A 115,343-nucleotide genomic window follows, 5' to 3' on the forward strand; every position below is an offset into this window, starting at 1 on the left:
ATTTTATTGTCAGGCTAGCGTCTTTAGGCGCAGTTTGGCAACAAGGGGTTATACCCCAAGAGCAAACCACCCGTTTGACGGGTGGTTCTGATTGTTACGTTAGGGTTGGGGCATCTTGGCTGAAAAAAACGAGTAAATGATGCCTTCTTTACATAAACCGTGATCTCCGTTGAGCGGCCGTTAACAATCTCTCTTTACACTCTATAGTTGAATATAGAATTGGAAGAGGGGAACCGAATTTGAAGAATAGAAAAATGAAGGCGGTATCGCTGTTCATGGCGGCGGAAATCACGATTGCCTCGTTATTTTCCACTGGCACCGTTTTCGCAGACGCGGGAGTCGAAGCGCCTCAAACGCGCAACGTTCAAACCCAGCAGGCCGCAGCTCCAATGGCCGCTGATTTTGGCATTACGGAAACAGATTATCCGGAAGCCTATGTGAACGAGCCATATTCGGTCACGGTCGATGTATACGGCGGACAAGCACCTTATACATATACTGCCGCAGGTTTGCCTGCCGGCTTGTCCATGAATGCGGATACCGGGATCATAGAAGGCATCCCTACACTTGGCGGAGAGGGCCCGCATTCCGTGGAAGTGACGGTTGCCGACAGCTCCCCGGTTCCGTTCACGGCACGGCGGGAGTTTACGCTTCAGGTACTGGGCTTGCGCCAGGCACCGGTTTCGGCAGAGGACAAGCTCGACATGAAGATGATTGGCCATTATGCTGTCGGCACTTCCAATAAGGATGGCGGCGTGGCGGAAATCGTCAAGTACAACAAGGAGAACCGCAAGCTTTATTTGGTCAACGGCTCGACGCAGCCGGCCAGCTTGGAGATCATTTCGCTGGAGACTAACGGCAGCCTCGTGAAGGAAAAGGGAATCGACGTCCAGGCGCTTGCCGAGACGGACGGCTTCAAGTTCGGCGATCTGACGAGCGTAGATGTGAATGCCGAAACCAAGCGGGTCGCAATCGCTGTTCAGGAGCTGGATCACACGAAGCCCGGCAAAGCGCTCGTGCTCGATTACGAGGGTGCTCTGCTAGAAACTTATGAGACCGGCGTTCAGCCGGATATGATCATATTCACTTCCGATGGGCGTTATCTCCTGACGGCGGATGAAGGCGAGCCTCGCACCGAGACCGCTCCCGATCCCGAAGGCAGCATTACGATCATAGATACGGTTTCCGATGAAGTTAGTCATCTAAAATTCGATGATCCGTCGGTCATTGACGATGCGGTTCATATCCGCGGCCCGGTTGAGGCGGACGGTCAAATCCGAAGCGCCGGCACCAAGGCGGACGCCATCCGCGATCTCGAGCCGGAGTATATTTCCCTCTCGGAGGACGAAACGACCGCATATGTTTCCCTTCAGGAGAACAATGCGATTGCCGTAGTGGACCTGGCAGCGAAGACGATTCGTTCGGTCAAAGGTCTGGGCTACAAGGATTTCAGCAAGCCGGAACATGCGCTGGATCTGCTGAAGGACGGGCAAATCAGGTTCGAGAACGTTCCGTTCTACGGCATGTACATGCCGGACGGCATCGCGACTTACAGCGTGGGCGGGCAGCAGTTTATCGTGTCCGCTAATGAAGGCGACGCGACGGGCTGGGATGAGCGCACCAATGAAAGCAAAGTAGGGGATATGAAGGCTCAGCTTGATCCTTCCTCTCCGGCAGCCCAATTTCTGGCGGATAAAGGAACGACCTACGATAAAGTTGAAGTTGCGAGCGATATGGGCAGCGATGGATTGTATATGTACGGAGCGCGCTCCTTCTCCATTTGGAACGCGGATGACATGTCCCAGGTGTATGACAGCGGCAGCGACTTTGAAAAAATTACGGCAGACCGCTTTCCGAAATACTTTAACGTAAGCAACGACAAAAACGAAATGGACGGCCGAAGCTCGAAGAAAGGTCCTGAGCCTGAATATGCAGCAGTCGGCAAGGTCGGAGCGAAAACGCTGGCCTTCATCGGCTTGGAACGCATCGGCGGCGTGATGACGTATGACGTGACGAACCCTTCTGTGCCCGAGTTCCTGAACTACTTCAATACGCGGGATTTCGAGGCAGGGATCACCTCGGACTCCGGGCCCGAGGGCTTGGAGTTTATCCCGGCGTCGGATAGCCTGACCGGGCGGCCGCTGCTGCTCGTAGCCAATGAGGTCAGCGGAACCGTGGCGCTGCTCGAGCTTCAGGTTACCAAGATCACGCTTGACCAAGCCTCGCTCAAGCTGACTGCGGGCGGAGCCGCCGTGGGTCTGAAGGCAGCGGTAGAAGCTTCGAATGGCGGCTCCTCCGAGCTGGAGTGGAGCTCGTCGGATGAAGCGGTTGCGACCGTGGACGCGAGCGGAACGGTGACTCCATTAACTCCCGGGGAAGCCGTGATTACCGTCCGGAGTAAGGATGGTTATGGCTCTGCGGAGGCTAAAGTGACCGTAACGGACGGTCCGGCCGATGAGGAAGGCTGGAAGCTGACGGTCATGCATACCAATGATACGCATGCCCATTTGGGCGATGTGGCGAGACGGGCAACACTGGTGAAGCAGGTGCGTGAGGAAGGCGGTAACAGCCTGCTCCTGGATGCAGGTGACGTATTCTCGGGCGACCTGTACTTTACCAAATGGTTCGGTTTGGCCGATCTGGCTTTCATGAATTACATGGGCTATGACGCCATGACGTTCGGCAACCATGAATTTGATCAGGGGACCAAAGCGCTCGCGGAGTTCGTATCCAAGGCACAGTTCCCGCTGGTGAGCGCTAACGTCGATCTCAGCCGGGACGCAGCGATCTCGCATCTTCTCAAGCCGCCGGCCGTCATGGATGCCGCCCAGCCGAAAACGACGGCGAACAGCGGGGTGTACCCTTATGTGACGATGCTGGTGGACGGGCACAAGATCGGCATATTCGGTCTCACGACCGAGGATACGGCCGAGACCTCGAGCCCGGGCAAAGACGTGATCTTCAATGAAGCGGCAGCCTCGGCCAAATCGACGGTCGAAGTGATGGAGAAGGACGGTCTGAACATCATCATTGCCTTGTCGCACCTGGGCTATGCCAAGGACAAGGAGCTGGCTGAAGCCGTTGAAGGCATCGACCTGATCGTCGGCGGACATACCCATACGAAGCTGGATGCCCCCGAAGTTGTGACGGACAGCCAGCATGAGACGCCGACCGTCATCGTGCAGGCGAATGAATGGGGCAAGTATCTTGGCCGCGTGGACCTTGAATTTGATGAGCACGGCAATGTCTTGACGGAGGAAGGCAAGGTTGACGGCAAGCTGCTGGCGGTGGACGCCAGCGTGGAGGAGGACGAGCAGGCGAAGGCGATGCTGGCTCCTTATAAAGCCGAGCTGGACGAATTAATGAAGCAGGTGATCGGCACGGCAACCGTCAAGCTGGACGGCGAGCGGCAGAATGTCCGCTCGAAGGAGACGAATCTGGGCAATCTGATCGCAGACGGCATGCTCGCCAAAGCTAAAGAGCTTAAAAACGCCGACATCGCCCTGATGAACGGCGGCGGGATTCGCGCCTCCATCGACGAAGGCGAGATTACGATGGGCGAGCTGCGGACCGTGATGCCGTTCGGCAACACCTTGTTTGTCCTGGACCTCACCGGACAGCAGCTGAAGGACGGGTTAGAGAACGGAATCAGCGGGGCCAAGCTGGCGGATCTTCCAGGCAAATTCCCTCAAGTTGCCGGTATGAAGTTTAAATGGGATCCTTCCGCTCCGGCTGGAGACCGGGTGTACGATATTATGATCATGAAGGACGGCAGCTACAAGCCGCTCGTTCCGACCGAGAGCTATCGTATGGCGACCAACAGCTTTGTAGCTAACGGCGGAGACGGTTATAAATCCTTTGCCGAAGCGATTGCGGAAGGGAAGTATAACGAGGATTTGGGTTATCCGGATTATGAAATTTTCATGGAGCATGTGAGCAAGCTCGGCGGAACGGTGTCACCGAAAGTGGAGGGGCGGATCACCGAACAGAAAAAACCTGCAAACCCCGGAAACGGAGGCGGGACGACTGACCCGGCCCCTGGATCCGGCTCCGGCGGCTCGGGAGGCAGCAGCACTGCGCCGTCTGTAACGCCGCCGGCAACGGGCGGAGAAGCAGCGCCCTCCGGTGTCCTTGAGGGGAACGATCTTATCATCAAGGCGGACGGTGCCGTTGATCGGATCACGTTGAAAGAAGAGGCTTGGAACAGGACCGTAGCCGCATTGTCCGGGGAACAGCAGGAGCTGGTCGTGCGTGCTCCTGAAACGAACCGTGCTGCGGAGCTGTCTATTCCGGCAGCATGGGTGAACCGCGCGGCAGCGAAATCGAAGCAGGCGAAGCTGGTGCTGGAAACAGCGTCTGGTGCGATCCGCCTTCCGATTGAGGCGCTTAAGGGCGAGGGGAATGTTAGCTTGTCCGTGACGCCTGTTGACAGCGCGGTGGTATCTGCCATGAGCGGCAAGGCCGCTTCCATGGGGGCCAAGGTGGCCGGAAACGGCGGAGCTCGGATCGGCGCAGCAGTGGGGCCGCAAGGCAAGGAGCAGCCGATCAAGGATTTCGGCAAGCTTCCGGTAAGCCGAATCCTGCCGCTCCCGGCCGGCGCGAATCCGGCTTCAGTCACAGTTGCGATCTATGACGAGGCAGCGGGTGTCTTCCGGTTCGTCCCTGCCGTGCAGACGACCTGGCACGGACAGCCTGCCGTCGAAATCAAGCATGCGGGCAACGGCATTTATACATTGCTGGAATACCGCAAAACGTTTGAAGATCTTAACGGGCACTGGGCCCGCAAGGAAATCGAAGCGATGGCTTCCCGCCTGCTGGTAAACGGCGTCAGCGCGACCTCGTTCGCTCCAAGCAAGGAGATGTCGCGGGCCGAGTTTACGGCGCTGCTCGTACGGGCAATGGGATTGAGCCCGATCACGGGCGGCGGAGACTTCCGCGACGTCCGTGAAGGTGACGCTTATGCAGGAGAGATCGGCGCTGCCGTCCAGCATGGCATCATCGAAGGCAGCGGGGGCAGGTTCGCGCCGAACGCCGCCTTGACCCGCGCCGAGATGGCCGTGATGCTGAATCGTGCGATGAATGCGGCCGCCGCCGTCCCTAGTAACGACGGAGGGCAAGAAGATTCGGCTGCATTCCGGGATCAAGCGTCAATTCCGGCTTGGGCCGTGAACGATATAAGCCAGCTGGTGGAGCTGAACATCGTGCAGGGCGATCACCGCGGTCGATTCGCGGCACAAGCGGCGGTTACCCGCGCGCAAGCTGCTCTGGTCCTGATGCGTACACTTCAAACGCTGGGCTTTATGGATAAAGGCGTAGAATAAAACGGCAATAACCGTCCTGATGGAATCCATCGGGACGGTTATTTGAATTATGGAGAATGCGTTAGCCCTTAACCATCTAAATATTCGCTCGCTATTCTCAGCTTGAGGTCTCTGTCATCTGGTCCGAGCCAGGCGACGTTCCGATGCGAAGCCGTGATGATATATGCGCCATCTCCCGCAGTTCTTCAACGAAGGAATCATAGGTGAACAACTGCTCGATATGAAAGACGCCATGCGGCATATCGGAAGTGTAGACCCTTCTAGCCACGATTGCAGCCGCTTTTGCAGTGAGTTCGGCCTCGTGAACGCCTTGCAGGAAGCATTCCACAAGCGCGGGCTGGTCCTGCTTCTTGCCCACCGCATCGACTTTCAATGCGAACATGGGCTTACCGATCCGCATGGATGCAAAGGCTTTAACAGCAGCATCCCGAATCCAGGGTATATTCAGCAGCTTGAGGCTGCCCAGCCGTTTGAGGCAGGATAATAACCCGGTGATGAAGGGGTGGTCAAAGCAAAGCCGTGTCGATACGCTTGGCACTTGAAGCGTACGCGGCAATATATGCTGATCGGCAAAATTAAATCGATATGCTGTGCGGCTGCCCTGTCCGTTGCCGAAATCCGTTTTGCGCCCGTCGGCAAAGCTGGTATGCTGTATCACTTTCCCTTGCTCCATCGTCGTAAAGTTGGAGCGCAAATTATCAACGGTCCATTCAATGGCCGCTTTACCGTGGGAATCTCCGAGACCCAGCATAAGCGATATATAGATAGCCTCTGTAACATCCAATTGCTGCTTGGCATGGAGCGATAGAAGATTCGACATGCCCGGTGCAAGACCGACGCTCAGGATGGCGGTAGCCCCATGAGTAACGGCCAGGGGATGCAGCAGCTCCACTTGAGACAGCAATCGATAATCCGCCGAAAGGTCTATATAATGGATGCCTTGCCCGATACAGGCTTGAACGAATGACGAATTCTGTTGGTCCAAGCACATGATGACCAGCTTAACCTCGGACAACAACGCGGGGTCTACGCCTGCATCCGCATCGATGCGCAGCGGCTCCACGCGGCCCTGCGTGGCGCGGCTGAATGCTTCCGCCCGCCCTTGACTTCTTCCTGCAGCGAAGACTTTGCCGGGATAGAAGAAGGCGAGGTCGTTGCATATCATTTGCCCAACCTGGCCATATCCGCCAATGACGACGATTTTATCTTTCAACATCCTGTTTCCTCCGATTGTTTAGAAATGGACTTGCTTCGGCGCTCCAGGTACGCTCCATAACCCAAAGCAGCGCAGGAGCATAGGCCGATGATCACGTTGATTCTAAAAATCCGTTCAAAATCAGCAAACGATAACTCCGTTCCCGTATGTCCGGTTACCATGCCGAGACCTAATGCTGCACCTAGGGCCATTCCGGCATTTCGTGTCAGTGCAATCATGCCTCCAATCGAGCCGGCATACCGGAAGGGGACGCTGCGCATGATGTAACCGTTGTTTGGCGCAGCCAGGCAGCCCATGCCCAGCCCTATCCAGGCAAGTACGGCTACCAAGCCGGGAACCGTCAGATCAGCTAGAAAACAAGAAAAAACCGCAAGTCCAGTTACGATAAAAGCGAGTCCGGTCAACATGAGCAGCCGGGGATTGATTCGATCGGATAAATGTCCGGACACCGGGCTGGATATGGCAAATAGCAGGGGATAAGCCGTCATGATCAAGCCGATATACACGGGAGGATATGAGGTCATATGGGACAAATAAAAAGGCATGACAACCAATACGGCATTAATCAGCACAAAGGAGATACAGCTTATGACTAACCCCGATGAGACTGAAGGCACGCGCAGAACTTGCAAAGGCAAAAAGGGGACGGGCATGCGCAAATCCCGCCGCAAGAACAAAGTGAGCACGAACCCGCCGCCGCCAAAAACCGAAAGGATGATTGGGGAAAACCAGCCCTGCGCATTCCCGCTGGATAACCCATAAGTCACCGATGCGGCAATGGCAACGAATAACAATGCGCTTACTCGGTCTATGGATGGCAAATCGCCGTTAGGACGCTGCATGGGGATGAATCGCCAAGCGAGTGCAGCCGCTCCGGCTGCAGCGGGCAGATGTACCAGGAACAACCAGTGCCAGCTTAACCGTTCGGCAATGAGTCCACCGGCGAGCGGGCCGGTCATGGCTCCGAGGGCGACGACCGAACTCATGATGCCGAGGGCGCGGCCTCTTTGTTCTTTAGGGTAACAAAGCTGGATCAGCGCAATATTGGTTGCTTGAAACATGGCGGCTCCAATCCCTTGGAGGATTCGAAACGAGACTAGGACAAGGACGTTTGGAGACAAGGCAATCAGAAGAGAGCTTACGGCAAAGATCAAATAGCCCATATTATGAATGAGACCATGCCCGTAACGGTCGCCCAATTTCCCCATGATGGGCAGCAATGCCGTAATGACAAGCAAGTATGCCGTCGTAATCCACTGCAGGATATCCAAATCCTTTTGGAATACCGATGTAAGAGAAGGAAGCGATACATTCACAACGCCGGCAGTAAAATGGGACAGAAATGCGCCAGTACAAATTGAAAACAAGAGCCACCATCGATGTTTCGCTGTAATGATGAGAGCCGGATTGGTATCGAGATTCATGGGAAGCCTCCCTTGGATTTTAGTTTAGTAACTAAACTATTTATCGAAAAAAAATAGTTATTTGCTCAGCATATTATTTAATATCTCAATGCTCTTCTCAAAAATTTTTATTTCTTGTTCGCTGAGCTGCGATCTCAGCTGATTATAGAATTCGAGATGCACGGCCTCGTGAGCCCGGTAAGCCTCCTTTCCGTCTTCGCTGAGCGAAACGATCGAGCTTCTTGAATCATGTGGATGGGGGGAACGGATCACAAGCGATTTAGCCTCCAGCCGATCAACCACCTGCGTAATGGCTCCCTTTGTCACGCCAAGCCGTGCTGCTAGCTCGCTCATGAGGATGGCTCCGTCATAACCGATGGCGTCAATCGTATGGATCTCGCTCGGCGTTAATTTGCCTGCATGGCCGAATGTATGAGGCTGGCGCTCCAGGCGTCTCAGCTGCAGAATCAACCGGCCTAAGTTCTTGCTGCCCCGGTTCGCTTCCTGATTGGTTGGGTTGGATTCATTATTCATGCCATTAGTTTAGGATCTAAACAATAGGCTGTCAAGTATGGTGTGAGCCTGAGCAGCAAGATCGAATCAGATGGCCAGTTGACATTCAATTCGTATTTCACTATACTGTCTGTAATCTTATATAGGATATACGTTGAAAGAGCCCAGTAGCTTGCTTAATCCCTGTTTCAGAAAGCCGAGGAGGATGGAACCTTGGCACATATTAAGCCGGTGAAATACACTCTGGAGTATCTCGGGTAATGCCGAGCGGGAAGAGGCGAACGTTAACTCGCCGACGAGTGGCATCCTTGCTTGCGGCCTAGGCGCCGGCGCTTGGAGGGGTGCAATCTGGGTGGTAACGCGGTGTTCAATCGTCCCTGTGTCTGTGATAGACATGGGGGCGTTTTTTTATGGTTTTAACCTAGCCTTTAAAAGCTGTTTCACATGCAGAAGTATTGAATTCAAGGAGTGGAATGTAGACATGAACATTATCGATGAACTCGAGTGGCGCGATGCCATCAATCAGCAGACGGATGCCGAAGGCCTCCGCGAATTGACGAATGAAAAATCAATCTCCGTATACTGCGGCGTCGACCCGACCGGCGACAGCATGCATATCGGGCATTTGATCCCGTTTATGGTGCTCAAGCGCTTCCAGATGGCAGGACACCGTCCGGTCATTCTGATCGGGGGCGCGACCGGGACGATCGGCGATCCGAGCGGACGCCAAACCGAGCGCTCGCTGCAGACGCTCGAGCAGGTACAGGCCAACGTGGACGCCCTGACCGAGCAGATGAAGAAGCTGTTCATCACCGAGGGCGACAACCAGATCCGGTTGGTGAACAACTACGATTGGACGAAGGACATCGGCGTCATCGAATTTTTGCGCGACTACGGCAAAAACTTCAGCATCAACACGATGCTGGCGAAGGACGTCGTGGCAAGCCGGCTGGAGAGCGGCATTTCCTTCACGGAGTTCTCGTACCAGATTCTGCAGTCGCTGGATTACCTGCATCTGTACAAGAATTTCGACGTGCAGCTCCAGATCGGGGGCTCGGACCAATGGGGCAACATCACAAGCGGCCTTGACCTCATCCGGAAAAAGGAAGGCGCGGACGCCAAGGCGTTCGGCTTGACGATTCCGCTGATGCTGAAAGCCGACGGCACGAAGTTCGGGAAAACGGCCGGCGGCTCGATCTGGCTCGATCCGAAGAAGACGACGCCGTACGAGTTCTACCAGTTCTGGGCCAACACCGACGACCGCGACGTCGTGAAATACTTGAAGTACTTCACGTTCCTCTCGAAAGAGGAGATCGAGGAGCTTGCCCATAAGGTGGAGACCGAGCCGCATAAACGCGAAGCGCAAATAACGCTTGCCGAGGAAATGACGCGGTTCGTGCACGGCGAGGAAATGCTGGAGCAGGCGAAGCGCATTACGGCAGCGCTGTTCAGCGGCGATATCAAGTCCTTGACGGCCGATGAGATCGAGCAGGGCTTTAAGGAAATGCCGACTTACGAGGCAGGTCCGGAGACGAAAAATATCGTGGATTGGCTGGTCGACCTCGGCATCGAGCCTTCCAAGCGGCAGGCGCGCGAGGACATCAATAACGGCGCCATCTCCATGAACGGCGAGCGCATTAGCGATGTCGGCCATGAAGTAACCGCCGACCAAGCGATCGGCGGCCGGTTCATCATCATCCGCAAGGGGAAGAAGAACTACAGCTTGGTCAAAATGTCGTAAGAACATCCTCTGATTTCAGACGATAACCTCGAAGCGCCCCAAGATCATTCGATCTTGGGGCGCTTTTTTGCCTGTTGCTCCCGAGGCGGATTTAAATTCCGTTTAAATAAGCATGTTAACCTTCTTTCATCAACCATCACGATGATTGGAGGAAATCAAGTGAAACAGAACAATCAATACCAATGGGAGCCAAGAAGCGGGGATTGGGCAGTCGAAGCGCACGGGCTCGTCAAAACGTTCGGCGACAACAAGGCGGTGGACGGGGTGGAGCTGAAGGTCCGGACTGGGAGCATATACGGCGTGCTCGGACCCAACGGTGCGGGCAAAACCACCACGATCCGGATGCTGGCAACTCTGCTGCGTCCGGATGCCGGCTCGGCGCGCATCTTCGGCTACGATGTGCTGAAGGAAGCGCAGATCGTCCGGCAATTGATCGGGGTCACCGGCCAGTACGCGTCGGTTGACGAATCGCTCAGCGCGACCGAAAACCTCATCATCTTCTCAAGGCTGCTCGGGCTTGGACGCGCGGAAGCGAAACGCAAGGCAGGACAGCTGCTTGAGGAGTTCGGTTTAACGGAAGCGGCAAAGCGGCCGCTCAAGCAATTTTCCGGCGGCATGCGCCGCAGGCTCGATTTGGCGGCAAGCCTGATTGCCCAGCCGCCGCTTATTTTTCTGGATGAGCCGACAACGGGTCTCGACCCGCGAACCCGATCCCAGATGTGGGATACGATCCGCCGGCTGGTGAGCACGGGGTCGACCGTACTCCTCACGACGCAGTACCTGGAGGAGGCGGACCAGCTGGCCGACCGGATCGCGGTCATCGATCACGGCAGGGTCGTTGCCGAAGGGACCGCCGATGAACTGAAGGCATCGGTTGGCACCTCGTCGCTCCATTTGCGCGTCGGGGATCCGGCGAACATCGAGCAGGCCCGCCAAATGGTTGAACGGGTGCTTCAGGCGCCTTCCATGGTTTCCCCGGAGGCCGGAGCGATCACGGCGCCGATGGCGAATGCAGATCTGGTCACGGACCTGCTGATCGAGCTTCGCGCATCGGGGATCGGCTTAGCTGAGATGAGCGTCCAGAAGCCGACGCTGGATGAGGTATTTCTGACGATTACCGGGCATGCTGCGAAGGCTCAAACATCGCATCCGTCCCGGGGACCACATTCGAAGCAAGTTGAGGAGGCAAGCGTATGAGCAGCGTGATGAAGATGAAACCCGGCACCAATTCCCGGCTGAAAAACCGCACCAGCTTCGGCCAGTCCCTGCGCAATTCGTTTACGATGGCGTATCGGGGGCTGCTGAAGATCCGGCGAACGCCGGAGCAGCTCTTTGACGTGACGATGCAGCCGATTCTCTTTACCTTGATGTTCACGTATATTTTCGGCGGCGCCATCTCCGGCGACGTGCAAAGCTACTTGCCGGTCATCATTCCCGGCATTCTCGTGCAGACCGTTATCACGACGTCGGTCGTTACCGGCGTACAGCTCCGAGAGGATATGGATAAAGGCGTGTTCGACAGGTTCAAATCGCTGCCGATCGCGCGAATCGCGCCGCTTGCCGGCGCCCTGCTGGCGGATACCGTCAGGTATACCATCGCAACGGTCCTGACCTTTGCCATGGGATATGTGATGGGCTATCATCCGGGCGGCGGCTTGGGCTACGTGGCGCTCGCCGCGCTCCTCGTCATCGTCTGCTCTTGGGCGATCAGCTGGATTTTCGCCTTTTTCGGGGTGATCGCCCGTACGGCCTCCAGCGTGCAGGGCATCTCGATGATCGTTTTGTTCCCGCTCACGTTTCTTTCCAATGCGTTTGTGCCGGTCGAGACGATGCCGGGATGGCTGCAATGGTTCGTGAATATCAATCCGATATCGCATCTGGTTACGGCCGTCCGGGACTTGACCAACTCGGGAACCGTAGGCTGGGATCTGTCCATTTCGCTGATCGGCGCCGCCGTCATCGTGGCGCTATTCGCTCCGTTGACGGTTCGGGCTTATATGCGCCGGACCTAAATATACTCAATTTAGCATAGACAGCATAAAACGGCATCGGTAAGATGGAACGTAACGCAAAGGTCCGGGAGGATCCATGGAAGAGCACCCGAGCGAAGGGCCTGACGCGAAATGCGAAGGGAGATGGAGAAATTGCCCCAAACTGCAACGTTTCACAATCCGATTGTCGAGCAAGCGGCTGATCCTTGGGTGTGGAAGCACACCGACGGCTTCTATTATTTCATGCATACGGCCCGGGATCGTATTGAGCTTACGAAATCAGACTCGCTGAGCCGGATCGCCGAAGGCCGGAAGAAAACGATTTGGGCGCCGGAGCCGGGAGGCCGATACAGCCATAACTTATGGGCTCCGGAAATTCATCATGTTCAGGGTAAATGGTATGTTTATTATACGGCGAATGACGGGGGAGGCGACGATACCCGCCGGATTTGCGTCCTGGAGAACGGAGAAGACGACCCCATGGAGGGCGAATGGACATGGAGAGGGGCGCTTGACACGCCCGTCCCAGGTTTGGACGGTACCGTGATGACGCTGCAGGGGCAGCTCTACTTCCTGTATGCCGGATACGGCCGGTTTCCGGATTACGGCTCGGCAATTTATATCATGCGTATGCTTGATCCATGGACGCTGACCGGCGAGCATGTCCTGCTTACCGCTCCAACCATGGAATGGGAGAAGCAGGGGGGCATGGCCATTAACGAAGGCCCTGTCATTCTCCATCGGAACGGCCGCATCTTCCTTGTCTATTCCGCCAGCACGACATGGTCCGAGGATTATGCGCTGGGCATGCTGACGATGGACGCGTCCAGCGATCCGATGAATCCGGATGCGTGGATGAAATCCCCGGAACCGGTATTTCGCAAAAGCGTGGAGAACGGCATTTATGCGACCGGACATAACAGTTTTACGAAGTCCCCGGACGGGACGGAGGACTGGATCGTCTATCATGCCCTCCCTGAACCGGGAGCGGATACCCGCTTGCGCGCCACCCGCATTCAGAAGTTCGGATGGCATCCGGACGGAACGCCGGATTTCGGAATTCCGGCAGGCGATTCCGACGCGCTCTACGTCCCTTCGGGAGAATGATGCAGGAGATCCGTATCCCATTGAAAAAGGGCAGCCGATAGCAACGAAGGATCCGAAGTAAAAAGCCTTTTATTACAGAAATTTCGTAATAAAAGGCTTTTTTTATTTCGGGATTATTGATTGTTTCAATCCAAATAGATCGATAGCAAATTGAATTAATGCACCCGAAAACCTTGTCACTATTGGGGTTTTATCTGTATTCGACCCCTCGAAACGACTTTTTGTTGTACGATATGGGGAATTGCTTGAAGGAATAATAATTACAAAATTAATGTATGAAAGCGTTGACAGATGATGAAATCATGCCTATACTTCGATTAAAGATACGGTTTTATTGTATTAAACAAGGGTGTTTGTGGAGAGACCTTTAGCATTTTGATTTCGAAAAGGGGGAAGTAGGCAAGAGCGGGTTTTTGGAACGGAAGGTCAACCAATTTTGATTATGGGAGGATTACGATGAAAGCGAAATTTAAGCGTGTGATTCATTTATTCCTGATCTCCATACTGATGATTTCGGCCATAACCGCATGCAGCGGCGGCGGCTCCGGGAAGGATGAGCCGGAAGGCAACGAAGAGGCCGTGTCCACCGAGAAGAAGAATGAGGTCGAGTTTACGGACATTAGCGCAAGCATCCGCGGCAATACGGCTCCGACGCAAGAGCAAATCGACGAGGTGAACAACACGCTGAACGATACATACCTCGGCGATGTATACGACGAAGTCATTCCAAGCGATTACTCCGCCTATCCGTTCAAGGAAGAGGTCGTGCTGGATGTTTGGATGCCTGCCAACTCCAATATACCGGATATGAACAACCATGCCGTTCAGAAACAGATCGAGAAATTGACCGGGATCAAGGTGAATTTCATCACGCCGCCGGTAGGACAGGAAGCGGATGCATTCACGCTGATGATCTCCTCCGGCGAGCTCCCGGACATCATCATTGAACCGGGCCGGTATCCCGGGGGCCTGGAAGCCGGGGTTAACGACGGCGCTTATATCGACCTGACCGACCTGATGGAGAAGCATGCTCCGAACTATACGGCCTGGCGCAATTCCCACGAGATGAGAAGAAAGACGACGGTGACGGACGACGGGAGGCTGCTCGGCTTCTACGGAATCGCTCCGTATTCGGAATGGACCTGGTTCGGCATGCTGATCAAGCAGGAAGCCCTCGACAAGACGGGGATGGAAGTGCCGAACACCATCGACGAATGGTACGCGTTCTTGAAGAAATGCCAGGAGGTCGGATACAAGACCCCGCTGAACTACGGATCGAGCTACGGCCAAATTTTTACGGGCATCATTAACGGCGCTTACGGCGTATGGGACTGGACCTTCCAGGACGAGAACGGCAAGGTGCAATGGGGGCCTGCGCAGCCGAAAGCGAAAGAGTACTTGGCGACCATGCAGAAGTGGAACAAGGAGGGTCTCCTTAACCGCGATTGGGCAACGGCCGACTTCAACCAGCGGATGGCGAGCGCCATTTCAGACGATACGGCGGTCATCATGGACTCCCCGGATACGATGTGGAGCTATTGGAAGGAACAGAACGACATCGATTTCGTTGGTGCGCTGAATCCGATCCTGAACGAAGGCGATAAATCGGCGACGACGTACAAAAACTTCATGCGCACCGGCACCGAGGCGGCGATTACGACCCAAGCGGACAATGTGGAAGCAGCCATGGCTTGGCTGGACTTTAACTACAGCAAAAAGGGATGGGAACTGATCAACTTCGGCGAGTATGGCACCGTTCATTTGGTGGATGACAAGGGAATGCCGTATTTCCCTGAGAACAGCTACATTTACAATGATCCGGACGGACAGCCGGTCGCCACGACGCTGTGGAAATACCGCATGCACAGCTGGCCGAACATTCGCGACGAGCATCATGCTAACCCGTTGATCGTGGCGAAGGGAAGCTATTCCGGAGATATCCGGAAATATTGGACAGAGAACATGGACACCAGCATGGCCATGCCGCCGATCACCTTCACCAAAGAGGAGGCATCGCGCGAGGCCGAGCTTGGAAACCAGCTGTCTACGCTTCGGGGAGAGTATTTTGCCAAGATCATCATGGGCGAGCTGCCTGTGAATGCATATGACCAGTTTTTGAAGGAAGCGCAGAGCATGGGCTTGGACGAATTCTTAAGTCTCCATCAGGCGGCGCTGGACCGGTATAACCAACGATAGCTTCCATATCGGGAATAGGTGGTTGAATCATGGAGATCATTCGAAAAAACAGGAAGATGAGCCCGGCTCCCGCGGAAGCCAAACTACGGAAGAGCCTGCTGATCAAGCGGGATATGAAGAAGAACTGGTTCGTATACTTATTGGCGCTGCCCGTGATCGCATGGTACCTGATCTTCTGCTACGGCCCTATGTGGGGCGTCATGATCGCTTTCAAGGATTTCAAGCCGCTGCTTGGATTCGGGGAAAGCGACTGGGTAGGCTTTAAGCATTTCATCGATTTTTTCCAAGGACCTTATTTCTGGAGGGTCGTCAAGAACACGCTGATGCTGAATGTGTGGGCTCTCGCCTTCGGGTTCACGGCGCCGATCATTCTCGCTTTAATGCTGAATGAGGTCCGGTCGTCCAAGTTCAAACGAACCGTGCAGACCGTTACGTACATGCCGCACTTCATTTCATTGGTCGTCGTGTGCGGGATCATCCATATTTTCACGGCGGATGAAGGAATTATTACTCAACTGCTGCAGTTCATTACAGGCAAAGAGTACTCTTCGCTCCTGGGGTACTCCTCATTCTTCCGGCCGATCTATACTTTCTCCGGCATCTGGCAGAGCATCGGGTGGGACAGCATCATTTATCTGGCCGCCATGAGCGGGATCGATCCGGCATTGTACGAGGCGGCTGAAATCGACGGCGTCAGCAGGGTTAAGAAAATGTGGTACATCACCTTGCCGCAGATCAGTCCGGTCATCATTATCTTGTTTATTTTCGCGATCGGCGGCCTGATGTCATCCGGCTACGAGAAAATCATTCTGCTGTACAATCCGCTCACCTACGAGACGGCCGACGTCATCGCTTCCTACGTGTATCGCCGGGGCCTCAGGGAAGCCAGTCTGAGCTATTCCGCCGCGGTGGGGCTGATCAGCTCCATCGTCAACTTCGGGCTGCTCTGGGTGACGAACTACATCGTGAAGCGCAGATCGGAAACCAGCTTATGGTAGGGGAAGGAGATGGCCATGATCGATAACAAGAAGATCAAAGCACGAGGTAAAAGAAAGCATAAATCGGTGGGAGACTTCGTATTCGATTTCGCAAACTATACATTATTGGCCGCGTTGACGCTGGTATGCTTCTACCCGATCCTGCATATCCTGTTCGCTTCGGTCAGCGACCCTACCGCTCTGATTGCGCATAAAGGCGCGCTGTTCAAGCCGCTTGGATTCACGCTTGACGGATATAAGCTGGTATTCAAAGACAACAGCCTGCTCAACGGGTATAAAAACACGATGATCTACGTCGGGCTCGGCACGCTAGTCAACATGGTCATGACGATATTAGGGGCATACGTGCTGTCCAGACGGGACTTGTATTTCAAAAATTTCATCATGATCCTGATCACCATCACCATGTTCTTCGGCGGCGGCCTGATTCCTTGGTTCCTGCTGATGAAGGACATCGGGTTGTACAACAATCTGTGGGCGATGATTCTGCCGACCGCCATCAGCACATGGAACATCATCATCCTGCGGACCGCCTTCCAGGCCATACCGAGGGAGCTGGAGGAGGCGGCCGTGATCGACGGCGCAGGCCAGGCGAAGATTCTGGTCAACGTCATCCTGCCGCTGTCGAGAGCGACGCTCGCCGTCATTTTCTTGTATTACCTGGTCGGGAACTGGAACTCCTGGTTTAATGCGATGGTGCTGCTTAAAGACCGGCAGCTGTTCCCGCTGCAGCTGTTAATGAAGGAAATTTTGGTGGCGAACGACGCCACGGCAACGTCGATCGGAAGCGCCGGCGGCGTCGTCATTAACAGCGCCCAGAGCGCGAACGCTTTCCGGGAGCTGGTGAAATACTGCGCGATCGTCGTTTCGACGGTGCCGATTTTAATGGTATACCCGTTCCTGCAGAAGTATTTTGTTAAAGGCGTTTACGTAGGCTCGATCAAAGGATAGATACAACAATGAATCGATGAGGAGTGGATGACATCTTGACGACAGAAACAAACCATACGCAGCCTCCGCGACCGGAATATCCGAGGCCCCAGTTCATGCGCAAGGCATGGCTGAGCCTTAATGGAGAGTGGGAATTCGGATTTGACGACGGAGACGTCGGCGAGCAGGAACGGTGGTATGAGGCGGACGGCTCCGCTTCATTCCCCCGAAAGATCAACGTGCCCTTCGCGTTCCAAAGCAAGCTGAGCGGCATCGGGGATCCCTCTTTCCATGACGTGGTGTGGTATCGAAGAAGCTTTCACATCCCGGATAATTGGAAGGGAAAAACCATTCTGCTTCATTTCGGCGCCGTCGATTATCTGGCAAAGGTCTGGGTTAACGGGCAGCTTGCGGCTGTTCATGAAGGGGGCCACACACCGTTTCAAGCGGATATTACCCGCTTCCTCGTTGAAGGGAGCAACACGCTGGTGGTCAGGGCCGAGGACTTCAGCCGTGATGTTACGCTGCCGAGGGGAAAGCAATACTGGCTTGAGAAATCGGCCAGCATCTTCTACACGCGGACGACGGGCATTTGGCAGAGCGTCTGGCTGGAGCCTTTATCCGCCGTGCACCTTAGAAAAACGGTGGTTACGCCGGATATCGATCGGAATGAAATCCGGATTCGCACCTTCGTTGAAGGATTGAAGGCGGCAGATGATATAAAGCTTCAGGTTACCGTAGCGTACGGGAACGAAGTCGTGGCCGAGGATCAATATTCGATCCGCAGCGGCGAGCAGCTGCGGACCATCGGCCTCGGGGATTTCACGGATCATGGCCTTGGGCGGCTGTGGAGCCCCGAGCATCCGAATCTGTACGATTTGGAGCTTCGGCTCGTATGCGGCGGAGAGGTCGTCGATGAGGTTGCCAGCTATTTCGGCATGCGGAAGGTGTCGATCGAGGACGGCAAGCTGTGCTTGAATAACCGGCCGTATTATCAAAGACTGGTGCTGGACCAGGGGTATTTTCCGGAAGGCATCCTAACCGCTCCTTCGGACGATGCGCTGAGACGCGACGTGGAGCTGACCAAGGAGATGGGCTTCAACGGCGTGAGGAAGCACCAGAAGACGGAGGATCCAAGATTCCTTTATTGGTGCGACCGGCTCGGGCTGCTTGTGTGGAGCGAGGCGGCGAATGCGTATGACTATTCCGAAGAATATGTGCGCCGCTTCACCAAGGAATGGCAGGAGATCATCGAGCGGGATTATAACCACCCGTGCATCGTCACCTGGGTTCCGCTGAATGAAAGCTGGGGAATCCCGAATGTCCGCATGGACAGCCGGCAGCAGCAGCACGGGTTGGCCATGTATCATTTGACGAAATCGCTGGATGATACGCGGCCGGTGGTGTACAACGACGGCTGGGAGCATATGACCACCGACCTGGTCACGATTCACGACTATGAGAGCCGTCAAGAGGTGCTGGAGAAGCGGTATAAGAGCGTGCAATCCGCCGTGGAAGCGATGCCGGCCAACCGCAGCATTTTCGTCGGAGGCGCTTCCTATCAAGGGCAGCCCATTCTCGTATCGGAGTTTGGAGGCATCGCCTTCAAGAAGAGCGAGTGGGAGGGCTGGGGATACTCGGGGGCGGACAGCGAGGAGGATTTCCTGATCCGGCTCAAGGCCGTCGTCGACCCGATGCTGACCTCGCCGGTCGTTCAAGGCTACTGTTATACGCAGCTGACCGATGTCGAGCAGGAGATCAACGGTCTGCTCACCTACGACAGGCGGCCGAAAGCGCCGCTTGCGAAGATCCGCGGGATTATGACGGGGACGCTAACCGAGCCGCTTAGTCCGGAACCGGATATGCGTACCGAGTCGCAGCAGGCTGATCCCGAAATGGCAAGATAGGCTTTTGTAAATAAGGATTTTGCAAGAATCCACAGAGCGACTTTCAATCAGCAATATATAGAGCGAAACGGTTTAGTTCGTCTATATATTGTACCCTGGAGCGGCTTGAATCGAATTTTGCAAAATGCTGAAATATAAAACAATCCAGACATAAAAGGAGTAGACCATGACTCATTCATCTAATATCCCGCGCCCCGAGTACCCGAGACCCCAATGGGTCCGGTCCGATTGGGCCAATCTGAACGGCCAGTGGCAATTTGAAATCGACCACGGCAAGAGCGGCAAGGACCGCGGCCTGACGGATCCCGGATACCAGCTGTCCGGGACGATCACGGTGCCTTTCTGTCCGGAGAGCAAGCTCTCCGGCGTAGAATATAAAGACTTTATGGCCGCTGTATGGTATAAACGGGCGTTCACCGTGCCGGAAGGCTGGGCCGGGGGCAGGATCCTGCTCCACTTCGGCGCCGTCGATTATGCAGCCGAGGTATGGGTGAACGGGACGGTTGCCGGCTCGCACCGCGGAGGGTACACGCCGTTTAGCTTCGACATTACGTCCCATGTCGTGCCGGGCAGCAACGTCATTACGGTATATGCGGAGGACGACGTTCGTTCGGGGCGCCAGCCGAGAGGCAAGCAGAGCGGGTTATACCACTCGCACGGCTGCGACTACACCCGTACGACAGGGATATGGCAGACGGTATGGCTTGAGCATGTGCCAAAGGCTTATATGGCGTCGATGAAATTGGTGGGGGATCCGGATAATGCCTGCGTGCATCTCGAGATTGCGGTCGAAGGGAGTGCGGCCGGGGAGCGGCTTGCCGCTTCCGCCTATTTCGACGGCCGGCTTGTCGGCGAAGCCGGCGCGATCGTATCCGGACCTTCGGTTAAGCTGACCGTTCCCTTGTCGGAGATCCATCTGTGGGAAGCAGGAAACGGACGGCTGTACGACCTGGCCCTGTCTTTGACCGACCAGGGCAGCCCAAGCGATTCCGTCCAATCGTATTTCGGTCTTCGGACCCTACGTCTTGACGGCATGGCATTCCGGATTAACGGCAAATCCGTGTTTCAGCGCCTTGTGCTGGACCAAGGCTTTTATCCGGACGGCATCTACACGGCGCCGAGCGATGAGGATCTTCGCAGGGATATAGAGCTCTCCATGGAGCTCGGTTTTAACGGGGCCAGGCTTCACGAGAAAATCTTTGAGCCGCGCTTCCTGTACTGGGCGGATCGCCTAGGCTATCTGGTATGGGGCGAGCACGCGAACTGGGGCTTGGATATCACGACGACTGAAGCGGTGTCCCGTTTTCTGCCGGAATGGCTGGAAGGCGTAGAGCGGGATTTCAATCATCCCGCGCTTGTCGGCTGGTGCCCGTTTAACGAAACGTGGGATAAGGATGGCACGAAGCAGCATAACGATGTCCTTCGCATTGTTTACGAGGTGACGAAGCGAATGGATCCAACCCGTCCGGTGATCGACACCAGCGGGAACTTCCATGTCGTCACCGATATCTTCGACATTCATGACTATGATCAGAATCCGGAGACGTTCCGCCAAAAATTTGAGTCGATGAAGGACGGCGGCGAGGTTTACAATACGTTTCCGAACCGGCAAACCTATGGAGGGCAGCCGTATTTCGTCAGCGAGTACGGCGGGATATGGTGGAACCCGGACCAAAGGGACGGGAAGGCCTGGGGGTACGGCGAGAGACCGGCTTCCGAAGAAGAATTCCTTGCGCGTTACGAGGGTTTAACGAGCACGCTGCTGGATCATCCGATGATGTTCGGATTCTGTTACACGCAGCTGTACGACGTGGAACAGGAAGTCAACGGGTTGTATACCTACGAAAGAAAGGCGAAGTTTGACCCCGAGGTCATCCGCCGCATCAATTCGCGTAAAGCGGCCATCGAGGATTGATATCCGGGAGCTTGCCATCCTGTGGCCGAAACGCGCTAAGCAGGAACTAATAATGCTGCCCGCAGCGGTTTCGAAGGCGGGCCGTGCCGAATAGCCGTTTTGGAGCATGATCATACATGTACCGAAAGGAACGTGAACCGGATGATGAATAAGAATTTCAGGAACACCTTGCTGCTGTCGATATGCGCGCTGCTTGTTTTTCCGATCGGCCAGACCTCGCAAGCGGCCTCCGTTCAGAACAACTTCTATAACGTTGTCATGCAGGAGGGGGCAGACCCTTGGGTGTATAAGCATACGGACGGCTATTACTACTTCACGAAAACGACCGGCGGCAACGTGACGATCTGGAAATCCGCCCAGCTCACTACGATTGATGCGGCCCCTACAGCGGTGGTAAACACGGGCTGCTGCAACATTTGGGCACCGGAGCTGCATTACATTGACGGCGCCTGGTATATTTACTACGCCAAGGATGACGGAGACAATGTCAATCACCGCATGTACGTCATGGAGAACAAATCGCCGGATCCGACCCAAGGCACGTGGGAATACAAGGGGCAGATCACCGATCCGACGAACAAATGGGCGATTGACGGGACGGTGCTGCAGCACGGCGGGGAGCTGTATTTCATCTGGTCCGGCTGGGAAGGAGACGTCAACGTCCGTCAGAACCTGTACATCGCCCATATGAGCAATCCATGGACCATCGACTCGGAGCGGGTGGAGATATCCAGGCCGACGTACAGCTGGGAGACGAATCATGTTCCCCATGTCAATGAAGGACCTCAGGTCATCGTCCGGGACGGTCTTATTCTTCTTGTCTATTCCGCAAGCGGAAGCTGGACCAACGACTATTGCTTGGGACTGATCACCGCCAGTGTATCCAGCGATCCTATGGATCCCGCTTCATGGACCAAGCGGGACCAGCCTATTTTCAAGTCCGGCAACGGGCTTTACGGTCCCGGCCACCATTCGTTCACGAAGTCTCCGGATGATACGGAGGACTGGATCATGTATCATGTAGCCAAATACAATAATGCCGGGTGGAACCGGGAGGTTCGGATGCAGAAATTCACGTGGCATGCGGATGGCACGCCGAATCTCGGCGAACCGGTCGATCCGAACACGCCGATTCCTCTGCCTTCCGGCGAACCGGCCCATCTCCGGTATGAAGGGGAGGAGGGAGCTTTCGGCGGGGCGGCCTATGCATCGGAAAGCCCGAACGGCTCAGGCGGCCTGAAGGCAGGTCATATTGATACCCCGGAGAGCTTCGTGGATTTTAACGTTCACGTCCAGGAGGCAGGCGAGTATATTTTGCTTGCGCGCACCGCCAACGGGACGGCCGGGGGCGGCTGGTCCTATCTGCAGCTGAGCGTAAACTCGGGCGAGCCGAGCCGGTTCCACATCACGAATAAAGGCTGGGAGAATTGGGGGCTGTCCACAGCCAGAGTCCAACTGAAAGCCGGAGCCAACAAGATCCGGTTTACGAAAGGTGAAGGCTACGGCGAGATTGACTTCTTTGATATTAAACCGGCGAATTAAGATGCAGGACACGGGTACCGCGTGATTGAAATGAAGGCGAATCCAATCGAGAGGGGCTTCCGGATTTTCCGGAGGTCCTTTTCCTTCCATTATTCATATTCCGCAATCGATCAGCATCATGAAAAGCCAAGCGGCAGCACCGGCAGGCGTCATTGTTTTTCACTACCGTTCGAAGTAAGATGATTGTAACGATTAAGATAAAGGGGAGCGGATTCGTGCTGGAACTTAGTTTTAACGACCCGGAGAAGCTTGTTAAGGTAACCCATGCTTTGTCGACGCGTTCCCGGGTAGATATTCTTCGCCTCTTGAATTCCAAAAACTTAAACATTATGGAAATCGCGGAGACGCTTAATCTTCCCGTATCGACCGTCGCCAGCAACATCAAGGTATTGGAAGCGGCAGAGCTGATCAATACGGAATTGCTTCCGGCATCCCGCGGAGCGATGAAGGTATGCAGCCGGAATTACGATGACATTCATATCGCCCTTAATTTAAGGAATACCATGCCCAAAGGAGTCATGCATGTCTATGAGGTGGACATGCCCATCGGGCATTACAGCGACTGCGAAGTGCACCCTACTTGCGGAATGGCGAATGCCGAAGGCTACATCATCAAGGAGGACGAACCGGCGAGCTTTTATCATCCGAAGCATGTGAACGCTCAAATCATCTGGCTGCGCAAAGGGTATTTGGAATATTTGCTGCCGATGGATATTCCGGCGGGTGCACGCATCGAATCGCTGGAGCTGTCGATGGAGATGTGCTCCGAGGCGCCCAATTACGACAATAACTGGCCTTCTAACATCTCGGTATGGGTGAACGAAGTGGAGATCGGCATGTGGACCAGTCCCGGCGATTTCGGCGACCGGCGCGGAAAGCTCAATCCGAACTGGTGGTATGACTGGGCGACGCAGTATGGGTTTCTCAAAACATGGCGGGTCGATCATGAGAAGACGACGCTGGATATGGAGAAGATTTCCGACGTTACCTTAAGCGATCTTCGCATCTCGGAAAGCCCGAAATTGCGGCTGCGCATCGGCATCAAGCCCGATGCCGTACACCAGGGCGGGCTGAACCTGTTCGGTCGCCAATTCGGAGATCATGAGCAGAATATTTTGATGCAGGTGAAATATACGATGGACCCGGAAGAGGAAGACGTTTAAAGTTGGATATTCGGCATTTGAAACGGCTGCACAGGAGGATTTTCTGTGGGCTGTTTTTTTTCGTTTGAACTAAACATATTTTACGGTTAAGGAAGGAAGATGAAATTCAACTGATTATATATGACGTCATAATTAAAATATTTCGAACAAATAGGTCGTTATTAATTGCATTAATTCCATTTATAGTGTACATTAATGTTATCCAAATTGGATTTAAGAATCATATATGAGGTCGTTCAGCATCTGAGGTTGTAAGTATCATTCTATGCAGGACCCGAAAGTCCATACGAATCAAATGAACGAGAACAAGAGAGGATGAGTGAGACATGTACCATTCCATGAAGCAAATCAATATGGGCGTTATCATTTGCAGGCATTGCAGCTCTCTAGTAGATACGGTGGACACTAATAAGATTGCCGTGTTTTACGGCGTGTGCGATAAGCCGGAATGCCGGCAGCTGCACAAGGCCGGCGAGGGATCGGTACGATCCGCAGACGCACCGTAACGAAAGCGGATGCTGTGGGGATCTAGTCTAGGAACTAATTTTATCAGATGAGAAACTCGAGGATAATCAGAAGAAGGCAGCCGCTGTTCGAGCGCTGCCTTCTTTGATTGGAGAAACTAAGCGGCGGAATGAACCATTCTGAATTCCTGTTAGGCTATTAATAACCTTTCCAGACCAAAACATTGCAGAGGCAGGAGGGGGCGCGCACAATATTTGAAATTTCATCGCTTCCGTAACGCACCGCAATAAGTTTGCAACATGAGGCTGATATGATAAGGGTCAAGAAGGGAGAGGGAAATCCGGTTTGGCTTGTTGTGTTGAGGCAAATGACTTGTCCAGGTGTTCCCGACAGGCGTCTTGGTTAACGGCCGGATTTCCGCTCCGGAGGAGGAATCCATTGATGAAAACTTATCCAGAATACAGCCGCGTCACGGATGGCAAAAAACACGCAAAGCTCATCTTGATTTTAGCTGTGGTCGCTTGCATTCGTCCGCTTATGAGCATGCTTGGCCTGCTGCAGCAAATCGGGCAGCCCGCCGGCAGCATTATTTTTACGGTTGCCATTTCCGTCGTATGGATTGCAGCTGCCGTGCTCGCGCGAGTGAAGCAGCCTGTAATGACGTTGATGTATACCGGCATTGTATACGGCATTCTGGTCATCCTGATCAGTGCCGTTCTCTCGCCAATCCTGACCGGCGAGCTCCAAGGACCGGTGACGAATCCGTTTGCCATCGTCAGCGTTCTGATAACGAACGCCATTTGGGGGATCGTCACGGGCGGGATTGCTTTGGCGTGGATGCGTGCGGTCAAGCGATAAACTGCTTATTGCAGCCCGGGGTCATGCTTGGGGATTAGTTAGTCGCAAGCATGTAATCTTAAGAGCCAGAAATCGTGCAACCCATGATATGCCGGAAATCCCGGCGGGTCATGGGTTTTGTTTACCCGGCCGGATAGGCCCGTATATCTTCACTGCCGTTCACCCCTGTTATTTTGTCACCTCCATATCATCACAGCTATATCCCAGCTGCCCTAACCACTGCTCAGATCGCTGGAGCTCAGGTCCTGATGCTCAGATCGCTGCCTCCTATATCCTGTCTTAAATATTATGCTAGTCTCAGGCATGCAAAGCTAAATCCGGCGTATGCTCTAAGTCCGAAGGCAAGGCACTTAGGAAACAATAGCTTATTTTACATAACGATCTACTAAAGGGGACGTTCGGATAACATTCTCTTACTATAATGGATCTGATACAAAACGCATAAGGAGAGTGTGAAGATGAAGCTGGCGATCCTTGGAGATTTGCATTATCACGAGGCGGACGAACAGATTGGCGCATGGGTGATGGCGAGGGATGCGTTTTATACAAGAATGCTGCACCATTTCATGAGTGCTGAAGCGGATATGCATATTTCGCTCGGTGATCTTACGAATTTCGGTACGGTGAGAGAGATCGATGAAGTCTATGGAATCATGGAGCGTTACGATGCGAACTTTGTTCATGTGCTCGGGAATCACGACACCTATTCCCAGTCCAAGCGGGATTTGCTCATGAGGACGGGCCAGGCCCGTTATCAGGCGCTCGACATGGAACAGGCAGTATTCGTATTTTTGGACACGACGAGAGAGATGGATTTAACGAACTGGGGAGGCTGGCTTGACGAGGAGCAGCTGAGCTGGTTCGAGCATATCGTTGTCAGCTCCGGCACGAAGCCGATGCTTGTGTTCGCGCATCACCCGGTGCATCTGACCACGACAGGATCGGATCGGGATAAAGGCTCGATTGACCCTTCGATCGATATGTGGCGGATTTTAAGCCAAAAACAGGGCCCAGCCGTATACTTCAACGGGCATACCCATGTCGATTCCATTACGAAACAGAACAACTGGACCTTCGTGCAGCTGTCCGCTTGCTTGGACCAGCACGCTTATCGGATCGTCGAAATGGAAGGCGATTATATTCACATCCATGCCGTCGACATTGATGACATGGAGCTATCGAGGCAGCTTCCCGAAATTCACCGCCATATGAAGCACTTTAGTCCGAATGCAAATGCAAGAGGTGGGGAGCTTGAGCGGGCGTGCAGCATTTTGCTCGCGAGAGGAGACGCCGAGCTTGAAAATACTACAGCAGTGAAGGCTGGCAGCAGCCATGGTTAATCAGACACCATCCAAGGCCAACCGTTCCTATTCGGAAAAGCGGGGGAAGGTTGCGGGCTCATCCGCCGCTGGTCTGCGGGAGCTGCTTGAGCTGCGCCGGAACGTGGCATCGATTCGGGATGTCAGGCAGCTTGAAGCTGCCCTAACATTCAGCAATACATTAAGCTGCGTATTCATGCTGACAGGAAACATCGGCGTTATCAAAGGCTATGTGGATTTGTTCAAGCAGCATGACATTCCGGTATTCGTTCACGTCGAGAAGATCGGCGGCTTGTCCTTCGATCAGCCGGGATTGGAATATTTAGCGAATGCAATCAAGCCTGACGGCATCATTACGACGAAGATCCAGGTCGTGAAGAAGGCGCAGAAGCTGGGGCTCACCACCATCCAGCGCTTCTTCCTGATCGATTCCGAGGGGCTCGCCAACATCACGCAATCGCTGGACCAGGTGCAGCCGGACGTTATTGAGATTATGCCTGCCCGGATTCCGGAGGTGCTGGGAAAGATAAGGGAGATGACGAAGCTCCCCATCATATCCGGGGGGCTGCTTACGCAGCGAAAGCACGCGGAGGAGTGCCTTGCGCACGGGGCGACCGCCATTTCCTCTTCAAGCCCTTCGCTGTGGAAGGAAAGTTTTGGCTTAACGGATGTTTAACAATTCAAACATATCCCGTTAACATATGGGCGATAAGATGGAGGCAGGTTGAAGAGACAAACCTGCCTTTTCTAACCACACAAGTAAATAGCCGATGGGGTTGGAGTGATGGAGAAACCTGAACAGACCATGGAGTCCGTATCTTAGACTTTTGCATGGTTTGGTTCAGGTTTCTTTTTGTCATGCCCAGACAGTCCTGATAGACCGGGTCCCAAACGGCATTAAGGGGAGGATTTTGCAAAAATCCAAAGAGTAATTTTGAATCAGCCATGGCCCCAACGAAATGGTTTAGTTCGTCAATATATTTTGCCCGGGAGCGACTGAAATCGAATTTTGCAAATTCTTTAGAAATAAAACTATGGGAGGAAATGAAATGAAAAGAAGAAAAAGACGCAGTTTCTTAACACTCATGCTGGGGATGGCCATGATGCTGTCCGCATGCGGCGGCGAGTCCGGCGGCGGCGCGGCAACGAACGCGAGCGCAGTCTCGGCGAACACGGGCAATGCCTCCGGCGAGAAAATCCAAATCAAGTATTGGTACGCGTTCGGGGAGAAAATCGAGGAAGCCAAGCAGGAGCTGGTCAAACGGTTCAACGAATCCCAGGACAAGATTGAAGTCGTTGCGGAATACCAGGGCAATTACGATGACCTGCACGCCAAAGTACAGGCTGCATTTGCGGCTGGCGATGCTCCGGCCGTAACGGATCTGGAAATCGCCTCGACGGGCACGTTTGCCAGATATGGCATGCTGCAGGAGCTGGCGCCTTTTGCCGAAAAGGATAAGGACCAGCTGAAGATCGATGATTTCAATCCCGGTCTGATGGGAAATGCCTATGTTGATGGAAAGCTGTACGGACTTCCGTTCATGCGCAGCACGCCGATCATGTATATGAACGTTTCGCTGCTGGAAAAAGCAGGCCTTGATCCGGCCGGACCGAAGACATGGGCCGAGTTCGAGGAATACGGGCGCGTGCTTAAGGAAAAAGGGATTACGGCCATGACGATGCCGGTCGACATCTGGTTCTACGAAGGGCTTGTCGCCCAATCCGGCGGCCAAGTGCTTGCCGAAGACGGCAAATCCGGCCTGTTTAACACGCCTGAAGCGGTAGAGCCGGTTGAGTTCTGGAAGAAGCTTGCGTCGGAAGGACTCATTAAAATTCCGGTCGGCGATGAAGCGGGCGCGACGGCGGATAAAGACTGGGCGAACCAAACCTCCGCGTTTAAATTCGGTTCGACGGCAGGAGTAGCCGGGGCGATCGATATCTCGAAGGGAAATAACTTTGAATTTGATACGGCGTTTATGCCGGCAAACAAGTCTTACGGGGTGCCTACAGGCGGATGCCAGCTCGTTATGACATCCAAGCTGAGCGAGGAAGAGCAGGCTGCAGCATGGGAGTTCATCAAGTTTATGACGACAACGGAAAGCACGATTTACCAAAGCAAGCACGTCGGTTACCTGCCGACCCGATTGTCGGCGCTGGAGACCGAAGAGATGCAGTCCCTCTATAAAGAATATCCGCAATACAAAGTGGCAGTAGATCAGCTGGAATATGCGAGACCGCGTCCGATGGAGACGGCCTATCCGGAAGTGGCCAAACTTGTAAAGAGCGCGATCGAGAAAACGCTGCTTGATCCGAAAGTAACGCCTCAGCAAGCGATGGACGAGGCGAACGAAAAGGCGAACGCACTGCTCAGCAAATAATCGGGAGGTATGTGAGATGGGCAGAATCGAGCTAAAAGGAATCAGCAAGTTTTTCAAAGACGAGGAAGTCATCAAAAATTTGGATCTGACGATTCGGGACGGTTCCTTCACCGTCCTCGTCGGACCGTCAGGCTGCGGCAAATCGACAACGCTCCGCATGATAGCCGGCCTCGATGAGCAGACGAAGGGCGAGATCTGGATCGATGACAAGTGCGTAAACGGGGTCCCTCCCGGAGATCGCGACGTAGCCATGGTGTTCCAAAACTATGCCCTGTACCCGACGATGAACGTCTACGACAACATCGAGTTCGGGCTCATTAACCGCAAGGTGCCGAAGAAAGAGCGGGAGAAGCTGATCAAGGACATCGCCGAAATCGTCGGCCTTAGCGATTATATGAAAAAGAAGCCGGAAATGCTGTCCGGCGGGCAAAGACAACGCGTGGCGCTTGCGCGCGCCATGGTCAAAAAGCCGCAGGTTTTTATCCTGGACGAACCGCTTTCGAACCTGGATGCGAAGCTGCGCCACCAAATGCGGACCGAGCTGATTCAGCTGCACGAGCGGCTCGGCACCACCTTTGTCTATGTTACCCATGATCAGGTTGAAGCGATGTCCATGGGGGATGAAATCGTGATTATGAACAAGGGTGTTATCCAGCAGGCGGCTTCGCCGATGACGCTGTACAACGATCCGGCGAATGTATTTGCAGCCCAATTCATCGGTACGCCGGCTATGAACATTTTGCCAAGCCAGGAGCTTCAGCTGCCTTCGGCCCAAGGGAAGCGGCATGATATCGCCAGCTTCGGGTTCCGTCCCGAGCATGCGCTATTCCATGCCCCGGCTGCAATCGAAGGACTTCGGCTGGACGGGATGGTGCTGACCCGCGAAAGCCTTGGCGCGGAAAATATTTATCAAATCCAATCCTCGCTCGGCATGTTCTCGGTCAAGACGTTTCTTGAACCGCTCACATCGGATACGCTGGTTACGGTGACGGTTCCTTATGAGCGTCTGTACTATTTCAATAGCGAAGGCCAAAGGCTTCGGCAGGTTGAGGTTCGGCGTGGGGAAGAGATCGGAACGGCACAGGCTCCTGAATTGGTATCGGTAGGCGGGGGGCTCTAGCATGACATCTCGTTTGTGGGAAAAGCTTAAGCCTTATGGCATGATCTCGCCTTCGCTTGCCGTATTCGGCATATTCTTCATCTACCCGATCTTCTATATGATCTATCTCAGCTTCTTCGATTGGAATTTCGTCAGCCCGACGAAGAATTATGTCGGCTTGCAAAATTTTACGGATTTGCTGTCGGATAAAGAGTTCATGCAGGTGCTCCTGAATACGACCATCTACACCTTTGCCACGGTGTCGCTGACGCTCAGCATTTCGCTGGCCATCGCCCTCTGGCTGAACCGCTCGGGATTGTTTTACGGATTCGTGCAAGGCGCGATCTTCAGTCCGCACATCATTTCCCTCGTGTCCATCTCCCTGCTGTGGAGCTGGCTCATGGATCCCGAATACGGATTGCTGAACTGGGTGATCGGTTTGTTCGGCCTGTCGCCGCTGCAGTGGCTGTCCCACCCGGACACCTCGCTCATGTCGCTGATTCTGGTCGCCGTATGGAAGGGCATCGGGTTCAACACGCTGGTCTTTATCGCCGGCCTGCAGAGCATCCCGCCGAGCATTTACGAGGCGGCCGCGCTTGACCGCTCGAAGCGGTGGCGGACGTTCCGGAAGCTTACGCTGCCGATGCTGTCCCCGACGCTGTTTTTCTTGGCGATTATGAGCATGATCGGCTCATTCCAGGTTTTCGAGACGATTGCAATCATGACCCAAGGCGGACCGGTCAATTCGACCAATACGCTGGTATATTACATTTACGAATACGGCTTCCGCTTCTTCAAGATCGGATATGCATCGGCAGCCGGCGTCATGCTGCTCATTATTGTCGGCGTGCTTACGATCATTTACTTCCGCATGCTGTCCAAGCGCGTCCATTACAGATAAGCCTGGTGCGGCATAGATGAGTTAGCGGAAAGGAGAGGACGAATTCAAGTGAGTGCAATAGAGAAAGCAGTTCAAGCAAGAGAGTCGTCCGAACGGAACTTAAGGCCGGAGACATGGAGCGGAGTCAAGGTGATGAACGGCATTCTGAAAGCCTTGAATATCATCGGCATGCTGGGCCTTGTGCTGATCTTCGCCCTGCCTTTTGCATGGATGATCTCGACGTCGCTTAAAACCCTGCCGGAAACGATGATTTTTCCGCCGGAATGGATTCCGAACGACCCGCAGTGGCAAAACTTTATTCAAGCCTGGAACTCCGGACCGTTCCTTCATTATTTCTTCAATAGCGTTTTGATTGCGGGCGGTATTCTAATCTTGCAAATGCTGACCATGATTCCTGCGGCTTATGCTTTTGCGAGATTTCAATTTCCGGGTTCAGGCATCCTGTTTGGATTCGTCATGGTGACCTTGATGATTCCATCTCAGCTTATTTTTCTCCCGGTCTATCTGCAGCTTAGCTCGTGGCATTTGCTGAACACCCACTTGGGGCTGATTCTGCCTTTCGCCTCCAGCGCCTTCGGCATTTTCCTGCTAAGACAGTCCTTTAAGCAGGTGCCGGAAGAGCTTATTGAAGCAGCGCGGCTCGATAAGGCCAAGGAATGGAAGATCATGTGGAAGCTGATGATTCCAATGGCCCGTCCTGCGCTGATCACGATTGCACTGTTCAGCTTCATCAGCCACTGGAACGATTATTTCTGGCCGCTGGTCATGACGACGAACGAAACGGCAAGAACCCTGCCGCTCGGGATTGCGAAAATCCGGGAAACGGAGGGTGTTGCGACGTGGAATATTTTGATGGCGGCGAACCTGATTCTCGTCGTGCCGATCCTGATCGTGTTCTTCTTTGCACAGCGCTCGATTATTAAGGCGTTCGTGTACAATGGCGTAAAGTAGATTATGAAATTCGTGAAGGTTCATATGACGAAACGAAAGAAGTCCGGCACCTTGGCCGGACTTCTTGTTTGTGTATGGAAGGCTCGAGAACGATACTCGAGGAATTTCAAAGGTCTATCAATCCCGATTCGCCAGCTTGGACAGCAGGCGGATAATTTCGATGTACAGCCATACGAGAGTGACCAGCAAACCGAAGGAGCCGTACCACTCCATGTATTTCGGTGCACCCTGTTGCGCCCCTTCTTCAATGAAATTAAAGTCGAGCACGAAATTCAGTGCGGCGATGATGATGATGACAATCGAGATCCCGATTCCGATCGGCGTGCTGTCATGCAAATACGGAACGGTAACACCGAACAATCCGAGTACAAAGCTGAGCAAATAGACAAGCGCCACGCCTGCCGTAGCTGCGATGATTCCCCGCCGGAAGCCGGGGCTCGCCTTGATGAGGCCGGTCTTGTACGCAAGCAGCATGCCCAAGAACACGCACATCGTCAGCAGGGCCGCCTGCAGCGTAATGCCGTAATAGAGGGATTCATAATTGGCCGATAATGCGCCGAGAAACAATCCTTCCGCAACCGCGTAGATCGGTGCGAGAAACGGCGCCGACTTCGGCGCGAAGCTGATGATCAGCGCCAGCACAAAGCCGCCGATCGCACCGCCGACCATAAGCGGGAACATATCGTACCCGTTAAAGAACATGACCCAAGAAATGACTGCTGCCCCGATAAGCAGCGCAAGCAGCATGAACGATTTGTTCACCGTTCCGCCGATGGTCATCGTCTCTTGGTCATTGTAATGCCTGCTCCTCTCAAACGTATTCTCATTAAGTGTTGGATTTCCGCTACGACCTAACAAATGAATGCCTCCTAGATAACTATTTTTATGTCCATTCTATCATAGGTTGTCATATTTTAGGAGATGGAATCTTTTCGCATCGAAATTCCTCGCCTGTTTCGCGGAGCGGACAATGAATTGCGTTTGTGTATGCAATTTTAGACATTCAAATTTAATGTGTCCAAAATATTAGACGTCGTCCAATCAAGCTCATGTTACAGATTCAGCCGTTTGAGCTTATTGTAGAGCGTTGCCCGTGAAATGCCGAGCTGCTTCGCCAGCGTGTATTTATTCCCTTTAACAGCTGCAAGCGCTTCAAGCAGGAGCTTTCGCTCGTACTCGTCAAGCCTTGCTTGGTAAGCAGCACCGTTGATCGGCGTGGTGCCCGTGTCATTTCCCTCCCCCGGCTGAGGACTCTTATCGCCGGAATACATATGGTCCGGCAAATATTCGCGCCGAATCTCTCCTTCGGTAGAGAAGATAACAAGCCGTTCAATGGTGTTGCGCAATTCGCGGATGTTGCCCGGCCAATCGTACCTTAGCAAATCTTCGAATACCTCCGGCGTAAACGAATGGATATGGCGGCCATAGACAAGCGAGAATTCGTGAAGAAAGGACTGCGTCAGCTCGTAGATATCCTCTTTGCGTTCGCGCAAAGGGGGAACGTCCAACGTCACGACGTTCAGGCGGTAGTACAGGTCCTCACGGAAGCTGCCATCTGCAATCATCCGTTTCAAGTCCCGGTTCGTGGCCGCGATGATCCGGCAGTCGGCGCGATGCAGCTGCGTCCCGCCGACCGGGAAATAACTTCGCTCCTGGAGCACGCGCAGCAGCTTGACCTGCAGGTCGATAGGCATTTCCCCGATCTCGTCAAGGAATAAGGTGCCGCCGCGGGCCAGCTCAATCTTTCCTTTCTTCCCTTTCGGGTCCGCACCGGAGAAAGCGCCCCGTTCGTAGCCGAATAATTCGCTCTCGAACAATGCGGCCGGAATGGCTCCGCAGTTGATTGCAATGAAGGGGGCGTTCGCAGGCTCGCGCGATTCGTGGATCGCTTTGGCGAACAATTCCTTCCCCGTTCCGCTCTCGCCCTGGATCAGCACCGTCGCTTTCGTCGAGCTGATCTTCTTGATCGTTTCGATGCTGTTTTTAATCGCGCGGCTCGTTCCCTTAATATGCTGAAAAGGGTCTCCCGCAGGGCTCAGCATCGCCACTTCCTTCTGAAGATGATGGACCTTGCTTGTCATCTGCAGCAGCTCTTGATGCAGCCGCATTTGGGTGGTCAGATCCGTTTCCGCTGCAACGGCGCCGATAATCCGATCCTCGAGCGTAACCGGATTGGAATTAATCAGGACGAACAGGTCGTGACGCGGCCGATGCTGCATTTTATGGGCAGGCTGGCCGGTTTCTAATGTGCGAAGGGACTGCAGCCGGTCGACGGGAAAGAAATCGGAAGCAGGCTTGCCGATGATATCCTCCCTCGGAATGGAGAAGATATGCTCTGCACCGGAGGTCCAGACGGCAACGCGTCCTTCCTCGTCAATCAGCGTGATGGCAACGTCCGGGTCCAAGGTATTCAGCGTTGTTGTGAAGTAAGCCTCCAGCACCCGGTGAGCCTGCACCAGCGCATCTACCATATCCTGAGCGGATAGATAGCCGACCGCTTTGCCGTTTCGCTGTACGATCGCCCATGAACAGCAGGTAAAGGCAGCAGAGGCTTTCGTTAATGGCTCATCTGCGTTTATGGTCTCGACATGAATCAGGATATCTTGAATATTCCGTACGGGATCCGCAGCCGATGAAGGCAGCAGCCCATATTTGCCGGTCTCGACCCTGACAAAGACAGGGGTACAGCCCGCCGTAACCAGGGCATCCCGGATTGCTGCCGGGTCGGTCAGATCAACAATGATGCAGTCCGTGCGGATGAGCTGCTCCACGCTCGGCAATCGATGCTTCATTCGGTGGCCCCCTAGATATAGAAAATGTAAATGCTTACAAACTCATGTTAGGGCCATTATACCGAGCCTGTTTTTCAGTGTAAATCACTTGAACATATTTTTGACGACCATCCATAGATTCGCCGGCTTTTCCGCCAAGCGTCGGGTGTAATACGGGTACCACATGCTGCCGTACGGCATATAGCAGCGGATCCGGTAGCCCTCCCTTGCCAACTGCGCCTGGTCGCTCATCCGCAGGCCGTACAGCATCTGGAATTCAAAAGCGCTTGCCTTGATGCCGTTCTTATGGGCGTATTCCTTGACCCAATTGATGATGCGGTCATCATGCGAGGCGATGGCGGTGTACACGCCTTGGTCAAGATGCATTTGAATGAGCGTTTTGAAGTTATCGATCACTTCGCTCATTTGCTGATAGGCAACGGATGCCGGCTCCTTATAAGCTCCTTTCACAAGCCTGAGGTTTACGCCCGCTTTGATCAATTGCTTCACATCCTCCCGTGAACGCAGCAAGTAGGCTTGAATCACGGTCCCGACGTTGGTCAATCCTTCCCCGTGAAGGCGAAGGACGATATCAATGGTCGCTTGCGTATAGGGCGAATCCTCCATATCGATCCGTACGAAGTTGTTATGCTGTTTAGCCTCGGCGACGACGTCCCGAATATTGCTGTAGCAGGCTTCCGGGTCCAGGGCCAAGCCCATCTGCGTCGGCTTTAACGATACATTGGAGTTTACCTTCCGTCTGGCGATCCCGTTGATTAAGCGTACATATTCCTCCCTGTAGCCTGCAGCCTCCGATAATTACTTGATTCCCTCCCCCAGATGATCCAATGTGACCATGATCCCGTTTCCGTTCAACCTCTCGATTTCGTCCAGCGCTTCCTCCAAGTTGCTGCCTGCAATGAATTTTGCTGCTAATTTACGGCCGTACCGAAGGGCAAGATGCTCCACCAGTTTATTGCCGGAAACCGATAACAATACCTTTCGATAGAGTTCGATACTGTCCACGTTTGATTTCTCCTTTCAGGCTGTCATTGCTGACGCAATGAATCTTTACTGGATGACCGCAAGCAAAAAACGTTCCAGACGAAAAAACAAGCACCGTTGGCATGATATTTGCTTATTATCCTATAAGTGCGTGTTCAAAAAGGTCGATTTTCAGCACCGAGAAGGTTGGATGAAGCTAGGGACTGAGGAGCGGAGCGTACGTTTTGGGTACGTGAGCACCGGAAGGCCCGGCTGAATTCAAGATTCGATGCCGAGCTGCTTCCTGATTCGCTTCGTGATCAAAAGCGGACTTTTTGAACAACCTCTATAAGACCGGTGGAACAGGATTTGGCGATTCCACAACACATGTGAAAGGGTGGTTAACGTTTATGAGAACCGAATTCAGGAACGAGTCGTTTGTCAACTTCAAGGATGAGCGCAACAATGCGGAATATGACCGCGTGCTCGAGCAGACGGAGGCGGGGCTTGGCAAAGCGTATCCGCTGATCATCGGAGGCGAGCGCATCATGACGGAGACCAAGGCCGCTTCCATTAATCCGGCAAATAAAGCTCAGGTGGTCGGTATCGTATCGCAGGCGGACGTACAATATGCGGAGCAGGCCATCCAAGCCGCTGCGGCTGCTTTTGAGACTTGGAAGCGGACCGATCCGAGTGAGCGTGCGCGTTACTTGTTCCGTGCAGCGGCTATTTTGCGCCGGCGCAGACATGAATTTTCCGCCTTGATGACGATTGAGGCCGGGAAGACCCGGGTGGAAGCGGATGTTGAAACGGCGGAGGCGATCGATTTCCTGGAGTTTTACGGGCGCGAGATGCAGCGGCTCAGCCAGCCGCAGCCATTGACGGTCAGCCAGGAAGAAGAGAACGAGCTGTATTATCTGCCTTTAGGCGTAGGCGTCATCATTCCGCCATGGAACTTTCCGCTGGCGATTATGGCAGGCATGACGATGGCTGCCGTTGTTGCCGGGAATACCGTCGTCTTGAAGCCGGCGAGTCCGACGCCTGTCATCGCCGCGAAATTTATGGCGCTGCTCGAAGAGGTGGGACTGCCGGCGGGCGTTGTCAATTTTGTACCCGGACCGGGCGGCGAGGTCGGCGATTATCTTGTTGACCATCCGCTGACCCGTTTTGTCAGCTTTACGGGTTCCCGCGATGTAGGACTCCGCATTAACGAACGGGCAGCGAAGACCCAGCCTGGACAGAAATGGATCAAACGCGTCGTTGCGGAAATGGGCGGCAAGGATGCGATCATCGTCGACCAGGATGCCGATCTCGATCTGGCGGTGGACGCCATTACGCTGTCCGCCTTCGGTTTCTCCGGCCAGAAGTGCTCGGCTTGTTCCAGAGTCATCGTCCATGAGAAGGTCTACGATACCGTCCTGGAGCGGGTGGCGGAGCGGGCAAGCCGGCTCACGATAGGTGCGCCTTCGGCTGCCGGAACGGATGTAGGTCCCGTGATCGATGAGAAGGCTTATCTGAAAATTCAGGAGTATATCGAAATCGGAAAACAGGAAGGTCGCCTGGTTCTTGGGGGCGGCACCGGAGATCCGAACGGATTCTTTATCGAGCCTACGATTTTTGCGGATGTGGACCCGAATGCCCGGATCTCGCGGGAAGAAATATTCGGTCCGGTGGTTGCGTTCACGAAGGCGCAATCCTTCGATGAGGCGCTGGCGTTCGCCAATAATACGGATTATGGCTTAACCGGAGCCGTTATTTCGCGCAGCGGGGCGAATTTGGAGAAGGCAAGACGCGAGTTTTTCGTCGGCAATCTGTATTTCAACCGCAAATGCACTGGCGCATTGGTCGGAACGCATCCGTTTGGCGGATTCAATATGTCGGGTACGGACTCGAAGGCCGGCGGCCGGGATTATCTGCTGTTGTTTACCCAGGCGAAGCTGGTAGCCGAGCGCTTCTAAGCAGATGAACTCCGGTCATATCGTCTAAAAAATTAGACACCACATCATGATGTTCAATTGGAATGTTTTTGAGTATAGTCAAGAGAGAGCAGTTACATGACTTGGAAGAGAGCCTGCGGAAGGAGGAGAACCTGTTGCTGGGCTATCAATTGGTGCAAGACCAAAGCACGAAGCTGGCAATAACTCCTGAACTGAAGCAATCGATTCATATATTAACCATGTCCGCCGAAGACCTGATCCGGTACTTGCAGGAGCAGGAAGCCGAAAATCCGGTCCTTGAACTGGAATTCGGCCGGGATTTCGACGTGTACGGCCGTAGCAGCAGGGCCGCAATCGTCAACGGGCACGAGCTGGACCCATTACGGAACGCAAGGCAGGCGCAGGACACGCTGGAGTCAAGGCTGAGGAGCCAGCTGCGTCTTCTCTCCCTCCCGAAGGAGGTATACCGAATTGCGGCATTTATGGCGGGCAACTTAAATGATGGCGGCTATCTGGATCTCCCGGTCATCGAAGTTAGACGAAAGCTAGGCATATCGGAGGAGCTCCTTCGGACCGCGCTTGAGGCATTGCAATCATTGGAGCCGGCCGGGGTCGGCTGCAGGGATTTACGGGAATGCCTGCTGCTCCAGATCGTGAGAGATTCAGCGGCTCCCCCGTATGCCTATGAAATCGCAGACCGGTACTTGCCTGAGCTGGCCAATGGGAAGCTGGGGAAGGTTGCCGCGGCCTTGCACATCCCGATGGAGAAGGCAAGGACGGCATCGGATTATATTCGCGGCTTGAATCCGCGTCCCGGGCTGGCGTTTGCCGCAATAGAGACGCAGTACATCATCCCGGATGCGATCGTCGAAAGCCATGGGGATGGCTTCACGGTGTCGATGCATCCGGCGAATCTCCCCAAGCTCTCCATTAACAGCTCCTCCAGGGATTGGGTGATGCTGCGGGGATCCGCCGAAGCCTCTTCATATTTGAACGTCTGCGTCCGATCCGCACGCTGGTTGGTTCGGAGCGTGGAGAAGAGGAACCGGACGCTGATGAGGGTCGTGATGGCCATTATGGAGGAGCAGCGAAGGTTTCTGGCAGAAGGAATCAGGGGCATTGCCCCGATGAAGATGAATACGATCTCGGCCAAGCTGAATGTGCATGAATCGACCGTCAGCCGGGCGGTGCAGGGGAAATTTGTGCTTACGCCGCACGGCGTGCTTCCCTTGAAATATTTTTTCTCAACCGGATTATCAACCATTGGCGGGAGAGGGATATCCTCCCGAAGCGTGAAAGCGCGAATCAAGGAGCTCATCGACAACGAAGATAAGAACTGTCCCTGCTCGGATCAGCATATTGCCGATGTACTGGGCGCGGAGGGAATCCGGCTGTCGCGCAGAACGGTTGCGAAGTATCGGGAGCAAATGCAGATTATGCCCTCCGCCTTTCGCAAACGCAGATAGAAAAGGGTGCCCTCGGAGTGATGTATCCGAGGGCACCCTTATTTTGACTCCGCCTTCCTTAAAGCGAAAAACGGATGCCTCATTACCGCCGTATGCCCGCTGGATCGGCATCGTCCTGCTCTTGTGTCAGCGAGCCCGCAAACGAATCGATTCCTTTCATCATGATATCAAGCGACTCCAGCACATGATAGAAGATTATCGGAGGCACGGTTTCTTCGTCCGGTATTCCGGCCTCCTCCGCTAGGCTGATGATATGGTCATAACCGATAACCAGAACGCAGATCTGATGCAGAAACCCGGCCGATTCATGGAAGCGGCGGCTCTCAGGGCTCGTAGCCGAGCCTTTCAAGGAAGCGGCGTTCCGAATATCGCTGCAGAGCTTGAAGAGATTTACGGCCAACGTTTTCAGAACCGATGACAGGTCTGCATAGACGCTCTTGCTGCCGGATGAAGCGTCCCAGCGGCTCGCCGCAAAAAACTCAATGCGCGTCATATGCCTCAAATAAGAGACGGTCCGCTCCGTTAATTCGCGATTTGCTTGGGGCATGACGGCATCCCGTGCCGAATCGATACGGATCCTCTTGAATCGGGAGGCGGCTTCGGCCAGCCGTGCTGCATCCAGCTGCAGCTGCTTCGCGGATTCCCCGAAAGTCCGGGTCAGCCGCGCCGGTACGTTCATAACGGGATCCGTGGAATTGCCCTGGCGCTGTCCCTCGAGGCGTTCTTTTGCCATCCATAACCGATATTTTAGTCCCTCGGTGGCTGAGACCAGCTTGTGCGTTAGCTGATGGGCGGCGACATTCAGCGATGTTGAAAGGATCCAGTCGGCCGAATGAGGGCCGTTTACGTGAAGGTCCGGATCGATCAGGTCGTAGTTTCCTTTATCCTCAAGCATCAGCTCCAGTGCCCGGTTGGCAAGCACCTCGTTTAAATTCACATTCAAAAGATGGCTTGATGAACCATGGATATAACCTGCAATAAACTGCTCCGAATGCTTTCCTTCCTTGATTTCATCGGCCGCCTTCATGATGAGATTTCCGATTCGTCCGGGCACGATCTCTTGATCGATACCTGCACGGACTGCTGCACTTTTGACGCAGGCCAAAGCTTTAATAAACTGGCCATGGACGGGGGCATTCACCTTCGGATATTGCCCGGCAGCCCGCATCGTCTGGACACCGTAGTAGGCATGGGACGGCACCTCAACCGGCCCGGTCTTGTCCCGTTCAATTCTGATCATCATCTCATCCCTTTCGAAAATGTTGTGTCGTCATTTCTTATGGGGAATACAAGCAATTTTCGTGCCAAGCGATCGATTGACCCTTAGCGGATCATTCAATCATTCGTCCATTCATTAATCCGACAACCGCTCATATATTAATCCGCCAGCAAATTGCTATCCCTGCCCAATGTTTAGTAAACTGATGGAAAAATCACGATAGTAGGTGCATGAGATGAGTATTGAAATTCGAACAGGGCGCAGGGACGAGCTGCAAGAGATTATGGCGCTGATCGCCCGCTGCGTGAAAGTCATGCAGGCAGGCGGAAGCGATCAATGGGACGAGCAGTATCCGAACCGGGACGTGATCGGAGAGGATCTGCAGCGGGGGACGCTGTTCGTAGCAGAAGGGAATGAGCGGATTCTTGGCATCGTTGTCCTGGATGAGCATCAGGATGAGCAGTACGGGAGGATCGATTGGAAGCAGACGGAGGGGCCGCATCTGATGATGCATCGGCTTGCCGTCGATCCACAAGCGCAAGGCCAAGGGGTTGCCCGCAAGCTGATTGAATTTGCCGAAAACTATGCGGTCCGTGAAGGGTACACCAGCATCCGGCTGGATACCTACAACAAAAATACGGCGGCATTGAAGCTGTATCGCGGGCTTGGCTACGAGGAGCGGGGCGAGGTGAATTATCCGGGCAAAACGGCCAGCTTCCCGGTATTCGAGAAGGTATTTTCAGAGCGCGTGGAGTAGATTTTTCTATAATGATAAACAGCTAAGCGGGGTGCACGATGGGGGGCGGCCCCGTTTTTTTTTTTCATGGGCTGCCTCAAACTTCGAAGCATTGAATATTGAATTGAATTTAGAAAAATTTCTAAATAGATCTTGAAATCCGCTCCGAACTGAGAGATAATGTATTTAGAAGAAATTCTAAATAGAAACAGGTGAAGCACATTGGGTTTTCCGGAAACCTTCAAGGCGCTGTCAGATCCCGTTAGGAGGGAAATCTTGATCATGCTCCGCAAAGGGAAGATGTCGGCAGGTGAAATCGGCCAGCACTTTGACATGACGGGCGCAACGATCTCGTATCATCTGTCCCAATTGAAGAAGGCGGGACTTATCTCGGAAACGAAATATAAGAACTATATTTACTACGAAATCAATGTTTCGGTTATTGAGGAAATCATGCTGTGGTTCTCACAGTTCAATGGAGGTAAAGAGGATGGAAAAAAAGAATAAATCCGTGCTTATTTTGACCACGCTGCTGTGCTTGCTGCCAATCATCTTGTCGGTCACCCTGTACGATCGGCTGCCGGATCGGCTGGCCATTCACTGGGATGCGGCCGGCAATCCCGACAATTATGCATCGAAGGCGGTTGCGGCCTTCGTTCTGCCGCTCATGTTGGCCGTGATGAATGTGATCGTAAATGTTGCGCTCAATCACGATCCGAAGCGAATGAATGCAGCACCTGCATTAAGAATGTTCGGATATTGGTCCATTCCCGTTTTGTCGTGCATCCTGACGCCTGTCACGTTATTTAAAGCGATGGGCGCCGATATTCCGATTGATACCTTCGTGCCTGCACTAGTGGGGTTGCTGTTTGTCATCATCGGAAACTACTTGCCGAAGAGCAAGCAGAATTATACCGTGGGCATCAAGCTTCCATGGACCTTGAACAGTCAGGATAACTGGAATCGGACGCATCGTTTTGCAGGGTATGTGTGGATGGTGGGCGGATTGCTCTTGATGGCAGTGGCGTTCCTGGATATCCAGGGAATCTATGTCACATTACCGATTATCGTGCTGATTGTCTTTGTACCGGCAATTTACTCTTTTTCCCTATATAAAAGAGGGGTGTAAAGCGACGGATTTTAAAAGCAAATAGGATAAGACCGGAAATAACCGGGCTTATCCCATTTTTTATCCGCCGCGTGCCGGCCAGCGGCAAACGGCTCGATCGTTAATGGATGGCTCGTTAACCTGCGGTCAACGGTTTTCGTTACCGTAAGGATCGATCGTTTGAATGGTTCCGTCCTCGTTGTACTTCAGCTCGGTGAACTTCACGCTGCGCTTATTGTCCGCACCGCCGGACAGGGAGCTGTCATGATAGAACAGGTACCATATATTTTTAAATTCCACGATCGAATGATGGGTCGTCCAGCCGAGAACCGGCGTAAGGATCGTTCCTTTGTACTCGAACGGGCCAGTCGGGCTTTGGCTCGTCGCGTATACGATCTTGTGGGTGGAGCCTGTCGAGTAGGACAAGTAATAAGTGCCGTTGTATTTATGCATCCACGGGCCTTCGAAATATCTGCGGTCTTCATCGCCTGCCGGAATCGGCTTCCTGTTCTCGTCAACGATTGAAATTTCCTGCGGCGCGGCTTTGAATGTCAGCATATCGTCGCTAAGCTCGGCCACGCGCGGTCCTAACGCCGGCGCATCGGCGGCCGGCCCTTCCGCATCCGGAACGAATGTGCCGGTCTGCCATTTCTCCAGCTGGCCGCCCCATAGACCTCCGAAATACATATAAGCCCGGTTGTCATCGTCAACGAATACGGCGGGATCAATGCTGAAGCTGCCCGGAATATAGTTCGGCTCCGGCGTAAACGGTCCGGAAGGGGAGGAGCTGGTGGCTACGCCGATCCGGAAAATCCCCTCGTGATCCCTGGCCGGAAAGTATAAGTAATACGTGTCGTTTTTGAATGCGGCATCCGGTGCCCACATCTGCTTTTGCGCCCAAGGCACATCCTTGACATGAAGCACCTCGCCGTGATCCACGCAAGGCGCATTCACATCCTCCAGCGAGAACACATGGTAGTCCTCCATATCGTATTGGTCACCGTTATCATTGGACGTATTGTCGTGATCGAGATCATGGGACGGATAAATATAAAGCTTCCCTTCAAACACATGGGCGGAAGGGTCGGCTGTGTAGATATGGGTTACGATCGGCTCGTTCGGCCGTACAGGCTTGGTCATTTGGACATCCTCCTTCATTTCATTGCATGTAAGCGTTTATATCAATTGTAGCAAAGCCGAAGGATCCAGAACACCTAAGAAAATTAGGTATTATACCTAAAAATTTTAGATCTTCTCGGAAGAAGGAGGAATCATCGTCCCGACTCATTGGCGACGAGGCAGAATCCAATGGGAGGTTAATCTTTAAAGATAAGACAGGAACAGCGTGGCGATGCCAAAATAGATGATCAGGGACAAAATATCGTTAATCGTCGTAATCAGCGGGCCCGAAGCGACAGCCGGATCGACGCGAAGCTTGAACAGGATAAGCGGTATGACCGTTCCGGCCATAGTGCCGACGATGAGCGTAGCAATGAGCGAGCTGCCGACAACCAGTCCCAGATATAAATTTCCCTGCCAGATGTACGCGATCACTGCGATGAAAATGCCGCAGATCACCCCGATCATTATGCCTACCTTAAGCTCGCGAGCCAGCAGCCGGACGACAACCGGTCTGGACAGCTCCTTCGTTGCCAGGCCTCGAATGATGACGGCCAGCGACTGGGTTCCCGTGTTCCCGGTCATGCCGGCAATCATCGGCATGAAGAAGGCCAGGGCGACAACCTGTTCAAGGGTTTGCTCGAATACGGAAATGATCGTCCCCGAGATCAGTCCGATGAAGAGCAGCAGAATCAGCCAAGGCAATCGCCGCGCAGCCGCGTTAACGGCCTTCGTATGGAAATCGATGGATTTGCCTCCGGTAGCATTCATCTTCTGAATATCCTCGTCGGCTTCCCTGACGATAACGTCGAGAATATCATCAACGGTAATGATCCCGACCAGCGTACCGTCTGCCTCAACGACCGGAATAGCTACAAGGTCATATTTTTGAATAAGCTGCGCAACCTCCTCCTGATCCGCATCGACAGGCACGGACAGCACGCGGCCGTTCATAATCTCTACGATGGTTTCACCGGGTTCCGCAAGGATGAGGGCGCGGTAGGATACGACCCCAACGAGTTTCCGCTCCTGATCGATCACATACAAGTAGTTAATGGTTTCGGCGATGGAGACAAAGGCCTTCAGCTTCTGTACGACATCGGAGACGGTATAGTGCTGGGGGATCCAAACATATCTGTTGGTCATGATGCGTCCCGCTGTTTCCGGCGGGAATTTCATGATGTTCTGGACGAATTGCGATTCCTCGTCACGCATGCCCCTCATCAGCTCTTCTTTTTGCTCTTGTGACAGTTCATCGAGCAAAATGGCCAAATCGTCATTGTCCATGAGATCCAGGATGAGGGCGGTTTTCTCTTGGTCCAGTCGACCCAAAACATCAATTTGCTGGTCGTGCTCCATCTCCTGAATCATATCGGCAAGCTGCTCCTCGTTCAGAAACTGCAGAAAGCGGGCTTGCTCCATATCGCTGAGTTGGCTATGGATCCTTGCCAGATCATAGGGGAGAAACTCATCGATGATTCTCTGAAAATCGGTTGAGGTACTGGCTTTCAGGCTCTCTTTAATGTCCGGTATCCATTGCTCCAGCGTTCGAGCATTCACAACAAGAATTCCCCTTTCATTCCATCCAGATGATAATGAAAAGATTACGTATTATAGGGTTCACCATCACGACTTGTTCTTAAACAGTCCAGGTGCAGCAACCGGCCGAAAGAAACAGGACCACTGCCGGGAGAGAGTCCGTGCCAGGAGTTGCAAGCGGTTTCAAATTCAAATAGAATATAGGCGCACGAATTAATGAGTAGGGGTGAGGGTATGAAGTACAGACGTCTCGGCAAAACGGAACTGAAGGTATCGGTAGTCGGCGTAGGAACATGGCAATTTGGCGGTGATTGGGGAAAGGACTTCAACCAAAAGGAAGTCGACGCCATCTTAACCTGTGCGAAGGAGCTCGGTATTAATTTGTTGGATACTGCAGAATGTTACGGGCCGCACCATTTGTCCGAAAAATTTATCGGTGATTTCTTGTCGCGTGACCGCCGCGAGGATTGGGTGATCGCCTCCAAGTTTGGTCATAGATGGCACGAGCATTGGGAGGAAGCCTGGGATGCGAAGCAGATCCGGATTCAGCTCGAGGAATCCCTTAAAGCACTGCGTACGGATTACATCGACCTGTATCAATTTCACTCCGGCTCCGATGCAGTGTTCAATAATGACGATATGTGGACAATGCTGGACAAGCAGGTCCAGGCGGGTACGATACGTCATCTGGGAATTTCCATTGGAAGCAATACGAACCTGTATCAAACCGACAAGGCCGAGGAGCTTAATGCCAAGGCCATTCAGGTCGTCTATAATCGTCTCGATCAAGCGCCGGAGGAGGAGGTTCTTCCATCATGCATACGCCAGGACCTCGGCGTATTGGCGAGGGTGCCGCTTGCAAGCGGGTACTTAAGCGGGAAGTACAAGCCGGGGACGGTATTCAGCGATAATGTGCGCAAGAACCGTGATCAGGACGAGATCAATGCCAAGCTGAAGCTTGTGGAAGAGATTCATAGGAATGAAGTGCCGGAGGGCGTCCCAATGGCCGAATGGGCATTGGCCTGGTGCTTGAAGCATCCGGCCGTCAGCTGTGTCATTCCGGGCTGCAAGAGCGTCGAGCAGGTCGAGATGAATGCGAGAGCGGCAGAGCTGGATATGGTCAGCGACAATCATCCCGGAGCGTGGAAATCATAATAACGATAAATCGAATATGAATTACCGGATCCGTCACGGTGCGATAAGTGACTTGTTGATCCGGTAGTAAGCAAGCAAAAACACGCCTGAAAAGGCGTGTTTTTTGCTGGATTCATCCCCCGCAGCTCGTATATAAATCTATTCATTTTGGAGGGACTAGTACGGGATGATAGACGCTAACCGACAGATTTTGCTATAGTTATGTTATCTTATATAGCTCGAGATTTTCGGGGAGGAACCAGATGAAGCCCATTAATCAACTTAGCGTACAAGACGAATTTGTTGGATTTTACTTATTGAAGGAGCTCAATCTCAGGCAAACGAACGGCACGCCGCCGAAGGACTATTTCGACATCATCCTGTCGGATTCGAGCGGCCAGATATCAGCCAAGTATTGGGACGTGTCGATTCAGGATAAGGAAACGTTCTTTCCGATGCAGCTGGTCAAAATCCGGGGGACTGTCCTCAGCTACCGGGATCAGCCTCAGGTAAAAATCAGCCGGATTCGCAAAGCGACCGAGGAGGACGGGGTATCGATCACTGATTTTGTCAGGGCTGCACCCATACGGCCCATTGATTTGCTGCATACGATCAAGCTGGCAATCCAGGATATTTCGAATCCGGAAGTCAAGCTGATCGTGCAGTATTGCGTGGATAAGGTGGAGGAGAAGCTGATGCATTATCCGGCTGCCAAGACCTATCACCACGCCTATTTTGCCGGTTTGGCCTACCATATTGTGCGCATGCTCGAGATTGGCGATTTCATCTGCAGGCAGCGGCCTTTCCTGAAGCCGGATTTCATCAAGGCCGGCATCATTCTGCATGATATCGCGAAACCCGAAGAGATGATTGCACAGATGGGGATCGTGACGGACTACAGCAATCAAGGCAAGCTGATCGGACATATCGTCCTGGCGTCCAACTGGATCGTCGAAGCCGCCGTCGCGCATCATATTCCGCTCGAATCCGAGGTCGTTCTTGGATTGCAGCATTTGGTCCTGTCCCATCATAATCTGGGAGAGTGGGGAAGCCCGGTTCAGCCGCAGACCGCCGAAGCGGTCGCGCTTCATCATATCGACCTGCTGGACGCCAAGCTGCAGATGGTAGAGGATGCGCTCGATACGACGGCCGAGAGCGAGCCGTGGACGCCGATGGTACGAGGGCTGGACAATAAAGCGATCTACCGGCTTAAGGTCTAGCCAACCCTCAACTTGGGCTATAAGTGATCAAATGATCGCTTGGGATGAAGGATATAAAGGGATGATTTCATTTTGCTCAACTATATTTGGTTGGCAGCAATCGCATGGTTTATGGGGTTCTTCCCTATGCTGGAAATTTTCATAGCGGTCCCGGCTGCCAAAGGTTTAGGGCTGGATATCGTTTCTTCCGTGTTCTGGTGCTGGCTCGGGAATTTTTTCGTGATTCCGTTTATTTCTTATTCTTATGACTGGCTCACCAAATTCGATAAAGTTAAAACCTATTTCATGAAACTGGCAAGCTCCAACGCCTGCAAAAAATTGAATAACGGAGGATTTGCGCTCGTTCTGATTGCAACGCCTTTATTAGGTTCATGGGGAATTGGAGTTGCGGGAAAAATGATCGGCATGGATCGAAAGCGGCTTTTTTTAGCATCAGCCATAGGCATCGCGATATATGGAACGATTGTAGGCATCCTTACTCAACTCGGAATCGAGGCTATTTTCAATCCAAACTAACGTTTTTTAGCAGAGCGTTTAAATCCTATTTTCCTATTAAAAAAAGAAAGAAGAAGGACATCTTCCCAAGAATCCGTACGGATTTAGGAGATGTCCTTTTGCTGTACGCCGGAGGGCTGCAGTCCTCCGAGCGGCAGGGAGAACCGGATGACGGCTCCGCCGTTCACCCGGTTGCCGGCCGATATATTCCCGCCATGATGCCCAACCAGCAGCTTGGCGATATACAGGCCAAGCCCCGAGTGGCCCTTTAGCCTGGCGGAGCGGACGGATCCTTGATAGAACGGCTTGAACACCTGCTCCAGGTGTTGCTCGGCGAATCCGGTGCCGTTATCCGCAACCTCCATCGTGATCTGCGTATCTGCAATTTCCACACGCCATATGATGGTCCCGTTTTCAGGCGTATGCCGGATACTGTTCCCGATCAGATTGTCCAGCACTTGGATGATCCGACCGGGATCGAAGACGACGGGAACCTTGGCGGTCCGTTCATCCTTGAATTCCGTTCGGAATGAGATGCTCTTATGATGGCATAAGGACTCGTATTCGGCTTTTTTCTCATCCATGAATTCCCCGATGTCGAGTGCAACCGGATTCAAGCGAAAGGATACCTGTTCCATTTCGGTGATCGCGTTCATGTCCTGCAAAAGATTCGTGGCACGCGATGTATTGCGCTTGATCACCTGAACGTACCGGTTCCGTTTCTCCTCATGCTCCTCCCCGATCATCCGCTCCAAGTTTTCGGCGTGGCCCTGAATAATCGTCAGCGGCGTGCGCAGGTCGTGGGCCAGCGCGGCAAGCATCGTGCTTCGCTCCTGCTCCAATTGCCATTCCCGCTCGATGGAGCGAGCAAGCTCCCTGCGCATGTCCTCGAATGCGTGTGCCAGCTGGTTGACCTCGATCACCGAAGAGTTTCCGTCCATGGCGAATTGCAAATCACGGGCCTTAATCCGTTCCGCTCCCTGAAGCAGCTGCTTAAGCGGCCCGCCGATGCTCCGGCTAAACCGCCGGCCGAACAGGTAAGTGAAGATGGTGATGAATAGGAACGGAGTCAGGAAAAAAACCAACATTCCAAGAGGAATGAACGGGTTAAACGAGGGATCCGCCGCGCTTACCTTTAACGAATAGCCGACCAGCAGCGCTCCGAGCAGCTCGCCACGGTCCGATAGGACCGGAATGTTCTGAATGATTTGGTTGACGCCGCTTTCCGTTTTATTTAATCGGGACACCAAGTCCTGCTGGGTGTGCTCCTTCTCCAGCGTGAGATTTCCGTACAAGGGTTCGCCTGATAAAGCCATGACCTTATAGGATAACCCCTCGGAAGGGATGAGTCGCTTAAGCTCAGCCTGTCCCTGACCGCTCATGATCGATTCGCCGTTTGTACGCGCATACTCAGAGATGGCAGGGATCTGTGCTTCATAGTGATTAGCCGGAAGCAGGACGCCTTGGTTGAACAAATAGTTGAGAAGAATTATAAGCAGCCCCCACGTTGCAAGCGTTGCGAGCAAACTGCAGGTTAGGATGGAGGCGAAATGACGGGCGAAGGTGCTTTTGATTGACCGCGCCTTCATGATTTCACTTCCCATTTATAGCCGATGCCCCATACGGTTTGAATATAGGTTCTTTCTTCGGATACAGCGGCCAGCTTGGAGCGGATTTTTTTGACATGCTCCGTGATGGTGGCGTCATCGCCCTCTGCGTCATATCCCCACAGCTTCTCGTAGATTTGCTCCCGTGTAAAAACCTGTCCCTGATGCATGGCGAGGAGCTCAAGAATCATGAATTCCTTGTTCGTCAAAACGATCTCCTGCCCCCGGCAGGTTACGGTTCGGCCGAGGCAATCGACCGTTAAAGGCGGAAAGCGGAGGATGCCCTGCTCCTTCTGCGTGCGGATCCGCTGCTCCCGGCGGAGATGGGCGTGAACTCTCGCTTTCAGCTCAGCCATGCTGAACGGCTTCAGTAAATAATCGTCCCCTCCGGCTGCCAAGCCCCGAATGCGGTCTACCTCGCTCTGGCTTGCGCTCAAAAAGACGATCGGGCAGGTCATCGTTTCCCGGAGCACGCGGCATACCTCAAAGCCGTTCATATCGGGCATCATTACGTCCAGGATGATCAAGGAAGGCTCAAGCTTACATAGGCTCAGCGCCTCCTGCCCGCTCGCTGCAGTCAGCACTTGGTAGCCGTCGAGCTCAAGCGCGTCGCGTATAAATGAGACGATGTCCTCTTCGTCGTCGACAAGCAGAATCGTCTCGTTTAATCGGTTCATGTCGTTGTTTTCCTCCAATCGCTAAACCTGCGAGAATCAGGATCTTCATAGTCTATATCAATTTTCTAAAGAAAGAATAAAGAATCCCCCGTTCGTTGAACCAAAATCATAGATCCGGCAACGGGATAGCGGACTTTATAGATTCTTTATCATTGTACCTTAACCTTGGAATACATGGGTAAGGAGGGAAATGAATGGACAGGAATTCGCAACAACGCTTGACGAAGATCGACAGTTTGAGGGGATTGGCGTTATTCGGCATATTTTTAGTCAATATTACGTTCTTTACGACCTCGCTCCAGACGATCTCCTTCGGCGTCGAATTATGGAACGGATGGCTGGATCAAGGACTGATGCTGCTGCGCGGCATTTTGATCGACGGGAAATTCATCTTGATTTTTTCTTTTCTGTTCGGCTTCGGCATGGTGTTAATGCAGGAGAGCAGCCGGAGGAAAGGAGGCCGGTTTCATCGCATATACACGCGCAGGCTGTTGGCCTTGCTGGTGTTCGGGCTGCTGCACGGCCTGCTGATCTGGTATGGCGACATCCTGACACATTACGCCATTCTGGGGTTTGTACTGCTGCTGTTTCACCGCTGTAAGCCGCGTACGCTGCTGATCTGGTCGGTGGCGCTGCTCCTGGTTGTTCCGGTCCTGCTGACGGGAGCCAGCCTGCTGTCACCCGGCGCCGGAAGCCAAGCGTTCGAGCCGATAAGCCAAGCGGATGCCTATCGGATGGGGATTTACTTTCAAGAACGCGATGCGGCCATTTACGGCGAGGGCACGTTTTTTCAGATCACGGCTCAGCGCATCAATGATTACATCGCCTCGTTGTTCAACATGCTTGTCTTTTATCCGCAAATTCTCGGGATGTTCCTGCTGGGCGCTTACTTCTGCAAACAGCGGATTCTTCATGATGCGGACGGAAACCGTAAGATTATAGCAAGACTGATTTTGCTCGGGGCGCTCATCGGTTTTCCGCTTCAAGTGATGATGTCGCTGGCAAAAGGGCTTCCGACCTGGGTCGAAGCGGTCTCCCTGTTCGTGGGGGCGCCGCTGGTGACGCTGGCCTATATCGGTGCATTCGCCCGTTTATACCAGAACAGCCGCTGGAATAACGTGCTGAATGCACTATCCCGCCCGGGAAAAATGGCGTTTACCAATTATTTGCTTCAATCCGTCATCTGCGGTTTGATCTTCTACGGCTACGGGCTCGGGTGGTTCGGCAAGGTCGCGCCCGCGGCGCAAATGCTGCTGGCGTTGTTCATCTTCGCCCTGCAAACGGCGTTCAGTATATGGTGGCTAAGACGGTTTCCAATCGGGCCATTGGAATATGTGTGGCGGCTGGTCACCTATTGGGGGAACCCTGTAAAGCGGAGCGGGCAAGACGTATCGCATCCCCGGCAGCAACGCGGCACCTTATAAAATCTTTAACAGGGTTATTTTACGACTCCTCGTCCCTCGCGGCGGGAGTCTCTTTTTTTGACCATACGAAGCTAGAGGGGGTTCCCATGAAGTCTCTTCAATGACTTCGAGGCGGTTTGACTGCCGCTCTTGCTAATCGGAACAAGAGGGAGCCGTATACAGGACAGAAGGCTCGTTTAAGCATGAAAATCGTATTATATAATTTGAAAGTGCATTATCAATATTTAAGATGAGTTGTGCGATCCTGAAAGGATTGCGTTATGATGCTAGGTATAACACGATGGAGGTGGAGGGATATGGCAGGATCGGCAATGATGCGTGACAGACGATTCATGCGCAGAAGAGTGTTTATGACTTTGCTGCTGTCGTACTTATTGATCTTGCTTTTTCCGGGGCTTGTTTTTGCCGCAGTCTATAATCGAATCGAGGGCGTCATGGTAGATAACGCGAATAAGCTGAACCAGGCTTTGATTCAGCAGGCGCAGCAGATTGTTGACAGCAAACTAGAGGAGATGTACCAGCTTTCACGCAACATTACGTCCCATCCAGATATGAAAGCGCTTTTAAGCATGGATGGCATAACGAACGGCAAAGAGAACTATGCCTTCTACAATTTCATGGAGGAAATACAGCGGTACAAAAACAACAACAGCTTTGTCCGCGAACTGTACATCTACTTCCGGAACAGCGACATCGTTCTGACGCCGGGTCTGAAAACGAGTGCCCATTTGTTCTATTCGAGGCTTTACGCATACAATGGCATGACGTATGAGCAGTGGAAGGACCAAATATTGAATGCTCCTCATTATAATTCATTTCTTCCGGTGGAACCCATCGGCCGGCCCAATGATAAAACGGAAATGCTGACCTATGTTCACTCGTTGCCGTCGGGCGAGAGACGCGCTCCCGAAGGCGCCTTGGTGATGTTAATCGATAAACGGCAAATTCATACATGGCTGGAGGAAATCACCCGGTCGAATCAAGGGACGATCTATATTAAGAACGCTGAAGGGCAGGTTTTGCTGCATACGGGAAGCGGCGAGAGCCTTATGACAATGCAGGAGGGGAATCCGAGCACGATCAGCGTGTCGGCTCATTCCGCGCGCAGCGGGTGGGAGTATGTGTCCGCTGTGCCGGATGAGGTATTTTGGGGAAAAGTAGGGACCGTCAAAAACTGGGCGCTCAGCGTGCTGTTCATCTATTTATTCGGGGGGATCGGCGCCTGCGCCTTCTTAACCTATCGGGCGTATCAGCCGGTGCGGGAAATCATCCGATTGATTTCGGAAAAAAAGCAGCCGAGCCCTTCCGCTTACGGCAACGAATACGAATTCATCAAGACTGCCGTGAAGGATGCTTTTGTCCAGAAGGATGCAATAAACGACAGGCTCAAGGAGCAGGTGCCCGTCATCCGCTCCCACTTCCTGCAGCGGCTGCTGAAAGGTCATGTGGATGCCCAAGCGGTATCGGACCATTCGCTGGAATTCATGGAGATCGGGTTCAGGCATGCTTACTTTGGCGTCGCGTTGATCAAGCTGTGCGGAATGGGAGCGGAGGAACAGGAGAAGACGGAGAGGGTCTGGGCGATCATGCGTTTTCTGACAGGGAAGCTCGTGGAAGACCACCCGCTTTACTGTTTTCATTGCGTGGAGCTGGACAAGGATCTGGTTGCCGTCGTACTCAATGTTTCCGAGAAGGATCACCATCAAAAAGCATCGCTGTACGAATGGCTGGGGAATATTCAGGAACTGATCAGCGGGCAGTTCGAGACCGGCGTGATCGTTGCCTTGAGCGATCTCCACCCGGGCATGGAACAGGTCCCCGTATGTATGGACGAAAGCATGAAAGCGCTGGATTATTCCATTTTCACGGAGAACCGGTCCGTGCTCGTCTACGATGATATGAAGCACAGGTCGGGACTGGTCTACGATTTCCCGGTGGACACCGAGGTTCAGATCATTCACGCGGTGAAGAACGGGGAAACGGAAAAGGTCGAGCAGCTAATTGGAAACCTATACCGCAGCAATTTAGAGATGGAGCATAAGGAGCCGGAGCTGGCGAGACTGCTGTTCGCCAATCTGCTCAGCACGCTGCTCAAGCTTTTGAACGCCCTGAATCTAAAATACGAGGATCTGTTCGAACCCGGGCTGAAACCGCTGGAGGTCATCAACAAAGCGGATAGCGTCGAGGACATGTATGCCTTTGTGCTGTCGCTCTTTCAACAAGTTTGCGAGCAGGTGCGAAAGAAACGTGTAAACAATGCATCGGCGGTCGTGGATAAGGCCAAGGCCTATTTGGAGCAGAACGCGGATGACGCCATGCTGAGCCTGGCCGCGGTTGCGGAGCATTTTCACATTACGCCTCAGTATCTGTCCGGGCTGTTCAAGAAGAGCAGCGGCATGAACATGTCGGACTATCTCGCCCAGATCCGCATTCGAAAGGCCAAGGAACTGATGAACGACCCGGATATTACCATTTCTCAAATCGCCCGCCTCGTCGGATACAACAATGATGTCGGATTCATCCGCGTATTCAAAAAGCATGAAGGGATCACGCCGGGGAAATACAAAACATTGGTTGAAAACAAGTAGTTGTCTAGCAACTGCTTGTTTTCTGTTTATGCACTCTAATTTGTTACATGTGAGTTAATAAATATCACATAACGTGAAGGTTATAGAACGATTTCGTAAACATTGTAAACGAAATATTAAAAATTGCGTCTTCATTCTGAAGAAATGTAAACGGTATTAGAAATTTTGGCAATGTACGAAAGCGCGACCATTCCCTAAAATTCAAGGAGAACCCGATAAGGGGAGCGATATTCGCAGGATGAACACGAGGAGGGGGAATAGTTAAAATGAAAAACCGAAATGTCATATTTGTTTCCCTAATAATGTCATTTGTATTGGCATTAACGGGCTGCAGCGGAGGTGGAGGCAAATCTGATTCCGACCAAAACGGCGAAGCCGATCCGGCCAAGACGCAGCAGGAAGGGACGCCGAAGGAGGTCGGCTATCCGGAAAGTCTGACGTACTGGGTAACGTTGAATTCCAACGCTTCCGCAACCCTTCAAAATGCCGGTGAGATCAAGGCATATCAAAAGCTGGAGGAAATGACGGGAACCAAGGTGCAGTTCCAGCACCCTCCGGCAGGATCGGAGCAGGACTCCTTCAACATCATGGTATCGTCCGGCGATCTGCCCGACGTGATCGAGCACAACTGGTCCGCCGTTTCGGGCGGTCCCGACAAGCTGATTGGAGACGGCACCCTGATTCGCCTCAATGAGCTTATTGATCAGCATGCCCCGAATTTAAAGAAGGTGCTCGACGAAAATCCGGAGTATCGCAAAATGATTACTTCGGACGACGGAAATATATACGTGTTTCCGTTTCTGCGGGGCGACGACTACCTGTTGACCTACAACGGGCTGATCATCCGCCAGGATTGGCTGGACAAGCTGGGACTTGGCATGCCGGAAACGATCGAAGAGTGGCATACGGTTCTGACCGCTTTCAAGAACGACGATCCGAACGGGAACGGACAGGCCGATGAAATCCCGCTTCGCCTGGATCCGGGTCAGCTCTCTATGAATAAGGCGTTTCTGGGGGCATGGGGGATCACCGACTCCTTTTACCAAGTGGACGGGGTCGTAAAATACGGTCCGATCCAGCCGGAATTCAAGGAATTTTTGCAAACGATGAGCCGGTGGTATGCCGAAGGCCTGATCGACCCGGATTATCTCTCAGGAGACTCCAATCTGTGGGACGCCAAAATTACGAACAACACGCTGGGCGCCTTCACCGGCTATACGGGCAGCGGCATCGGCCGCTATCTGCAGATGATGGAAGGGAAGGGCGGCGGCTTTGATCTTGCCGGCGCGCCGAACGTGGCCTTGAAGAAGGGGGAGACGCCGCCGCTGGGCCAGAAGGATTCTCCGTTTACGGGGTACGGCGCCGCCATCACATCCAAAAACCAGAACCCGGAGGCCACCGTCAAATGGCTTGATTACAAGTACGGGGAGGAAGGATCACTGCTGTTCAACTTCGGCATCGAGGGAGAAAGCTACGAGATGGTTGACGGGTACCCGACGTATACCGAGCAAATCACGAAAAACGATAGTCTTCCGATTGCGCAGGCCTTGGCGCAGTATGCGATGGCCGGATACTCCGGTCCGTTCGTCCAGGATCGCAGGTATATGGAGCAGTATTCCTCGCTGCCGCAGCAAGCGTCGGCCATCGAAGCCTGGATGAATGCCAAGAACGACCGCTTGATGCCGGTCATTTCCCCGAACGAAGAGGAATCGGCCCGGTACGCATCCATCATGAACGATGTGAAAACCTACTACGACGAAATGCTGAACAAATTTATCATGGGCGTGGAGCCGATCGACCAATTCGAAGCCTTCGTCGAAACGATTAAAGGCATGGGAATCGAAGAGGCCGTCGCCATTCAGCAGGCCGCGCTGGACCGCTATAACAGCCGTTAACAATGACTTGTTTGAATCAAGAAGCCGGGACCGCACCGATATATGGGCTCCGGTCAACCTTAGCAAATAGCATAAAGGAGGGACAACTGTGGAGTTAGGCAGGAAGGATGCAGCATCCGCCCGAATCAGCCAACCCTTCGGCGTAAGAGTCAGGAAGGATTTCAAGCGCAATCGGTTGATTTACCTCATGCTGCTGCCCGTCGTGGCTTTTTATGCCATCTTTCATTACGGGCCGCTGTACGGGCTTCAGATCGCCTTCAAGAACTTTTCTCCGGGCAAAGGCATCTGGCATAGCGAATGGGTAGGCTTTCAGCATTTTCAGGATTTTTTCACCGGCTTTTTCTTTGAGCGGGTATTGCGAAATACGGTGTTACTCGGCTTATATGACCTGATCTTCGTGTTTCCCGCCTCCATCCTATTGGCGCTTATGCTAAATGAAGTGCGAAGCCGCTTCTTTAAGCGGACCGTGCAATCCATCACCTATATCCCCCACTTTATTTCCGTCGTGGTCGTGGTGGGGATGATGGTCGATTTCATGTCGACGGACGGACTGATCAATCAGATCATCCAGTTTTTTGGAGGGAAAGGGGTCCCGTTTCTGCGGCTGCCGGAATGGTTCCGGACGCTCTTTACGACTTCGGCGATTTGGCAGGGCGTCGGTTGGGGCTCGATCATATATCTGGCGGCAATCTCGAACATCGACCCTTCTCTTTACGAGGCTGCTAAAGTGGACGGAGCCGGCCGCTGGAAGCAGATGCTCCGCATTACGCTGCCCGGCATCATGCCGACGGTGATCATTTTGTTCATCTTGCGGATCGGCAGCTTCATGGTCTTACAGGATGAGAAGATTCTGTTGATGTACAATCCGTCCACGTACGAAACGGCGGATGTCATCGGCACATACGTGTACCGCAAGGGGATATTGGAGGCGAGCTACAGCTACGCCGCAGCCGTGGGCATGTTTAATTCGCTCATTAACATGGCGCTGCTGCTGGGAGCGAATTATATCAGCAAACGCTATTCCGATACGAAGCTGTGGTAGTAGAAGGAGGCAGACAGCATGGTGCATAAAAAAAGCTTTGGCGAGCATGCGTTTGATATAACCAATGTCGTTCTGCTGTTCACCTTGTCGGCCGTTACGCTGTACCCGATCGTTTACGTGCTGTTCGCTTCGATCAGCGATCCGAACCAGTTCGTGCAGCACCGGGGGATTTTGTGGTGGCCGGCCGGATTTTCCTTGGATTCCTACAAAATGGTGTTTGAGAATCCGAACATTCTAAACAGTTATCTGAACACGTTGTTCTATGTCGTCGCAGGAACGACGCTTAATATGGTGATGACTGCGCTCGGGGCTTACGGGCTATCCCGCCGGAACGTGATGTGGGGCAGCTTGATCATGATATTGATCGTGTTGACGATGTTCTTTGACGGTGGCCTCATTCCCAAGTATTTGATCGTTCAAGGACTGGGCTTGACGGATACCTATTTGGCATTAATTATCCCGAGTGCCATGACCACCTGGAATTTGATTGTGATGCGGACCGCTTTCCAAAGCGTGCCGGTATCGCTAGAGGAGGCGGCCCGCATCGACGGGGCCAATGACTGGACGATTCTATGCCGGGTGGTCATCCCGCTCTCGATGCCGGTGATGGCCGTCATGATTCTGTTCTATGGCGTGTGGCATTGGAATAAGTGGTTTGATGCGCTCATCTATTTGAGAGATCGGGATTTGTTTCCGCTTCAGCTCATTTTGCGGGAGATTCTGGTCCAGAACGATACGAACAGCATGATGACCTCGGTTGGCGGGGGAGACCGAATGCCCGTGGCGCAGACGATCAAGTATGCAACCGTAATGGTTGCAACGCTGCCGATCCTGTTCTTGTATCCGTTTTTGCAGAAATATTTCGTCAAAGGCGTCATGGTCGGCGCGATTAAGGAATAGGAGGGGAAACGGCATGTGGGAGCAGGCTATGGAGGACGCATGGAAGAAGACGCTTGGCAACCTTCGTCGTGCCCCCGGCTTGTTCCCCCACATTACCTCGGAGAAGAGGTATGAATGGGGGGAGAACCGGGATTGGATCGAGGGATTTTATACCGGGATGACCTGGCTCTGCTACGAATATACCGGGAAAGAGGAGTTCAGGGAATCAGCGCTTATGCAGGTGGAGAGCTTTCGGGAACGGCTGCATGTGACCCGGCGCAACCTGGATCATCATGACATCGGTTTTTTGTATCAGCCCTCCGCCGTGGCGGCATGGATCATCGACCGGGACGAGGCTGCCAGAACGCTTGCGCTGGAGGCGGCGGAGCATTTGATGCTTCGCTGGCGTCCCGAAGGGCGTTACCTGCAGGCATGGGGACCGAAAGGCGACCCGCAGAACGGCGGTCGAATCATCATCGACTGCATGATGAATCTGCCGCTGCTGTACTGGGCGTTCGAACAGACTGGCGACATGCGGTACCGTGAGGCCGCGGAGCACCAGGCGGACAAAAGCCGCCGTTATTTAATGCGGGGCGACGATTCGTCATATCATACGTTTTATTTCCGGGAGGAGAGCGGGATTCCGATCGGAGGCGGAACGCATCAGGGGTATCATGACGGATCCACCTGGTCCAGGGGACAGGCGTGGGCCGTGTACGGGTTCGCGTTATCCTATCGCTATACGCAAAATCGAGAATACCTGGAGACCGCGATAAGAGCCGCCCGGTATTTTATCGGACGCCTTCCGTCAGATGGAATTCCATATTGGGATTTTGACGCGGAGATTGCGGAAGATACGCCCCGTGACAGCTCGGCATCAGCCATTGCCGTCTGCGGCATGCTGGAAATCCGCTCGCTGCTGGAAGAAGACGATCCGATCAGGGCTGAGCTCGGCTCCGCGGCCGATCGTCTGCTGAAAGCGCTGGTCGAACGCTGTGCGACCCTGGACGACGACGGTGCGGAAGGGCTGTTGAAGCACGGATCGTACCATGTGCGGGGCGGGAGAGGTCCTGATGATTATATGATTTGGGGCGATTATTTTTATGTGGAAGCGCTGATGCGCAGCATCAACGGGAAAGCGGGGTACTGGTATGAACGACAGCGCGTTTGAGACCCGGGCGCTGAGTTCGTTGTCGAAAGTGTTTACGGATTCGGAATTGAATGATCCGCCATGTCGACGGACAAGCGCCTTGCGGCGGGAAATCGTGTCCTTTCAAACCGCCTACCGCACAGGGGAAAGGCTGAGGGATGTGCGTGTCGAGGCAAAGGCCCCCGAAGGGTTATCCGTATCGGTGTATGCGGTCGGGCTGGTTCCGTCCGAATTTCCGATTTATCCGGACCATGACGGGCATATCCTGCGGTCGACGCCGGGGCTCTACCCCGATCCGTTGTACCCGCTGGATCCGGAGAATAGGGTTCATTCCCCGGGAAATCAGTGGCGGTCCGTATGGTTGGAGGTTCAGGTGACGGAGCGGGCCGAACCCGGCATTCATGCGATCGAGGTCGTCTTTTATTCCCAGCATGGGGAAGAGCTTGGCGGGGAACGGTTTGAAGTGGATGTGATCCCGGCTTCCCTGCCGAAGCAGCGGCTGATCCGGACGGAATGGTTCCACTGTGACGGTCTGGCACAATTTTACGGGGTGGAGGTGTTTTCGGAGGAGCATTGGCGCTTGATTGAGCGGTACGTCGAGACTGCGGCGGAGCATGGCATCAATATGCTGCTTACTCCGCTGTTCACGCCGCCGCTGGATACCGCCGTAGGAGGAGAGCGGCTGACGGTCCAGCTTGTGGATGTGGAGAAGTCCGGTGACGGATATGCTTTCGGCTTCGATAAGCTGGAGCGCTGGATCAAGATGGGGCAGCGGCTTGGCATCGAATATTTCGAATTTTCGCATTTGTTTACCCAGTGGGGAGCAGCTCATGCGCCGAAGATTATGGTCCGGGAGGACGGGGAGACGAGGCGCCTCTTCGGTTGGGACACGGATGCGCTCGGGGCGGAGTATCGGGAATTCCTAGCCCGGTTTCTAAAGGAGCTTGTACAGCTGATCCGAGGGCTTGGCATTGAGGACAGGATATTCTTCCATGTATCGGACGAGCCCCATTTGGAGCATCTGGAGACTTACCGGAAAGCGGCGGAAATCGTGGATGTAGCGGTGGGAGATTATCCCCGGATCGACGCACTGTCCGATTATGCGTTTTATAAGGAGGGGCTGGTTCCGAATCCGATTCCGGCGACGGACAAGCTTCAGCCGTTTCTCGAATCCGGAGTTGCCCCCCTGTGGACCTATTATTGCTGCAGCCAATATAAACAGGTGGCAAACCGCTTCTTCTCCTTTCCGTCCGAGCGGAACCGCATCCTCGGGCTGCAGCTGTATAAGTACCGGATTAAGGGCTTCCTCCATTGGGGCTTCAATTTCTGGAACTCCCAATACTCTAAGCGGCCGGTGAACCCCTATCTGACCACCGATGCGGATATCGGCTATCCATCCGGCGATGCCTTTCTGGTATATCCGGGCGAGGACGGTCCCGTATGCTCCTTACGGATGAAGGTATTCCGCGAAGCGCTGCAGGATCTCAGGGCGCTTGAGCTGCTGGAGCAAACCATCGGGAGGGACGAAGTTCTTAACATGATTGAGGTGTCGCTCGAAGCGCCGCTGTCCTTTGAGCGCTACCCGCGGGATGCTGGATGGCTGCTGGATTTGCGAAACGCCGTTAACGAGCAAATCAGAGCAAGTATGATGGAACGATAAACCCGAAGTAAATCCTTGTGAGAGGGAGGAATGGATGATGAGCTTCAACTTCAAGCGCCGGCTGTCCATGGTTCTGGTCATCGCGCTTACGGCGGGGGTGTTTCCTGCGGCGGGAAGGCCTGTTTCGGCTCAAGGGGCGGCACCGGCCGGCAATTTGCTAATGAATTCGGATTTTGAAGCCGTAACGGCCAAGTCCACCTGGCTGGACCAGGTCGCGCCGGAGCATGTCAGCGAATGGAGGGCGGCCGGAAACCCGGTGTTCGCGGTGGATCAGGACGTGTATTATAGCGGGAGCCGCTCGGTTTCCATTTCCGGCACCGCTTCCGGCACCGACCGGGGAGCGATTACGCTGCCTGCGGCAGGGATTGAAGCCGGCAAGAGCTACTTGCTCACCGGCATGTATAAGCTCGAGCAGGTGACGGATCAGGTCGTGGTACGCTTTCAGTACAAGCGGAACGGCTCGAGCAGCATCAGCTATGCGGTCCAAGGGCAGAAGGGAACCCGGGATTGGACCCGCTTCAGCCATGTCATCCATGTCGCTTCCGATATGGATGCCAGCCCGCAGGGAAAGGTGGAGGCGTTTCTGGAAAAATCGGCGGGCACGGTATGGTTCGACCAGCTTTCCCTTCGGGAATATGTCCCGCTTGAGGAATTTACGCTCGATCCGCAGATCATCAGCTTGAGAACGGGCGAAGCCGGACGCATTCAGGCATCCTTTGCACCGGAGAATGCGTCCGATACCTTCCTGGAGTGGAGCTCCTCCAACACGGTCACGGCGTCGGTGTACCAGACGGGAGAGGTCGCGGCGCATCATGCGGGTTATTCGGTCATTTCCGCCGCCTCCCATTCGTCGGGCGTAACGAGGCAGGCCGTGGTCACGGTGGACACTCCACCCGGGTTGACTGCCGAGCCCTATGCGGGCACCGTGAATGAAAACGGCGTTTTGGACGGGCAGCTGACCGCTGCGGACAGCTCCGGTACCTCCGGCGGCTCCGTTTCCTTTGAGCTGGCGGCGGCGCCCCGCCACGGCACGGTAAGCGTCTCTTCCGACGGTTCGTTCCGCTATTACCCGAACCGGGATTACGCCGGCCCGGATTCCTTCCTGTTTGTGGCCATCGGCAAGGAGGGAGGGCCCGCCGCCGCGGCGGCCATGATCGAGGTGCTGCCGAAGGACGGGCCGCCCGTGCTTGACCTCCTGTGGTACTCCACCGGGAAGAACACGCCATTAGAAGGGCGGATAGGCCGTCTTCTCTCGGAGGAGGCTGTGGAGTGGACGCTGACCGGCGCTCCGCGCGGCGAAATGTCTCTAGCTTCGGACGGTTCGTTTACTTATACGCCTGCCTCGAATGATGTCGGCTACGATTCATTTGAAGTGACGGCAACGACGGCGTCGGGGAAATCGGCTACGGGCAAGGCCTATATTTTTGTTATACCGGATGAGACAGACTTGATGGGGAAGCTTGCATCCAGCGGCAACGAAGGCGTCCATCCGCGCGTTCTGGCGAATGCGGAGGATTTTGCCCTAACCCGCAGCCTGATCGGCAAGGATGAATACGTCACGGCTTGGTTTGAGCAGCTGAAGCGGGAAACGGATCGGCTGCTGGATGCGGAGCCGTACGGTTATCTTCCGAACGGGGGGAGCAACAGCAATGTGCGGGATTTGCTGATCCGTACGGCGATGATGTACCGGCTAACCGGGGATGAGGCTTACGCACAGCGGGCCGTGCAGGAACTTGAATCCGCCGCGTCGTTCCCGGATTGGGGAGGCCGCTATAACAATATGCTCTCCTTAACGTATATGACGCTTGGATTTACGCTCGCTTACGACTGGCTGTACGACGCCATGACGGAACAAGAGCGGAGCATGGTCCGGGAGGCGGTCATGAAGCATGCGTTCAGTCATGCACTCGCTTGGTACCGTGGGGAATTCACCCATAATGGGGAGTTCAACAACATCAATTTCGTGGATAACGGCAGCTTTGCCGTTGCGGCGCTCGCCATGCTCGGCGATGACGAGAAAGCGACTCAAGCCGGACTGGAAATTCTCCGGGGGTCCTACGGCAAGCTGCAGCATACGCTTCGATTCTTCGCGGAGGACGGCTCATGGCCTGAAGGGCCGCATTATTGGCAGTACGGGACCGAGTTCCTTTTTTATAAGATTGCTGCAATGCATAATACGCTCGGAACCGACTATGGCTTGGCGGAGCTGAAGGGCGTGAAGGCATCGGGGGAATATCCGCTGCATTTATGGGGGCCGGGAGGATTTTTTAACTTTTACGATTCGGCAACGCCGAACGTGCATCCCCAAACGCTCTGGATGGCCGATTTCTACGATCAGCCGCATTACGCCTGGTATGCGGGGGAGCTGACCCGGCGGGAAGGGGCTTTTTCCCCGTACTATCTGCTGTTCTACCGCCCGGGCATGTTTGACGAGCAGCCGGCAGCGCTCGACCGGGTATTTACCGGAATCGAATCGATATCCATGCGCAGCGGCTGGTCAAATCTGAACGATGCGTATGCCTCGATAAAGGGGTTTAACGATACGCTGCTCAGCCATATCGATATGGACGCCGGCACCTTTGTATTTGATGCGCTGGGAGAACGCTGGGCAACCGATTTGGGGATGGAGAATTACAGTCTCCCCGGCTTCTGGGATTATGCCGGCGGTCAACGCTGGACTTATTACCGCAAAGGCGCGCAGGGGCAGAACGTCATGGTCATCAATCCGCAAGAAAACCCTGTGTTTATGCAGGATTACGGCGCCAAGGCACCGCTTGTCCGGAGCGAATCCAAGCCTCGCGGCGCATTTGGCGTGATCGACCTGACCGAGCGGTATCCGAAGGATGCATGGTCCTACAAGCGGGGATTGATGCTGACCGGCGATCGCGAGCAATTGATTGTTCAAGACGAGTTCGAACTCAAGTCGCCGTCCGAGCTGTATTGGTTCATGCACACGGAAGCCGAGATCGACGTGCTCGGCAGCGGACAAGAGGCCGTGTTGACGCAGAACGATAAGAAATTGTACGTGCGGATGCTGGACGCTCCGGAGGGAGCGGCGTTTAGCGCGATGAAGGCTGAGCCGCTGGAAGGGACGCCGAATCCTTCGGGGCAAACCGTCAATCACGGCATTCGGAAGCTGGCCGTCCATATGGAGGGCGTGACCGGAGGACGTCTGTCCCTGTGGATGGTTCCGCTGACAGCCTCGGCACCGCTGCCGGAAGTGTCTCCGGACGTCCGCAGCCTCGATGATTGGACGATCCCGGATGGTCCGCTGCCTGAGAAGGTTCCGCTGCCTGAAGCCGAATCCATCCTCGTGGACGGGACCCCTCTCGCCGGATTTGACCCGCAGCGCACGTATTACGAATGGACAGTGCCGTACGGGGAGCGGTCGAAGGTGCCGAAGGTCGAGGCGGTGTCCGGTCATGAGGTTTCGGTCCAGACGGCTGAAAGTATTCCGGGAAAAACCTATATTGACGTGACCGATCCGTCGAGGCCGGAAGTGAGCAACCGATATACGATTGCCTTTACGGTCGGACCTTTGATCGGCGATCCCCCTCCGGGCTTCCGTCTGCCGGTCCGGGAGGTCACGGCCAGCGCAGTCCCTCAGGCGAACCAAGGCCATACGCCCGATAAAACGATGGACGGAGACATGATTACCCGCTGGACCTCGGAGGGACCGCAGTGGATTCAGTATGACCTCGGCGAGGCCAAGCAGGTTGGAGCGGTATCGATCGCGTTTTTCAGCGGAAATACGAGAAAGTCCTATTTCACCATCGATGTTTCAGTGGACGGTGTTCATTGGGAGCAGGTGTATGCAGAGGGGGTCAGCTCGGGATTGACGGCCGAACCGGAGGTGTTCCTTTTTCCGGAAGTCACCGCGAGGTATATCCGGATTAACGGTTCGGGCAATACCTCGAATCAATGGAATAATTACGCGGAGGTCGGCATATTTAAGCCGATGAGGGGAAACGCGGAAAACAGCATTTTACGTGATGCAGGTTAAGGAAGCATCTATAGCCTGCCAATCGAAAAGGAGCGTAGTCGAAATATGAACAGGATGATCGGCGGGAGAGGACAAACGCTGCGGCTCGGCTTCATCGGTCTGGGCAAGCGCGGCAAAAGTCTGCTCGAGCTGCTTGTAGAAATGCCGGACGTGGAAATTGCGGCCATATCCGATCTTTACGAGGATCGGCTTGAAGAGGCCGCGAGAGTGGTAACCGATATGGGCAGACCTGCCCCAGCCAGCTGCTCGGATTATCGCGAGGTCATCGGTCGCGAGGATGTTGAGGCGGTTATTATCGCCTCATCCTGGACCAGCCACAGCGAGATTGCCATAGCGGCCATGCAGGTCGGCAAGCCCGTGGCGTCGGAAGTGGGGGGAGCCGCTTCTTTGGAGGAATGCTGGCAGCTCGTGCGCACGTATGAAGCGACCGGCACGCCTTGCATGCTGTTGGAAAACTGCTGTTACGGCCGGGAGGAAATGGCGCTGCTGCATATGGTCCGTCAGGGAGTGTTCGGCGAGCTGATCCACTGCCAAGGGGCATACGGGCATGATCTACGGGATGAGGTTGCCAAAGGAATAGAGAACCGCCACTATCGCATCCACAATTACTTGCGCCGCAACGGCGACGTGTACCCGACGCATGGTCTGGGTCCTGCCGCCAAATTGCTGAATATCAATCGCGGAAACCGGATGACCAAGCTGTCCTCCATGGCGACCAAATCGCGCGGCGTAAGGGATTGGGCCCGCCGGCATTTGGGCGAAGACCATCCCGTGGCACGGACGGAGATGGCCCTTGGCGATGTCGTAACAACCATGATTCAATGTGCGAACGGGGAGACCATTCTGCTGACCCACGATACGTCGCTGCCCCGTCCATATTCCCGCGGCGGGCGCGTTCAGGGAACCCGGGGCATCTGGATGGAGGACGGAGGCGTCATTCACCTGGAAGGACGAAGTCCGCTCCATGAGTGGGAACCCTTTGAGCATTACCTTCAGGAATACGAGCATCCGCTGTGGACCGAATACATGCAAGACGGCGTGCGGGGCGGCCATGGCGGGATGGACTATCTGTGCCTCCGCGCATTTGTCGAGAGTGTTCTTCAGGAAAGGGAGATGCCGATCGACGTCTATGATATGGCGTCCTGGATGGCGGTGACCGCCCTGTCCGAACAATCGATCGAGACTGGAAGCGCCGCCGTTGCGATCCCGGATTTCACCAACGGGAAATGGATGAACAGGGAAGCGGCGGAACCCGCCGGCATTTCTTTTTAATACAAAGCCTGGCCTCGAGTCCGTTGCCCTTGTATTTGGCGATTCACCACACCAAAGCACCTAAGCTTTAAAATAAACTCTTGCAATTCCTTTGCCGTGTGTAATACAATGCTTTATAAATTCATAACAAGACATGCTGCAACAAGCAATGATGGAAAGAGTAAGCGACAGAAGCTTCCTGACAGGAAAGGGCTGCCACCGACTGAGAGCGCCCGGGTGAAGATTCTCCGCCGAAGTTCATTCCGGAGCCGGTATTCCGATAGCTCGCATTCCAAAGAATGGGAAGCGGTAGGTTTACCCGAGGCCCTCGCGTTAAGAGGTTCAAGTGAGATAAGCGAAGAAGGAACTGTTTTTTTGCATATCTAATAAGGGTGGTACCACGACTCCTCGTCCCTTGCGGCGGGGGGTCTTTTTTATTTATATCAGATCATACACATAAGGGAGAGATTCGATATGAGTCAAGGACGTTTGGAGCAATTGCGATCAGAGCTGGATTCCGTCAATTTGCAGCTGCTGGAGCTGCTGTCGGAGCGGGCGCGCCTAGCCCAGGAGATCGGGCAGGAGAAGCAGAAGCAGGGAGTGCCGAATTTCGACCCGGTACGCGAGAAAAAAATGCTGGATGCCCTGGTCGAGCACAACCACGGCCCGTTCGATAACGAAACGGTGCGGCATCTGTTCAAGCAGATCTTCCAGGCATCGCTGAAGCTGCAGCAGGTCGACCATAAGAAGCATCTGCTCGTCAGCCGCAAGAAGAAGAAGGAGGACACCTTGATCCAGCTTGGGGATACGGTCATTGGCGGCGGAACGCCGGTTATGATTGCTGGACCATGCTCGGTTGAGAGCTACGAACAGGTTCGCCAGGTCGCAAAGGCCCTGAAAGAAGCGGGCATCACCGTGATGCGCGGCGGGGCGTTCAAGCCGAGAACATCGCCGTATGATTTCCAAGGCCTGGGCGTTGAGGGGCTCAAAATTCTGAAGGAAGTGGCTTCCGAATTCGGATTGAAAACGATCAGCGAAATCGTGGATCCAGCTCATATCGAGCTTGCCTGCGACTATATCGATGTCATTCAGATCGGCGCCCGGAATATGCAAAATTTCGAGCTGCTCAAAGCAGCGGGCGACGTCAAGACCCCGGTTCTGCTGAAGCGCGGGCTTGCGGCTACGATCGATGAATTCGTGCATGCCGCCGAATACATCGTATCCCGCGGCAATACGCAGGTCATGCTGATCGAGCGCGGAATCCGGACCTATGAGAAGGCTACAAGAAATACGCTGGACATCTCGGCGGTGCCGATCCTGAAGCAGGAAACCCACCTTCCAGTGCTCGTGGACGTTACGCATTCTACGGGACGCAAGGATATTTTGGCTCCATGTGCAAGAGCGGCCCTCGCTGCCGGCGCGGACGGCGTCATGGTGGAGGTTCATCCCGATCCGGCGACCGCTCTGTCCGACGCGGCTCAGCAGCTGAATATTCCGGAGTTCCAGGACTTCCTGGACAATGTGAGAAAATCCGGCTTGCTGCCGGCGCACTCATTGGTATAACCAATTGGGAAATAAAGGGTTGACAAATCGCTGTTCATTCCCTAACATAGTTATCAATTCAATCGCATAATCCAAATGTTTCGATTAGAAATAGTAGAAGCGAAATGACTTTTCAGAGAGCCGTTGGCAGGTGCGAAACGGTAATGTCGTTCCCTTTGAACTCGTCTATGAACAGCTGCCTGACAATGTAGGGTAAGCCGGAGTTCCACCGTTACAGGGATAGATGGTGATGGCCATCGAAGAAGATCATTTTACTTGTAAAATGAATTAGAGTGGTACCGCGGGTTCAACCTCGTCTCTATAGCAGAGACGGGGTTTTTTTGTTGGTTAAATTCCGGGTTTAACCAACCCCGCTTGAAATAGATATAGATCAACGATAACTTTCCGGGGAGGAATCAGAAATGACACGAAGCATTATCGTCCTTGACACAACCTTGCGCGACGGAGAACAGGTACCGGGCGCGAAAATGAACGTGCACCAGAAGATTGAATTTGCCCAGCAGCTGAAACGGCTGAACGTGGACATCATTGAAGCGGGCTTTCCTGCTTCGTCGGCCGGGGATTTCGAGTCCGTCCGGGAAATTGCACGAACCGTAGGTGACAGCGTCTCGATTACCGCGCTGGCGCGGGCCGTGAAGAGCGACATCGACGCGGTGTACGAAAGCATCAAGCTGGCGCAAAACCCGCTGATTCATATCGTGCTCGGAACCTCGAATATCCATGTCGAGAAGAAATTCAACCGCTCCAAGGATGCGGTGCTGCAAATGGGCGTCGATGCGGTGAAATATGCGAAAACGCTGCTGCCGCAGGTGCAATATTCCACAGAGGACGCTTCCAGGTCCGACTTCGAATACCTGTGGACAACGATCGAAGCGGTCGTCAAAGCGGGGGCAACGATGATTAACATCCCCGATACGGTCGGTTATGCCGTGCCGGAAGAGTTCGGCGAGCTGATTCACAAAATCAAGGAGCGGCTCAAAAACCTGAACGATCAAGTCATTCTAAGCGTTCATTGTCATAATGACCTGGGACTCGCTACGGCCAATACGCTAGCAGCCGTGAAGAACGGCGCCGAGAAGGTGGAGTGCACCATCAACGGATTGGGAGAGCGCGCCGGCAATACATCGCTGGAGGAAGTGGTGATGGGATTGAAGGTGCGGGAGAATTATTTCAACGCGAGCACGAACATCCGGACGAAGGAGCTGATCAAGACCTCCCGCCTGCTGACGTATTTGACGGGGCTGGATGTGCAGGTGAACAAGGCCATTACGGGCGAGAACGCCTTTGCCCACTCCTCCGGCATCCATCAGGACGGATTGCTGAAGGATAAGCAGGTGTATGAGATCATGTCGCCGGAGGAGGTTGGCGCCGACAGCATGGAGCTGATTCTGACGGCCCGTTCGGGAAGACACGCCTTCCGAAACGCGGTCGAGAAGCTGGGCTTTGACGCAGGCGAGGGCGAGGAATTCGAGGCGCTGTTCGCGAAATTTCTTCAGTTGGCCGACGCTAAGAAGGAAGTGTACGACCATGACGTCTTTTACCTGGTTACGCATCACCGGACTTACGAAGACGCCGGCAGCCATCTGTATGAGCTGGATTCCTTCCAGGTCGTCACGAATGCCCTGCACCCTACGGCTACCGTCAAGCTGAAGAAAGGCGGGGAGACCGTGCAGGACAGCACGGTGGGAGACGGCCCGATCGATGCGCTGTACGGCGCCATCAAGACGATCGTTGGCCTGGACGTTGAGCTGAAGGATTACAAAATCAACAGCCTTTCCCGCGGCAAAGAGGCCATCGGCCGGGTTAACATCCGAATCGAGTACCAAGGGAAGAGCTATTCCGGCCGCGCGATGGACACGGATATCATCAAGGCCAGCGCGCTCGCATTCCTGAACGGAATCAACGCCGTGCTGTTGGACGCTGCGCAAGAAGTGCAGGCGTAGGCAAGCAAGGAGCGGAAGCGCAGGAAACCCCGTCTTACGGAAAGTGAGGCGGGGGTTTTCGCGTTTGGGTTGTTACGTGAGAATGGACCTTTGCTCAAGTCGGGGAATAGGCTGGCGAAGCTTATTGACCGATCGTTACAAAATATATATAATGAGCTGGAAACTTAGGAAAGGAGCCGTTTACAGTGAGAACAGCATAGCGTATTTTCCGGACGTTGAGGCCGGGCAGCATCGTCCTGCAGCCATTGCAGGCTTCGTTTAGACAGGGCGGGCGGCGATAAAGTCGTTTAATTACTTCAATTTTGTACTGTGTAGTAAAAAAGTTGAGACTGCTAAAAAGCAGCTCCCAGAAAACGTTTGACGGTCCGGTGTCAGCCCGCTAAGAGGTTCGGTGAATGGTTCGGTGAGGCCCTATAAAGTCTGGTGAAGAAGGTAATCCCGGTACAGTTCCGAGTGAAAGCCCGAGTGGGCCCATGTCCGCTAATAAGAGCCTGGTGCGGCATAGACGATGACCGACCAATTTTTGTACCAATCACTACAAAAATATTTGTGAAGGAGTGGATTTTGTATGCCGTTATCCATTTATATTATGGGTCTTATGATTTTCTCCATGACGACCTCCGAGTTTATGGTCGCGGGGATCATGCCTGCACTGTCTGCGGAATTCCAAGTATCGGTGGCAGCGATCGGGTACTTGATCACTGCATATGCCGCGGGGATGATCGTGGGAGGGCCGCTGCTGACCGCTGTCCTGCTGAAAGTGCCGCGAAAGCAATCGTTCATGATCGTCTCCGCCATCTTCTTGGCCGGTCAGGTGCTTGGCGCTATGGCTCCAAGCTACGAGGTGATGATGGCGGCCCGGATCATGACCGGCCTATCCTCCGCCGCGGCCTTCGGCATATCGCTGACGATCTGCTTCAGCCTGGTGGGCCCGAGTGCCAGAGGACGTGCAGCCTCGATCGTTCTAGGCGGATTGATGGTGGCTACCGCCATCGGCCTGCCGCTTGCAATCTGGATCGAACAGCAATTTGGCTGGCGAGCGAGCTTCTGGGCGGTTGTGATTCTATTGCTCATATCGGGACTTATCGGCCTGTTCACGATCCCGTCCATGCCGAAGTCCGAGAAGATCAGCTTTCGGGAGGAGATCGGCGCGCTTAAGAATCCTAGGCTGTGGGCGGCATATTCCACCAGCATGCTGATCATCGGGGGGACCTTCGCCGCGTTCAGCTATTTTTCCCCGATACTCACCGATCTGTCAGGCTTCGGTGCTGAGACCGTACCCATGCTGCTCGGCGTTTACGGCATCGCGACGGTCATCGGCAACATCGTTACCGGCAGGCTGGCGGATCATTACATGATGCCGATTCTGACGATTGGCTTGACCGCACTGACCGCTGCGCTCGTGATGTTCGGCCTGTTCGTTCACAGCCCCGCGATCGCTGTGATCTCCGTTGTGATCGTCGGTCTGGTTGGCGTGCCGATGAACCCTGCGATGGCTACCCGGGTAACGCGCGTAGCCGATACGGGATCCATTGTTACGACGATTCACAGCTCGGTGATCAGCTTGGGGGTCATGGTAGGGTCTTCTTTAGGCGGGCTGACGATTGATGCTGGACTGGGCCTGGCTTCACCGCTTTGGGTCGGCGCCTTGCTAGCCGTTCTGGGCCTGTTGTCCCTGCTGCCGGCTGTACGTGGAGAAGGCCGAGCAAAGCGGGTGACATCCAGCCATTAATCTGGATAAGCCGCCCCCAGCCTGGAAAATAAGGCTGTAGGGCGGCTTGCATCTTTGCTGATCTTCAGCTGAACTGCTTCGTTATGCCTGCCATAAACTCCTCATCCGATGTTTTGCTTCGCAGATCCATCAGGTAATGGGCATCAGCCCCAACCAAATAACGGAAGCGATCGGACGGATCGGTTGCCGCTTCGAAGATCGTTTCCGCTATGAGCTTCGGTTCGGAAGCATGAACGTCAAAGCTGTTCATCTGTTTTTGCAGAACCGTTTCCGTATACGAGGCGTAAGCATCGAGCGACGTATCGGTCAACAGATCGAGGGAGCGTCCGGTAAAATCCGTGGCCACGTTGCCGGGTTCTACGAGCTTCACCTTGATTTGATGAGCAGCCATCTCGTAAAAAAGGGATTCCGAAAAGCCTTCGATGGCCCATTTGCTCGCATGATACAGCGACAGCAGCGGAAAAGCCACTCTTCCGCCAACGGAGGATACATTGATGACCGTACCGCCGTCGCTTTGCCTGAAATGGGGAAGAAGTGCTTGCGTCGTGCGAAGGACCCCAAGTACGTTGACATCGAATTGCCGCTTGATTTGGGCTTCCGTCGCGGCTTCGAATGCGCCTATCGCCGCGTAACCTGCATTATTCAGCAGGACATCGATTTTGCCGAACGCTTTCAGAAAATATACGAGCAATCGCTGCGGTGCGTCGTTTATGTGTCGGATCTCTTCCTGGAAGATCTGAGAGATTCCTACCCGACGCTGTTTGACCGTCTGATTGCAGCACAGCAGATCCGATATCGAAACTTGGAGACTTTTTTCGAGGCAGGGATGGAGCAAGGCGTCTTCAACCGTTTGAATGCCGCATTGTTTATGGTTCAAGATGATGCCGTGCTTCGGCGGATCATGGACCCGCTGTTCTCGATTCATTACGACATGACCTTAAAGCAGGCGTTGATGGACTTTTACCAGTTGAAAAAATACCAGTTGTTCCAGCCGGATCATGTTGATTCCGTGCAGGATTCGAGAACGGAACAGGAGATCGTGAACATTCTGAAGATGATCACGTAATGTCCGACCGGAAACGACCGTTGACATATCGATAATTCACGATATAATGATTCGTATGAAACCAATCGAAATCTTCAAAGCACTGTCCAATGAATCGCGGCTTGATATTTTGCGGTGGCTTAAGGAGCCTGAGCAGCATTTTACGCCCCATGAAGGGATTGATATGAGGGAAATCGGGGTATGCGTGAGCCAGGTGACCGAGAAATTGAATATGACGCAATCGACAGCTTCGCAATATCTGTCCATTTTGCAGCGGGCCGGACTGATCAAGACCGAGCGGATCGGCAAATTTACGTATTACAAGCGTGATGAGGAAGTCATCCGTCAAATCGGCGAATATTTGAAGCAGGAAATATAACCTACAAGAACTGAATGCTTCCTTGGCCAAGGAATATTCAGTCTTGTTCCGCACTACATATCTACATATTACGATATGTATATTTATTGGTTTCATATATCGATATTTTGCGATATTTAAATATATAAGGAGTGGAATTATGAAGAATGCTTGGAAAATATACTTGCTGGCTATCGTGAGTTTTTTAGTAGGGACATCGGAATACATCATCTCGGGGATCTTGGACAAAATCGCGGATTCCCTCGGCATCACCATTACGGCCGCGGGCCAGCTGATTACGATTTTCTCGCTGGTGTACGCCGTTCTGACCCCGGTGTTGATGGCGCTGACCGCGAAGCTGGAACGCCAGCGGCTGCTGGTTTATTCGCTCGGACTGTTTGTTGTTGCGAATCTATTGTCGTTCGCGCTTCCCGGCTATGTTCCCTTTGTCATTGCCCGCATCATTATGGCGATGGGGGCAGGGATGGTGGTCGTCACCGCGCTCGGCATCGCCGCCCGCATCGCACCGCAGGGCAAGCAGGCAAGCTCCATTGCCACGGTTGTCATGGGCTTTACCGCTTCGCTCATTATCGGTGTCCCGCTCGGGCGCGTGACAGCCGCCGCTTTCGGCTGGAAGTCGGTGTTCGGCCTGATTGCCGTTCTGGGTATCGTAGCGATGGTTGTCTTATATAAAGCGATTCCGAAAATTCAAGGCGATGCTCCGGTTCCGCTGCTTCAGCAATTTGCACTGCTTCGAAAGCCGAAAGTGGCGCTCGGTTTGGGAATAACCTTCTTCTGGCTTGGGGGATATTCCGTAGCTTATACGTATCTTTCCCCTTATCTTCTAAGCGTCAGCGGCTTGGGCGAACAATGGATCAGCGCAGCGCTGTTCGCTTTCGGCATTGCGAGCCTGGTCGGGTCGAAATTCGGCGGATACAGCACCGACCGGTGGGGTGTATCCTTGACCCTTACCTTCGGGATGATCATCCACATTTTTGCGTTAGCCCTGCTATCGTTCACGAATGCATCCGCTGCAGCTTTTCCAGTGTTCGCCATGCTGATCCTATGGTCTTTGTCCGCCTGGTCGTCCGGTCCGACACAACAATTCAACCTGGTCCAGCTGGAGCCGGAATCATCCGGAGTCATGCTGGGACTGAACCAGTCGGTGATGCAGCTGTCCATGGCTGCGGGGGCCGGACTCGGCGGTATTGCCGTTAATAGCATATCTCTATCATCAATCACATGGCTTGGGGCAGCGGGTGTTGCGATTGCTGTGGGGCTGGCACTGGTGCTGTTCCGTATCGGGAAGCAGGAGAAGGAGGCCGGACGGACGGTCGTATCTTCCTGATCCTAAGGCTTATTCGCCGATTCCGTCTGCTGCGGTTTCGTGGTATACATCCTCCTCTTCGGCGCGATTTGACGCTCTAAATGGGTCCAAGGTATGATAGGATCAATAGAAAGCGAGAATTTGGCTCCAACTTTGCGGAGGAGGAAATACGTTTGGCTAGACTAAAAGACATTGCCGAGCGGGTCGGGGTATCCATATCCACGGTCTCGCGGGCAATCAGCAACGATACAAGCCGTCCGGTCAGCGAAGACACCAAGCAGAGAATCAGGGAGGCGGCGCTTGAGCTGGGGTATAAGCTTCAGGAACCGATGCAGACAGCACGTGATAATGGAACGGAGATCAAGCGAATCGTCTGTATCGTTCCTCAGCTTCTGATGGATGACCATCCTTATTTCTCGAAGGTTCTTGCAGGCTTCCATGAAAAAATGGAGGAGCTCGGACAGCCTCCGGCCATCGTTCGCACCTGCGAGGAGGTTAGCGATGCAGAACGGCTGCGGCTGATGCTGAAGGAGACCGGGGCCCAGGGCTTGGTTGCGATCAGCTGGTATGACCAGGAATTGTTTGAGCTCATCCAGCAGGAAGGCGTCGCGATTATGGGGGTAAGCTTAAACGATGAAAGCTTGACCGTCCCGGTGGTGGATTGTGACCGGGTGCTGTCCGCCAGATCCGCGGTGCGCCACTTGATTGATCAAGGGCACAAGCGGATCGCTTTTATCGGGGGACCTGCCTATTCCAATCAAATGGAGAGCGAGGAGCGGTATGTCGGCTACAAATTCGCGATCCTTGAAGCGAATCTGGAGCTGCGGAAGGACTGGATCATGAACACGGGCTGGAACGTGGATCGAAGCTTTAGCCATATGAACGATTTGCTGGGCAAGCTGCCGAAGGCGGAATGGCCGACGGCGGTATTTTGCGCAAGCGACATGCTGGCGATTCCGGCCATGCGGGCGGTGATCGAGAACGGCGGCACCATCCCGGGCGATATTGCGATTGTCGGCATGGACAATATCGATGTAGCGCAGTATACGACCCCGCCGCTCACGTCCGTTTCGGTGCCGAAGCATGAAATCGGCAGAGTCGCCGCGAAATCCATCGTCGATTACTTGGACGGACATTTCAAGGCGGCTACCAAAATTTTGCTGCCCTGCTCTTTGATCATTCGGGAGTCCTCCAGATTGGATCGGATATAATAGTTTGGCCGTGTGCAATTCGATCACGAGTAGGAAATAGGCGTAAAAATAGCAGCCGCAAGCTTGCAAAGCTTGCGGCTGTTTTTGCGCTGTTTTTGTAGTGTTTTTTTCTGCTTTTGTATTGTTTTTCAGCTGTATTTGTGATGTTTTTGCGCCAAAATTCCAGGAATAACACCAAAATTAATCCAAAAAAATGTTTGACAATTACGATGCGGCTATATTATCATGGGAAAAAAATCAAAGGTTTTTGGATATTTTTGATCATGTTTTGGATTTACCCAGCACCTTCCTCTATAGAACTCATTTTGTCTTGTCTTCGTTTATTTTGCTTGTATAACAAGCTTTTATATATACGAGTCACCGTCCCTAAATATCTCGTCTAACCCCATTATTCTAGAAACTGCCTGCTTAAAGAGGTCCAAATTATCATCCAAATGATATCTTTTAATTTGAGTCTATATCCAAAAAGGATTAAACCCCATGTCACATGGGTTTAATGCATAGATAGCTTCATGGTTGCCAATGTGGCACAACGAACAAACCAAAAGGGGGAAGATGGTGGATCTCATTTTCGAAAAAGCTTTATCGTATGCAGGAAGGGGGAAACCTTCATTTTTTTAATCACAAAATTGCAAGCGCTGTCATTTCGGGGCAGTCTACACCGATTTTTCGTCCCCCTACTATTTCTCAATGAGGTGATGCTAAATTGGCCAACACGTCGCTGCAGTCTCCAGCCATCGCGGCAACTGAAACGAAACGCAGCCGCTATAAGTGGAACCGGATCTGGCGTAATTGGCAGCTGTACGTCCTGATCTCTCCGGTCATTGCCTACTACATCCTGTTCCAGTATGTGCCGATGTACGGAATCCAGATTGCATTTAAGGATTTTATTGCAACCCAAGGGATTTGGGGCAGCCCCTGGGTCGGACTCGACCATTTCGAACGGTTTTTCAACGGCTATTATTTCTGGCGCCTGATGAAGAATACGCTCGGAATCGGGCTGTACAGCCTGGCCGTCGGATTCCCGGTGCCGATCATTCTGGCGCTGCTCATGAATGAGGTACGTGCCGAGAAATTCAAGCGATTCGTACAGACGATAACCTACGCACCGCATTTCCTGTCGATCGTCGTGGTCGTCGGGATGATGATGATTTTCCTGTCGCCGCGCTACGGCATCCTCAATCATTTTATTGAGATGTTCGGCGGCAAGGCGATTAATTTCATGACTGAGCCGGGCTGGTTCAAAACGCTGTACGTGCTGTCCGATGTTTGGCAGACCATGGGATGGAGCTCCATTATTTATTTGGCTGCGCTCGCCGGCATCGACAACCAGCTGCATGAAGCCGCGAGGGTGGACGGGGCTACACGGCTCCAGCGGATCTGGCATATTAACATTCCCGGCATCATGCCGACGATCATCATTTTGCTGATATTGAACATCGGAAGCATCATGAGCATCGGCTTTGAGAAGGTGCTGCTGATGCAGAACAATTTGAACATGGAGAGCTCCGACATTATTGCCACCTACGTGTACCGGATGGGGATCCAGAATGCCGAATACAGCTTCTCGGCCGCCGTCGGATTGTTTAATTCCGTCATCAACTTCGTCCTGTTGGTTGTCGTGAACTTTATCTCCAGACGCGTGAGCGAAACAAGTCTTTGGTAGGGGAGGGCGCTTTAGTATCATGCAAATCGAATCCAGGGGAGACCGCATCTTCAACATCATTAATTACACGATCCTGATCCTCGTCACGCTCATTGTCCTGTACCCGCTGCTGTTCGTGCTAAGCGCATCCTTCAGCGATCCGCAGACGGTTCTTCGGGGCGAAATGCTGCTGTGGCCAAAAGGCTTCAATCTGAACTCCTATGTCAAAATATTTCAAAATCAGGATATCATCAGCGGCTTTACCAACACGCTGATCTACACTTCGCTCGGGACGCTCATCAACCTGACAATGACGATTCTTGCGGCTTATCCGCTGTCGCGGAAGGACTTTGTCGGGCGCAATGCGATCATGGCACTGCTCGTTTTCACGATGTTTTTCAGCGGCGGGCTGATCCCGACCTATCTGCTCATCAAGAACCTGGGCATGCTGAATTCACTTTGGGTCATGATCATACCGAACGCCGTATCCATCTGGAACATCATCATTATGCGAACCTTCTTCCAGCAGTCCATTCCGAACGAGCTGCAGGAGGCGGCGACCATCGACGGCTGCTCGAATATCAAAATTTTGACCCGGATCATCCTGCCGCTGTCGATGCCGATCATTGCCGTAACCATTTTGTTCTATGCGGTCGGACACTGGAATGCGTTCTTCAACGCACTCTTGTACTTATCGGATAAGGAGAAATTTCCGCTGCAGCTCATCCTGCGCGAAATTCTCATTCAAGGTCAAACGAATGACATGGTGAAGATGTCGACCGAGTCGGCAATCAAGCAGCAACGGGAAGTGGAAGGCATCAAATATGCGGTTCTCGTTGTCGCGAATTTACCGGTGCTCGCGCTCTACCCGTTTCTGCAGCGGTACTTCGTGAAAGGCGTCATGATCGGAGCCATCAAAGGATAATTCCTTGCATGGATAAATGAATGGATGATGAGAAAAAGGGAGGATGAAGGATGAAGCTGAAGAAATGGGGAGGTCTTCTGCTGACCTGCGTATTGTCGGTATCGCTGGCGGCCGGCTGCGGCCCGAACAATCCGGGAGGGTCGAAGGAAGGGGAAACGCCTGGCGAAACGGCAGCCAATTTGAATCAGACGGGGTTTCCGATCGTGAACGAGCCGATTACGGTGACCGGCTTTGCCGGAAAGTTCTTTGCCAACGCGGATTGGAACAATATCAAGCTTTGGAAGGAGTACGAAAAAACGACCAACATCAAGGTCCAGTGGGACACGGTGCATAAAGACAATTTGGCGGAAAAACGGAATCTGCTCCTCGCCGGCGGCGATTATCCGGAAATGTTCTACGCTTCGGCGTTCCCGCGGGCAGACCTGCTGAAATACGGCAAGCAGGGGGCGTTTATACCGCTGAATGATCTTATCGATCAGTACGCGCCGAACTTTAAGGCCCTCATGGAGAAGTATCCGATCATCGAGAAAGGGATTACGATGCCGGACGGCAATATTTACGGCCTGCCGACGCTGTATGATCCGGAATTCAAATCCGTGCTGTACGGCACGCCGTGGGTGAAGTCGGAATGGCTGACCAAGCTGGGATTATCCGAGCCGCAAACGCTCGATGATTTTTACAATATGCTGAAGGCGTTTAAAGAGAACGATCCGAACGGAAACGGCCAGAAGGACGAAATCGCCTGGGGCGGCGTCGGAGCGGCGGGCATCGTGAATTATTTGCGCGGTTCGTTCGGTCTCAACAATCACGGAACGTCGAATATATACGTCGACTCGGATCCTGAATCCGGAAAGGTCCGGTTCATTCCGACCGATCCGCGGTATAAAGAGCTCCTGCAGTACGTAAACAAGCTGTACAAGGACGGCCTGCTGGAGCAGGACATCATGTCCGTAAAGAGCACCGAGGTGGATGCGAAGGGCGTGGAAGGCCTGCTTGGCGTCGTGGATAATGTGGACCCGGTCGCCATCTATAACCAGGAAGGTTATGTGGGCCTGCCGGTGCTGAAGGGACCGCATGGAGATCAGATGTACACCGCAACCGGATCCCCGCTCGGCAATATCGGCATGTTCGTCCTCACGGATAAAGCGAAACATCCGGAAGCCATGATCCGCTGGATGGATTACTTCTACAGCGATGAAGGCATCAGGCTGTTCTTTATGGGGTGGAAAGACGAGACGTATAAGGAAGATGCGGACGGTAACGTGGATTACGTCGACGAAATCAAGAACAACCCGGACGGGCTGAATCTGGACCAGGCGGTCGGACAATATTTGATCTGGCCGGGCGGCTACTATCCAGGCTTCGTGACGCAGAAGTATTTTAAAGGGGCGGAAGGGCTTCCGACCTCCGTGGAAAATGCGAAAAAAGCCGAGCCTCACGTTATCCCGCAGGACAAAATATGGCCGCCGTTCAACTTTACGGCCGATGAGCAGTCCGAGCTTACCGGCATTCAGACGGACATTACCACCTACGTGGATGAAATGAGGGATAAATTCATTTCAGGCAACGAGTCCTTTGACAATTGGGACCAATATGTCGCCAATCTGCAGAAAATGGGACTCGACCGCTATCTCGCCATTTACGAGTCGGCGGCGGAACGCTACAACCAATAAACAAGATGTTCATACAACTGTGAATGCGTGTGTGAATGCAAAGGAGCGACTTGACATGACACAACTAAAAGCAATCCTGATCGGAGCAGGCGCCCGCGGCGCCGGGGGCTATGCCCCGTATGCGCTGGATTACCCGCATGAGCTGACCTTCGTCGCCGTGGCCGAGGCGGATCCTGTGCGCAGACTCCGGTTCGCCGAGAATCACGGTATCCCGCCGGAACGATGCTATGAATCCTGGGAGCCGCTGCTGGCGGAACCCCGGCTTGCCGATATCGCGGTTATCTGCACGCAGGACCGGATGCATTACGGACCGACGATGCAGGCGCTGAAGCAGAAGTATCATGTGCTGCTGGAGAAGCCGATGTCTCCGGATCCGAAGGAGTGTCTGGAGATGGAGCAGGCGGCAAGGGAGAACGACCGGCTGCTGACCATTTGCCACGTTCTTCGGTATACCCCGTTTTGGAGCACGATCAAGCGCGTGATTCAGCAGGGGACGATCGGGGAGATCGCTTCGATCCAGCTGAACGAGAACGTGGGGTATTGGCATATCGCTCACAGCTTTGTGCGCGGAAACTGGAATAACTCTGACAAGGCGAGCCCGATGATTTTGGCCAAATCCTGTCATGATATGGATGTGCTGTCTTGGCTGATGGACCGGCCCTGCACGCAGGTTACGTCCTTCGGCTCCCTGATGCATTTTCGCGAGGATCAGGCGCCGGAAGGATCGGCTGACCGCTGTCTGGACTGCAAGGTAGAATCCACATGTCCTTACTCGGCCCCCCGGTTCTATTTGAGTGATCAGTACAAGGGATGGGCAGGGCATTTTACGCATGAGCTGACCAAGGCGAATATCATTCAAGGCCTTCGCGATACCGACTACGGACGCTGTGTCTACCGGAGCGACAATAATGTGGTCGATCACCAGGTCGTCAATATGGAGTTTGAGGGCGGGGCCACCGCCATGTTCAGCATGTGCGGGTTCACCTACGAGCAGGAACGCCGAATCCAGATCATGGGGACGCGCGGGGAGCTTCGCGGCGAGGAAGGAACCATCACGGTGTACGACTTTTTGACCGGACAGAAGACGGAAATCTCCATCCCTTCCCAGGCAAGCGGCCACGGCGGCGGCGACAGCGGGATCGTGGCGAGTTTCCTGCAAGAGGTAAGAGGCTATAGCGGCCAGGAGAGCCTGACATCGGCCAGCGCCTCCGTCCGGAGTCATCTCATTGCCTTTGCGGCGGAGGAATCCCGCCTGAACCACGGAAAGTCCATCAACCTGAACGAATATGCGCGGGAGCTGATGGCGCAGGAGTCTGCGTCGAAGTAAAGCTGCGATTGCGACAATAAGCGGGTGGAGTAGTAACGGTAAAGTAAAATATGGGTGGAAGCAAACGTATGGAGGCAAACGTCAATCGTAGGGGATAACAGTAATTGAAGTAATGCGAGTGGAATCAAATGAGTGGGATAGAAAATGATTGAAACGACAGGTGGATTCATAGATGTTTGATGGAGTAGATGGATTAGTTGGAATGTTTGATGTTGAATGGATTAGTCAGATTGGATTGATCAGTTAGATTGGATCGATTAGTTGGATTAGTTGGAATGTTTGATTGAGTAAATGGATTAGTTGGATTAGTAGGTTAGTGGAAGGAATGGTTAGATTGGGAGTATAGATTAATTTATTTTTAATATCTCATGATATGAAAAATTCGAAATAAGGTAGATGGAGCGCAGCACCCAAGGTAGTGCTGCTGAGGGCCAGCAACAAGAGGGACTTGTGCGCCCTGAAGTGGCGCCCACAAGTGAGTAGCAAGTCCCGAAAAGGGACTTGTGCGCCCCGAAGAGGCGCCCAAGCTAGCAGCAAGTCCCGAAAAGGGACTTGTGAAGCCCAACGAGGCGCCCAAGCGAGCAGCAAGTCCCGAAAAGGGACTTGTGAAGCCCAACGAGGCGCCCAAGCGAGCAGCAAGTCCCGAAAAGGGACTTGTGAAGCCTGAAGAGGCGCCCAAGCCAGCAGCAAGTCCCGAAAAGGGACTTGTGCGCCCTGAAGAGGCGCCCAAGCGAGCAACAAGTCCCGAAAAGGAACTTGTGAGGCCCGAAGAGGCGCCCAAGCGAGCAGCAAGTCCCGAAAAGGGACTTGTGCGCCCCGAAGAGGCGCCCAAGCTAGCAGCAAGTCCCGAAAAGGGACTTGTGAAGCCCAACGAGGCGCCCAAGCGAGCAACAAGTCCCGAAAAGGGACTTGCGAGGCCCGAAGAGGCGCCCAAGCCAGCAGCAAGTCCCTAAAAAGGACTTGCGAGCCCCAAGTGGCGCCCAAGCGAGCTGAATCCCGGCAACCGGATTCGGCTCGTTTTTCTGTGCATAATGGCGGCTCTGTTCCATACATTGGCACGGAGTCGCAGCCCATAGCATCAATGCGGCTCAAGCCGAATCCGATTGCTTTTTTGATTTTTTGGGCAGCATTTTACGCAAGCCGTGCAAGATGAGCAGCACCAATGGGAAAAGAAAGCCGACGGTGATCGTATATGGAACCCAAATGGTTGCGTCCCATTGCAGCTTGAACGGAACGTTGGGATAAATGAAGACGGAAACGGCGGCCAGAATCCACCCGAGCGGCATGACCAGCGGCTGATAGTTTTTAATATGGAAGACTTGGCTGATGCCGATCGCAATGGCATAAAAATAAAGCGAGATCCGAAAAAACAACGTGATAAACCACATAACCGCCATAACAGCTTCAATGCGCTGAAGAAAATTTCCAATATTGATTTTCTTGGCCAGCATATAACTGGGATACATATTTCTAGCTGTAATGTCCGGACCCAGGACTAAAATCGATAGCCCAATAATCAAGAATAGCGCGGCAGCACCAACCAAGCTTCCGATATATACGGCTTTGTAGGCTTCCGCCGATCGGTTGACGGCTCCTGGAAAGATGACCATCAACACGATGTGAGGCAGGAAGGCAATGCTGACGAAAGAGAGTGCGGCCGGGAAGATAGGGCTGATCCCCGATTCAAGAATGGGTGTCGCATGCTCCCAATGAATCTCCGACAGTAATAAAATGCTCATCGACAGAAACAGGAGCAGGAACCATGGAAACAGCATTTCCGCCGCACGGGCCAGCACCTCCAACCCCAAGCGCACGCCCAGCACAGCCAGAGCACCGAAGAGGAAAATGATGGCTTGAATCGGGGTTTCCGGCAGCATCTGGATGGTCATGAAGATGCCGATTTCGTGCAATACCGTGGCAGGACCGCCTAGGAACAACGTAAGCAAAAGCAGAAGATTGACCGTTTTGCCGATCCATTTCCCAAACAGCTTCTCGGTCCATTGCATCAAATTTGCTTCCGGGTGCTTTCTGAACAATTGCAGCTGCACCGCCAAGATGATGAATCCGAGACCGCTCCCCGCCAGACAGGCGATCCACGCATCTTGTTTAGCAATGGAGGCCATTCCCGATGGTACGATGAGAATCGCGCTGCCGATCGTATACAAAGCGGTTAAAATGCTGACCTGGCGCAACGAAATTTTTACTACATGCATCTTTTACCGCTCCTTTTCCTATTGAATCAAACCGAACATTGAGAGCCAATGACTGAACGGTTTGAACACGATCGTTATCAGCGACACTGGGGTAGGGATATCATTGAAGATCGTCTGAGCCAGGCTAATGCCTATGCCAATCACCAAGAATGCAATAAACCCCCAGATTTCCCTGTATTCTTGTTCCCGAAGCATTCTCGGCAGTTCAAGCCAGACGATTACGGCGGCAGATACTGCAATTATCGCAATATTTAGCATGGTCCAGCCTCATTCCTTAATATCATTGAGAAAAGTATCATTGGTCGTGCCAGTTCGCCGGATTTTGTAATCCACATGGATATTGGTCTTCAGGTTGGGGAAATATCGTTCATTCCACGTTTTCTCCATCTCTTTCCATTCTCTCGGATGCGAACGGCGAAAGGCTTCTCCGAAGCCGAATATGTCGACTTTAAACTTCGATTGCACTTTATCGACAACAGACTCCAAGCTTCGTTTTAAGTTTTCTTCCATTTCAGCTTCCAGTTCCCTCACGGTCGCGGGCTCAGACAGATCCAAGCCGCTGCACTCCACGGCTCCGATATTCCCCTCCATATTAATCCGGATGTCCATTTCGGGACGAGATTCGACGATTCTTCCCTTCAGCTTACTGTCGGTTCTCAGCGTCTCGATGATAATCTTTCCTTCATTCTTGCAGGGGATAAAGCTTACAGAGCTTTTAACGTCCCCGCTTATTAGTCGATAATTTCTGCTATCCTTTTCGTTTAACCATCCGATCAGCTTGTCGAGTTTGAAAACGGCGAGCCCCGAATATTTCAATTGACCTGGAGTGTCGATGTTTTCCACATTCTTTCTCGTTCTCCCGATATCTCGATCCCCAGTTATGATCAGTCCTGTAAGCACGGGATGCTTTCCGCTGCTGGTGAGGTCGTTGATCAATTCATCCAGTGTGACAGTCATGCTTGCTGACCAAGCCTTCTCGGAGGTCTGAAGAGATTCATAAAGTTTATTGGCAGGGATCGTTTCCATTTGAGTCATAATTTTCAGGGTTTCCTCTGCCGTTGCCCCTCTGGTAATAACAAGGTAGAAATCCGGTCTGAATTCGTGATCCCTGGATAACAGGTCAAGCACTTTGGCAATTCCCTCCCTTGCCATCGCCTCGTCCATCAGAAACATCCGCAAATGGGAAAAATAAATTTTTCGCGGGCTAACCTGCGTCATCCTTCGAGAAGCTTCAAAGATCGTATCGCCTTCAGCCGTATACAAAGTAGCAGGAGCTTGGGGCCCTCCGCTTTTTTTCGAGGTGACCTGTCCGGGAATTGCGACCTGGACGGTTAAACGGTAGCGGTCATCAACCCAGTCAACCCCTGCGGCAACCGCGATGGCCAATTCATTCAATTCTCTGCGGTTCCAGCAACCGCTCAGAAGAAGAGTGACGACGATATGTAAGAGAATCAACGCCAATATCCGTTTCATTGGATTTCCCTCGCTTTCCCGCTGGTCTCAATCTGTCTATTCTCTCGATTTCCGGGGTGGCGTACGTTTCCTGCGCTTGTAATTGGTCTGATTGATCAATCGGGGGCGGCTTGATAACAACCAGTGCGGCAAACGGAAGATCGAATCTTTTTGCCCCTCCGGAATTAACGGTGCGAAAGGGGACATATACGGGACTCCGAACGACCGCAGGCTGCATAAATGGAGGACAATCGCGATGACCCCGACTAAAATGCCGAACAGCCCGAAGGATCCGGCAAGCGCCATCAGCGGAAACCGGAGCATCCGAAAAGCAATGGACATGTTAAAGGACGGCACCACAAAGCTGGAAATGGCCGTTATAGCAACAACGATGACCATCGCCGGAGAGATGATCCCAGCTTCAACCGCAGCTTGCCCGATGACCAGCGTCCCGACGATGGATATTGCCGAGCCGATATTTTTCGGCAGCCGTACCCCCGCTTCCCTCAGAATCTCGAAGGTTAGTTCCATAAGGACGGCCTCGACGAACGCAGGAAACGGGACTTGCTCCCGCTGACCGGCCAATCCGAATATAAGCCGCGTCGGCAGCATTTCCTGATGAAAAGTAGTAATGGCTATATAGAGAGAAGGCCCAAGCAAAGAAATGAAGATGCTCAGGTAACGCAGCAAACGCAGGAAAGAACTGATATCCGCACGCTGGTAGTAATCCTCCGCCGCATGCAGGAACGAAACAAAAAGTGCCGGAACGACCAGAACAAACGGGGTTCCGTCCACGAGAATGGCGATTTTTCCTTCCAGCAGCTCGGCCGCGATCACATCGGGACGCTCGGTATTATAAACCGTGGGGAATGGGGACAGGGTCTTGTCCTGGATCAGCTCCTCGATATAACCGCTCTCCAAAATGCTGTCCACGTCGATTCGATCAAGCCGGGTGCGGACCTCCTCGACAATCTTGTCATTGGCAATGCCATGAATGTACATGATGGCAACATCGGTTTGGGTAATTCGACCGATCTGCTTCGTTTCCATCCACAGATTCGGATCCTTGATCTTTCGGCGGATCAAGGCCGTGTTGGTTCGCAGCGACTCCGAGAAGGATTCGCGTGGACCGCGGACGACATTTTCCGCCGAGGTTTCCATGACCCCGCGGTCCTTCCAACCCCGGGTGCCTGCCGCGATCCCCCGATCCAAGCCGTCAATCAGAAAAATCGTGTCTCCTGACAATAGAGCATGGAACAGCTTTTTATAATCGGTTATCGTCTGGATCTCATGATTGACGAGAGAGACTTTTTCTAATATTTTTTGCCCGTCGAAAGGCTGCGAATATTCGTTATCTTCCTTTACGAGGGATTTTGTAATGTCCGCCACGACCATCATGACGGATTCCGAGATGACTTTTTGGTCGGCCAAGCCGTCCGTATAGAGGATCGCCATATAATGTTTTTCCTCTTCATCAAGCGGAATTTCCCTGATCACGATATCGGTGCTGTTGCCGAGGGTGGTTCGGATATGCTCCAGGCTGCTTGTGATATCCGGTTTTAAAGCATCGGTATCATTCGTCGATGAGTTGGCCGGTGGGATTTCCTTGGTAGTGTTTTTGCTGGAATGGCCGGTTCTTCTTCGATACCGCATGGGAATATCCTTCCTCTCACAGATGCTATTCCCACATTATTACCGAAGAAAACATGCTGTAAACTTACGTCAAGGCGGGCAAAATGAGCCCGGCATCCTCATGATGAAAACGACAAAAAACCAGGTCCGCATCCGGGGGATGCAGCCTGGTTATTATGGTTTACGTATGAATGATATTGCACATCATCGTATAGGTTTTTTTGGACCCACGATAAAAATATAATACTACAACGGAAAGTATAAGTCTATATTTTTTTTTCGAAACCCCTATACTTAAAGCTATTCTTTAAGGGAGGGAGCGTAGGGTTATGCGGAATGGGAAGGAATCGGAAGAGCGTGAATATCTTGCACATGTTCAGAAGGAGCTTCAGCGAACGCTGGTAGAGCTGGAAGGGAAGGTATCCGATTCGTATCGGGACATCATTGAGGCGAAGAAATACCTGTGGGTCAATATGGCGCAGCTGGATGCCGCGGAACGAGCGGCGAACCGCGTGGATATTTCGTTGTCCATCGATGCCGGGGAGAAGACGGTGGCCCGGTTGCAAAAAATACGCAAGCTGTTAGGCTCGCCTTACTTCGGCAGAGTGGATTTTCGTACTAAGCGGCAGCCGGATGCCGGAGCTTATTATATCGGCATTCATTCCTTTGTCGAAGAAGAGAGTCAGCATCACCTGATCTACGACTGGCGGTCGCCGGTAGCCAGCCTGTTCTACGACTACGAGACGGGACCGGCATCCTACCTTGCGCCTGCGGGGATCGTTGACGGCGAGATTACGGCAAAGCGGCAATATAAAATCAAAAATGGCGTGCTGGAGTACATGATCGAGAGCTCGATGAATATACATGACGATGTTCTGCAAAAGGAGCTGAGCAGCACTTCGGATGAGAAAATGAAAAATATCGTGGCTACCATTCAACAGGAGCAAAACGCCATAATCCGGAACGAAAACGCAAACGAGTTGATCATTCAGGGGGCGGCCGGATCGGGAAAAACCTCCGTCGCGCTGCATAGAGTGGCTTATCTGCTGTACAGATATAAGGAAACGCTCAGATCGAGCGATATTCTCATCATCTCACCGAACAAGGTGTTCTCCGACTACATTTCGAACGTCCTGCCGGAGCTGGGCGAGGAGAAGATCATGGAAGCAGGCATGGAAGAGCTGGCTGAAAAGGAGCTGGCGGGCGTGTGCCGCTTCCAGACGTTCTATGAGCAGGTGGAGGAGCTGCTGAACGGCGAGGATCCTGGCAGCGCCGAGCGCATCAGGTATAAGGCAAGACGGGAATTTGTCCTTGAGCTTGAAGCTTTCATGAGCTATGCGGACAAGCATTTCTTCGAGCCTGTCGACATCCTCATGGACCGGGTGCAGCTGCCGGCACATGAGATTTGTAGCGTTTATGAGCGGAATATGCAGCTGCCTGTTAAACAGAGGCTCGAAAAAACAGCGCTTCTGCTAGCCGTAGGAGCGCGGACGGATGACGGGGAGCGGCTCACGAAATCCGAAACGAACAAAATCAAAACCGCGGTCAAGAAAATGTATAAATTCCAGCAACCGCTCGGCCTGTACAAGGCGTTTTATGCGCATGCCAATCAGCCGGAGCTGTTTAAGATGAAAGGGAAGGGCCTGATCGAGTATGCCGATGTTTTTCCGCTGATCTACCTAAAGATGTATTTGGAGGGCAGCTCGCCTAACGACCGGGTGAGGCATTTGCTGGTTGACGAAATGCAGGATTATACGCCAGTGCAGTATGCGGTGTTGTCCCGCTGGTTCCCATGCAAGAAGACGATACTCGGTGACAGCAAGCAGTCGGTGAATGTTTATTCCTCCAGTACGCTGCAGACGATCAAGACCATTTTTCCGCAAGCGGATATCATTGAGCTGTCCAAAAGCTATCGCTCGACCCGGGAGATTATGGAGTTTGCCAAGGAGATACAGCCCGGCGGCACGATGATTCCGATCGACCGTCATGGCGAACCGCCGCGCATCCTTTCTTGCGACAGCCATGAACAAGAGCTGGATATGCTCAGGAAGCTCAGTCAAAGCTTTCTGGAGTCGGATTATCATACGATGGGGATCATTTGCAAGACGCGGGCGCAGGCCAGGCAGGTATATGATGCTCTGAAACATCTGCAAGAGCACGTCCATTTGCTCGATTTCGAGAGCGAGCAGTTCCGGGAGGGCATTACGGTGACTTGCTCGCATATGGCCAAAGGCCTTGAGTTCGATCAGGTCGCCATCCCGTTTGTGAATGCCGCATGCTACCGTTCCGAGATGGATCGAAGCCTGCTATACATCGCCTGTACCCGGGCAATGCACGCATTGGCCATAACCCATACAGGCCGGAAATCTCCTTGGCTTCCTTAGGGAAACCGATGAGCTTTACTCATTAAGTCCACCTGGTTTGTATTGGCAACCACCATGTTATCAAACGGGGTGCTGATTTGCACTTCATGGTGTTATCCATTTAATTTTAGGCTAATGATGCAAAACGGGTTCTCAGAGGGATTTTTCATAACATTTTCTGTTTTTTAGGAGTTTATATTGTTAGGAGAGTCATTAATTCTAAATATGGGAGGGATAATCTGAAAAAATTCTGATTTACGAAGAGGTTTATGCAGAGACTCCTTTATCAAAATCTAGTGTAGAAAAAGGTTCCTCCACAGAAGATGGTGGTGGTGGTAGTGTCTAAGCAGATCCCCCCCTTCCTTATTGTTCGAGTGGTACCTTTGACTCGACTTTAAAATATGTAAAACGGGTGAATTGGAAAGAAACTATCTCACTAGATTACAGTAATTAAATTTGATCCCTGCCAAGGCAAATAATTAATGATATCCGGAGGTAAGGCTAACTTGAAAAAGAAAACAATCATTAAAACAATCATTGCTTTAGTAGCAGTATTTTCAGTTGTTGCAATGAGCACCGCAGCATTTGCAGCCACATCAGCCCCTATTGGTTCTAAAAACAATCCAGATAAGCTTATGGCTACTACTCGAGAAGAATCGAAACGGACTTATAAAGAGGTTTACGAAAATACACCTTTCATTATTGATTCTAGAACCGGTAAGCATGTTGAAAAGCCCGATATTGACTTCTAACAAAAAACTAAACCCTAGTTTAGGGTTAGTCAGATTGTCGAGAGACCCTGTGCTTTTTTCAAAGTACAGGGTTTCTTACATTTCAAATGGTCGGTGCGAAGCATCGACACGTCCCTTACCATACCGTTCTGGATAGTGTGAAGTACAATCATCAAGATATCCCCAGAAAATCTCGTTGTCTTTAAAGCGATTTCAAAGATTCCATTGCCAATATCGCGAAGACGGAAGGAGGACTATTTTTTTTATAGAAACTAATAAGATGGAGGTATCACAGCTTTGAACGAAAGGGGGAACATTCGGACAAGGCAAACTTAACGAAAGAGGAAGTGATATGGGAAATTGGACTCACACCGAATACTTGCTGACTTTTTTAAGAAGACGTGGCCGATTTATGTGTTGTCGATTTGCTGTCATTTGGTAGCCAATATGTTTCATGTCAATTTTCCGCGTGTGCTCGGTCATTTTACGGACGATCTACAGGACGGGCTGCTGTCTGCAGGCGGAATCGCATCGTACAGCTGGACGCTGCTCGGTATCGGGATTGGCTTCGCGGTGATGGGGGGCATCGGCCAATACCTGGTGATGTATACGGGACGGTACTTCGAATTCGTAAACCGTCGTCGGCTGTTCGTTCATTTCACCGGGCTGAGCGAGCGGTTCTATTCCCGGAACGGCGTCGGCAAGCTGCTCAGTTATTTCATGAACGATGTGAAGACCGTAAGGGAATCCATCTCCATGGGAGTTAACCAGTCCGTGAATGCGTCGATTCTGCTGGTGTCCACCATCGTCATGCTGATGATTACGAATGTTCCGTTCTATGTGGTGGCCGCGTCCATCGCTCCCCTTCTGCTAATTCCGGTGATCGTCGTGTGGCTGGGACCGATTATTCGGAGCAGATCGCTTGCGGTGCAAGAGGCGCTTGGCGTCATGACCGAATCAGCGGAGGAGCAGTTTGGCGGCATTCGCGTTACGAAGAAATTCGCGGTGGAAGATATTATGAAACGCAGATTTGGCGCAACGGTTGACAGCATTCTGAACAAGCAGCTAAGCATGGTGCGCGCCTCATCGCTATTCCAGTCCATCATTCCGTTTCTAGGTGCTTCTTCGCTCATCATCGCGCTCCTGTTCGGCGGATACCTGACGGTGATCGGACGCATGACGGTCGGAAACTTTGTTGCACTGACGCTGTACATCCGCATGCTGATGAACCCGCTGCAGCAGATCGGGAACGTCATCAACGCGGTCCAGCGGGCTAGGGCTTCCCTTGACCGGCTGAACGCCCTGCTTGACGAGCAGCCGGATATCAAGGAATTGCCGAATGCCAAGGAGCTGGATCCGGCCCGCACGGGGATCGAAATACGGCATTTGAATTTCGCTTACGATCGACCCGGCCACGGGGAGGATGAAGCCAGGGACGTGCTTCGGAATATCCATTTGAAGGTCCCTCCCGGGACAACGCTGGGCATTATCGGTCGCACCGGCAGCGGAAAGACCACGCTCATGAAGCTGCTGCTTCGCACTTACGATCCGCCGCCGGACACGATCCGCATCGGCGGCGAGGATATCCGGAATCTCACGCTTAAGAGTCTGCGGGAAGGGATCGCCTACGTTCCACAGGACGGGTTCCTGTTCAGCTCGACCATTCGGGAGAACATCGCTTTTTATAATCGGGATACTGTGCTGGCTGATGTCGAGGAAGCGGCAAGGAAGGCGAGGGTGTACGACAATATCGCAGAATTCCCGAACCGGTTCGAAACGCGGCTCGGCGAGCGCGGGATTACGCTGTCCGGAGGGCAGCGTCAACGTACCAGTCTGGCCCGGGGCATTATCAAGGACGCCCCCATCCTTATCCTGGACGACAGCGTCAGCGCCGTCGACGCGGTAACGGAGACGGAAATCATGGAGACGATCCGCCGCATTCGGCATGGAAAGACGACGATCATTATCGCTCACCGGATCAGTGCGCTGAAGCATGCCGATCACATTATCGTTCTGGACCGGGGGGAAATCGTGCAGCAAGGCACGCATGAGTCGCTGCTGCGTCAGGACGGGGTGTATCGGATGCTGCACGATATCCAGGAAGAAGGGATGGTGCACCATGGCACAGGCCATTAACAATTGGCAGATGGATCAGAAGGCCGATCCGAACGCACCGGTGCCTAAGACGAAGCCGGTCTCGACCATCCGCGCGTTGTCCGGTTACATGAAAGAGCACCGGCTTACCTTTGCCGCATTTATCGGCTGTACCTTGATCGCCATTTCCGCCGAGCTGCTGCAGCCTTACTTGATGAAAATCGCGATCGACGATAACCTGTTGGTCGGCAAGAATGATGTCCGTGGATTGATGATCATATGCGCCATCTACTTTCTCTTGTCGCTCATAAGCATGGTCTTCACTTATTTGCAGAACAATCTGCTGCAGAAGGCCGGACAGAGCATCGTTGCAAGTATCCGGAAGCGGCTGTTCGCGCATATATCCAAGCTGTCGATGTCCTACTTCGACAAGGTGCCAAGCGGCAGTCTCATCACGCATGTATCCAGCGATACGGAGTCGGTCAGCCAGTTCTTCAACCAGGTGCTGCTAAGTGTCTTCCGCGACGGATTCACCTTGATCTTCATTTTGGTGATGATGTTCCAGCTGGACGTGACGCTTACCCTGTACTGCCTCATTCTGCTGCCGATCATTGCAGGAATCGCGATCGCCTTCCGTCGTTATATGCGGCATACGTATCAAATGGCAAGAACGCGGCTGTCCCGGCTTGTCGCGTTCACAGCGGAGAACTTATCCGGCATGAATCTCGTCCAGGCATTCCATCAGGAGGAGGAGCAGGAGCGGCAGTTCAAAGAACGCAACGATTCCTATTTCAAGGCGAATCTTCGGGAAATCCGGACCAACGTGCTGTTCAACCGGACGTATGAAATTTTGAACAATCTGGCGATAGCGGTCGTGACCTGGCTCGGCGGGCGCGCAGTGCTGGGCCTGACGCTCGAATTCGGCGTCCTGTATGCCTTCATTACGTACATCCGGATGTTCTTCCAGCCGATCAATACGATCACTCAGCAGTGGAATACGCTGCAATCAGCGAGCGTGGCGATCAACCGGATCTGGGGGTTGCTTGCGGTTCAGCCGGAAGTGACCGATCCGAAGACGCCGGTCCGGATGGATCAAGCGAAGGTTCAGGGGCGGATCGATTTCAATCGGATTACGTTCGGTTATGGGGACGGAGCGCCGGTCATTCGGGATCTGGACCTTCACGTGAAGCCCGGCGAGATGATCGGCATCGTCGGCACGACGGGAGCGGGCAAAAGCTCGCTGATCAGCCTGCTGTGCCGCTTCTATGATGTACAGGAAGGAAGCGTCAAAATCGACGGCGTCGATATTCGGGAGATGGCGCAATCCGACCTGCACCGGATCGTCGGGCTGGTCCAGCAAGAGCCCTATCTCTACTCCGGGACGGTGCTGGATAATGTGCGGCTGTTCAATGACAGCATCTCCAAGGAGCGGGTGATCGAGGCATGCCGATTTATCGGTGCAGACCCGATCATTCAGGGGATGAGCAAAGGATATGATACCCGGCTGTCGGAGCGGGGCAGCGGCCTTTCAGCAGGAGAGCGGCAGCTGATCTCCTTCGCCCGAATTATCGTATTCCAGCCGAAAATTCTGATCCTGGACGAAGCAACTGCAAATCTCGACTCGCATACGGAGCAGCTGATCCAGAATGCGCTGCTTCTCGTCGCCCAGGGGAGGACCACGCTCGTAATCGCCCACCGTCTGTCGACGATCATGGGGGCAGATCGGATTCTGGTCATGAGTAAAGGCCAGGTCGTGGAGCAGGGCACGCATCAGGAGCTGCTCGATTCACACGGGTATTACGAGGAGTTGTATCTTCACTCCCAAGGGCAGAAGCAGAAGCGGGAACGTGCTGGGGCCGGGCTATACCGGTCACAGTAACGAAAGTGAATCTTTAAGGATAGAGGACGGGGCCGGGAAGGAGGGCTTCGTCCTCTTTTTAGTCATATGATAAAGCTATGGATCATCAATGTTTTTAATATTTTTCATAAGCTTCTTTCTCATGATAGCATACCCTTATAAACGGCAGATGGGGAGGGATCCAGTGAGACTTGTAATCGCCATGGTATTGGTGGTTGTTCTGTCAGCTTGTCAATCCGAACCGAAGAAGGGAGAGGCGGAGGATATGAATATGAATCAGAGTCTCATCGAACACGCGGAGCAGGGGAACACCGAGCGTGTGAAGGAGCTGCTGCAAGCCGGAGCAGCGATCAATGCAACCGACGAGGCCGGCAGAACAGCGGTGATGGCTGCTGCCTACAACAATCATATTGAGACCGTGCAGCTGCTGATCGAAGAGGGGGCGGATATCGATATCCGGGACCGCAATCTTAATAATGTATTTCTCTATGCCGGTGCTGAAGGGCAGCTTGAGATCTTGCGATTGGCGATTGCGGCTGGCGCAGATCCGACGCTCACCAACCGATTTGGCGGAACGGCTCTGATCCCGGCTTCGGAACGGGGGCATGTCGAAATCGTGCGCGAGCTTCTGACCCGGACGGACGTCGATGTCAACCATGTCAACAACCTGGATTGGACAGCCCTGCTTGAGGCTATCATTCTTGGAGACGGCGGAGAGAGGCATCAGGAGATCGTCAAATTGCTGATTGAACATGGGGCCGACATTCATCTTGCCGACGGTAACGGGGTAAGCCCGCTGCGGCACGCGCAGGAGCGCGGGTTTAAAGAGATCGAACGCATATTGCTGGAGGCCGCCGGGTCTTGATGAACGCGGCATACATCAGTGAAGCAGAAGAGAGGGGATTTACGGATGACAGAACAACGACAGGGCGCTGCCTGCTGGCTCTTGAACGTTCGGCTGGAGACAGGCTATCGATATGAGAATGATGTGGTGACGAGCACGGAAACCGCGATTTTTCATGTGAAAATAGAGAACGGCGTGTTCGCCGAGATCCGCCCGGGGCATGACCTTCCCAAAACAACGCTGCCGGTACGGGATCTTAGCAAAGGACTTATGCTTCCCGCCTTTCGGGACATGCATATCCATCTGGACAAAACGTATTACGGAGGCCCATGGAAGGCGCCATCCGTTCCGACGAAAGGCATTGTCAGCCGGCTGGAGGAAGAGGAACGTCTTCTTCCCGAGCTGCTGCCTGTGGCCAGAGAAAGAGCTGAAGAACTCTTGGACCTGTTGATCCGCTTCGGATCGACACAGATCCGCTCCCATTGCAATGTGGATCCGGTCATCGGCTTACATAATCTTGAAGCAACGATGCAAGCGGTGGAGCATTACAAGGATAGGGCGTCCGTCGAGATCGTTGCTTTTCCGCAGCATGGCTTGCTGCGGAGTCAATCCACGGCCCTTGTAAGGGAAGCACTCCGTAACGGAGCATCGATTGTGGGCGGGGTCGACCCGGCGACGCTGGACGAGAATATGGAAAAATCCCTCGAAACCGTGATGGAGCTGGCGGCCTACGCGAATGCCGATATCGATCTTCATCTCCACGAGCCGGGCGATGTCGGGATGAAGACGTTCCGGCATCTGGCCGATCTGACGGAACAGGCCGGATGGCAGGGAAGGGTTACGCTCAGCCATGCGCTGGCTCTGGCTGATGTCTCATCGGCTGAGGCGGCCGAGATGGCATCACGACTTTCAGAGCTGGGGATTTCCATAGCCTCGTCCGTATCCTTGGGCCGTACGATTCCGATCCCGCTGCTTAAACGCCACGGGGTCAGCGTATCGCTGGGTCAGGACAGCATTATGGATCACTGGTCGCCGTTCGGAACGGGCGACAATCTGGCGAAGGCGGGCACGCTGGCCGAACGCTTCGGACTGAGCGATGAGCGTTCGCTGGGACAGACCCTCGGCTTCATTACCGGAGGAATCACGCCGCTGGACGGAAATGGACAATGGGCGTGGCCAAAGGTTGGCGATGCGGCAAATGCCGTGTCGTAGAAGCCAGCTGCTCTGCTGAAGCCGTTGCGAGAAGGCCGGAGCGTAAAGCTGTGCTTCATCGGGGCAAGTGGGTTTACGAAGCTTGACCCAAGCATTGGGGAGACATGGAGATTTTATCTTGGGTGTGGTGGGTGGTAGACATGCCCGTATCAACATCAGCTTCCTGCAATGGAGTAAAAGTTCGAGCTACCGCCGGTCCGCTTAACTAATAAAGAGGGTGTCCCAAAAGTCATCATAACTGAGGGACGACCCTCTTTTCATTTCGTCAAACAAACGGAATCGATAGCGGCACATCCAACATCGATTCCGGCCGGATGTTAAAGAATATGCTTGGTCAGCTGATATAACTTCAGCGCGTCCTTCTTGCTAAGTGTAGGAAGATTGAGATCAACCGCCCTCGTCCGGTCCCAAGCGATTAGAGACTGCGGCGGCGGGTTGTCCATTAGCTTAATGATCGGTTGAATACTCTTCTCCACCGGCTGTCCGAAGAGTTTTCCCATTACGCGCTGTATTCCCTTGAAAGGCTGGGCCAAATGATTCGTGCCACTATGAGTATATCCGGGATGGTTAAGGATGAAACGCGTCTTCCCTGTCTTGTGGTTCTCGGCATACGCAACCCCGAGCAGATCATTTGCCCGTCCTCCCTGCAGAGTCGCCTTCAGCAGACTATACCCCTGTTGAAGGGTAAGATCATCGTAATGTACGACTCCCTTCGTCATTCCGGTGCCTCCGATGCTTACAATGACCGGGTTGGACCCCCTCTCTAACAATTCCGTCAAACCATAACTCAGAATAAATCTGCTGACATAATAGAGCGCAAATGTGCTTTCAATACCATCCGGGGTCAACTTCCGTTTAGGAAATAGCTGCATCGCAGTAAGTACCAGCCCGTCAAGCGACGCGTGGCGTTGTTGAACCTCTTTAATGATCCGGCGATTCTCAGACAATGATAAGAGATCAGCTTGAATAAAGGATGCCCGGTCCGCGGCGCCGAGACGTGCAGCCTCATCCAGAAATTCCTTGCCCCGAAGACGGTTGCTGCCGGTCACAGTCACCCTGGTGCCCTGGCGTAAATAGTGGATGGCCAGCCCTTTGCCCATTCCGGAAGTGCCTCCTGCTATAAATAAGTCCTTCATCCTTAACACTCTCCCATAAATTAAGCTATATACGTTGACTAGGCAACAGTTGTCAATTAACATATTAGAAGCAATATCCAATTCTAATCAATAAGCAAAAAAGTCGATCTGTTGTTGTGTAGTCAACAATCGATCGAAATCGTATTTTTCCCGGCAGGTGATCGCGGGACAAGGAGGTGATGTGGGATGGGTTTAGTGAACCCGAATGACCCTCGCGCGAAGCGAACGAGGAAATATATTCAGAAAGCATTTACAGATTTGCTCGCAGAAATGGACTTCGAAGACCTCTCGATTCAAGATATTATGGATCGGGCTGAACTGAACCGAGCAACCTTTTATAACCATTATCAAGATAAATATGAATTGCTTGAGTTGACCATGAGCGGCGCATTTACAGAGATTCTATCTAAATGGATTCCTCCTGGTACGCGAATGCAGGGTGCAGAGCTGTTGCGTAATCTAATGCTGGCGGTCTGTGAATGGCAGATTGAAATGACGAAGCAGCTGAATGCACGGCGGACCCTGTCGCAGGCGTTGGAGGACAATGCCAAGCAACAACTGTATAATGGCATCATCTCATGCATGGAGCATGTCAAAGACCTCTCGGCGGAAGAACGCCGGAGAATGGAATGGGTCGCAACGATGATCAGCTGGTCGATCTATGGGGTGGTTGTGAAGTGGTGTCAATGTCAGGAAGAGCCAGCGGAACAATTCATCGAGCAAGTACTACCCTTCCTCATGTCGAACTTGCGTACGCTTGATCTGCATGATTCAGAAGAGGAGTTTTAAGGGCAATTGAATTCTATGCAACTCCCTAGTCTTCGCAGTCACCTAATGATACGGTTCTCCGTGATGAATCTTCAACTAAACAGCCAGTAGCTTTATGATATGCATCGTCAGTCTAATACTTTTATAGCTGAGGGTGTCCCAAAGTCTACTTTTGGGACACCCTCTTTTATTTTTATATGCTGCTTTCGCTGTAGTTGCAGAAAATATTTTGGAACTATAGCCGTACGATTTGAAATTCTTGCTATGACATTGGTGTTATTGTTTACACTTGGCGTAAATACATGAGGAAGGGTGATTGTTTATGGTATTTACTCAGGTGACGGTAATGGGGCTTGGCCCCATGGGAAGATCGCTGGCAGGAGCTTTGCTTAAAAAAGGTCATTCGGTGACATTATGGAACCGCTCTCCGGGGAAATCGGATGAATTAATTAGCTTAGGCGGAGTATTGGCTCCTACCGTAGCTGAGGCCGCTTCAGCAAGTTCGTTAATCGTGATCTGTGTGTTGAATTATGATGCGGTTCGATCCATTGTGGAGCAATCCGGTGATACGCTTCGGGGAAAAACGTTAGTGAATCTCACCGGCGGCACTCCATCGGCAGCAAGGGAGATGGCAAAATGGGCATCTCAGGCGGGCATCGACTATTTGGACGGATCGATTATCGTTCCGGCAATCGGGGAGCCTTCTGGCGTCATATTGTACAGCGGGTCGGAAAGTGCGTATAAGTCTTATCACAGCACATTGATGAATCTGGTAGGAACGTCCACGTTTCTTAGTACCGATCCAGGACGCGCATCCGCGTTTGACATCGCGCTGCTTGACATTTTCTGGACTGCCATGAGCGGTTATATTCATGCCTTGGCACTTGCTGATGCCGAGCAGATTCCGGTAACGAGCCTCGTACCTTATGCTCGTGATATTGTTGGAATGATCCCTGACATTATGTCCGAATTTGCCAATCAATTTGATAGCGGCCACTACCCTGGACAAGAATCGAATCTTCATTCCACCGCAGCAGTCATGCAGAATATTATCACCGCTTCCAGGGAGAGCGGAATCGATGTTAGCATCATGAGTGAGGTCAAAGCTTTAGTGGATAAGGCAGTTGAACTTGGTTATGGTGCACAGGACTTCTCCCGGTTGGCAGAGATCATCCGGCAAGGAAGCAGAGTCAAAGGGGCGTAACTGAATGTGAGTCCTGCTTAAGACTTTCCTTCATAGATTGGATTTGTCCATTCAATTCCGTGCGGATCCCGGTCAGCTTCTTGATCGTATCATCGATTTCCTGCAGATACGACTCATACTCGAGCAGCATGTTCTCGCAATGCCGAGTGGCATCGATAAGCGTCTGGGAGTCGGTACAATTCAAAGTGCGTTCGATTTGTTCGGTTGTCAGTCCCAGGCTCAAGTAAGCCTTGATTTGCTTAATCCGATCAATGGCGGTTTCATCGTACACTCGATACCCGTTTTGTAATCGGAAGACCGTAATCAGGTTCTTCTGTTCGTAGTACCGAATGGAGCGAATGCTGGCTCCCGTTCGTTTGGACAACTCGCTAATTTTCATTGAGCAGCGCCCCTTTGCGTTAAAGGTTGAAAAAAAGATTAAAGATCTATACCTCCATATGAGCATATCGCGGAGTTTCGTTGTAGCCAGTGATAGATACCGGTTCTTTCAATATCAGGTAATAGGATATCCATAAAGATACATTATTCTTTATGAGGGATCAATCTTAAGCCGCCTTCATGCCCAGCTCATGGCCGGGTGATGAAGGCGGCTTGTTCGGTTCTTTTATTTTGGATGAACAGGGAGGGTTATTTTCACCGCGGTGCCGTAGCCTTCCTCGCTTTGGATATGCACCCCATATGGAGGGCCGAACAATAGCTGGATGCGGCCGTGAACGTTGCTGATGCCGATACCGGATAAATGATGACGCCTCTTCTCGTTAACCTGATCCTCCGAATTTTTCATCCCCACGCCATCATCCATAATCTCTATGATCAGATTTTCCTCAAACTGATGAATGAAAATATGAATGTTACCGCTGACATTTCCAGGGTAGGCATGAAAGAATGCGTTCTCCACAAAGGGCTGGATGATCAGCTTGGGAACAAGCAGCTGTCTGCAGTCCTCCGCGATTTCATAATGCACGCCGATCTGTTCGCCATATCTGATCCGGTTAATGAACACATAATGCTTCAGGGACTCGATCTCCGTTTCTACAGTGACCATATCTTCAGTCGAGCCCAGCGTGCTCTGGAGCAAGGAGATCAGACTGTCGATCGTTTGGTCCACCTGATCCGTGTGGTGCATTTTCGATAAGTATTTGATAGAACTTAATGTGTTGTAAAGAAAATGCGGGTTGATCTGCATCTGCAATGCGTTCAGATCCGCTTTTCGGCGCTCCTGCTCCTCATGGACAAGCCGCTCGGTATACTGGTCAATTTCCTTAATCAGCCGGTTGTAAGTTTTGGCCAATATATTGGTTTCATAGCTGCCGTTCTCCTCCAAAGGATGGAATATCAGATTATCCCCCTTCGAGGTTTTCATCGTCTTGACCAGCTTGTTTAACGGATGGGTGATCCGCCGGCTTAGGAAGTAGACAAAAACCAAGCTAACGACCAGCACAACGCTTACAACCTTGAAGATTTCGGCAGACAGGCTGTAAAGAGGCGCAAAAGCGGCTCGTTGGTTGATTTCCTCCAGCAAATAGGCATTGAACTCGGGAAGATGGTAGGAAATATAGGTCTCCTTATCCTCCGATTCGGTCCATACGCCGTCCTGCTGGGACGCAGCCTGGGTTGCCAGGGACAGCTGTTCAGTGTCCCGCTTGCTGATCGAATCCTTGTCACTGCTGGACAGGATCGTACCATCGGATGATATAAGCGAAATATGAATGCCTTTGGCGATATAGGCATTGTATTTTTGTTTGATGTTTTGTTCATCCATCACGACGGCCGCATACCCGTACATCAAACCCGTACTGCTGTCCACCAATGGCTTTGTCGCAAAAATATAGTTGTCATAAGGAACGGTTTCCGCGAATAAATCCGGGCTGCTGTGGTAGCTGATCCGATTGGGGATGTTCCTGTCAGTGGTCATGTACGTAGAGACGATATCCTGTGGAATCTTGTCCCATTTGAGCGCGTTGCTGGAATAATGTCTCCCTCCTTCGCCGGGAAGGCCGGATACAATAATATGCGACTTTTCAGGACTCAAATATTCCTTGTACACATCGATGTACCTGCCCAGGGTGATGGCCAGATTGATTTGCTCCAATGTTGTATTGGCAGGCTTGGTAATATAATCCTTAAATTCGTGGCTGCTGTTGATTTGAAGCATGGCATTAACCACCTGGTCGTTATACCTGAGCAATTCATCCTTGGCGATATTCATGTTGGCCGAAGCGTTCCGGACGACCTGGTTGAGCAGAATGCGTTCTGCAATATTGGACGACGCGACGATGAGCACAAAGGAAATAATCGTGATCCCCGACAGCATCAGAATGAGCATCTTAATGAAGATGCTGTTTTTTCGAAGCATGGCAAGCACCTGACTTTTTCTTTAATGAGAGATTTGATGGCGGTATTCGACGGGGGTCATTCCCGTCATCTTCTTGAACACTTTGGAGAAATAGTTATGATCCGAGAAGCCGGTCAGGCGGCTGATCTCCGACACGGAAAGCGATGGATCCAGCAGAAGGTCCTTGGCCTTATCCGTGCGAACCCGATTAATATAGGACGTAAGGTTCTCTTGGGTGCGCTGTTTAAAATACGACGACAAATAGGTGTAGTTCAAATGCAGCGCGTTTGCCATTTCCGATAATGAAATTTCATTGGCATAATGTTCATTTACGTATTCATAGATCTGGTGCAGTATGATCGATTGCCGATAATCCTTGCCTTGAACGACATGTCTAACCTTCTCCAGAAATTGAACCATGATATGCTCCAACTCCTCGATATCAAAGGCAAGATCAATCATTTTGAAGAGCTTCAGCTTGGAGGAGCCAAGCTCGGCTATCGGCTGTTTGAGCTGCTCCAGTGTAAAAAGGGTAGAGTAAACCAGATTCTGGCATAGCCGCTTCAAGCTGTATTCGTCATACGAGAGATGAGCCTTCGTCCCAGAGAAAAGCGCTCTTATCATCGCGATCGATTCGTCCGTCGAAAACGTGCGCAGCGTGCTGATATATTGCCGTTCATCGAAGCTGGTTTTCTCGCCGCTAATCGTAATCTCGTCTTCAGCCACCATGGCTTGCCCGCTAAAATACAACAGCCTTCCGAGATGTGACGATAATCTCTCGTGCTCCCCTTTAAGGGAGCGGAAATGATCAAATGGATGCGAGAGGACATAGCATATATATTTCAACGAATCCTTGACACGCTCCGCGAATCGCCGCAAGGCGGCGATGACTTCTACGGATTGCGAAGAATCATAATTAACGAGCAGAAGCGCTTCATTTTTCAGGAACACGCAGCAATGTGCCAGACCCGCTAACTGCTCTGAGGCCAGGCCAATGATCCGATCCTCGATTTGGCTCTGCGTCCATTTCGTCCGGGATAAGAGCGGGGCTGTGCTTGCTTTGGCTATGATGAAATGCTTTCGATTGAAAATGTGAAGAAGCTCCAGGCTGATATCGTCCCTGACTTCCTGATCCGTTTCGTGATCCAGCCATCGGCCAAGCATAAGCTCGGGATCTTTTTTCGCCGGCTGGCTGCCAGGGCTGTTCAAATTCATGCTGCTGCATAAGGACTGAATGAGCGAGACGAGTTCGGTTGCCGATACTTTGGGTTTGAGCAAGTAGTCCGTAACCCCGTATTTAAACACTTCGCGCACATAATTGTACTCGCTATAGCTGCTTAACACGACGATCTTGATGTCGGGATACCGTGCACGCATCGTCTTGGTCAGCTCCACGCCGTCCATCACGGGCATGACAATATCGGTAATTACGACATGGGGGTCGGCCGCTTCGATCAGCTGAAGCGCTTCTTGACCATTCGCAGCTTGGGCGACGATCTCGATTCCATATTCGCTCCAATTACATAGATGTAATATGCCGGCACGTAAAATGGCTTCATCATCCACAATCATGACCCGATAGGTTGCGATAGGGTTATCCATGATTACACCTCGTTGCAATTTCTTATTTCCTCATCATATACCAATGTGAAAGATAAAGGTATGATGGAGCTTTGAATGAATCCAACATGCAATAATTATTTCTACGACCCATAATTTTTACTATAATAAACAGGCGTTTGACAAGAGGGCCATAATTAATACGATATTAGCTTGAATATGAATTATACTTCCCTATTTTGAATGACATAGAATAGAGATCGGATCATGAAGCGCTTACAAAATATATGAACAAAAGGGGTTGTACAGATTGAAAAAATTGCTATCCGTATTGCTGCTCGTCTCCATGACAGCTTCGTTATTGGCGGCCTGCGGCTCTTCAAAGTCATCGGATTCAGGCCAATCGGGAACAGGAAGTGAAGGAGGCTCCGCAAGCAAGAAGGTTGTGGCATGGGCATGGGATCCGTCCTTTAACGGAGCTGCCCTGAAAATCGCCGAAGAATTGTACGCCAAAGAAAATCCGGGCTTCGAACTGGAAGTCGTAGATATGGCAAAAACGGATTTGGAGCAAAAACTGAACACCAACCTGGCTTCCGGCGTTAAGGAAGGCCTTCCGGACATCATTCTGGTGAATGATCCGAATATTCAGAAATATGTAACCGCTTATCCAGGCACATTTGCAGACTTTACGGATAAGGTTGATTATTCCCAGTTTTCCCCGTACAAAGTGGATGCGCTTACGATCGATGGAAAAGTATACGGCGTTCCGTTCGATATCGGGGTCACCGGCATGTTCTACCGTTCCGATTATTTGGAGCAAGCCGGATTCAAGGCGGAGGACCTAGAGAACATCACCTGGGATGAGTACATTGAAATCGGCAAAGTCGTAAAGGAAAAGACAGGGAAATATATGTCGACCATTAACCCGAACGACGAAGCGCTGACCTCGATCCTGCTTCAATCCGGCGGGTCCTGGTACATCACGCCGGATAACAAAGGCAATTTTGTTGACAATCCGGTCATGACGGAGACGCTCCGTGTGTACAAAGCGATTGCCGACTCCGGAATTGCCAAGCCGGTAACGGGCTGGAGCGAGTTTGTAGGCAGCTTCAACGCCGGCGATGTAGCGACGGTCGTATCCGGCGTATGGCAGATTTCCTCGATCATGGACGCCAAGGATCAAAGCGGCAAATGGAGAGTGGCTCCGATTCCGAGATTGAATGTGGAGGGCGCCGTGAACGCTTCGAACGAAGGCGGCTCCAGCTGGTTCGTCCTGGAAGGCTCCGCGAACAAGGATCTGGCGATCGATTTCTTGGCGAAGACGATTGGCGGCAGCAGTGAATTCTACGAGCGCTTCCTGAAAGAAAACGGCGGCGTCGGCTCCTACATTCCTTCCTTCTCCAGCGAAGCTTACAGCCAGACACCGGAATTTTTCGGCGGACAAGCCATCTATACCGATTTCACCAAATGGTCTACCGAAGTACCGGGCATTTCTCTGGGCATGTACACGCAAGAAGCAAAAGATGCACTGAAAAATGAACTGCCTAACATTTTGAATGGATCCGACCTGACCCAAAGCTTGGCTAACATTCAGAAATTGTTCGAACAGCAAGTGCAATAATTTTAAAAGTCAGCAGGTGGTAAGAAATGGGCAGTAAATGGAATAAATCGAATCTCATGGGATGGCAGTTCGTGCTGCTGCCTTCGGCGCTCATCTTATTGTTCAGCTTCTATCCCATGATTCAATCCTTGTTGTTATCGTTTCAGTCGGGAAAAGGGAATGTGTACCATTATGTCGGGCTGAGCAATTATGCACGGCTGTTCTCCGATCCGATGTTCAAGCAGGCTGTACTCAATACGCTGTTATACTTGGTCGTTCAAGTTCCGATCATGCTCATGCTGGGTCTGGTCATTGCATACTTCTTGAACATGCCGGGTCTTAAATTCAAAGGCTTTTACCGCACCGCCATCTTTCTTCCGTGCGTAACCTCGCTCGTTTCGTACGCTGTGCTGTTCAAAAGCATATTTGCAGTGGATGGAATTCTGAACCGGATGCTGATGTCGATTCACATCATCCATGAGCCGATCGCCTGGCTCATGGACCCGGTGTGGGCGAAAGTTGCTATAATTGCAGCGATTACATGGCGCTGGACAGGCTACAATATGATCTTCTATCTAGCAGCGATGCAAAATATCGACCCAAGCGTCTATGAAGCGGCTTCAATAGACGGAGCCTCCAAAACGCGGCAATTCTTCAGCATTACGGTTCCTATGCTGAAGCCGATCATCTTGTTCACGGCGATCATTTCGACGAACGGAACCCTGCAGCTGTTCGATGAGGTTGTGAACATTACGAACGGCGGACCCGGCAATTCCACCATGACGATCTCCCAATACATCTATAACTTGTCGTTCATGTATACGCCTAACTTCGGTTATGCGGCAACGGTATCCTACGCCATCGTCATTATGGTTGCGGTGCTGGCCTTTCTCCAGCTGAAGGTCGGAGGTGAGAAGAAATGAGGAAGGTTTCGGCAGCAGCTATCCATCTGTTTCTAATCATTGCATCGGTGGTTTCTTTGTTTCCTTTTGTCTGGATGCTGATCGGCATGACGAACAGCTCCTCCGACATTGTAAAGGGCAAATTCAGCTTCGGATCGGAGCTGTCTACCAATATGAACAAGCTTCTCGATATGACGGATCTCGGCGGGGCCTTTTGGAACTCCGCAGTGATTGCGGTGATCGGCACGGTCTGTACCTTGATTCTAAGCTCCATGGCCGGATTCGGATTTGAGATTTATCGGACGAAGGGCAAGGACCGGTTGTTCGGCATCCTGATGCTGTCCATGATGATGCCGTTCGCGGCTGTAATGGTTCCGCTGTTCCGTATGTTCAGCTCGATGGGGATGCTCAATACGCCAACGGCCGTGATTCTGCCAACCATAACGACGGCGTTCATGATTTTCTTCTTTATGCAAAACACAAAATCATTCCCGCGCGAGCTCTTGCAGGCGGGACGGGTAGATGGACTCGGCGAATGGCGGTTGTTTACACATGTCTATATGCCGACGATGAAGCCGACGTACGCGGCTGCCGCGATCATAACCTTTATGAACTACTGGAACAGCTTCCTGTGGCCTCTCATTGCCTTGCAAACGCCGGATAAGAAGACGCTGCCGCTTATTGTCTCGTCACTCGCTTCCTCTTATAATCCGGATTACGGGATGATCATGGTTGCCATCGTGATCACGACGCTCCCGACAGTCCTGATCTTCTTCTTGCTGCAAAAGCAGTTCGTGCAAGGGATGCTTGGATCCGTGAAGTAATATAACAACCGGAGGTGATCGACAAACATGCTTACGCAATTCAAAAATGGCTTACTGCACGGGGCGGACTACAATCCGGAACAATGGCTGCATGATCCGCAGGTGCTGCAATCGGATATTGAATTGATGAAGAAGGCCGGCTGCAATGTCATGTCGGTAGGTATATTCTCATGGGCCGTGCTGGAGCCCGAGGAAGGGAAATATAATTGGGAGTGGCTGGACCGAATCCTGGATTCGCTGCATGAGAACGGAATCTCCGTATTTCTGGCGACTCCTTCTGGAGCCCGTCCCGTATGGATGGCACAGAAATATCCCGAGGTGCTTCGCGTTTCAAGTGATCGGCATCGCAATCTTTATGGGGCACGGCATAATCACTGCTATACATCTCCGATCTACCGCGAGAAGATCAAGCAGGTGAATGAAAGACTCGCTGCCCGTTATGGGAATCATCCAGCCGTGAAGCTCTGGCATATTTCCAACGAGTTCGGCGGAGAATGCCACTGCGATTTGTGCCAGGAAGCGTTCAGAGGTTGGCTCAAGAAGAAATACGGTACGTTAGACAAGCTGAATGCAGAGTGGTGGACCACCTTCTGGAGCCATACGTATAGCGATTGGTCCCAGATTGAATCCCCTGCACCCCACGGAGAAAACGCGACGCACGGGATGAATCTGGACTGGCGAAGATTCGTGTCGGATCAAACCCTGGATTTCATGAAGCATGAAATCGCGGTTGTTAAATCCGTGAATCCGGAGCTGCCGGCTACGACCAATTTCATGTACTACTATAATGGCCTGAACTACTTTAAGTTCAAGGATGCGATTGATATCGTATCCTGGGACAGCTATCCAACCTGGCACAAGAAGTCCGATTTCGAGATTGCCGTAGACACCGCCATGAATCATGATTTGATGCGATCCATCAAGCGCCAGCCGTTTCTGCTTATGGAAAGCTCGCCGAGCATGACGAATTGGCAGAGCGTCTCGAAGCTGAAGAAGCCGGGGATGCACATCCTGTCTTCCTTGCAGGCCGTCGCTCACGGATCCAATTCTGTGCAGTATTTCCAGTGGCGCAAAAGCCGCGGTTCCAGCGAGAAATTCCATGGAGCGGTCGTCTCCCATGACGGCAGCCCGGATACACGTGTATTTAAAGAGGTCACCGAGCTCGGAAATATGCTTCAGAAGCTGTCTCCCGTTGCTGCAACCGAAAGCCGCGCAGAAGTAGCCATCGTCTATGATTGGGAAAATAAATGGGCGATTGAAGATTCACAAGGGCCGCGCAACAAAGGGATGGGGTATATCGAAGAAGTTCAGTCCCATTACCGGGCGCTGCTGAAGCAGGGGATTACGGTGGACTTCGTGGATATGGAATGCGATATAGACAGCTACAAAGTGGTTATCGCTCCCATGCTCTATATGCTGCGCTGCGGATTCGAGCGCAAGCTTCGCGCCTTCGTTGAGCAGGGAGGAACCTTGGTGCTGACTTACTGGAGCGGGATCGTGAATGAGAATGATCTGGTGTTCCAAGGGGAAGCGCCCCATCAACTGAGCGATGTAGCGGGTGTCGTCAGCGAGGAGATTGACGGCTTATATGATCATGAACAAAATGCCGGAGAAGTTGTGCAGCATATAGCCGGTCTTGAGCAGACATCGCTTGCAGGCACTTATTCCTGCAGCAAGCTCTGTGACCTGGTTCATCTAAAGGGCGCCGAAGCATTGATGGTGTACCAGGATGATTTCTATGCGGGCCGTCCTGCACTTACCAGACATACATATGGTGAGGGCGTATGCTACTATGTGTCCAGCCATTTTGAGGATGGCTTTTACGATGACTTCTACCGGGATATAGCCGCAGCTGCATCGTTATATAAGCCGGTAACAGCGGTTATGCCTGAAGGCGTATACACAACGGTGCGTTCCAACGAGGAGAAGGAGTATCTGTTCGTTCATAATTTTTCGGGCAAAGAGGTCGTTATGCCGGCGCTGGGTCCAGCGTGGCAGTCGGTTACAAGCGATGATGGATTGAATGCAGCTTGGAACCTGAAGGCATATGGTGTTCTTGTGGCTGAGCGCAGTGTAGGATAGCTGAATTGATTTGTAAATAATATTTTCTCGAAAATATGAAGCCGCGAAACCCTTGATTTTACCAAGGGGTTTCGCGGCTTCCTTTCATGAAACTCGGTTTCTGCCAGTATTCGCGCAGCGATTTGCGACTCATGGCCGAACCTATAGCTTTCGAACTGTCATTACCGAAGGGTGCTCTTCACGACGAAAGCGTCTCCGCAAGGAGAAGGGTCCGATGGAATTGCAGTAATCGTCAAATTTTGAAGCATAAGCCCTCCGTGGCGTGCTTTCAGCTTAGGATTGCTGCCATTTACGCGGCACCGGGAGAAAGCGACGTCGGATAGACGAGCCATTCTGGAGAGTATGCCACCTACCAGCGGCGCCTCCACGATCCATTCCGCAGAGGTTTGCGGACCGCGGTATCGGCGGCTTATACGGAACGTCCAGCCTTTAGTCACATTCCGGAGGCAGATAATCCAGGTGCTCCCGCGCTTTTTGGCAATGACGGCCGACATGCGGTCCCCCGGACGGACAGGCAGCGGAATTAGGGTCGCGGCGGCGGGAAGAATTTCCCACCACGCATAATAATAAGGCTTGCCGTTTATCAGATCATGCCCGGTGCCCGTCTGAATCAAGCTTTGGTTGCCGAAGCCATCGATCCCGATCCAAGCGGATGAATAGGAAGAGCCTCCACTTGGGCGAAGAAATGGAACATTCCACTCCCCGGATATTCGCCTAAACGCACCTTTTGCCCCCTTGATGCTGTAGCCGGACCAATTATTCGAAATCCACCCGATGTTTCGCTGCGGCTTGGCCGCGGATTCAAAGCGGCAGATGTGATGTGTGCTCATTCTAGCAACGGTTCCCATAGATCCACCGCCTTTAATAGATTGATAATATATCTAATGATGCTGAGGCCGCGGTGGTATGGGTTTTCTGCTAGAAAGGTTTAGAAGCAGGCGGGCTTACGGGATGGATTTTTCGGATCAAAAAGGGGCTGACCCATAAGTCATCGAATCATGATGGCTTTGGGGCTGCCCCTGTATTAATTTTGTCGCTCACCGAGAAAGAGACAGGAAGGACGTAAGGTTGCCGACTCTTTCTAAACGGATGCTGCTCTCCACTTCATCGACACCGGGTAGTGGTCGGACGGATAGGCCCCGTCGTAAGTATCCCGGTAAATGATCGTCTCCACCATCTCGACATCATGTGTCGTAAAAATATAGTCGATCGGCTCGCCTTCGAGTCCACCCTTGAAATCATGGAATGTGCGGCCTGCCGGTTCGTCCAGAAGCTCGTAGGCGTCTTGAAGCGCCTCCCGCAGTATCGCGATTTCCGCTTCACCGGGACCTGCATTCAGATCGCCCATAAGAATAACCGGAAGCGATTCTTCCTTTCTAAGACGCTGAATATGATCGAGAATGAGCTTGGCGCTTTCCTGCCGCGCAACTGCGCCCATATGGTCAAAATGCGTGTTCACGACGTAAAAACGTACGCCAGTGTCCTTCGTGCTCTGAAACAGCCCCCATGTGCAAATTCGGGGATAGCTGCCGTCCCAGCCGAGGCTTCCCGGCTTCTCCGGCGTTTCGGACAGCCAGAACTGCCCTTCCTGCAGGATAGAGAAATCGGCTTGCTTGTAATAGATCGCGCAGTGTTCTCCGTCCCGGTCGCCTTGTCCCATCCGTCCCGTTCCAATTCTGCCGTACTCGGGCAGAGCTTCGTCCAGATCCCGCAGCATCGCCCCGGAGCCCTCCTGAGTTCCGAACAGATCGGGGGATGCGTCTGTAATGACGGCTGCAGCTCGATGCTTCCGGTGAGGCCAAGCGTTGCTGCCGTCGCTGTCCACATTCACGCGTAAATTGAAGGTCATTGTTATCACATTCATGTCATGTCATTCCCATCTACTATGATCTAGCCAACAAGAGGCCGGAATAATACTACTATATCCGCTTTGATGGACTTCATCAATGACATGCGGACCATGCGCAGCCATCCGCTCATCTTTATTTGATGGAGCCTTCCGTCAAGCCGCCGATAATATACTTTTGCGTAAAAACGTACAGAATTGCAATCGGGGCCATAGACAGTGAGAAGGCTGCAAAAGCCAGATTATAATCAAAGCTGGTCTCCGTCTTAAAATTGTAAATAAACAGCGGCAGTGTCCAAAAATCCGGATGTCGGTTCAGCATGATCAGCGGGAGTTGGAAATCATTCCAAATCCAAAGACTGTTCAATATGAGGATCGTAGCGATGATGGGAAGCATCAATGGATATATAATCCGGCTGAAGGTGTACCAGACGCCGCAGCCGTCAATTTTTGAGGCCTGATCGAGCTCAAGCGGAATATTTTTAAGAAAGCCGACTCCTAGAAACAAGCCTTGTGAAAAGGACAGGGTAACGTACATCATAATCAATCCCGTCTGATTCAAAAGCTCCAAATTGCCCATATGTCTGTAAATCGGCAGCATAATAGCCTGGAAGGGGACGAAAATCCCCATCAGGATGATCGTATACACCCACTTGAAATACAGCTTGTTCATGTTTCGCGAGATGGCATAAGAGACCATCGGAATGGCAATCAGCATGAACAGAAGAGATATGATGGTTATAAATGCGGAGTTCTGAAGCATTCCCCAGAAGTTAGCCTTGTTGATGACGGTCGAAAAATTATCCAGGTACAGGCGGGTCGGCGGAGCGAAAAAATTCGATGTTGTCTCGTCCCTGGTCCTTAAGGCAATGGAAAGCGCCAGATAGAGCGGACCCAGTATGAACAATGCACCGATCGCAAGCGCAGCATAACTGATGATTCTAAACGGCAATCGCGTCTTCATTGCTGTCCGACCTCCTTCCGGGCCAAAAGCTTAATCTGTATGAACGAGAGGACACCAATCAGGATAAATACATAGATGGCTTCTGCCGTTCCGTACCCGAATTTCATCTCGCTCATGCCATGCTGGTAAATAAGGAAGCCCATCGATTCTGTCGACTTGGAAGGTCCGCCATTTGTCATGGCTACGATGTAATCAAACACGGTGAGGCCGCCTTTAACGGCAAGCACTACATTGACGGTCAGCATCGGAATCAGGTATGGAATCGTGATCGAGAAAAAACGTTGTACAGGCGATGCGCCGTCTATAACAGCTGCTTCGATAATATCCTTCGGCACGTTGGACAAGCCGGCGATAAAGATTACCATCGGGATCGCAAAGCCCTGCCAGATGTTTGTTAACGCAATGCCCAGGATGGCTGTGTCGGGATTGCCAAGCAAATTAAGCGACAGCCACTCGATTCCAAGCTTTTCTCCTATAGGCGGAAACAAGGAGTAGAAGAACTGGTTAAACATCAGGCCGACGGTAATCATGCTCAGCACGGCCGGGAAGAAGTAGATGGACCGGAACAGGCCGCGAAGCTTCAAGGGACGGCTCAGCAGGAGAGCGAGTACAAGTGCAACGCTGAGCTTTCCAAAAACGACAATAACGGTATACAGCAAGGTGAAGCTTAGGCCGTTCAAGAAACGTTTATCTTGTAATATATCAATGTAATTTTGAAAGCCGACCATGTCATACGATAGGGAGAACCCGTCCCAGTTCGTCAGACTGTAATAGAATCCGATAAAGACCGGGGCCAGGAAGAATAAGCAATACAGCAGTACCGCAGGCAAGGTCATCATGAAAAAGACGGTACCCGGCTTTAACCCGCGAATGTTCATACGTTAGCCCTCCCATCAGGCAGAGAGGCGAAGAATCCTGGAGTGGTGCCTCATAACCAAGGTTTTTCGCCTCATTGGCATGTTTTATTGATTAAACTTGTTGTAGAATATCGTATCGAGGGTTTTCAGGTATTGGTCAACATCTTTATTAAGGAACATTTCCTGTGTTGCTTTGCCTACATCGGCATTGATCCCTGGAGGCCACAGCCGTTCGATTGTCGGATATACCTTGCCGTCCGATATCAGCTGTGTCAGTGAGCTGATCTCAGGAAGCCCTGATTCCACATCCTTGATACCGGAAGGATAGCCGGCGGTACCTAAATAGGTTTCTACGTTTTCCTTCGTGGACATAAATTCAATGAACTTTCGGGCTTCTTCTTGATTTTTACCTTCAGCTGGAATACCAATGGCCGTATCAACGGATACCTGTGTCTTTAAATCTGCAGGGTTTTCGGTCGGGAGCGGAAACATGGCGAAATTCAGATCGGGATTGGACTCTTTAATTTCTTTGATTGCCCAAATGCCTGTGAACCACATCGCAGTTTTACCGTTGGCGAAATCACGAAGCGCGTCATCATAGCCGGTTCCCATATTGTCTTTTTGTCCGTATTGACGAAGCGTTAGCAGATTTTCTGCAAAAGGCTTGAATGCCGGATTATCCGTGATGTGTGCCTTGCCGTTCATGACATCATCAAGGAATGACTCGACGTTTGGAATCGTTTGTCCCATTTTGTAGACGACCTCCTGACGGATGCCGTTAAAATCCTTATCGTGGAAGTAAAACGGTGTGATGCCTGCCGCCTGAAGCTTCTCGGCCGTCTCGATCAGTTCGGCGTAAGTTGTTGGAATCTGAAGATTCTGGCTTTCAAAAATATCTTTGTTATAATACATCCCCAGTGTAGCCAACCCGATCGGGACCATATAATTTTTGCCGTCGATTTTACTCAAGTCAGCAATGGCAGGCTGGACGTTATTCATGAGCGGATCATTGGTCAGGTCAACGACGCGGCCCTCCTTGGCCATTTTTTGGAAAATGGGATTGTGAGGATAGTGGGTGAAAACCGCAGGGGCGTCATTGGTCGAAACCCTCATCGTCCATACATTTTCAGGATTCGGCACATTGTTCTGTTCCACCTTTATGCCCGGGTTAGCCTGTTCAAATTTTGTGATTAGCTCGTTGACAACATTGACGGCCTCTGATTTCATTTGAAAGTATTCAATTTTGACGGGTGCACCATCGGAGTTCGCGTTGTTGCTGCCTGCTTCGTTCTCCGCATTTTTTGAGCCTCCGCCAGCACAGCCGGCCGCTGTCATCATGGCTAGCGAGATCAGTGCTGCCAATCCGCTTTTCATAAACCCCTTTTTCATCATTTCAGCTCCTTTTGAGTGATGTCTGTATCGAGAACGCTTTCATTGTAGCAAGGAGTCGCATGCTGAAAATAGGAATAAACTGACTGTCTGAATAGGATAAATCTGTAGTTTTGCATCACATTCCAGCCTATGTTTTTTTATTGCTTCGGTCTTTTCCCGGCGTAGCACCGTAAACCTTTCTATACATCTGGATGAAATAAGAATAGTCATTAAAGCCGACCTCGCTGGCAATCGTTGCAATCGGCAGTTGATAGGTTTCGCTTTCCAGCAGCTTTTTGGCCTTTTCCATTCGTACAGACAACAGATACTGGGCGAATCCCACTCCGCATTTTCGTTTGAATAACCGGCTGAGGTAGCTGGGATCGACAAAATACCGCTGCTTCGCAAGATCATCCAGGACGATTTTGTTCTTGTAATTCATTTCGACAAATTCTTTAATGTCCTGAACGATATCCCGATTTGGTTCGTTTTGGCTCAATTGCTCAACAACCGCACGCAGCTTCGCAATCAGCTCATCACAGGCTTCATGGATCGATGCGAATTCGAAGAGACTCCGTTGTTCCAGGTAGGAGCAAGCTTCGCTGCAGGAACGTCCAATAATGGTATTGATTATATTGACAGTCGCAGCAAGCCAGTCTTGCACCATATGTACGGAGAACTGCTTCTTGATGCAATCGGCAAGCCAGGAATGGATCATATTCTCCATTTTGGCCATTTGATAGCTTCCTGCCTGCTGGCTGAATATGCTCGTCCATTCCTGAATGTACGCCGCATCATAATGATAAATCTGGCCAATATGCTCGATCCGTACAGGTTGACCGATGCCGTTCACGAAGCTTTGCAATGCCGCAAGCTTGGCTTCCCTTAAGGATGTGTCCAGCTGGCGCAGATCGCTTAGCGCAGAGCTGATTCCAATGCCAGTGCAGGTCAATCCCGTCCGTTCGCTCAGCGTACGGGCGATTCTGTCGCACAGGAAGTGGAGGCTGACCTGTCCTTCTTGATTGGCTGCGGACTGTGGTTGGATCCATGCGATCAGAAGCTGAGGCTGAAATTGATCCGTGATCAGTATGGAACGAAGGTGGTGACTCCCGAACACCTCTTTGGAAATTTCCCTTAGTTCCCTGCTCTGGGAAGGGGGATGCACAAACACGATCGTATGAAATGCAGAGCTGCTGTTGAGCTCGAAGGCAGACTCAAGAGTCAGCAAGCTTCGATGATCGGACGTTTCATAGAAGCAGGAGAGCATTGCCTGCTCAATATGGATTTCGCGGCGCTCGGCATGATGCATCTTCAACTTATTCAGCAACGAGTTTAGCTCCTGCCGATCTACGGGCTTGAGCAAATAGTTCTCCACCTTATATTGAATCGCTTCGCGTGCGTAAGTAAAATCTTCGTATCCGCTAATAATCGTGACAGGCATGGAAGGGTGATTCTTTCGGATATAGGCTGCCAGCTGAATGCCATCCATCCCCGGCATGCGAATGTCTGTGATCACAAGGTCAGGCAACGCTTCATCGATCACATTCTGAGCAGCAGTGCCATCCTCAGCTTCGATTACTCGCACACTTCCGTCCCAATCATGTATCATCTGTAGAATCGCTTTCCTGGCGAAGAACTCATCATCTGCCACTAATATTCTCATCGGTGTCCATCTCCCTGTTGTACGGAATATGTATCATAATGGTGGTCCCGGCTTTCTCTTCGCTCTTGATATTCATCCAGGAGCTTTCACCGTAAAAATGCTTAATCCGGGCATAAACGTTTCTCATGCCGAAGTTCTGGTCAAGGTTCTCCACCATCTCCTGCGGGTCTTGCATCAGCATCATTTTCAGCTCACTCAGCTTCTCCTTCGAGATGCCGACACCATCATCATAAACGCAAATATATAGAAACCGGTGGCGTTTCCGGATTGTTAATCGAAGCTTACCTGTACCGCCTTTTGGCTCCAAACCATGGTAGAAGGAGTTTTCGATAATCGGCTGGATTAAAAACTTTAGTATTTTGCAAGAAATAACATCTTGATCGATCTCGTACTCAACCTGGAACTTGTTGAAGAATCGGATCTGCTGAATTTGAATGTAGTGCTCGATGTTCTCAAGCTCTTTTCCGATCGTTACGACATCTCCATATTTGACGTTATAGCGGTAAATGCTGGACAAGCTTTTGGTCATAGAGGAGATATGCTCCATTCGGTGGAGCTCGGCAATGGAATGAATGGCATTTAAGGTGTTGTACAAAAAGTGCGGATTGATCTGCGACTGAAGCATTTTAATCTCCGCTTTTTTCTGCAGGCTGCTTGCCGTAATTTCGGAATCTCGGCTTGTTCTAATCCGCTCGATCATAGCATTGTAGCTGTTGATCAGCCTTCCGATCTCATCCTCCCGATGGCTGTGAATAACGGTGGGGGTCAGATGCTCTGAATCCACGATTTTCATCGTGCCGCTAAGCTTTAAGATCGGATGGATAAAATAGCGGTGAAAAAAGAACGCCAGCCCCAAAGCGGCGATAAGTGCCAAAATACTTATGAGCACATAGTTCAATGTATTGCTTATAAATGTATCGGTAATTTGTGCGACAGGGATATAGTGGATGACTGTCCAACCGGTTACCGGATTGACCGTGCTGCTGATCAGATAGGGCTTGTTGTTCCAATTGATGCGCAAAGTCGGGTTGTCTCCTGGTGCAGGACTGGAGATGAGGGATGTAAAAGACTGGACTTGCTCCGCATCTAGCTCATTAAGCGATCCGTTTGAGGAATACACAACCGTTTCGCCGGACAGAATCATCGTTCCAAGCTTTAGTCCATCATTGGAAATGCCACCGAGCATATTCTCAATGGCTTTATCGTAAATATCGACTTTTGCATAGCCTTCTTGACCGCTGTGTATGTTGAGGTCGGATAAATAA

85 protein-coding genes, 2 pseudogenes and 1 other annotated feature (1 of these 88 running past the window's edge) are annotated in these 115,343 nt (G+C 52.6%); of the genes and pseudogenes, 60 read left to right on the plus strand and 27 right to left on the minus strand.

From position 1 onward, the window contains the following. Positions 1–239: 239 nt before the first annotated feature. Positions 240–5,321, plus strand: a complete 5,082-nt coding sequence (locus tag J2Z18_RS15780; protein WP_210094986.1) for a choice-of-anchor I family protein — start codon at positions 240–242, stop codon at positions 5,319–5,321. Between the two features lie 97 nt (positions 5,322–5,418). Here J2Z18_RS15780 and J2Z18_RS15785 read toward each other — a convergent pair whose 3' ends face one another. From J2Z18_RS15785 to J2Z18_RS15795, 3 genes are read right to left on the minus strand one after another with little or no spacing between them, the layout of a single operon-like run. Further along, the gene (locus tag J2Z18_RS15785) at positions 5,419–6,537 is read right to left on the minus strand and encodes a saccharopine dehydrogenase family protein (protein ID WP_210094987.1); all 1,119 of its coding nucleotides are present in this window, start codon (positions 6,535–6,537) and stop codon (positions 5,419–5,421) included. Then, positions 6,531–7,961 (minus strand): MFS transporter, encoded by a 1,431-nt coding sequence (locus J2Z18_RS15790; protein WP_210094988.1) that lies wholly within the window; start codon positions 7,959–7,961, stop codon positions 6,531–6,533. Before J2Z18_RS15790 ends, J2Z18_RS15785 begins: the two co-directional genes overlap by 7 nt. A gap of 57 nt (positions 7,962–8,018) precedes the next feature. Then, positions 8,019–8,474 (minus strand): MarR family winged helix-turn-helix transcriptional regulator, encoded by a 456-nt coding sequence (locus J2Z18_RS15795; protein WP_210094989.1) that lies wholly within the window; start codon positions 8,472–8,474, stop codon positions 8,019–8,021. A gap of 460 nt (positions 8,475–8,934) precedes the next feature. On the opposite strand from J2Z18_RS15795, the gene tyrS reads away from it, so the two are divergent. From tyrS to J2Z18_RS15890, 19 genes are all read left to right on the plus strand, one after another. After that, entirely contained in the window at positions 8,935–10,194 is a 1,260-nt protein-coding gene (tyrS, locus tag J2Z18_RS15800) for a tyrosine--tRNA ligase (RefSeq protein ID WP_007127487.1), read from the plus strand. A gap of 141 nt (positions 10,195–10,335) precedes the next feature. Beyond that, positions 10,336–11,391, plus strand: a complete 1,056-nt coding sequence (locus tag J2Z18_RS15805) for an efflux ABC transporter ATPase subunit, DrrA-related (protein WP_210094990.1) — start codon at positions 10,336–10,338, stop codon at positions 11,389–11,391. Further along, complete coding sequence (locus J2Z18_RS15810) at positions 11,388–12,206, plus strand: ABC transporter permease (protein WP_007127489.1); 819 nt, start codon at positions 11,388–11,390, stop codon at positions 12,204–12,206. Before J2Z18_RS15805 ends, J2Z18_RS15810 begins: the two co-directional genes overlap by 4 nt. Positions 12,207–12,329: 123 nt before the next feature. Then, positions 12,330–13,292, plus strand: coding sequence for a glycoside hydrolase family 43 protein (locus tag J2Z18_RS15815; RefSeq protein WP_245256029.1), 963 nt, complete (start codon positions 12,330–12,332; stop codon positions 13,290–13,292). 456 nt (positions 13,293–13,748) lie between these two features. Beyond that, entirely contained in the window at positions 13,749–15,488 is a 1,740-nt protein-coding gene (locus J2Z18_RS15820; protein WP_210094992.1) for an extracellular solute-binding protein, read from the plus strand. Between the two features lie 29 nt (positions 15,489–15,517). Continuing rightward, positions 15,518–16,486: an ABC transporter permease gene (locus tag J2Z18_RS15825; RefSeq protein WP_144871373.1), complete on the plus strand. Its 969-nt coding sequence runs from the start codon at positions 15,518–15,520 to the stop codon at positions 16,484–16,486. A 15-nt stretch (positions 16,487–16,501) separates the two neighbouring features. Continuing rightward, positions 16,502–17,437: a carbohydrate ABC transporter permease gene (locus tag J2Z18_RS15830; RefSeq protein ID WP_028404935.1), complete on the plus strand. Its 936-nt coding sequence runs from the start codon at positions 16,502–16,504 to the stop codon at positions 17,435–17,437. Between the two features lie 95 nt (positions 17,438–17,532). Then, on the plus strand, positions 17,533–19,323 hold the full coding sequence (locus J2Z18_RS15835) for a glycoside hydrolase family 2 protein (RefSeq protein ID WP_245256036.1): 1,791 nt from the start codon (positions 17,533–17,535) through the stop codon (positions 19,321–19,323). Positions 19,324–19,489: 166 nt separating this feature from the next. Next, entirely contained in the window at positions 19,490–21,238 is a 1,749-nt protein-coding gene (locus tag J2Z18_RS15840) for a glycoside hydrolase family 2 protein (RefSeq protein ID WP_210094994.1), read from the plus strand. 141 nt (positions 21,239–21,379) lie between these two features. Beyond that, positions 21,380–22,780 carry a family 43 glycosylhydrolase gene (locus J2Z18_RS15845; protein WP_186311201.1) on the plus strand — a complete coding sequence of 467 codons (1,401 nt, stop codon included), beginning with the start codon at positions 21,380–21,382 and terminating at the stop codon, positions 22,778–22,780. 215 nt (positions 22,781–22,995) lie between these two features. Next, the gene (locus tag J2Z18_RS15850; RefSeq protein WP_028404939.1) at positions 22,996–23,943 is read left to right on the plus strand and encodes an ArsR/SmtB family transcription factor; all 948 of its coding nucleotides are present in this window, start codon (positions 22,996–22,998) and stop codon (positions 23,941–23,943) included. Between the two features lie 326 nt (positions 23,944–24,269). Continuing rightward, positions 24,270–24,449 carry a GapA-binding peptide SR1P gene (locus J2Z18_RS15855; RefSeq protein ID WP_028404940.1) on the plus strand — a complete coding sequence of 60 codons (180 nt, stop codon included), beginning with the start codon at positions 24,270–24,272 and terminating at the stop codon, positions 24,447–24,449. A 400-nt stretch (positions 24,450–24,849) separates the two neighbouring features. Further along, complete coding sequence (locus J2Z18_RS15860) at positions 24,850–25,266, plus strand: hypothetical protein (protein ID WP_210094995.1); 417 nt, start codon at positions 24,850–24,852, stop codon at positions 25,264–25,266. Between the two features lie 458 nt (positions 25,267–25,724). Continuing rightward, positions 25,725–26,606: a metallophosphoesterase family protein gene (locus J2Z18_RS15865; protein ID WP_210094996.1), complete on the plus strand. Its 882-nt coding sequence runs from the start codon at positions 25,725–25,727 to the stop codon at positions 26,604–26,606. Next, complete coding sequence (locus tag J2Z18_RS15870) at positions 26,599–27,261, plus strand: glycerol-3-phosphate responsive antiterminator (protein WP_210094997.1); 663 nt, start codon at positions 26,599–26,601, stop codon at positions 27,259–27,261. The genes J2Z18_RS15865 and J2Z18_RS15870 overlap by 8 nt, the downstream gene beginning before the upstream one ends. A 373-nt stretch (positions 27,262–27,634) precedes the next feature. Continuing rightward, positions 27,635–28,963, plus strand: coding sequence for an ABC transporter substrate-binding protein (locus J2Z18_RS15875; RefSeq protein ID WP_210094998.1), 1,329 nt, complete (start codon positions 27,635–27,637; stop codon positions 28,961–28,963). Positions 28,964–28,979: 16 nt separating this feature from the next. Continuing rightward, positions 28,980–30,083 (plus strand): ABC transporter ATP-binding protein, encoded by a 1,104-nt coding sequence (locus tag J2Z18_RS15880; RefSeq protein WP_210094999.1) that lies wholly within the window; start codon positions 28,980–28,982, stop codon positions 30,081–30,083. Between the two features lies 1 nt (position 30,084). Beyond that, complete coding sequence (locus J2Z18_RS15885) at positions 30,085–30,963, plus strand: carbohydrate ABC transporter permease (RefSeq protein ID WP_077567664.1); 879 nt, start codon at positions 30,085–30,087, stop codon at positions 30,961–30,963. A gap of 132 nt (positions 30,964–31,095) precedes the next feature. Then, the gene (locus J2Z18_RS15890) at positions 31,096–31,914 is read left to right on the plus strand and encodes a carbohydrate ABC transporter permease (protein ID WP_040737814.1); all 819 of its coding nucleotides are present in this window, start codon (positions 31,096–31,098) and stop codon (positions 31,912–31,914) included. A gap of 117 nt (positions 31,915–32,031) precedes the next feature. On the opposite strand, the gene J2Z18_RS15895 is transcribed toward J2Z18_RS15890, so the two are convergent. The 3 genes and pseudogenes from J2Z18_RS15895 to J2Z18_RS15905 all read right to left on the minus strand — a co-directional run bounded on the left by J2Z18_RS15895 (position 32,032) and on the right by J2Z18_RS15905 (position 35,711). Beyond that, positions 32,032–32,772: a Bax inhibitor-1/YccA family protein gene (locus J2Z18_RS15895; protein WP_210095000.1), complete on the minus strand. Its 741-nt coding sequence runs from the start codon at positions 32,770–32,772 to the stop codon at positions 32,032–32,034. Positions 32,773–32,966: 194 nt separating this feature from the next. Continuing rightward, positions 32,967–34,706 carry a sigma-54 interaction domain-containing protein gene (locus tag J2Z18_RS15900; protein WP_144878845.1) on the minus strand — a complete coding sequence of 580 codons (1,740 nt, stop codon included), beginning with the start codon at positions 34,704–34,706 and terminating at the stop codon, positions 32,967–32,969. Between the two features lie 84 nt (positions 34,707–34,790). After that, positions 34,791–35,711 (minus strand): annotated as a pseudogene (locus J2Z18_RS15905) (proline dehydrogenase family protein). A gap of 368 nt (positions 35,712–36,079) precedes the next feature. Here J2Z18_RS15905 and pruA point away from each other — a divergent pair. Next, positions 36,080–37,627, plus strand: coding sequence for an L-glutamate gamma-semialdehyde dehydrogenase (pruA, locus tag J2Z18_RS15910; RefSeq protein ID WP_144878844.1), 1,548 nt, complete (start codon positions 36,080–36,082; stop codon positions 37,625–37,627). 134 nt (positions 37,628–37,761) lie between these two features. Then, the gene (gene rpoN, locus J2Z18_RS15915) at positions 37,762–39,072 is read left to right on the plus strand and encodes an RNA polymerase factor sigma-54 (protein ID WP_245256031.1); all 1,311 of its coding nucleotides are present in this window, start codon (positions 37,762–37,764) and stop codon (positions 39,070–39,072) included. Between the two features lie 82 nt (positions 39,073–39,154). Here the strand turns inward: rpoN and J2Z18_RS15920 are convergent, their stop codons facing one another. Continuing rightward, a complete protein-coding gene (locus J2Z18_RS15920; protein ID WP_144871166.1) occupies positions 39,155–40,315 on the minus strand; it encodes a lyase family protein in 1,161 nt (386 codons plus the stop codon). A gap of 211 nt (positions 40,316–40,526) precedes the next feature. Between J2Z18_RS15920 and J2Z18_RS15925 the strand changes: the two genes are divergently transcribed. The 3 genes from J2Z18_RS15925 to J2Z18_RS15935 all read left to right on the plus strand — a co-directional run bounded on the left by J2Z18_RS15925 (position 40,527) and on the right by J2Z18_RS15935 (position 42,156). Beyond that, positions 40,527–41,048, plus strand: a complete 522-nt coding sequence (locus tag J2Z18_RS15925) for a GNAT family N-acetyltransferase (RefSeq protein ID WP_007127512.1) — start codon at positions 40,527–40,529, stop codon at positions 41,046–41,048. A 201-nt stretch (positions 41,049–41,249) separates the two neighbouring features. After that, on the plus strand, positions 41,250–41,534 hold the full coding sequence (locus tag J2Z18_RS15930; RefSeq protein WP_040737818.1) for an autorepressor SdpR family transcription factor: 285 nt from the start codon (positions 41,250–41,252) through the stop codon (positions 41,532–41,534). After that, positions 41,518–42,156 (plus strand): SdpI family protein, encoded by a 639-nt coding sequence (locus J2Z18_RS15935; protein WP_007127514.1) that lies wholly within the window; start codon positions 41,518–41,520, stop codon positions 42,154–42,156. The genes J2Z18_RS15930 and J2Z18_RS15935 overlap by 17 nt, the downstream gene beginning before the upstream one ends. A gap of 126 nt (positions 42,157–42,282) precedes the next feature. Here the strand turns inward: J2Z18_RS15935 and J2Z18_RS15940 are convergent, their stop codons facing one another. Further along, on the minus strand, positions 42,283–43,275 hold the full coding sequence (locus tag J2Z18_RS15940; protein ID WP_210095001.1) for a glycoside hydrolase family 43 protein: 993 nt from the start codon (positions 43,273–43,275) through the stop codon (positions 42,283–42,285). A gap of 183 nt (positions 43,276–43,458) precedes the next feature. Continuing rightward, on the minus strand, positions 43,459–44,814 hold the full coding sequence (mgtE, locus tag J2Z18_RS15945) for a magnesium transporter (RefSeq protein WP_144878842.1): 1,356 nt from the start codon (positions 44,812–44,814) through the stop codon (positions 43,459–43,461). A 213-nt stretch (positions 44,815–45,027) separates the two neighbouring features. On the opposite strand from mgtE, the gene J2Z18_RS15950 reads away from it, so the two are divergent. The 3 genes from J2Z18_RS15950 to J2Z18_RS15960 all read left to right on the plus strand — a co-directional run bounded on the left by J2Z18_RS15950 (position 45,028) and on the right by J2Z18_RS15960 (position 47,663). Beyond that, a complete protein-coding gene (locus tag J2Z18_RS15950) occupies positions 45,028–45,948 on the plus strand; it encodes an aldo/keto reductase (protein ID WP_007127517.1) in 921 nt (306 codons plus the stop codon). A 242-nt stretch (positions 45,949–46,190) separates the two neighbouring features. Further along, complete coding sequence (locus tag J2Z18_RS15955) at positions 46,191–47,147, plus strand: 3'-5' exoribonuclease YhaM family protein (RefSeq protein ID WP_007127518.1); 957 nt, start codon at positions 46,191–46,193, stop codon at positions 47,145–47,147. Positions 47,148–47,219: 72 nt separating this feature from the next. Beyond that, a complete protein-coding gene (locus J2Z18_RS15960) occupies positions 47,220–47,663 on the plus strand; it encodes a small multi-drug export protein (protein ID WP_007127519.1) in 444 nt (147 codons plus the stop codon). 83 nt (positions 47,664–47,746) lie between these two features. Here the strand turns inward: J2Z18_RS15960 and J2Z18_RS15965 are convergent, their stop codons facing one another. Then, positions 47,747–49,231 (minus strand): sensor histidine kinase, encoded by a 1,485-nt coding sequence (locus tag J2Z18_RS15965; RefSeq protein ID WP_144878841.1) that lies wholly within the window; start codon positions 49,229–49,231, stop codon positions 47,747–47,749. Next, on the minus strand, positions 49,228–49,926 hold the full coding sequence (locus J2Z18_RS15970) for a response regulator transcription factor (RefSeq protein ID WP_007127521.1): 699 nt from the start codon (positions 49,924–49,926) through the stop codon (positions 49,228–49,230). The genes J2Z18_RS15965 and J2Z18_RS15970 overlap by 4 nt, the downstream gene beginning before the upstream one ends. Before the next feature lie 194 nt (positions 49,927–50,120). On the opposite strand from J2Z18_RS15970, the gene J2Z18_RS15975 reads away from it, so the two are divergent. The 12 genes from J2Z18_RS15975 (at position 50,121) to J2Z18_RS16030 (ending at position 71,056) form a co-directional block, all read left to right on the plus strand. Continuing rightward, positions 50,121–51,350, plus strand: coding sequence for a DUF418 domain-containing protein (locus tag J2Z18_RS15975; protein WP_007127522.1), 1,230 nt, complete (start codon positions 50,121–50,123; stop codon positions 51,348–51,350). Positions 51,351–51,646: 296 nt separating this feature from the next. After that, positions 51,647–53,938 carry an AraC family transcriptional regulator gene (locus tag J2Z18_RS15980; RefSeq protein WP_186311159.1) on the plus strand — a complete coding sequence of 764 codons (2,292 nt, stop codon included), beginning with the start codon at positions 51,647–51,649 and terminating at the stop codon, positions 53,936–53,938. 266 nt (positions 53,939–54,204) lie between these two features. Then, entirely contained in the window at positions 54,205–55,833 is a 1,629-nt protein-coding gene (locus J2Z18_RS15985) for an extracellular solute-binding protein (protein ID WP_007127524.1), read from the plus strand. A gap of 88 nt (positions 55,834–55,921) precedes the next feature. Further along, a complete protein-coding gene (locus J2Z18_RS15990) occupies positions 55,922–56,875 on the plus strand; it encodes an ABC transporter permease (RefSeq protein WP_007127525.1) in 954 nt (317 codons plus the stop codon). An 18-nt stretch (positions 56,876–56,893) separates the two neighbouring features. Further along, on the plus strand, positions 56,894–57,775 hold the full coding sequence (locus tag J2Z18_RS15995) for a carbohydrate ABC transporter permease (RefSeq protein ID WP_007127526.1): 882 nt from the start codon (positions 56,894–56,896) through the stop codon (positions 57,773–57,775). Positions 57,776–57,788: 13 nt separating this feature from the next. Continuing rightward, positions 57,789–58,925 (plus strand): glycoside hydrolase family 88 protein, encoded by a 1,137-nt coding sequence (locus J2Z18_RS16000; RefSeq protein ID WP_007127527.1) that lies wholly within the window; start codon positions 57,789–57,791, stop codon positions 58,923–58,925. Beyond that, positions 58,906–60,564 (plus strand): DUF4091 domain-containing protein, encoded by a 1,659-nt coding sequence (locus tag J2Z18_RS16005; RefSeq protein WP_007127528.1) that lies wholly within the window; start codon positions 58,906–58,908, stop codon positions 60,562–60,564. The genes J2Z18_RS16000 and J2Z18_RS16005 overlap by 20 nt, the downstream gene beginning before the upstream one ends. Before the next feature lie 34 nt (positions 60,565–60,598). Beyond that, on the plus strand, positions 60,599–64,567 hold the full coding sequence (locus J2Z18_RS16010; protein WP_210095002.1) for a discoidin domain-containing protein: 3,969 nt from the start codon (positions 60,599–60,601) through the stop codon (positions 64,565–64,567). A 45-nt stretch (positions 64,568–64,612) separates the two neighbouring features. Next, positions 64,613–65,839 carry a Gfo/Idh/MocA family protein gene (locus tag J2Z18_RS16015; RefSeq protein ID WP_210095003.1) on the plus strand — a complete coding sequence of 409 codons (1,227 nt, stop codon included), beginning with the start codon at positions 64,613–64,615 and terminating at the stop codon, positions 65,837–65,839. A gap of 453 nt (positions 65,840–66,292) precedes the next feature. Next, complete coding sequence (locus J2Z18_RS16020; RefSeq protein ID WP_007127531.1) at positions 66,293–67,381, plus strand: bifunctional 3-deoxy-7-phosphoheptulonate synthase/chorismate mutase; 1,089 nt, start codon at positions 66,293–66,295, stop codon at positions 67,379–67,381. A gap of 71 nt (positions 67,382–67,452) precedes the next feature. Beyond that, positions 67,453–67,684 (plus strand) — a binding site (T-box leader). 98 nt (positions 67,685–67,782) lie between these two features. Beyond that, the gene (locus tag J2Z18_RS16025; protein ID WP_210095004.1) at positions 67,783–69,324 is read left to right on the plus strand and encodes a 2-isopropylmalate synthase; all 1,542 of its coding nucleotides are present in this window, start codon (positions 67,783–67,785) and stop codon (positions 69,322–69,324) included. 568 nt (positions 69,325–69,892) lie between these two features. Further along, positions 69,893–71,056, plus strand: a complete 1,164-nt coding sequence (locus tag J2Z18_RS16030) for an MFS transporter (RefSeq protein WP_007127533.1) — start codon at positions 69,893–69,895, stop codon at positions 71,054–71,056. A gap of 64 nt (positions 71,057–71,120) precedes the next feature. On the opposite strand, the gene J2Z18_RS16035 is transcribed toward J2Z18_RS16030, so the two are convergent. After that, positions 71,121–71,747, minus strand: coding sequence for an SDR family NAD(P)-dependent oxidoreductase (locus J2Z18_RS16035; protein ID WP_050953980.1), 627 nt, complete (start codon positions 71,745–71,747; stop codon positions 71,121–71,123). A 21-nt stretch (positions 71,748–71,768) separates the two neighbouring features. Here J2Z18_RS16035 and J2Z18_RS30510 point away from each other — a divergent pair, with 21 nt between their 5' ends. The 8 genes from J2Z18_RS30510 (at position 71,769) to J2Z18_RS16070 (ending at position 80,567) form a co-directional block, all read left to right on the plus strand. Then, positions 71,769–72,122: a hypothetical protein gene (locus J2Z18_RS30510; protein ID WP_050953981.1), complete on the plus strand. Its 354-nt coding sequence runs from the start codon at positions 71,769–71,771 to the stop codon at positions 72,120–72,122. A 55-nt stretch (positions 72,123–72,177) separates the two neighbouring features. Further along, positions 72,178–72,480, plus strand: coding sequence for an ArsR/SmtB family transcription factor (locus J2Z18_RS16040; protein WP_007127535.1), 303 nt, complete (start codon positions 72,178–72,180; stop codon positions 72,478–72,480). A gap of 139 nt (positions 72,481–72,619) precedes the next feature. Beyond that, positions 72,620–73,807, plus strand: coding sequence for an MFS transporter (locus J2Z18_RS16045; RefSeq protein ID WP_007127536.1), 1,188 nt, complete (start codon positions 72,620–72,622; stop codon positions 73,805–73,807). Positions 73,808–73,959: 152 nt separating this feature from the next. Further along, entirely contained in the window at positions 73,960–74,997 is a 1,038-nt protein-coding gene (locus J2Z18_RS16050) for a LacI family DNA-binding transcriptional regulator (protein ID WP_007127537.1), read from the plus strand. Positions 74,998–75,703: 706 nt separating this feature from the next. After that, complete coding sequence (locus J2Z18_RS16055) at positions 75,704–76,663, plus strand: ABC transporter permease (protein WP_007127538.1); 960 nt, start codon at positions 75,704–75,706, stop codon at positions 76,661–76,663. A 19-nt stretch (positions 76,664–76,682) separates the two neighbouring features. Then, positions 76,683–77,567, plus strand: a complete 885-nt coding sequence (locus J2Z18_RS16060) for a carbohydrate ABC transporter permease (RefSeq protein ID WP_007127539.1) — start codon at positions 76,683–76,685, stop codon at positions 77,565–77,567. 50 nt (positions 77,568–77,617) lie between these two features. Beyond that, positions 77,618–79,240 (plus strand): extracellular solute-binding protein, encoded by a 1,623-nt coding sequence (locus J2Z18_RS16065; protein ID WP_007127540.1) that lies wholly within the window; start codon positions 77,618–77,620, stop codon positions 79,238–79,240. A gap of 55 nt (positions 79,241–79,295) precedes the next feature. Further along, the gene (locus J2Z18_RS16070; protein WP_007127541.1) at positions 79,296–80,567 is read left to right on the plus strand and encodes a Gfo/Idh/MocA family protein; all 1,272 of its coding nucleotides are present in this window, start codon (positions 79,296–79,298) and stop codon (positions 80,565–80,567) included. A gap of 1,088 nt (positions 80,568–81,655) precedes the next feature. On the opposite strand, the gene J2Z18_RS16075 is transcribed toward J2Z18_RS16070, so the two are convergent. Genes J2Z18_RS16075 through J2Z18_RS16090 form a run of 4 tightly spaced genes read right to left on the minus strand, consistent with a single transcriptional unit; the run spans position 81,656 to position 85,885 of the window. After that, the gene (locus tag J2Z18_RS16075) at positions 81,656–82,780 is read right to left on the minus strand and encodes a GerAB/ArcD/ProY family transporter (RefSeq protein WP_007127543.1); all 1,125 of its coding nucleotides are present in this window, start codon (positions 82,778–82,780) and stop codon (positions 81,656–81,658) included. An 18-nt stretch (positions 82,781–82,798) separates the two neighbouring features. After that, positions 82,799–83,038: a hypothetical protein gene (locus J2Z18_RS16080; protein ID WP_007127544.1), complete on the minus strand. Its 240-nt coding sequence runs from the start codon at positions 83,036–83,038 to the stop codon at positions 82,799–82,801. A gap of 9 nt (positions 83,039–83,047) precedes the next feature. Continuing rightward, complete coding sequence (locus J2Z18_RS16085) at positions 83,048–84,253, minus strand: Ger(x)C family spore germination protein (RefSeq protein WP_007127545.1); 1,206 nt, start codon at positions 84,251–84,253, stop codon at positions 83,048–83,050. Between the two features lie 36 nt (positions 84,254–84,289). Next, complete coding sequence (locus J2Z18_RS16090; protein WP_210095005.1) at positions 84,290–85,885, minus strand: spore germination protein; 1,596 nt, start codon at positions 85,883–85,885, stop codon at positions 84,290–84,292. Between the two features lie 308 nt (positions 85,886–86,193). Between J2Z18_RS16090 and J2Z18_RS16095 the strand changes: the two genes are divergently transcribed. The 6 genes and pseudogenes from J2Z18_RS16095 (at position 86,194) to J2Z18_RS16120 (ending at position 95,052) form a co-directional block, all read left to right on the plus strand. After that, on the plus strand, positions 86,194–88,248 hold the full coding sequence (locus tag J2Z18_RS16095; protein ID WP_210095006.1) for a HelD family protein: 2,055 nt from the start codon (positions 86,194–86,196) through the stop codon (positions 88,246–88,248). A 485-nt stretch (positions 88,249–88,733) separates the two neighbouring features. Continuing rightward, entirely contained in the window at positions 88,734–88,979 is a 246-nt protein-coding gene (locus J2Z18_RS16100; RefSeq protein WP_210095007.1) for a hypothetical protein, read from the plus strand. 339 nt (positions 88,980–89,318) lie between these two features. Further along, on the plus strand, positions 89,319–91,094 hold the full coding sequence (locus J2Z18_RS16105) for an ABC transporter ATP-binding protein (RefSeq protein WP_210095008.1): 1,776 nt from the start codon (positions 89,319–89,321) through the stop codon (positions 91,092–91,094). Beyond that, positions 91,078–92,931, plus strand: coding sequence for an ABC transporter ATP-binding protein (locus J2Z18_RS16110; protein ID WP_210095009.1), 1,854 nt, complete (start codon positions 91,078–91,080; stop codon positions 92,929–92,931). Before J2Z18_RS16105 ends, J2Z18_RS16110 begins: the two co-directional genes overlap by 17 nt. A 163-nt stretch (positions 92,932–93,094) precedes the next feature. Further along, positions 93,095–93,775: an ankyrin repeat domain-containing protein gene (locus J2Z18_RS16115; protein WP_210095010.1), complete on the plus strand. Its 681-nt coding sequence runs from the start codon at positions 93,095–93,097 to the stop codon at positions 93,773–93,775. Between the two features lie 45 nt (positions 93,776–93,820). Beyond that, positions 93,821–95,052: pseudogene (locus J2Z18_RS16120) on the plus strand (amidohydrolase). 231 nt (positions 95,053–95,283) lie between these two features. On the opposite strand, the gene J2Z18_RS16125 reads toward J2Z18_RS16120, so the two are convergent. Then, a complete protein-coding gene (locus tag J2Z18_RS16125; protein ID WP_210095011.1) occupies positions 95,284–96,102 on the minus strand; it encodes an SDR family NAD(P)-dependent oxidoreductase in 819 nt (272 codons plus the stop codon). 186 nt (positions 96,103–96,288) lie between these two features. Here J2Z18_RS16125 and J2Z18_RS16130 point away from each other — a divergent pair, with 186 nt between their 5' ends. Together J2Z18_RS16130 and J2Z18_RS16135 are read left to right on the plus strand one after the other, a co-directional pair. Next, positions 96,289–96,891 (plus strand): TetR family transcriptional regulator, encoded by a 603-nt coding sequence (locus J2Z18_RS16130; protein WP_210095012.1) that lies wholly within the window; start codon positions 96,289–96,291, stop codon positions 96,889–96,891. A 301-nt stretch (positions 96,892–97,192) separates the two neighbouring features. Continuing rightward, positions 97,193–98,074 (plus strand): NAD(P)-dependent oxidoreductase, encoded by an 882-nt coding sequence (locus J2Z18_RS16135; RefSeq protein ID WP_210095013.1) that lies wholly within the window; start codon positions 97,193–97,195, stop codon positions 98,072–98,074. Here J2Z18_RS16135 and J2Z18_RS16140 read toward each other — a convergent pair. The 3 genes from J2Z18_RS16140 to J2Z18_RS16150 form a co-directional block, all read right to left on the minus strand. Beyond that, positions 98,061–98,453, minus strand: coding sequence for a MerR family transcriptional regulator (locus J2Z18_RS16140; protein ID WP_007127558.1), 393 nt, complete (start codon positions 98,451–98,453; stop codon positions 98,061–98,063). The genes J2Z18_RS16135 and J2Z18_RS16140 overlap by 14 nt on opposite strands. 225 nt (positions 98,454–98,678) lie before the next feature. Beyond that, positions 98,679–100,430 carry a sensor histidine kinase gene (locus tag J2Z18_RS16145; RefSeq protein ID WP_210095014.1) on the minus strand — a complete coding sequence of 584 codons (1,752 nt, stop codon included), beginning with the start codon at positions 100,428–100,430 and terminating at the stop codon, positions 98,679–98,681. A gap of 21 nt (positions 100,431–100,451) precedes the next feature. Beyond that, positions 100,452–102,011: a response regulator transcription factor gene (locus J2Z18_RS16150; RefSeq protein WP_210095015.1), complete on the minus strand. Its 1,560-nt coding sequence runs from the start codon at positions 102,009–102,011 to the stop codon at positions 100,452–100,454. 268 nt (positions 102,012–102,279) lie between these two features. On the opposite strand from J2Z18_RS16150, the gene J2Z18_RS16155 reads away from it, so the two are divergent. The 4 genes from J2Z18_RS16155 to J2Z18_RS16170 are packed head-to-tail and all read left to right on the plus strand — an operon-like array spanning position 102,280 to position 107,377. Next, positions 102,280–103,590, plus strand: a complete 1,311-nt coding sequence (locus J2Z18_RS16155) for an ABC transporter substrate-binding protein (RefSeq protein ID WP_210095016.1) — start codon at positions 102,280–102,282, stop codon at positions 103,588–103,590. A 26-nt stretch (positions 103,591–103,616) separates the two neighbouring features. After that, the gene (locus J2Z18_RS16160) at positions 103,617–104,492 is read left to right on the plus strand and encodes a carbohydrate ABC transporter permease (protein ID WP_007127562.1); all 876 of its coding nucleotides are present in this window, start codon (positions 103,617–103,619) and stop codon (positions 104,490–104,492) included. Then, positions 104,489–105,295 carry a carbohydrate ABC transporter permease gene (locus J2Z18_RS16165; RefSeq protein WP_210095017.1) on the plus strand — a complete coding sequence of 269 codons (807 nt, stop codon included), beginning with the start codon at positions 104,489–104,491 and terminating at the stop codon, positions 105,293–105,295. Before J2Z18_RS16160 ends, J2Z18_RS16165 begins: the two co-directional genes overlap by 4 nt. A 27-nt stretch (positions 105,296–105,322) precedes the next feature. Next, positions 105,323–107,377: a beta-galactosidase gene (locus J2Z18_RS16170; RefSeq protein ID WP_210095018.1), complete on the plus strand. Its 2,055-nt coding sequence runs from the start codon at positions 105,323–105,325 to the stop codon at positions 107,375–107,377. A gap of 161 nt (positions 107,378–107,538) precedes the next feature. On the opposite strand, the gene J2Z18_RS16175 is transcribed toward J2Z18_RS16170, so the two are convergent. From J2Z18_RS16175 to J2Z18_RS16205, 7 genes are all read right to left on the minus strand, one after another. Beyond that, positions 107,539–108,225 carry a G1 family glutamic endopeptidase gene (locus J2Z18_RS16175; RefSeq protein WP_007127565.1) on the minus strand — a complete coding sequence of 229 codons (687 nt, stop codon included), beginning with the start codon at positions 108,223–108,225 and terminating at the stop codon, positions 107,539–107,541. Positions 108,226–108,458: 233 nt separating this feature from the next. After that, entirely contained in the window at positions 108,459–109,241 is a 783-nt protein-coding gene (locus J2Z18_RS16180) for an endonuclease/exonuclease/phosphatase family protein (RefSeq protein WP_210095019.1), read from the minus strand. A 118-nt stretch (positions 109,242–109,359) separates the two neighbouring features. Then, positions 109,360–110,187 (minus strand): carbohydrate ABC transporter permease, encoded by an 828-nt coding sequence (locus tag J2Z18_RS16185; RefSeq protein WP_210095020.1) that lies wholly within the window; start codon positions 110,185–110,187, stop codon positions 109,360–109,362. Beyond that, on the minus strand, positions 110,184–111,065 hold the full coding sequence (locus tag J2Z18_RS16190; RefSeq protein ID WP_007127568.1) for a carbohydrate ABC transporter permease: 882 nt from the start codon (positions 111,063–111,065) through the stop codon (positions 110,184–110,186). Before J2Z18_RS16190 ends, J2Z18_RS16185 begins: the two co-directional genes overlap by 4 nt. An 84-nt stretch (positions 111,066–111,149) precedes the next feature. Further along, a complete protein-coding gene (locus J2Z18_RS16195; RefSeq protein WP_210095021.1) occupies positions 111,150–112,436 on the minus strand; it encodes an ABC transporter substrate-binding protein in 1,287 nt (428 codons plus the stop codon). A 127-nt stretch (positions 112,437–112,563) separates the two neighbouring features. Beyond that, entirely contained in the window at positions 112,564–114,078 is a 1,515-nt protein-coding gene (locus tag J2Z18_RS16200) for a response regulator (RefSeq protein WP_210095022.1), read from the minus strand. Next, a protein-coding gene (locus tag J2Z18_RS16205; protein ID WP_210095023.1) for a sensor histidine kinase crosses the window boundary here: on the minus strand, positions 114,056–115,343 show its 3' portion. 551 nt of this gene lie beyond the right edge of the window; 1,288 of the gene's 1,839 nt are visible here — the last part of the coding sequence; its start codon lies off the right edge, out of view — the gene reads right to left on this strand; its stop codon occupies positions 114,056–114,058. The genes J2Z18_RS16200 and J2Z18_RS16205 overlap by 23 nt, the downstream gene beginning before the upstream one ends.

This window comes from Paenibacillus lactis, assembly GCF_017873605.1.
In the GTDB taxonomy this organism is placed as follows: Bacteria; Bacillota; Bacilli; order Paenibacillales; family Paenibacillaceae; genus Paenibacillus_AQ; species Paenibacillus_AQ lactis.

Bases quoted from the DNA above. Each gene is read 5' to 3' on its own strand.
- J2Z18_RS15785 (WP_210094987.1), bottom strand. From the start codon at position 6,537: ATGTTGAAAGATAAAATCGTCGTCATTGGCGGATATGGCCAGGTTGGG.
- J2Z18_RS15790 (WP_210094988.1), bottom strand. From the start codon at position 7,961: ATGAATCTCGATACCAATCCGGCTCTCATCATTACAGCGAAACATCGA.
- J2Z18_RS15795 (WP_210094989.1), bottom strand. From the start codon at position 8,474: ATGAATAATGAATCCAACCCAACCAATCAGGAAGCGAACCGGGGCAGC.
- tyrS (WP_007127487.1), top strand. From the start codon at position 8,935: ATGAACATTATCGATGAACTCGAGTGGCGCGATGCCATCAATCAGCAG.
- J2Z18_RS15805 (WP_210094990.1), top strand. From the start codon at position 10,336: ATGATTGGAGGAAATCAAGTGAAACAGAACAATCAATACCAATGGGAG.
- J2Z18_RS15810 (WP_007127489.1), top strand. From the start codon at position 11,388: ATGAGCAGCGTGATGAAGATGAAACCCGGCACCAATTCCCGGCTGAAA.
- J2Z18_RS15815 (WP_245256029.1), top strand. From the start codon at position 12,330: ATGGAGAAATTGCCCCAAACTGCAACGTTTCACAATCCGATTGTCGAG.
- J2Z18_RS15820 (WP_210094992.1), top strand. From the start codon at position 13,749: ATGAAAGCGAAATTTAAGCGTGTGATTCATTTATTCCTGATCTCCATA.
- J2Z18_RS15825 (WP_144871373.1), top strand. From the start codon at position 15,518: ATGGAGATCATTCGAAAAAACAGGAAGATGAGCCCGGCTCCCGCGGAA.
- J2Z18_RS15830 (WP_028404935.1), top strand. From the start codon at position 16,502: ATGATCGATAACAAGAAGATCAAAGCACGAGGTAAAAGAAAGCATAAA.
- J2Z18_RS15835 (WP_245256036.1), top strand. From the start codon at position 17,533: ATGCGCAAGGCATGGCTGAGCCTTAATGGAGAGTGGGAATTCGGATTT.
- J2Z18_RS15840 (WP_210094994.1), top strand. From the start codon at position 19,490: ATGACTCATTCATCTAATATCCCGCGCCCCGAGTACCCGAGACCCCAA.
- J2Z18_RS15845 (WP_186311201.1), top strand. From the start codon at position 21,380: ATGATGAATAAGAATTTCAGGAACACCTTGCTGCTGTCGATATGCGCG.
- J2Z18_RS15855 (WP_028404940.1), top strand. From the start codon at position 24,270: ATGTACCATTCCATGAAGCAAATCAATATGGGCGTTATCATTTGCAGG.
- J2Z18_RS15860 (WP_210094995.1), top strand. From the start codon at position 24,850: ATGAAAACTTATCCAGAATACAGCCGCGTCACGGATGGCAAAAAACAC.
- J2Z18_RS15865 (WP_210094996.1), top strand. From the start codon at position 25,725: ATGAAGCTGGCGATCCTTGGAGATTTGCATTATCACGAGGCGGACGAA.
- J2Z18_RS15870 (WP_210094997.1), top strand. From the start codon at position 26,599: ATGGTTAATCAGACACCATCCAAGGCCAACCGTTCCTATTCGGAAAAG.
- J2Z18_RS15875 (WP_210094998.1), top strand. From the start codon at position 27,635: ATGAAAAGAAGAAAAAGACGCAGTTTCTTAACACTCATGCTGGGGATG.
- J2Z18_RS15880 (WP_210094999.1), top strand. From the start codon at position 28,980: ATGGGCAGAATCGAGCTAAAAGGAATCAGCAAGTTTTTCAAAGACGAG.
- J2Z18_RS15885 (WP_077567664.1), top strand. From the start codon at position 30,085: ATGACATCTCGTTTGTGGGAAAAGCTTAAGCCTTATGGCATGATCTCG.
- J2Z18_RS15890 (WP_040737814.1), top strand. From the start codon at position 31,096: ATGAACGGCATTCTGAAAGCCTTGAATATCATCGGCATGCTGGGCCTT.
- J2Z18_RS15900 (WP_144878845.1), bottom strand. From the start codon at position 34,706: ATGAAGCATCGATTGCCGAGCGTGGAGCAGCTCATCCGCACGGACTGC.
- pruA (WP_144878844.1), top strand. From the start codon at position 36,080: ATGAGAACCGAATTCAGGAACGAGTCGTTTGTCAACTTCAAGGATGAG.
- J2Z18_RS15920 (WP_144871166.1), bottom strand. From the start codon at position 40,315: ATGATGATCAGAATTGAACGGGACAAGACCGGGCCGGTTGAGGTGCCG.
- J2Z18_RS15925 (WP_007127512.1), top strand. From the start codon at position 40,527: ATGAGTATTGAAATTCGAACAGGGCGCAGGGACGAGCTGCAAGAGATT.
- J2Z18_RS15935 (WP_007127514.1), top strand. From the start codon at position 41,518: ATGGAAAAAAAGAATAAATCCGTGCTTATTTTGACCACGCTGCTGTGC.
- J2Z18_RS15940 (WP_210095001.1), bottom strand. From the start codon at position 43,275: ATGACCAAGCCTGTACGGCCGAACGAGCCGATCGTAACCCATATCTAC.
- J2Z18_RS15950 (WP_007127517.1), top strand. From the start codon at position 45,028: ATGAAGTACAGACGTCTCGGCAAAACGGAACTGAAGGTATCGGTAGTC.
- J2Z18_RS15955 (WP_007127518.1), top strand. From the start codon at position 46,191: ATGAAGCCCATTAATCAACTTAGCGTACAAGACGAATTTGTTGGATTT.
- J2Z18_RS15965 (WP_144878841.1), bottom strand. From the start codon at position 49,231: ATGAAGGCGCGGTCAATCAAAAGCACCTTCGCCCGTCATTTCGCCTCC.
- J2Z18_RS15970 (WP_007127521.1), bottom strand. From the start codon at position 49,926: ATGAACCGATTAAACGAGACGATTCTGCTTGTCGACGACGAAGAGGAC.
- J2Z18_RS15975 (WP_007127522.1), top strand. From the start codon at position 50,121: ATGGACAGGAATTCGCAACAACGCTTGACGAAGATCGACAGTTTGAGG.
- J2Z18_RS15980 (WP_186311159.1), top strand. From the start codon at position 51,647: ATGGCAGGATCGGCAATGATGCGTGACAGACGATTCATGCGCAGAAGA.
- J2Z18_RS15985 (WP_007127524.1), top strand. From the start codon at position 54,205: ATGAAAAACCGAAATGTCATATTTGTTTCCCTAATAATGTCATTTGTA.
- J2Z18_RS15995 (WP_007127526.1), top strand. From the start codon at position 56,894: ATGGTGCATAAAAAAAGCTTTGGCGAGCATGCGTTTGATATAACCAAT.
- J2Z18_RS16000 (WP_007127527.1), top strand. From the start codon at position 57,789: ATGTGGGAGCAGGCTATGGAGGACGCATGGAAGAAGACGCTTGGCAAC.
- J2Z18_RS16005 (WP_007127528.1), top strand. From the start codon at position 58,906: ATGAACGACAGCGCGTTTGAGACCCGGGCGCTGAGTTCGTTGTCGAAA.
- J2Z18_RS16010 (WP_210095002.1), top strand. From the start codon at position 60,599: ATGATGAGCTTCAACTTCAAGCGCCGGCTGTCCATGGTTCTGGTCATC.
- J2Z18_RS16015 (WP_210095003.1), top strand. From the start codon at position 64,613: ATGAACAGGATGATCGGCGGGAGAGGACAAACGCTGCGGCTCGGCTTC.
- J2Z18_RS16020 (WP_007127531.1), top strand. From the start codon at position 66,293: ATGAGTCAAGGACGTTTGGAGCAATTGCGATCAGAGCTGGATTCCGTC.
- J2Z18_RS16025 (WP_210095004.1), top strand. From the start codon at position 67,783: ATGACACGAAGCATTATCGTCCTTGACACAACCTTGCGCGACGGAGAA.
- J2Z18_RS16030 (WP_007127533.1), top strand. From the start codon at position 69,893: ATGCCGTTATCCATTTATATTATGGGTCTTATGATTTTCTCCATGACG.
- J2Z18_RS16040 (WP_007127535.1), top strand. From the start codon at position 72,178: ATGAAACCAATCGAAATCTTCAAAGCACTGTCCAATGAATCGCGGCTT.
- J2Z18_RS16045 (WP_007127536.1), top strand. From the start codon at position 72,620: ATGAAGAATGCTTGGAAAATATACTTGCTGGCTATCGTGAGTTTTTTA.
- J2Z18_RS16060 (WP_007127539.1), top strand. From the start codon at position 76,683: ATGCAAATCGAATCCAGGGGAGACCGCATCTTCAACATCATTAATTAC.
- J2Z18_RS16065 (WP_007127540.1), top strand. From the start codon at position 77,618: ATGAAGCTGAAGAAATGGGGAGGTCTTCTGCTGACCTGCGTATTGTCG.
- J2Z18_RS16070 (WP_007127541.1), top strand. From the start codon at position 79,296: ATGACACAACTAAAAGCAATCCTGATCGGAGCAGGCGCCCGCGGCGCC.
- J2Z18_RS16075 (WP_007127543.1), bottom strand. From the start codon at position 82,780: ATGCATGTAGTAAAAATTTCGTTGCGCCAGGTCAGCATTTTAACCGCT.
- J2Z18_RS16080 (WP_007127544.1), bottom strand. From the start codon at position 83,038: ATGCTAAATATTGCGATAATTGCAGTATCTGCCGCCGTAATCGTCTGG.
- J2Z18_RS16085 (WP_007127545.1), bottom strand. From the start codon at position 84,253: ATGAAACGGATATTGGCGTTGATTCTCTTACATATCGTCGTCACTCTT.
- J2Z18_RS16090 (WP_210095005.1), bottom strand. From the start codon at position 85,885: ATGCGGTATCGAAGAAGAACCGGCCATTCCAGCAAAAACACTACCAAG.
- J2Z18_RS16095 (WP_210095006.1), top strand. From the start codon at position 86,194: ATGCGGAATGGGAAGGAATCGGAAGAGCGTGAATATCTTGCACATGTT.
- J2Z18_RS16110 (WP_210095009.1), top strand. From the start codon at position 91,078: ATGGCACAGGCCATTAACAATTGGCAGATGGATCAGAAGGCCGATCCG.
- J2Z18_RS16125 (WP_210095011.1), bottom strand. From the start codon at position 96,102: ATGAAGGACTTATTTATAGCAGGAGGCACTTCCGGAATGGGCAAAGGG.
- J2Z18_RS16130 (WP_210095012.1), top strand. From the start codon at position 96,289: ATGGGTTTAGTGAACCCGAATGACCCTCGCGCGAAGCGAACGAGGAAA.
- J2Z18_RS16135 (WP_210095013.1), top strand. From the start codon at position 97,193: ATGGTATTTACTCAGGTGACGGTAATGGGGCTTGGCCCCATGGGAAGA.
- J2Z18_RS16140 (WP_007127558.1), bottom strand. From the start codon at position 98,453: ATGAAAATTAGCGAGTTGTCCAAACGAACGGGAGCCAGCATTCGCTCC.
- J2Z18_RS16145 (WP_210095014.1), bottom strand. From the start codon at position 100,430: ATGCTTCGAAAAAACAGCATCTTCATTAAGATGCTCATTCTGATGCTG.
- J2Z18_RS16150 (WP_210095015.1), bottom strand. From the start codon at position 102,011: ATGGATAACCCTATCGCAACCTATCGGGTCATGATTGTGGATGATGAA.
- J2Z18_RS16160 (WP_007127562.1), top strand. From the start codon at position 103,617: ATGGGCAGTAAATGGAATAAATCGAATCTCATGGGATGGCAGTTCGTG.
- J2Z18_RS16165 (WP_210095017.1), top strand. From the start codon at position 104,489: ATGAGGAAGGTTTCGGCAGCAGCTATCCATCTGTTTCTAATCATTGCA.
- J2Z18_RS16170 (WP_210095018.1), top strand. From the start codon at position 105,323: ATGCTTACGCAATTCAAAAATGGCTTACTGCACGGGGCGGACTACAAT.
- J2Z18_RS16175 (WP_007127565.1), bottom strand. From the start codon at position 108,225: ATGGGAACCGTTGCTAGAATGAGCACACATCACATCTGCCGCTTTGAA.
- J2Z18_RS16180 (WP_210095019.1), bottom strand. From the start codon at position 109,241: ATGAATGTGATAACAATGACCTTCAATTTACGCGTGAATGTGGACAGC.
- J2Z18_RS16185 (WP_210095020.1), bottom strand. From the start codon at position 110,187: ATGAAGACGCGATTGCCGTTTAGAATCATCAGTTATGCTGCGCTTGCG.
- J2Z18_RS16190 (WP_007127568.1), bottom strand. From the start codon at position 111,065: ATGAACATTCGCGGGTTAAAGCCGGGTACCGTCTTTTTCATGATGACC.
- J2Z18_RS16195 (WP_210095021.1), bottom strand. From the start codon at position 112,436: ATGATGAAAAAGGGGTTTATGAAAAGCGGATTGGCAGCACTGATCTCG.
- J2Z18_RS16200 (WP_210095022.1), bottom strand. From the start codon at position 114,078: ATGAGAATATTAGTGGCAGATGATGAGTTCTTCGCCAGGAAAGCGATT.